This window comes from Amycolatopsis sp. WAC 01376, from assembly GCF_003947415.1.
Classification (GTDB): Bacteria; Actinomycetota; Actinomycetes; order Mycobacteriales; family Pseudonocardiaceae; genus Amycolatopsis.
This window is the reverse complement of record NZ_QHKL01000004.1, coordinates 399675-515017: the sequence shown is the minus strand read 5'-3', so window position 1 is coordinate 515017 and position 115343 is coordinate 399675. Positions and strand designations below refer to the sequence as shown.

98 protein-coding genes (1 of these 98 only partly in view) are annotated in these 115343 nt (G+C 69.6%); 41 read left to right on the top strand and 57 right to left on the bottom strand.

All coding sequences use genetic code 11. From position 1 onward, the window contains the following. Positions 1–48 precede the first annotated feature (48 nt). Entirely contained in the window at positions 49–1212 is a 1164-nt protein-coding gene (locus DMH03_RS25015) for an epoxide hydrolase family protein (RefSeq protein ID WP_125794426.1), read from the bottom strand. 81 nt (positions 1213–1293) lie between these two features. Here DMH03_RS25015 and DMH03_RS25010 point away from each other — a divergent pair, with 81 nt between their 5' ends. Both DMH03_RS25010 and DMH03_RS25005 read left to right on the top strand, forming a co-directional pair. Beyond that, on the top strand, positions 1294–1857 hold the full coding sequence (locus tag DMH03_RS25010; protein ID WP_125794425.1) for an ABATE domain-containing protein: 564 nt from the start codon (positions 1294–1296) through the stop codon (positions 1855–1857). 958 nt (positions 1858–2815) lie between these two features. Next, positions 2816–3061: a hypothetical protein gene (locus DMH03_RS25005; RefSeq protein WP_125794424.1), complete on the top strand. Its 246-nt coding sequence runs from the start codon at positions 2816–2818 to the stop codon at positions 3059–3061. A gap of 6 nt (positions 3062–3067) precedes the next feature. Here the strand turns inward: DMH03_RS25005 and DMH03_RS25000 are convergent, their stop codons facing one another. The 9 genes from DMH03_RS25000 to DMH03_RS24960 form a co-directional block, all read right to left on the bottom strand. Continuing rightward, positions 3068–4063 carry a LysR family transcriptional regulator gene (locus DMH03_RS25000; protein WP_125794423.1) on the bottom strand — a complete coding sequence of 332 codons (996 nt, stop codon included), beginning with the start codon at positions 4061–4063 and terminating at the stop codon, positions 3068–3070. Next, a complete protein-coding gene (locus DMH03_RS24995; protein WP_125794422.1) occupies positions 4060–4701 on the bottom strand; it encodes a sigma-70 family RNA polymerase sigma factor in 642 nt (213 codons plus the stop codon). The genes DMH03_RS25000 and DMH03_RS24995 overlap by 4 nt, the downstream gene beginning before the upstream one ends. After that, positions 4686–6032 carry an alpha-lytic protease prodomain-containing protein gene (locus tag DMH03_RS24990; protein ID WP_125794421.1) on the bottom strand — a complete coding sequence of 449 codons (1347 nt, stop codon included), beginning with the start codon at positions 6030–6032 and terminating at the stop codon, positions 4686–4688. Before DMH03_RS24990 ends, DMH03_RS24995 begins: the two co-directional genes overlap by 16 nt. A gap of 347 nt (positions 6033–6379) precedes the next feature. Beyond that, complete coding sequence (locus DMH03_RS24985) at positions 6380–7978, bottom strand: alpha-amylase family glycosyl hydrolase (RefSeq protein ID WP_199749005.1); 1599 nt, start codon at positions 7976–7978, stop codon at positions 6380–6382. Positions 7979–8028: 50 nt separating this feature from the next. Further along, entirely contained in the window at positions 8029–8898 is an 870-nt protein-coding gene (locus DMH03_RS24980) for a carbohydrate ABC transporter permease (RefSeq protein ID WP_125794420.1), read from the bottom strand. Next, entirely contained in the window at positions 8895–9869 is a 975-nt protein-coding gene (locus DMH03_RS24975; protein WP_125794419.1) for a carbohydrate ABC transporter permease, read from the bottom strand. The genes DMH03_RS24980 and DMH03_RS24975 overlap by 4 nt, the downstream gene beginning before the upstream one ends. Beyond that, a complete protein-coding gene (locus DMH03_RS24970; protein ID WP_125794418.1) occupies positions 9847–11226 on the bottom strand; it encodes an ABC transporter substrate-binding protein in 1380 nt (459 codons plus the stop codon). The genes DMH03_RS24975 and DMH03_RS24970 overlap by 23 nt, the downstream gene beginning before the upstream one ends. Before the next feature lie 755 nt (positions 11227–11981). Further along, on the bottom strand, positions 11982–12986 hold the full coding sequence (locus tag DMH03_RS24965; protein WP_125794417.1) for a LacI family DNA-binding transcriptional regulator: 1005 nt from the start codon (positions 12984–12986) through the stop codon (positions 11982–11984). A gap of 32 nt (positions 12987–13018) precedes the next feature. Further along, a complete protein-coding gene (locus tag DMH03_RS24960; protein ID WP_125794416.1) occupies positions 13019–14215 on the bottom strand; it encodes an MFS transporter in 1197 nt (398 codons plus the stop codon). 55 nt (positions 14216–14270) lie between these two features. On the opposite strand from DMH03_RS24960, the gene DMH03_RS24955 reads away from it, so the two are divergent. Both DMH03_RS24955 and DMH03_RS24950 read left to right on the top strand, forming a co-directional pair. After that, complete coding sequence (locus tag DMH03_RS24955) at positions 14271–14816, top strand: hypothetical protein (protein WP_233611620.1); 546 nt, start codon at positions 14271–14273, stop codon at positions 14814–14816. Between the two features lie 114 nt (positions 14817–14930). Further along, on the top strand, positions 14931–16313 hold the full coding sequence (locus DMH03_RS24950) for a PepSY domain-containing protein (protein ID WP_125794415.1): 1383 nt from the start codon (positions 14931–14933) through the stop codon (positions 16311–16313). Here DMH03_RS24950 and DMH03_RS24945 read toward each other — a convergent pair. Continuing rightward, a complete protein-coding gene (locus DMH03_RS24945) occupies positions 16303–17199 on the bottom strand; it encodes an SDR family NAD(P)-dependent oxidoreductase (protein ID WP_125794414.1) in 897 nt (298 codons plus the stop codon). The genes DMH03_RS24950 and DMH03_RS24945 overlap by 11 nt on opposite strands. Before the next feature lie 79 nt (positions 17200–17278). Between DMH03_RS24945 and DMH03_RS24940 the strand changes: the two genes are divergently transcribed. Beyond that, a complete protein-coding gene (locus DMH03_RS24940; protein ID WP_125794413.1) occupies positions 17279–17854 on the top strand; it encodes a TetR/AcrR family transcriptional regulator in 576 nt (191 codons plus the stop codon). Here the strand turns inward: DMH03_RS24940 and DMH03_RS24935 are convergent. Then, on the bottom strand, positions 17752–19116 hold the full coding sequence (locus tag DMH03_RS24935) for an MFS transporter (RefSeq protein WP_125794640.1): 1365 nt from the start codon (positions 19114–19116) through the stop codon (positions 17752–17754). The genes DMH03_RS24940 and DMH03_RS24935 overlap by 103 nt on opposite strands. Before the next feature lie 121 nt (positions 19117–19237). Further along, complete coding sequence (locus DMH03_RS24930) at positions 19238–19879, bottom strand: TetR/AcrR family transcriptional regulator (RefSeq protein WP_125794412.1); 642 nt, start codon at positions 19877–19879, stop codon at positions 19238–19240. A 127-nt stretch (positions 19880–20006) separates the two neighbouring features. Here DMH03_RS24930 and DMH03_RS24925 point away from each other — a divergent pair, with 127 nt between their 5' ends. The 3 genes from DMH03_RS24925 (at position 20007) to DMH03_RS24915 (ending at position 23890) form a co-directional block, all read left to right on the top strand. Beyond that, positions 20007–20855: a shikimate dehydrogenase gene (locus DMH03_RS24925; RefSeq protein ID WP_125794411.1), complete on the top strand. Its 849-nt coding sequence runs from the start codon at positions 20007–20009 to the stop codon at positions 20853–20855. Further along, positions 20845–22608, top strand: a complete 1764-nt coding sequence (locus DMH03_RS24920) for a bifunctional sugar phosphate isomerase/epimerase/4-hydroxyphenylpyruvate dioxygenase family protein (protein WP_125794410.1) — start codon at positions 20845–20847, stop codon at positions 22606–22608. The genes DMH03_RS24925 and DMH03_RS24920 overlap by 11 nt, the downstream gene beginning before the upstream one ends. A gap of 124 nt (positions 22609–22732) precedes the next feature. Further along, on the top strand, positions 22733–23890 hold the full coding sequence (locus DMH03_RS24915; RefSeq protein WP_125794639.1) for an HNH endonuclease signature motif containing protein: 1158 nt from the start codon (positions 22733–22735) through the stop codon (positions 23888–23890). Positions 23891–24351: 461 nt separating this feature from the next. Here DMH03_RS24915 and DMH03_RS24910 read toward each other — a convergent pair whose 3' ends face one another. Then, positions 24352–25527, bottom strand: a complete 1176-nt coding sequence (locus DMH03_RS24910; RefSeq protein WP_125794409.1) for a 4-hydroxybenzoate 3-monooxygenase — start codon at positions 25525–25527, stop codon at positions 24352–24354. A 32-nt stretch (positions 25528–25559) separates the two neighbouring features. Then, positions 25560–26330 (bottom strand): IclR family transcriptional regulator, encoded by a 771-nt coding sequence (locus tag DMH03_RS24905; RefSeq protein WP_125794408.1) that lies wholly within the window; start codon positions 26328–26330, stop codon positions 25560–25562. Positions 26331–26405: 75 nt separating this feature from the next. Between DMH03_RS24905 and DMH03_RS24900 the strand changes: the two genes are divergently transcribed. Further along, a complete protein-coding gene (locus DMH03_RS24900) occupies positions 26406–27629 on the top strand; it encodes an FAD-binding protein (protein WP_125794407.1) in 1224 nt (407 codons plus the stop codon). Here the strand turns inward: DMH03_RS24900 and DMH03_RS24895 are convergent. Continuing rightward, positions 27626–27976, bottom strand: a complete 351-nt coding sequence (locus tag DMH03_RS24895; protein WP_034316452.1) for a hypothetical protein — start codon at positions 27974–27976, stop codon at positions 27626–27628. The two genes, DMH03_RS24900 and DMH03_RS24895, sit on opposite strands and share 4 nt — an antisense overlap. 113 nt (positions 27977–28089) lie before the next feature. Between DMH03_RS24895 and DMH03_RS24890 the strand changes: the two genes are divergently transcribed. Continuing rightward, positions 28090–29262, top strand: coding sequence for a PLP-dependent aminotransferase family protein (locus tag DMH03_RS24890; protein WP_233611619.1), 1173 nt, complete (start codon positions 28090–28092; stop codon positions 29260–29262). On the opposite strand, the gene DMH03_RS24885 is transcribed toward DMH03_RS24890, so the two are convergent. Next, positions 29259–29963 carry a FadR/GntR family transcriptional regulator gene (locus DMH03_RS24885; protein WP_125794406.1) on the bottom strand — a complete coding sequence of 235 codons (705 nt, stop codon included), beginning with the start codon at positions 29961–29963 and terminating at the stop codon, positions 29259–29261. The two genes, DMH03_RS24890 and DMH03_RS24885, sit on opposite strands and share 4 nt — an antisense overlap. Positions 29964–30110: 147 nt before the next feature. Here DMH03_RS24885 and DMH03_RS24880 point away from each other — a divergent pair, with 147 nt between their 5' ends. From DMH03_RS24880 to DMH03_RS24870, 3 genes are read left to right on the top strand one after another with little or no spacing between them, the layout of a single operon-like run. Beyond that, positions 30111–31388, top strand: a complete 1278-nt coding sequence (locus DMH03_RS24880) for an SLC13 family permease (RefSeq protein WP_125794405.1) — start codon at positions 30111–30113, stop codon at positions 31386–31388. Positions 31389–31399: 11 nt separating this feature from the next. Next, positions 31400–32830 (top strand): acyl-CoA synthetase, encoded by a 1431-nt coding sequence (locus DMH03_RS24875; protein ID WP_125794404.1) that lies wholly within the window; start codon positions 31400–31402, stop codon positions 32828–32830. Beyond that, positions 32823–34091 carry a carboxyl transferase domain-containing protein gene (locus tag DMH03_RS24870; RefSeq protein ID WP_125794403.1) on the top strand — a complete coding sequence of 423 codons (1269 nt, stop codon included), beginning with the start codon at positions 32823–32825 and terminating at the stop codon, positions 34089–34091. The genes DMH03_RS24875 and DMH03_RS24870 overlap by 8 nt, the downstream gene beginning before the upstream one ends. On the opposite strand, the gene DMH03_RS24865 is transcribed toward DMH03_RS24870, so the two are convergent. Beyond that, a complete protein-coding gene (locus DMH03_RS24865) occupies positions 34069–35025 on the bottom strand; it encodes a helix-turn-helix domain-containing protein (protein ID WP_199749004.1) in 957 nt (318 codons plus the stop codon). The genes DMH03_RS24870 and DMH03_RS24865 overlap by 23 nt on opposite strands. Positions 35026–35126: 101 nt before the next feature. On the opposite strand from DMH03_RS24865, the gene DMH03_RS24860 reads away from it, so the two are divergent. Further along, on the top strand, positions 35127–36128 hold the full coding sequence (locus DMH03_RS24860) for a trans-acting enoyl reductase family protein (RefSeq protein WP_125794402.1): 1002 nt from the start codon (positions 35127–35129) through the stop codon (positions 36126–36128). Here DMH03_RS24860 and DMH03_RS24855 read toward each other — a convergent pair. Further along, the gene (locus DMH03_RS24855) at positions 36118–36618 is read right to left on the bottom strand and encodes a D-alanyl-D-alanine carboxypeptidase (protein ID WP_125794636.1); all 501 of its coding nucleotides are present in this window, start codon (positions 36616–36618) and stop codon (positions 36118–36120) included. The two genes, DMH03_RS24860 and DMH03_RS24855, sit on opposite strands and share 11 nt — an antisense overlap. Before the next feature lie 154 nt (positions 36619–36772). Here DMH03_RS24855 and DMH03_RS24850 point away from each other — a divergent pair, with 154 nt between their 5' ends. The 16 genes from DMH03_RS24850 to DMH03_RS24775 all read left to right on the top strand — a co-directional run bounded on the left by DMH03_RS24850 (position 36773) and on the right by DMH03_RS24775 (position 61342). Further along, positions 36773–37507, top strand: coding sequence for a response regulator transcription factor (locus DMH03_RS24850; RefSeq protein ID WP_125794401.1), 735 nt, complete (start codon positions 36773–36775; stop codon positions 37505–37507). Continuing rightward, a complete protein-coding gene (locus DMH03_RS24845; RefSeq protein ID WP_125794400.1) occupies positions 37504–38910 on the top strand; it encodes an ATP-binding protein in 1407 nt (468 codons plus the stop codon). Before DMH03_RS24850 ends, DMH03_RS24845 begins: the two co-directional genes overlap by 4 nt. Next, positions 38907–39368, top strand: coding sequence for a GerMN domain-containing protein (locus DMH03_RS24840; protein ID WP_125794399.1), 462 nt, complete (start codon positions 38907–38909; stop codon positions 39366–39368). Before DMH03_RS24845 ends, DMH03_RS24840 begins: the two co-directional genes overlap by 4 nt. Positions 39369–39689: 321 nt before the next feature. Next, on the top strand, positions 39690–40439 hold the full coding sequence (gene dhbA, locus DMH03_RS24835; RefSeq protein ID WP_125794398.1) for a 2,3-dihydro-2,3-dihydroxybenzoate dehydrogenase: 750 nt from the start codon (positions 39690–39692) through the stop codon (positions 40437–40439). A 156-nt stretch (positions 40440–40595) separates the two neighbouring features. Continuing rightward, positions 40596–41789, top strand: coding sequence for an isochorismate synthase (locus DMH03_RS24830; protein WP_125794397.1), 1194 nt, complete (start codon positions 40596–40598; stop codon positions 41787–41789). After that, positions 41786–43408, top strand: coding sequence for a (2,3-dihydroxybenzoyl)adenylate synthase (locus DMH03_RS24825; protein WP_125794396.1), 1623 nt, complete (start codon positions 41786–41788; stop codon positions 43406–43408). The genes DMH03_RS24830 and DMH03_RS24825 overlap by 4 nt, the downstream gene beginning before the upstream one ends. Further along, on the top strand, positions 43405–44073 hold the full coding sequence (locus DMH03_RS24820) for an isochorismatase family protein (protein WP_125794395.1): 669 nt from the start codon (positions 43405–43407) through the stop codon (positions 44071–44073). Before DMH03_RS24825 ends, DMH03_RS24820 begins: the two co-directional genes overlap by 4 nt. After that, complete coding sequence (locus tag DMH03_RS24815; RefSeq protein ID WP_125794394.1) at positions 44073–44306, top strand: phosphopantetheine-binding protein; 234 nt, start codon at positions 44073–44075, stop codon at positions 44304–44306. Before DMH03_RS24820 ends, DMH03_RS24815 begins: the two co-directional genes overlap by 1 nt. Beyond that, complete coding sequence (locus DMH03_RS24810; protein WP_125794393.1) at positions 44303–45157, top strand: siderophore-interacting protein; 855 nt, start codon at positions 44303–44305, stop codon at positions 45155–45157. Before DMH03_RS24815 ends, DMH03_RS24810 begins: the two co-directional genes overlap by 4 nt. Positions 45158–45188: 31 nt before the next feature. Further along, positions 45189–46193: an ABC transporter substrate-binding protein gene (locus DMH03_RS24805; RefSeq protein ID WP_125794392.1), complete on the top strand. Its 1005-nt coding sequence runs from the start codon at positions 45189–45191 to the stop codon at positions 46191–46193. Beyond that, on the top strand, positions 46190–47173 hold the full coding sequence (locus DMH03_RS24800; RefSeq protein WP_125794391.1) for an iron ABC transporter permease: 984 nt from the start codon (positions 46190–46192) through the stop codon (positions 47171–47173). The genes DMH03_RS24805 and DMH03_RS24800 overlap by 4 nt, the downstream gene beginning before the upstream one ends. Continuing rightward, the gene (locus DMH03_RS24795) at positions 47170–48192 is read left to right on the top strand and encodes an iron chelate uptake ABC transporter family permease subunit (protein WP_199749002.1); all 1023 of its coding nucleotides are present in this window, start codon (positions 47170–47172) and stop codon (positions 48190–48192) included. The genes DMH03_RS24800 and DMH03_RS24795 overlap by 4 nt, the downstream gene beginning before the upstream one ends. Further along, a complete protein-coding gene (locus DMH03_RS24790) occupies positions 48189–48965 on the top strand; it encodes an ABC transporter ATP-binding protein (protein WP_125794390.1) in 777 nt (258 codons plus the stop codon). Before DMH03_RS24795 ends, DMH03_RS24790 begins: the two co-directional genes overlap by 4 nt. Further along, positions 48959–58909 carry a non-ribosomal peptide synthetase gene (locus DMH03_RS24785; protein WP_125794389.1) on the top strand — a complete coding sequence of 3317 codons (9951 nt, stop codon included), beginning with the start codon at positions 48959–48961 and terminating at the stop codon, positions 58907–58909. Before DMH03_RS24790 ends, DMH03_RS24785 begins: the two co-directional genes overlap by 7 nt. After that, positions 58906–60312, top strand: coding sequence for a DHA2 family efflux MFS transporter permease subunit (locus DMH03_RS24780; RefSeq protein ID WP_125794388.1), 1407 nt, complete (start codon positions 58906–58908; stop codon positions 60310–60312). Before DMH03_RS24785 ends, DMH03_RS24780 begins: the two co-directional genes overlap by 4 nt. Continuing rightward, entirely contained in the window at positions 60299–61342 is a 1044-nt protein-coding gene (locus tag DMH03_RS24775) for a 3-deoxy-7-phosphoheptulonate synthase (RefSeq protein ID WP_125794387.1), read from the top strand. The genes DMH03_RS24780 and DMH03_RS24775 overlap by 14 nt, the downstream gene beginning before the upstream one ends. A gap of 506 nt (positions 61343–61848) precedes the next feature. On the opposite strand, the gene DMH03_RS24770 is transcribed toward DMH03_RS24775, so the two are convergent. The 9 genes from DMH03_RS24770 to DMH03_RS24730 form a co-directional block, all read right to left on the bottom strand. After that, complete coding sequence (locus tag DMH03_RS24770; protein ID WP_125794386.1) at positions 61849–62472, bottom strand: hypothetical protein; 624 nt, start codon at positions 62470–62472, stop codon at positions 61849–61851. Positions 62473–62614: 142 nt separating this feature from the next. Beyond that, a complete protein-coding gene (locus DMH03_RS24765; protein ID WP_125794385.1) occupies positions 62615–63151 on the bottom strand; it encodes a hypothetical protein in 537 nt (178 codons plus the stop codon). Between the two features lie 100 nt (positions 63152–63251). Beyond that, positions 63252–63908, bottom strand: coding sequence for a response regulator transcription factor (locus tag DMH03_RS24760; RefSeq protein WP_125794384.1), 657 nt, complete (start codon positions 63906–63908; stop codon positions 63252–63254). Continuing rightward, a complete protein-coding gene (locus DMH03_RS24755) occupies positions 63887–64957 on the bottom strand; it encodes a histidine kinase (RefSeq protein ID WP_125794383.1) in 1071 nt (356 codons plus the stop codon). Before DMH03_RS24755 ends, DMH03_RS24760 begins: the two co-directional genes overlap by 22 nt. Next, positions 64950–66053, bottom strand: coding sequence for a sensor histidine kinase (locus DMH03_RS24750; RefSeq protein WP_125794382.1), 1104 nt, complete (start codon positions 66051–66053; stop codon positions 64950–64952). Before DMH03_RS24750 ends, DMH03_RS24755 begins: the two co-directional genes overlap by 8 nt. 8 nt (positions 66054–66061) lie before the next feature. Continuing rightward, a complete protein-coding gene (locus DMH03_RS24745; protein WP_125794381.1) occupies positions 66062–67090 on the bottom strand; it encodes a hypothetical protein in 1029 nt (342 codons plus the stop codon). Next, a complete protein-coding gene (locus DMH03_RS24740; protein WP_125794380.1) occupies positions 67087–67986 on the bottom strand; it encodes a hypothetical protein in 900 nt (299 codons plus the stop codon). The genes DMH03_RS24745 and DMH03_RS24740 overlap by 4 nt, the downstream gene beginning before the upstream one ends. Continuing rightward, the gene (locus tag DMH03_RS24735) at positions 67983–69194 is read right to left on the bottom strand and encodes an MFS transporter (protein WP_125794379.1); all 1212 of its coding nucleotides are present in this window, start codon (positions 69192–69194) and stop codon (positions 67983–67985) included. The genes DMH03_RS24740 and DMH03_RS24735 overlap by 4 nt, the downstream gene beginning before the upstream one ends. A gap of 2 nt (positions 69195–69196) precedes the next feature. Beyond that, the gene (locus DMH03_RS24730; protein ID WP_125794378.1) at positions 69197–71320 is read right to left on the bottom strand and encodes a metallophosphoesterase; all 2124 of its coding nucleotides are present in this window, start codon (positions 71318–71320) and stop codon (positions 69197–69199) included. Positions 71321–71510: 190 nt separating this feature from the next. On the opposite strand from DMH03_RS24730, the gene DMH03_RS24725 reads away from it, so the two are divergent. Continuing rightward, the gene (locus tag DMH03_RS24725) at positions 71511–72419 is read left to right on the top strand and encodes a helix-turn-helix transcriptional regulator (protein WP_125794377.1); all 909 of its coding nucleotides are present in this window, start codon (positions 71511–71513) and stop codon (positions 72417–72419) included. Here DMH03_RS24725 and DMH03_RS24720 read toward each other — a convergent pair whose 3' ends face one another. Together DMH03_RS24720 and DMH03_RS24715 are read right to left on the bottom strand one after the other, a co-directional pair. Further along, positions 72420–73067, bottom strand: a complete 648-nt coding sequence (locus DMH03_RS24720; RefSeq protein ID WP_125794376.1) for a TIGR03943 family protein — start codon at positions 73065–73067, stop codon at positions 72420–72422. Continuing rightward, complete coding sequence (locus DMH03_RS24715; RefSeq protein WP_125794375.1) at positions 73064–74023, bottom strand: permease; 960 nt, start codon at positions 74021–74023, stop codon at positions 73064–73066. Before DMH03_RS24715 ends, DMH03_RS24720 begins: the two co-directional genes overlap by 4 nt. A 156-nt stretch (positions 74024–74179) precedes the next feature. On the opposite strand from DMH03_RS24715, the gene DMH03_RS24710 reads away from it, so the two are divergent. Continuing rightward, positions 74180–75790: a choice-of-anchor A family protein gene (locus tag DMH03_RS24710; protein WP_125794374.1), complete on the top strand. Its 1611-nt coding sequence runs from the start codon at positions 74180–74182 to the stop codon at positions 75788–75790. Here DMH03_RS24710 and DMH03_RS24705 read toward each other — a convergent pair. Then, complete coding sequence (locus DMH03_RS24705) at positions 75787–76698, bottom strand: DUF2268 domain-containing protein (protein WP_125794373.1); 912 nt, start codon at positions 76696–76698, stop codon at positions 75787–75789. The genes DMH03_RS24710 and DMH03_RS24705 overlap by 4 nt on opposite strands. A 137-nt stretch (positions 76699–76835) precedes the next feature. After that, complete coding sequence (locus tag DMH03_RS24700; RefSeq protein WP_158633117.1) at positions 76836–79040, bottom strand: hypothetical protein; 2205 nt, start codon at positions 79038–79040, stop codon at positions 76836–76838. Positions 79041–79288: 248 nt separating this feature from the next. Here DMH03_RS24700 and DMH03_RS24695 point away from each other — a divergent pair, with 248 nt between their 5' ends. Further along, a complete protein-coding gene (locus tag DMH03_RS24695) occupies positions 79289–80182 on the top strand; it encodes a hypothetical protein (RefSeq protein WP_125794371.1) in 894 nt (297 codons plus the stop codon). Positions 80183–80647: 465 nt separating this feature from the next. Here the strand turns inward: DMH03_RS24695 and DMH03_RS24690 are convergent, their stop codons facing one another. Together DMH03_RS24690 and DMH03_RS24685 are read right to left on the bottom strand one after the other, a co-directional pair. Beyond that, positions 80648–81319: a GntR family transcriptional regulator gene (locus tag DMH03_RS24690; protein ID WP_125794370.1), complete on the bottom strand. Its 672-nt coding sequence runs from the start codon at positions 81317–81319 to the stop codon at positions 80648–80650. Next, positions 81316–82749 carry an aldehyde dehydrogenase gene (locus DMH03_RS24685; protein ID WP_125794369.1) on the bottom strand — a complete coding sequence of 478 codons (1434 nt, stop codon included), beginning with the start codon at positions 82747–82749 and terminating at the stop codon, positions 81316–81318. The genes DMH03_RS24690 and DMH03_RS24685 overlap by 4 nt, the downstream gene beginning before the upstream one ends. A gap of 138 nt (positions 82750–82887) precedes the next feature. Here DMH03_RS24685 and DMH03_RS24680 point away from each other — a divergent pair, with 138 nt between their 5' ends. Beyond that, complete coding sequence (locus DMH03_RS24680; protein WP_125794368.1) at positions 82888–84333, top strand: GMC family oxidoreductase; 1446 nt, start codon at positions 82888–82890, stop codon at positions 84331–84333. On the opposite strand, the gene DMH03_RS24675 is transcribed toward DMH03_RS24680, so the two are convergent. Genes DMH03_RS24675 through DMH03_RS24665 form a run of 3 tightly spaced genes read right to left on the bottom strand, consistent with a single transcriptional unit; the run spans position 84317 to position 87308 of the window. Continuing rightward, positions 84317–85240: an alpha/beta hydrolase gene (locus tag DMH03_RS24675; protein ID WP_125794367.1), complete on the bottom strand. Its 924-nt coding sequence runs from the start codon at positions 85238–85240 to the stop codon at positions 84317–84319. The genes DMH03_RS24680 and DMH03_RS24675 overlap by 17 nt on opposite strands. After that, a complete protein-coding gene (locus tag DMH03_RS24670; protein ID WP_125794366.1) occupies positions 85237–86196 on the bottom strand; it encodes an aldo/keto reductase in 960 nt (319 codons plus the stop codon). The genes DMH03_RS24675 and DMH03_RS24670 overlap by 4 nt, the downstream gene beginning before the upstream one ends. An 8-nt stretch (positions 86197–86204) precedes the next feature. Beyond that, positions 86205–87308: a zinc-binding dehydrogenase gene (locus DMH03_RS24665; RefSeq protein WP_125784398.1), complete on the bottom strand. Its 1104-nt coding sequence runs from the start codon at positions 87306–87308 to the stop codon at positions 86205–86207. Positions 87309–87358: 50 nt separating this feature from the next. On the opposite strand from DMH03_RS24665, the gene DMH03_RS24660 reads away from it, so the two are divergent. Beyond that, a complete protein-coding gene (locus DMH03_RS24660; protein WP_199749001.1) occupies positions 87359–88738 on the top strand; it encodes an amidohydrolase in 1380 nt (459 codons plus the stop codon). Here the strand turns inward: DMH03_RS24660 and DMH03_RS24655 are convergent. Continuing rightward, complete coding sequence (locus DMH03_RS24655) at positions 88655–89371, bottom strand: SDR family NAD(P)-dependent oxidoreductase (RefSeq protein WP_125794633.1); 717 nt, start codon at positions 89369–89371, stop codon at positions 88655–88657. The genes DMH03_RS24660 and DMH03_RS24655 overlap by 84 nt on opposite strands. Positions 89372–89440: 69 nt before the next feature. Here DMH03_RS24655 and DMH03_RS24650 point away from each other — a divergent pair, with 69 nt between their 5' ends. After that, positions 89441–90382 carry an aldo/keto reductase gene (locus DMH03_RS24650; RefSeq protein ID WP_125794365.1) on the top strand — a complete coding sequence of 314 codons (942 nt, stop codon included), beginning with the start codon at positions 89441–89443 and terminating at the stop codon, positions 90380–90382. A 348-nt stretch (positions 90383–90730) separates the two neighbouring features. Here the strand turns inward: DMH03_RS24650 and DMH03_RS24645 are convergent, their stop codons facing one another. From DMH03_RS24645 to DMH03_RS24625, 5 genes are all read right to left on the bottom strand, one after another. After that, positions 90731–91384: an alpha/beta fold hydrolase gene (locus tag DMH03_RS24645; protein ID WP_125794632.1), complete on the bottom strand. Its 654-nt coding sequence runs from the start codon at positions 91382–91384 to the stop codon at positions 90731–90733. Between the two features lie 75 nt (positions 91385–91459). Continuing rightward, positions 91460–92380 (bottom strand): ABC transporter permease, encoded by a 921-nt coding sequence (locus DMH03_RS24640; protein ID WP_125794364.1) that lies wholly within the window; start codon positions 92378–92380, stop codon positions 91460–91462. Further along, a complete protein-coding gene (locus DMH03_RS24635) occupies positions 92377–93321 on the bottom strand; it encodes an ABC transporter permease (protein WP_125678541.1) in 945 nt (314 codons plus the stop codon). Before DMH03_RS24635 ends, DMH03_RS24640 begins: the two co-directional genes overlap by 4 nt. Continuing rightward, entirely contained in the window at positions 93318–94898 is a 1581-nt protein-coding gene (locus DMH03_RS24630) for an ABC transporter substrate-binding protein (RefSeq protein WP_125794363.1), read from the bottom strand. The genes DMH03_RS24635 and DMH03_RS24630 overlap by 4 nt, the downstream gene beginning before the upstream one ends. After that, on the bottom strand, positions 94895–96655 hold the full coding sequence (locus DMH03_RS24625) for an ABC transporter ATP-binding protein (RefSeq protein ID WP_125794362.1): 1761 nt from the start codon (positions 96653–96655) through the stop codon (positions 94895–94897). The genes DMH03_RS24630 and DMH03_RS24625 overlap by 4 nt, the downstream gene beginning before the upstream one ends. Positions 96656–96890: 235 nt before the next feature. Between DMH03_RS24625 and DMH03_RS24620 the strand changes: the two genes are divergently transcribed. Together DMH03_RS24620 and DMH03_RS24615 are read left to right on the top strand one after the other, a co-directional pair. Then, a complete protein-coding gene (locus DMH03_RS24620; RefSeq protein WP_125794361.1) occupies positions 96891–97877 on the top strand; it encodes a methyltransferase dimerization domain-containing protein in 987 nt (328 codons plus the stop codon). Next, on the top strand, positions 97874–98809 hold the full coding sequence (locus tag DMH03_RS24615; RefSeq protein ID WP_125794360.1) for an alpha/beta hydrolase: 936 nt from the start codon (positions 97874–97876) through the stop codon (positions 98807–98809). The genes DMH03_RS24620 and DMH03_RS24615 overlap by 4 nt, the downstream gene beginning before the upstream one ends. A gap of 203 nt (positions 98810–99012) precedes the next feature. Here DMH03_RS24615 and DMH03_RS24610 read toward each other — a convergent pair whose 3' ends face one another. The 4 genes from DMH03_RS24610 to DMH03_RS24595 are packed head-to-tail and all read right to left on the bottom strand — an operon-like array spanning position 99013 to position 103946. Further along, positions 99013–99600: a TetR/AcrR family transcriptional regulator gene (locus tag DMH03_RS24610; protein WP_125794359.1), complete on the bottom strand. Its 588-nt coding sequence runs from the start codon at positions 99598–99600 to the stop codon at positions 99013–99015. A 41-nt stretch (positions 99601–99641) separates the two neighbouring features. After that, positions 99642–101276 carry an amidohydrolase gene (locus DMH03_RS24605; RefSeq protein WP_125794358.1) on the bottom strand — a complete coding sequence of 545 codons (1635 nt, stop codon included), beginning with the start codon at positions 101274–101276 and terminating at the stop codon, positions 99642–99644. A gap of 3 nt (positions 101277–101279) precedes the next feature. Continuing rightward, positions 101280–102071: a molybdenum cofactor biosynthesis F family protein gene (locus DMH03_RS24600; protein ID WP_125794357.1), complete on the bottom strand. Its 792-nt coding sequence runs from the start codon at positions 102069–102071 to the stop codon at positions 101280–101282. Positions 102072–102080: 9 nt separating this feature from the next. Continuing rightward, entirely contained in the window at positions 102081–103946 is a 1866-nt protein-coding gene (locus tag DMH03_RS24595; protein WP_125794356.1) for a primary-amine oxidase, read from the bottom strand. Between the two features lie 114 nt (positions 103947–104060). Here DMH03_RS24595 and DMH03_RS24590 point away from each other — a divergent pair, with 114 nt between their 5' ends. Both DMH03_RS24590 and DMH03_RS24585 read left to right on the top strand, forming a co-directional pair. Further along, positions 104061–104780, top strand: a complete 720-nt coding sequence (locus DMH03_RS24590; RefSeq protein ID WP_125794355.1) for an SDR family NAD(P)-dependent oxidoreductase — start codon at positions 104061–104063, stop codon at positions 104778–104780. A gap of 14 nt (positions 104781–104794) precedes the next feature. Continuing rightward, positions 104795–105592 carry an SDR family NAD(P)-dependent oxidoreductase gene (locus DMH03_RS24585; RefSeq protein WP_125794354.1) on the top strand — a complete coding sequence of 266 codons (798 nt, stop codon included), beginning with the start codon at positions 104795–104797 and terminating at the stop codon, positions 105590–105592. A gap of 215 nt (positions 105593–105807) precedes the next feature. On the opposite strand, the gene DMH03_RS24580 is transcribed toward DMH03_RS24585, so the two are convergent. The 9 genes from DMH03_RS24580 to DMH03_RS42120 all read right to left on the bottom strand — a co-directional run bounded on the left by DMH03_RS24580 (position 105808) and on the right by DMH03_RS42120 (position 114146). Then, a complete protein-coding gene (locus DMH03_RS24580) occupies positions 105808–106503 on the bottom strand; it encodes an ABC transporter ATP-binding protein (RefSeq protein ID WP_125794353.1) in 696 nt (231 codons plus the stop codon). After that, on the bottom strand, positions 106500–108203 hold the full coding sequence (locus DMH03_RS24575; protein WP_125794352.1) for an ATP-binding cassette domain-containing protein: 1704 nt from the start codon (positions 108201–108203) through the stop codon (positions 106500–106502). Before DMH03_RS24575 ends, DMH03_RS24580 begins: the two co-directional genes overlap by 4 nt. Then, a complete protein-coding gene (locus DMH03_RS24570) occupies positions 108190–109050 on the bottom strand; it encodes a branched-chain amino acid ABC transporter permease (protein ID WP_125794351.1) in 861 nt (286 codons plus the stop codon). Before DMH03_RS24570 ends, DMH03_RS24575 begins: the two co-directional genes overlap by 14 nt. A 9-nt stretch (positions 109051–109059) precedes the next feature. Beyond that, the gene (locus tag DMH03_RS24565) at positions 109060–110238 is read right to left on the bottom strand and encodes an ABC transporter substrate-binding protein (protein ID WP_125794350.1); all 1179 of its coding nucleotides are present in this window, start codon (positions 110236–110238) and stop codon (positions 109060–109062) included. Further along, positions 110235–110627 carry a nuclear transport factor 2 family protein gene (locus DMH03_RS24560; protein WP_125794349.1) on the bottom strand — a complete coding sequence of 131 codons (393 nt, stop codon included), beginning with the start codon at positions 110625–110627 and terminating at the stop codon, positions 110235–110237. The genes DMH03_RS24565 and DMH03_RS24560 overlap by 4 nt, the downstream gene beginning before the upstream one ends. 9 nt (positions 110628–110636) lie before the next feature. Further along, positions 110637–111404, bottom strand: a complete 768-nt coding sequence (locus DMH03_RS24555) for a MoaF C-terminal domain-containing protein (protein WP_125794348.1) — start codon at positions 111402–111404, stop codon at positions 110637–110639. 40 nt (positions 111405–111444) lie between these two features. Continuing rightward, positions 111445–112425, bottom strand: a complete 981-nt coding sequence (locus DMH03_RS24550) for a helix-turn-helix domain-containing protein (protein ID WP_233598822.1) — start codon at positions 112423–112425, stop codon at positions 111445–111447. Positions 112426–112504: 79 nt separating this feature from the next. Further along, a complete protein-coding gene (locus tag DMH03_RS24545) occupies positions 112505–112987 on the bottom strand; it encodes a hypothetical protein (RefSeq protein WP_125794347.1) in 483 nt (160 codons plus the stop codon). A 10-nt stretch (positions 112988–112997) separates the two neighbouring features. Further along, positions 112998–114146, bottom strand: a complete 1149-nt coding sequence (locus DMH03_RS42120; protein WP_158633116.1) for an abortive phage infection protein — start codon at positions 114144–114146, stop codon at positions 112998–113000. Between the two features lie 39 nt (positions 114147–114185). Here DMH03_RS42120 and DMH03_RS42115 point away from each other — a divergent pair, with 39 nt between their 5' ends. Continuing rightward, positions 114186–114815 carry a TetR/AcrR family transcriptional regulator gene (locus tag DMH03_RS42115; protein WP_158633115.1) on the top strand — a complete coding sequence of 210 codons (630 nt, stop codon included), beginning with the start codon at positions 114186–114188 and terminating at the stop codon, positions 114813–114815. A 343-nt stretch (positions 114816–115158) separates the two neighbouring features. Here DMH03_RS42115 and DMH03_RS24535 read toward each other — a convergent pair whose 3' ends face one another. Continuing rightward, a protein-coding gene (locus tag DMH03_RS24535) for a cytochrome P450 (protein ID WP_125794345.1) crosses the window boundary here: on the bottom strand, positions 115159–115343 show its final stretch. It continues 1150 nt past the right edge of the window; only the last 185 of its 1335 coding nucleotides appear in the window; its start codon lies off the right edge, out of view — the gene reads right to left on this strand; it ends in the stop codon at positions 115159–115161.

Sequence of the window (115343 nt, the reverse complement as noted above, 5' to 3'; positions counted from 1 at the left end):
TGGCGTAATCTTGCGTCGACAGGCTCACGGCCAAGGTTGTATAACGCCCTATACCGCGTGCCGATTGGCAGCCAGTACGGCCGCGAGGCCTTCTTGCAGATCTTTGACGAAGTACCCGGGCACTTCCAGCGACGGGAAATGGCCCCCGGCTTCGGGTGACCTCCAGCGGACGATCTGGCGGTACCGCTCCCGTGCCCAGGGGCGCGGATACTTCTCGATGTCGCGGGGATAGACGGTGATCGCCGCCGGGACGTCGACCCGGAGTTCGGGATCGAGCGAGTTGTGGCTTTCGTAGTAGATGCGGGCCGACGACGCGCCGGTCCGGGTCAGCCAATACAGGGTGACGTCGTCGAGGACACGGTCCCGGGAGATCGTCTCGAACGGGCTGTCCTCGGTGTCGGACCACTCGGCGAACTTGTCGAGGATCCAGGCGAGAAGCCCGACCGGTGAGTCGACGAGCGAGTAACCGATGGTCTGCGGCCGGGTCGCCTGCTGCTTCGCGTACGCCGCGCGGTGGTGCCAGAAATCGTGGGTTTCCTCGGTCCACTTCCGCTCGATCGCCGTCAGCCCGTCCGTGGTCAGCCCGGGCGGCCCCTCCGCGAACGTCGTGTGGATGCCGAGGACGTGCGTCGGGAACCGGCCGCCGAGAACCGTGGTGATATTGCCGCCCCAGTCGCCACCGTGGGCGGTGAACCTGTCGTAGCCGAGCCTTCCCATCAGCTCCACCCACGCGGCCGCGATCTTCTCGGTGCCCCAGCCGGTGGTCGCCGGCTTGTCGCTGTAACCGAAGCCGGGTAGCGAAGGCACCACGACATGGAACGCCGGCGCGTCCGGGTTCTCGGGGTCCGCCAGCTCGTCCACCACATCGACGAACTCGGCGATGCTGCCCGGCCAGCCGTGTGTCAAGACGAGGGGAACGGCATCCGCGCGCGTGGACCGGCGGTGCAGGAAGTGGATGCCCAGGCCGTCGATGGTCGTGCGGAACTGACCGATCCGGTCGAGGTGCTCCTCGAAAGAGCGCCAGTCGTACCCGGTGCGCCAGTAGTCCACGACATCGACGAGGTCGGCGAGCGGAACGCCCTGCCCCCACCGGCGATCCACCGTCTCGGCCTCCGGTAGCCGCGCCGCGGCCAGTCGCGCGCGCAGATCGTCGAGTTCGGCGTCGGATGCGCGGGCTTCGAAGGGTTGTACCTCGCTGGTCGGACGGGGCATGAGACCTCCTGTCATCGCGGAACCGCCTAAGACGGTTCTAGCAGGTCTTCATGTCGGGGTGCAACCGGCTAAGGTGGTTCCATGCCTGCTGGGTTCCCTGACTTCCGCCTCGGCAACGTGCTCGCTACCAGCTTCACCGCGACTCTGACGGAGCGTCGCGGTGACGCCGTGGAGCGCATTCCCACGCCGCACCGACTCGTCGACTGGCTGGCGGTGAACGGCCTCGCCGTGGAGTCCTGCACCGACGCCCAGCTCGAACTCGCTCGAGAACTGAGGGAGTCGATTCACGCCGCGGCGACCGCGGGCGCGCTCCAGGACGCGCTTCCCGCTTCGGCTGTCCAGGTCCTCAACGACCGCAGCACTCAGGGCCGGGCCGCGGCTGTCCTGACGCCCGAAGGCGAGCGGCGATGGCAGCTCGGCTCATCCCGGGTGGAAGACGCCCTCAGCGTGATCGCCGCCGACGCGATCAGCATCATCGCAGGCGAACGCGACGGAAAGCTGGCCTTGTGCGCATCGCCGACCTGTCAAGCCGCCTTCTTCGACACCAGCCAAAGCCGCACCCGCAAATGGTGCGACATGAACACTTGCGGGAACCGTCAGAAGAAGGCGCGGTTCATTGCCAACCAGCGGAAGAGCTCTCTGTGAGTGCATGGCTCGGGTGGTGGGCTGGGTCTGTTGCCGGGGAATGGCGATGGGCTTGGGTGGTGGGATTGGGTCCGTTGCCGGGTAATGGCAATCGGTTCTGTGATGCCGGGTTGGCGACGTGAGTGCCCGAGCCGTTGCCGTTTCGCGGCAATGGGGGCGGACAGAGGTGTGTGGCCGGCTTGGTGGCATTGCCGCTCCGACCCGTTGCCGAAGAATGGCGACAGGCCGGGGTGGCGGCAGGGTGAGGTCGGTGCTGTTCCAGTTCGTTGCCGCGACACGGCGACATGCGGGGGCGGCACCGGCACCGGCATCGGCATCGAGCCCGGCCACCTCGGCTGATCGCCGCTGAATGGCAATAGGCTGGGGTATCGGCTTCGTGACCTGGCCACCCGCCGTTGCCGCGAAACGGCGACAGGCCGGGCATCGCGGTGATGCGAGGCCGGACCGGTGACGTGAGCGCCCGAGCCGTTGCCGTTTCGCGGCAATGGTGCCGGGCAGAGGTGTGTGGCCGGCTTGGTGGCATTGCCGCTCCGGTCCGTTGCCGAAAAATGGCGACAGGCCAGAGCAGTGGGGCCGGTGCCGCTTCAGTTCGTTGCCGGGGACCGGCAACCGGTTGGGCGGCGGTGTGAGGCTGGCTTTGTGATGTGACTGGTTGCTCCGTTGCCGCGAAACGGCGACGAGCGGGGGACGGCATCGGCATCGGTTTCGCGACCCGGCCATCCACCGTTGCCGCGGAACGGCAGTAGACCGGGGCGTTGGTGGCGTGAGGTTGGACTGTGCTTTGACCGTCCGGTCCATTGCCGCGAAACGACGACACCCCAGCGCAAAGCAGTCACCGGTTCCGCACCGCAGGCGCATACCCCGGAGGACAAAGTCACCGTGACACTTTCCGGTGACAACCCGGTGAACCGGCCGGATCCGGGGAATACGCGGGCATCGAGGAGAAAAGGAGAGAACGATGAAGTCACGTATCGCCGCTCTGGCGGCAGCAGTCACGTTCTTGGTCTCCGCGGGAGCCGTCGCCGCCGCGCCCGCCATCGCGGATCCGGTGCCCGGCAACCCGAATCAGTTCTACGCGTCGTGCGCCGTCGACCTGCTGGGCGTCCCGGTGGCTTGTCTGGAAACCGACGAAGAACACGCGACGCACATCTGCCAGTACGTGCTCACTGCGTTCGGCCTCGGCCTCGACTGCATTCAACGCTGAGCCGGATCAGGTGCCGAGCCAGCCGGGGTTCGCCGCCGCCCACTCGGGAAGACGGTGGCGGATCGCGGCGGGTTCGGTGATCGCGTGCATCAGTCCACTTCGGACGGTGGCGACGTCGATGGGGGAACCGTCGCGCCACAGCAGGAGGTGTCGTGTCCTCAGTGGAACACCGCGCAGGGCCACCACTGGGCCGGGCATCGTGGTACCGGAATCGAGGGACTGGACCGGCGCCACCGCGCGGGGATCGTTCCGGACGGCCTGCCACAGCGCCGTCGGTTCCACTTCCCGCACGGTGATCTCACCGAGGCCGGCGCGGGCGCATTGATCGGTCAGGTGATCGCGGAGTCCGTCGTCCGCCGCGGTCAGCCAGGCCGATCCGGCGAGTTCCGCCAAGGACACCTCGCCGCGTCCGGCGACGGGATGGTCAGGGGACACGATCACGAACACCGGCTCCGTTCCGACGGGAAGCAGGTGGACGCCGTCCGGCGGGACGATCTCCTGTCCGGGGTGATCCACGTACAGCGCCAATTCCACCGTGCCGTCGAGAAGCGCGGTGAACAACGCGGTCCTGCCGGTCATCGTGAGCAGTTCGACCGGACGGCCGGGGGTGGCCGCGGCGACCACACCGCTCAACGTCTCGGCGAAGACGGTCGGGAACGCGCCGATCCGGAGCAGGCTTTCGGGGGGTGCGCGGTGGAACCGGCGGATCGCCAGGTCGAGGTCGTCCGCCGCGGCCAAGACCCGTTTCGCGTGCTTCAGCAGCACTTCGCCCAGCGCGGTGGGGCGGATGCCGTGCCGGTCGCGTTCGAACACCGTCCGCTCCAGGGCCCGCTCGACCCGGTGCAGTTGCGCGCTCAGCGCGGGCTGCGAGAGCCCGAGCGCGGTCGCGGCCTTCGCGAGACTGCCCGCCGACGCGATCGCGTCGAGAAGGCGCAGATGCCGGACATCGATCTCCGCGGGCCAGGAATGGCCGTCCCCGGGACCGATCAGGGGGCTGATCACAGGTCGTCCTCGTCGATGATCGTGCGCAGTTTGTGCAGCGCGCGGTGCTGGGCGACCCGGACAAGGCCGGGGCTCACCCGCAGGATCGCGCCCGCCTCGGGCGCGGTCATGCCGACCGTGATCCGCAACCGGAGGATCTCCTGCTGGATATCGGGCAGGGTGCTCATCAGCCGAGTCAGCCGCTCGTGGCCGTCGGCGGCGAGGGCTTGCCACTCGGGTTCGTTGGGCTCGGGCGTCGCGCGGTCTGGCGGATCGGACGTGGGCTCCGATCGGTCCCGTGCTCGCCATCGGAAGGCGGCGGCGACCTTCCTGGCGGCGATCCCGAGGACGGCGGTGAGGAAGGAACCGCCGGTGATCCGGGCGGTGGGCAATGCGGTGAGCACGGCGAGGCAGGTTTCCTGCGCGACGTCTTCGGCGGCCATCACCCGCACGTCGGTTCCGTCCATCCGGCGCCGGCAGTAGTTCGCGACCACCGGCTGGACGATGCTCATCAACTCGTTGGTCGCCGCGGGGTCACCGCGGCGGGCGCGGGGAACGAGGGATTCGAGATCCGCCGCCTCCGCGCCGTCGTCAGGGGAAGGAGCCGCCCCCGGCGAGGTGAGTTCGCCGGGGGCGGTCCAGGTCAGGCGAGTTCCCAAAGCGCGGGCACGTTCGGCGGCTCCCAGCCGGGCTGGGAGGTGTGCGGCTGGATCACCCGGTAGTTGCTGCCGCCGTAGCTGGCGGTCGCGCCGGAGCCGTAGTAGGTGTTCGGCGCCCAGGTGCCACCCGGCGGGTTCGACGTCGTCGGGCTGGTCGGGGTGGTGGTCCTGGTCGGCGTCGTGGTGGTGCTGGACGGCGGGTTCCCGGTGACCGTCAAGCGCAGGTTGTAGACGCTCAGGATCTCCGTGACCGGCTGGAAGTAGATCGTGCCGCCGGAGGTGCAGTTCCCGGAGCCACCGGAGGTGACGCCCTGCGCCTGGTCGCCGGTGAGCCACGAACCGCCGGAGTCACCGGGCTCGGCACACGCGTTCGTGCGGGTCAGGCCGGTGATGGTGCCCTCGGGGTAGGTGACCGAGGTGTTCTTCTGCAGGATGGTGCCGCAGCGCCAGCCGGTGGTGGAGCCGGAGCGGCACACCGAGGAGTTGACCGGGGCCTCGGTCGAACCGGCGACCGGCACGGTGCCGGGGTAGCGGTTCACCAGCGCGCGCGGGGTGTTGCCGGCGTCGGCGCGGACCCAGGCGTAGTCGTTGCCGGGGAAGCTGGAACCCGCGACGCTTCCGCTCGGGTTCGAGGTGCGCGTTCCGGTCGTTCCGCAGTGTCCGGCCGTCACGAAGCCGCCTTCGACCGCGAAGCCGATGGAGCAGCGGCCCGAGCCGAAGGTGTAGGCGTTGCCGCCGATGATGTCGATCAGCGGGCGCGGGTCTTCGGTGCTGGCTTCGACCCGGACCAGGTCGGACGGCACACCGGACTCGGCCGCCCACGACTTCGCGGCGGCTTCCCCGCCGGCGTTGGCGAGTACGACGATCGAGTTGGTGGTGACGTCGGTGAACCAGCCGGGCACGGTGTTCGGTGCCTTGCCGGACTTGGCGTCCAGCCGCAGCTTCGCGGCGTCGAGATCGGTGGCACTGCGGGCGACGGTCTTCGGGGCCGCGCCGGCGGCGCGCACCAGTTCGGCCTGGGCGGCGTCGGTGACCGCCACGGTGAGCGCGGTCCCGGTGCCGTCCAGCCACGATCCGGCGTACGACGTGCCGAGTTGCTTCTTCAGCGTGTTGTCGGCGACCGCGGCACGCTGTTCGCTCGCGATCCGGAGCTTGGCCTGCTCGGGGCTGATCTTCAGGTCGCGGGCCATCGCGGCCAGCATTTCGGACTGGACCTGGTCACCGGCGGTGACTTGCTGACCGGCGCTCGCACTGGGAGTGAGGGCGATGGCGGTGACCAAGCCTGCCCCGGTAATGGCCGCGGCGGTGGCGGCTAAGATCTTTCTGTTCATGTCGGCGCTTTCCTCGAAAGTGGCGGGGGAGGGGGATTCGTCCCCGACCGTACGAGGCGCGTCACTCGACTGGTACATACCATTTGGGTCATATCACCCGGCTTGAACGCGGGGTGATATGGCGGGATTCCATGCTGATCCAGCCGATGAATCCGTTGCGGTGCAATGGTTCAGCCGCTAGCGGATGAAGCTGGGTCCAGCCGCGCGATTCGAGCCGTCGCGGCGTTCCCTGTCGTGAATACCGTACTTTTGAGGGGTAGGGCAAAGGGAACGCCGGAACTTCTCACAGTGTGAGGAAGTGCCCGTCGTGCCGACGGTGCGCCGGCACGACGGGCGAGGGCCGGTGATCAGGTGCGCAGCCACACGGCGGTGTCCGTCGGGAGTTCCCCGTCGGCCGGGCCGCTGGTCATGAGCACTTCGCGATGCGACGGCAGCGGCACCGGCGAGTCCGAGAAGTTCAGCACGAAGGTGAACCCCGGTTCCCGGGTGAACGCGAGTACACCTTCGCCCAGTTCCAGCCACTCCAGTTCGCCGGGGCCGAGCGCGGGGAGTTCGTCCCGAAGGCGCAGGCCGGCGCGGTAGAGCGCGAGCATCGACGCGGCGTCGGCCGCCTGTGCCTCCGCAGTACCGGAGCGCCATTCCGCGGGCTGGGGCAGCCACGTCCCGCCGGTGCCGAAGCCGAACGGTGGTGCGTCGCCGGACCAGGGGATCGGGACACGGCATCCGTCACGGCCGGGGTCGGCGCCGTTCGTGCGGGTCCACACCGGATCCTGGCGGAGTCCGTCCGGGATGTCCTCGACCTCCCACAGGCCGAGCTCTTCCCCCTGGTACACGTACAGACCGCCCGGCAGGGCCATGGTCAACAACGCCGCCGCGCGTGCCCGCCGGGTGCCGAGCTCGCGGTCCACCGGCGTGCCGTGCAGCCGATCGGCGAACGCGAAACCCGTGTCGCCGTCGCGGCCGTACCGGGTCACATGCCGGGTGACGTCGTGGTTCGACAGCACCCAGGCCGCGGGCGCGTCGACCTCCTCGTGCGCCACCAGCGTCCGCTGGACGACGTCCCGGAACCGCGTGGAATCCCACGGGCACACCAGGAAATCGAAGTTGAACGCCGCGTGCAGTTCGTCGCGGCGAAGGTACCGCGCGGCACGCGACATATCCGGCAGCCACATCTCGCCGACCAGCACCCGGTCGCCGGGGTAGCTGTCGGCGATCTTGCGCCACGACCGGTAGATCTCGTGCAGCCCCTCCTGATCGGAGAACGGCGTCTCGTCACCGGGATCGACGTCGGGCAGCCGCGGGTCCTTCACCAGCCCGTCGGCGACGTCGATGCGGAAGCCGTCGACCCCGCGGTCGAACCAGAACCGCAGCACGTCCTCGAAATCCTGGCGGATGTCCTGGTTGTCCCAGTTGAAGTCCGGCTGGCGCGAGCTGTACAGGTGCAGGTACCACTCGCCGTCCGGGACCCGTGTCCACGCCGAACCGCCGAAGCGCGACTTCCAGTTGTTCGGCGGCTCGGCGCCGTCCGGCCCGCGACCCGGCCGGAACCAGAACCGTTGCCGCTCGGGCGATCCCGGCTCCGCCGCGAGTGCTTCCTGGAACCAGCGATGCTCGTCGGAGCAGTGGTTGGGCACGATGTCGATGATCACGCGGATGCCCTTGGCGTGGGCCGCGGCGATCAGGTCCTCCGCTTCGGCGAGGGTGCCGAAGAGCGGGTCGATGTCCCGGAAATCGGCGACGTCGTAGCCGCCGTCGTCCATCGGCGACGGATACCACGGGGTGAACCAGATCGCGTCGATCCCCAGTTCGGCCAGGTAGTCCAGCCGCGCGCGGACGCCGGCGAGATCGCCGACGCCGTCGCCGTTCCCGTCGGCGAAACTGCGGATGTAGACCTGGTAGATCGCCGCGCTCCGCCACCATCCGGCGGTCTGCCCCAATGCGGTCACGGAAGTGCCCTCCTCAGTCGTTCGTGGATACCCCGAATGCGGCGAAGAATTCAGCCTTTGACACTGCCTGCGGTGAGCCCGGCGAGGATGTGCCGCTGGAACGCCAGGAACAGCGCCACCATCGGCAGGCTGGCCAGCACCATGCCCGCGACGAGCACGTTCAGCGGCATGTCGATGGCCACTCGTTGCAGCATCACCGACAGCGTCTGCTTCTCGGTGTCCGGGAACACCAGTAGCGGCCAGATGAAGTCCTTCCACGCGGCCACCACCGCGAGGATCGACACCACGGCCAGGATCGGCCGGGAGATCGGCAGGATGATGCGCCACAGGGTGCGCACCGGCCCGGCGCCGTCGAGCCGCGCGGCCTCGATCAGCTCGTCCGGGATCTGGTCGAAGAACCGTTTCAGCAGGTAGATGTTGAACGCGTTCGCGGCGGCGGGCAGCCAGATCGCCGCCGGCGAGTTGATCAGGTTGACGTGCAGCAGCGGCAGATCGGTGATCGTCACGTAGGTCGGCACCAGCAGTGCCGCGGCCGGAAGCATCAGCGTCGCGAGCATGAGTCCCAGTACGACGTTGCCGAATTTCGGCCGCAGCTTCGACAACGCGAACGCCGCGGGGACGTCGATGGCCAGCTGGGCCAGCCAGGCGCCCCCGGCGACGATGATCGTGTTGAGGAAGTACTTGCCGAGACTCAGCTGATCCCACGCGTCGGCGAAGGTCTCCGGATGCCATTCGGTCGGGACGAGCGTCGCCGGTGTCCGAGCCAGCTCCTGCGGCGACTTCATCGCCCCCGTCACCACCCAATACAGCGGGAAGAGGAACGCGATGACGAACAGAAGCAGGGTGCAGCCGAAGATGACCGCGTAGCCGATCTTGCCGCCGGGGCTGCGAAGCGTGCTGGGGGAGACGAGCGTCCTCATGACTGATCCGCCTTCCGGGTCAGGCGCACGTACAACGCGGAGAACACCCCGAGCGCGACGAACAGCAACAGGCTCAACGCGCTGGCCGAGCCGAAATCGTTGTAGACGAAGGCATAGCGGTACAGCAGAAGGAGCACGGTGGCGGTGGAGTCGTCCGGGCCGCCGCCGGTCATCACGTACGGCTCGGTGAACACCTGCATGGTCGCGACGACCTGCAGCAACAGGAGCACCAGCAGCACGAACCTGGTCTGCGGCAACGTGACGTGGATCAGGCGCTTCCACAGCCCGGCGCCGTCGAGTTCCGCGGCTTCGTAGAGCTCGCCGGGGATCGTGCCGAGCGCGGCGAGGTAGATCAGCGTCGTGCTGCCCATGTTCGCCCACGTGGAGACGAACACCAGCGACAGCATCGACGTGTCACTCGAGTCGAGCCATTGGCCGCCGGGCAGGCCGACGGCGCCGAGCGCGGAGTTGAACAGGCCGGAACCCGGGTCGTAGAACCACTTCCACATCAGCGCGGTGACCACCGGCGGCAGCATCACCGGCAGATAGACCGCGAGCCGGAAGAACGCCTTGGCGTGCCGCAGTTCGTTGAGCAGGACCGCGGTCAGGAACGGCACCACGAAACCGAAGACCAGCGCGAGCCCGGTGAACAGCACCGTGTTGCGCCAGGCGACGCCGAACAGCGGATCTTCGAACAGGCGGGTGAAGTTGTCGAAGCCGACCCACGCCGGCGGGTTGACGAAGTCCACCTGCTGGAAGCTCAGCAGCACCCCGCGCACGATCGGATACCAGGAGAACAGTGCGAACACCACGAGCGCGGCGCACAGCAGCCCATACGCGGTGAGGTTCTCCTTCAGCTTGCGGCGCAACCGGTTTCGCCGGCGTTCGGCCGCGGACGCGACCGGCCGACCGGCCCGCGACGACGCTGTCGCGGGCCAGTCGAGGACGCTACTTGACTTGGGCGAGGACACTGTTGACCTTCGACTCGGCCGACGACAGCTGCTGATCGATATTCGCGTTCCGATCGGTGAGCACCGCCTGCATCACACTGTCGAGGACGGCGTAGACCTGCTGCGCGTTCGGCGGCTCGATACTGCCCTTGATCCGCGAAGTGGCGTCCACATAGGACTGATAGTTTTCGGCGGGAACGTTGGCGTGCTTGGCTTTGATCGCGAGCTGCTGGTCGCGGACGGCGCCCTGCCAGACGTCAGGGGTCGGCTCGGCGGGCAGCCCGACCGGCTGCTTGCCATCGACGTACTGCTGGACGTGCTTCTCGAAGCGATCCGGGTTGAGGTACTTCCAGCGGACCCATTCCAGGCCTGCCTTGATCTTCTCCGGGGAGGCCTTGGGGTTGATCATGTAGCCTTCGCCGCCGAGCAGCGTGCCCTGCCCGCCCGGCATCCCGGCGACGCCGTAGTCCTCGTACTTGCCGTTGAACTGCTTGACCAGCACCGGGACGTTGTCCGGCGCGGCCATGTACATGCCGAGCTGGCCCGCGCCCATCATGCGCTGCACGTCCTGTGCTTCCAGCAACTGCTTGGCGCCCATGGAGTCGTCGTCCCACCGCATGGCGCGCAGCTGGTTCAGCGCGGCCTTGGCCTTGTCGTTGTCGAAGGCGGCGACCCACTTGTCGCCCTCCTTCCGGGCGACCTCGCTGCCCATGGAGTAGAGCCAGCCGGTGAGGTGCCAGCCGCCCTGGTTGTTCTTGCTGTAGTCGGCGTATCCGACGGTGCCGTTGCCCAGTGCGGCGATCTTCCTCGCCGCTTCGCGGACCTCGTCCCAGGTCCGCGGCGGCTTGTTCGGGTCGAGCCCGGCCTTCTGGAACAGCGGACGGCTGTAGAGCAGGCCCATGCTGTAGTTCATCGTCGGAAGGCCGTAGAGCTTGCCGTCGGCGCCCCGGAAGTTGTCCAGCAACTCCGGCTTGATGTCGCCGAAGTTCTTCAGGCCCTTGGCCGCTTCGGTGATGTCGGCGGCCTGACGGCGCGCGATGATCTGCGCCGGGTCGGTGAAGTAGACGTAGTAGACGTCTTCGAGCTGCCCGCCGGCGAGTTTGGCGGAGAACGTCTTCGGGTCCATGAACCCCTCGTGCGGCTCGATGTCTATATCCGGGTGGGTCTCCTCGAACTCCTTGACGTCGGCGTCGAACACGCCGCGTTCGAACGGCTGGCTGGTCGGGGGCTGGCCGGTGACGGTGATCTTGACCTTGCCCCCGGCCCCGGTGGTTTCACCGGAGCCGGATCCGCAGGCGGCCACGCCCAGGGTCAGTCCGCCCGCAAGGAGCAGGCAGAACATCCGGCGGCGCACGGTGGGGGACCAAGTGCTGCTCATCTTCAAGCCTCGTCTCGGGATCGCGACGGCTGTCACGTGATTGCGGTCACTCTAAAACGAAGCCCCGGATTAACGCAATAACTGGATGAGAACTTGCAACTTTGCGACAGTCGGCACGTGCGGGGTGTCTTAAGTACATGAAGGCCCCCTTCACGGCGCTAGGCGCAGTAAAGGGGGCCTTCACGGACCGGGCCTGGCACCAACCGCAGCCGGAACCGCGTAGGCACCTAAGCGACCTCTGGCTCCTTGTCTGCCCGAGTACGCAAAGGACCCCTTCCTGTGCGTAGGCGCCAGGAAGGGGTCCCGGCAAAGTCGCATAACTGCTGGTCGGCTCCGCCGCTAGAGCGGGACAAGGCGAACGTGCCGCGGTAGGCCCGGCAGGAGCGGGCTCTCGCAAGGAGCCTCACCCGGCCTTTAAGCGTCCACAAGGGACACTTTGCGAGGCAAAGGTGCCCGATTTGGGTGACTTGCACGGTTTTGCGAGGGGGTCGTGAGTGATTTGTGTTGTTCTAACCCTCATTGCCACTCACGACCCTCGACAGAACCGCACATAGCGGCACTAATCGGACACTCAATCGCCCGGCGGTGTCCCTTGTGGACACTGAAGCCCCGCCGGCGCCCCGCGACAGCGCAGGAATAGTCCACCTGACCTGCAAGATCTCGACTTTGCCGGGACCCTGTACCTAGGCGCAAGGAAGGGGTCCTTCATGTACTGGGGGGCTGGGGTGAAGCGCCTCGACCCCGCAAGTAGGTGACTAGTTGCGGCGGGCGGTGGAACCCCGGACGACGAGTTCGGGGGCGAAAAGCAGCTCCTCGGCCGCCACCTCGCCACCGTTTATGCGTTTGACCAGCAGTTCCACCACGGCGCGGCCCATTGCCTCGATCGGCTGGCGGGTCGTGGTCAGCGGCGGGTCGGTGCAGTTCATCAGTGCCGAATCGTCGTAACCGACCACCGAGATGTCATCGGGGACCGATAGTCCCTGCCGCCGGGCGGCGCGGATCGCACCCAGGGCCAGCAGGTCGCTCGCGCACAAGACCGCCGTCGCGCCGCGCGGGTACAGCCGGGCCGCGGCCGCGTGCCCGCCTTCGATGGAGAACATGCCGTGTTCGACGAGTTCGTCCAGGACGGGGAGCCCGAGTTTCCCCGCGTAGGCGCGGAAAGCCTCGAGTTTGCGCTGGGACGGCACGTGGTCGCTCGGGCCGAGGACGAGGCCGATCTTCTCGTGCCCGAGCGAGCTCAGATGCCCGACGACCTGCTCGACGGCGACGGCGTCGTCGCACGAGATCTGCGGCAACCCGAGGTGCTCGACGGCGGCGTTGATCAGCACCGTCGGGAGGCGGCGTTCGGCGAGATGGTGGTAGTGGGAGTGCACCGCGTCGGACTGGGCGTAGAGCCCGCCCGCGAACACGACACCCGAAACCTGCTGCTGCAGAAGCAGCTCGACGTACTCCGCTTCGGAGACGCCGCCCGCGGTCCGGGTGCACAGCACCGGGGTGAAACCCTGCTGGGCCAGTGCGTTGCCCATGATCTCGGCGAGGGCGGGGAAGATGGGATTCTGCAGTTCGGGAAGGACCAGCCCGACCAGGCGGGCGCGATCACCGCGCAGCTGAGTGGGCCGTTCGTAACCCATCACGTCCAGCGCGGTGAGGACGGCGGCCCGGGTGCCGGCGGAGACCCCGGAGCGGCCGTTGAGTACCCGGCTGACCGTGGCTTCACTGACCCCGACCTTGCGGGCGACTTCGGCAAGACGACGCGTCATGGCTGAAACTTTACCGCAAGCGAGCGCAAAACCTAGACATTCTTGATCGGTGCGGTGATCCTGAAGTCGCGCGAAGAGGGAACGAGCGCGGCGGCCGCCGGAGCGGCGAAGCAGACGACCGCGCAGGCCGCCAAGACGGGCGCCGCCCCGAACCGGTCGATCGCGGGCGCGATGAGGGCCAGCCCGGCGGGCGCCAAGCCGTAGGAGAACAGGAAGTCCAAAGAGGACACCCGGGCGAGCTTGCCCGGCTCGACCTCCCGCTGGGTCGCGGTGAACCACGGGACGTTGAACAGTTCGATGCCCAGCCCGGCGACGGCGTAGGCCGCCACGACGAAGGCCGGATGCACCGGGAACAGCAGGCTCAGTGGCGCGAAGCCGTAGCAGCCGAGCCCGATCAGCGCCGCCCAGCCCTGCCGCCTGGGGCGCCAGTGCGCGATGACGACGGCGCCGGCGAGCGCGCCGATCGTGTAAGCGGTGAGCCCGGCGGCCAGGACGGCTTCGGTGTCATAGCGGTCGCGGCTGACCAGCGGCAGCACGACACCGGTGGCGGAATAGCCAGTCGCGATCACGGCGGTCAGCGCGCCGAGCCCGGCGAGGAACCACGGATGACGCCGAGCTTCGCGGAGGCCGTCGGCGAACTCGCCGAAAAAGCGGACCTTCGTCGTCGCCGGGGCGGGCGCGAACGTGCCTCGCGGCGGGATCAGCGCCGCACCCAGCCACAGCACCGCGGTCCCGATCACCAGGGCCGAAGTCGAGGCGAACTGGGAGAGCAGTGCGGTGAGCCCCGGCGCGACCAAGGTCGTGACCCGGACGGCGAGCGTCATCGCGGCGTTGGCCTGCTGACGCCGGTCCTCGGCGATCACTTCCGCGGTCAGCGCCTGGAACGCCGGGCGGCAAGCGCCCTGCCCGACGCCGACGACGCCGGCCGAGGCGGCCATCAGCAGGACGGACCGGCCCATACCAGCCGCGATCAAGGGAGTGGCGAGACCCGCGATGAGACCGGCCCAGAGCACGACCCCGCGCCGTGAGTACCGGTCGGCGAGTACCCCGGCCACCGGGACCGCCACGAGGAATCCAGCGGTCCGCGCGGCCAGCACGATGCCGAGGTCCACGGCCGGAAGCGACCGCTGCAGCACGGCCAGTCCGAGGATGAACGGCAGAGCCCACGTCGCCAGTCCGGAGGCGGTGTTCCCGGTCCAGAGCCGGACGAACGACAGGCTGCGGAACACCGGGTGACGATAGCAAGGAGAGACAGCGGGCCCGGTCGCGCTCTACTCTGCCTCCGTGCGCACGCCGACCCCGACCGGAGGCCCGGCCAGGCGCCTCCGCGGCGGGGCCGTGGGGGTCCTGACCGGCACTTTGGCGACCGGCGCCCACGTCGGGACCAGCGGGCGAGTCCCCGACCTCGGTGTGGTCGTGCTGCTCGTCGCCCTGCTGAGCTGGGTGGCGTACGCGTTCGCCGGCCGTCGGCGCGGTCCGCTCGCCATTCTCTGCCTGGTCGCGGGCGGGCAGGTGGCGATGCACGCCTGCCTGACCTTCCTGACCTGGCAGTCGCACTCCCATCACGCCGAAACCCCGGGCAACGGCCTGGCCATGGCGGCCGGGCACGCCGCCGCGACCCTTGTGGTGGCCATGGTGCTCGCGGGCGCCGAGCGCGTCCTGTTCGCGCTCACGGCGCTGATCGCTTCGGTCCTCCCGCGCCGCCTGACCCCGCGGCCGGCGACGGCGCCGCTGCGGATCCACGTCCCGCTCACGGTGAAGTTCCCCGCGACCGAGGCGCTCCTGCGAGACGTGCTTTCGCGGCGCGGTCCGCCGGTGTCGTTCGCCTGATCCCCGAAACCCTGCCGAGACCCATGCCCCGGCAGGGCTCTGCCCGCGTGCCGTGACCATCCCGGCGCGCGGCGAAGGCGCACGCCTCCCCACCGACGCCTCAGGAGTTCCCCCATGGCAACGCAAACCGATCCGACCACGAGTCCACCCCGCACCTCCGGCTGGCGCGGGCTGTTCCTCCGCCTCCACTTCTACGCCGGTGTTCTCGTCGGCCCGTTCGTCCTCATCGCCGCGCTCACCGGCGTTCTGTACGCGGCGACGCCGCAGATGGAGTCCTGGATCTACGCCGATCAGCTCCGGGCACCCGTCGGGCTGAACCAGGTCTCACTCGCCGACCAGGTCAAAGCGGCCCAGGCGGCGAACCCCGGCGGTGATCTGGTCGCCGTCCGTCCCGCCCCCGAACCGGGAGACACGACCCGGGTGCTCTTCGCCCAAGACGGGCTCGGCGAGTCCGAACGGCGCGCGATCTTCGTCGACCCCGCCACCGCGCAGGTGCGCGGGGATCTCGTCGCGTACGGCTCGAGCGGTGCCTTGCCGTTCCGGACCACGCTCGACCAGTTGCACCGCAACCTGTTGCTCGGCGAGCCGGGTCGGCTGTACAGCGAACTGGCCGCGTCCTGGTTGTGGGTGGTCGCGCTGGGCGGTCTCGTGCTGTGGGTGAGCCGCCGCCGCGCCCGCCGGAACGAGAAGGCCGAGTCCGCGCGCGGGAAGTCGGTGCGCCGTCACGGATCTGTCGGCCTGTGGGTGCTGCTCGGCGCACTGTTCCTTTCCGCGACAGGGCTGACATGGTCGGCGTACGCGGGCGAGAACGTCTCGGCGCTGCGTGAATCCCTCGGCTGGGCGACTCCGGCGTTGAAGGTGACCGGCGCCGACGAACACGCCGGGCACACCGGGCACTCGGGTCACGGTGAAGCGCCCGCCGCGAAACCCGAGAGCGTGGACGCGATGCTCGCTTCGGCCCGCGCCGCCGGGATCGACGCGCCCTCGGTGGAGATCGGGCTGCCTGCCAAACCCGGCGGTCCTTGGCAGGTGGCGGAAGTCGAGCGCGGCTGGCCGACGCAGGTCGACGCCGTCGCGGTCGACGGGACCACCGGGCAGATCCTCGGCGAGGTGCGGTTCGACGACTACCCACTGATGGCGAAGCTCGCCCGATGGGGGATCGACGCGCATATGGGCGTGCTGTTCGGCTGGCCCAACCAGATCTTGCTGCTCATGCTCGGCGCCGGGCTGGTCACGCTGGTCGTGCTCGGCTACCGCATGTGGTGGCGGCGCAGGCCGGCCCGGGCCACCGGGCTGACCTTCGGGCGGCCCATCCCGCGCGGGCAGTGGCGAAAGGCCCCGCCCGCCTTGGTGGCGGGTCTTCTCGTCCTCGCCGCCGCGATCGGCTGGTTCGTGCCGCTGTTCGGCCTCAGCCTGCTGGCGTTCCTGGTGATCGACCTGGTGCTGGGCCTGCGGTCCCGCCGGTCCGAACCGGAAGCCGCCGACGTCACCGAATGAGCTCCGCGCTCGCCGCCCACAACCGGGCGGCGAGCGCGGTGTCGGCCAGCCTGCCACGCACCGGTTCCCGCCGGGGTTCACCGCGCAGGCCGAACACCCGGGGGCCGAACATCTCGCCGCCGCGCACGGCGGGATCGAGAACGGCGCGGACGGCGGGCCAGGCGCCGGCTTCCTTGCCCTGCAACAGAAGTCCGGCCGGGAACTTCCGCCCGCCCGGCGACGCGTGCACCGGCCTGGGCGGGGTCAGCGAGTCGAGCGCGCCGCCGGGATGGTCGACGACGCTCAGCACCGTGCTGCCTTCCGCGCGCAGCCGCCTGTCGAGTTCGAAGGCGAACAGCATCTGTGCCTGCTTCGAGCGCGCATAGGTGCGTTTGGGCTGGTAGTCGCGCTTGCTCTGGAGATCGTCCAGATCGAGTTCCGCGGACTTGCCCACGAAACTGCCCGTGGTGACGACGCGGCCGGCCTCCGCCGCTTCGAGCAAGGGCAACAGCCGGTGCACCAGCACGAAATGACCGAGATGGTTGGTGGCGAAGGTCAGTTCGAGGCCATCGGCGGTCTCCTGCCTCGGCTGGTCCTCCAGGAGGACGCCCGCGTTGCAGACGACGGCGTCCAGCCGCTCGATCTCCATGGTGTCCACAGAGGACTTGATGGACGAAAGATCGGAAAGGTCGAGCCGCAGATGCCCGAGCCTCGCGTCCGGGACCCGGGACCGGATCGAGGCCATCGCGGCGTCGGCCTTGGCGGCGTTCCGGCTGCCGAGGAGAACGGTGGCTCCGGAGCCGGCGAGCTGTTCGGCGACGAAGTAGCCGATCCCCGCGTTGCCGCCGGTGACCAGGAAGGTCTTGCCGTCGGCTCGGGGCAGGTGGTGGACGTCCCAGTCACTCATGACGTGCTCCTCGAAGTCGAAGTCACTCCGAAGATACAGTCATTATGATTTCGGAGTGACTTCGATGTAAGGTGATCGCATGGGACCGACCGAGCCGGGCAGGCGTGAACGCAAGAAGGCGGCGACCCGCCAGGCCCTGTCGGAGGCGGCGCGAGAACTGTTCCTGGAACGGGGTTTCGACAACGTCACCGTCGCGGAGATCGCGGACAGCGCGGACACGGCGGTGTCCACGCTGTTCGCGCATTTCCCCGGCGGCAAGGAGGCGCTGGTCCTCGGCCACGGGCAGGAACGCGAGGTGGCAATCGCCGCCGCCGTGCGCGAACGCGCCGAGGGCGTCTCGATCCTGGAAGCCTTGCGGGGCTTCCTCGCGACTCGCGGCCCGTTTGATCCGGATCCCAGCCCGTTGGCGCGCCGGGTCGCGGATCTGGTGATCGCCACCCCGGCCCTGCGCGCCTACGCCAGGACATTGTGGACGGGCTGCGAGGACGCGCTCACGAAGGTCATCGCCGAAGAGGCCGGACAGGACGATTTCTCCGTGCGGTTGCTGGCCCGCTATGTCCTGGAGGTCCCGGACCTCGCCGGGGCCGAGCCGGATCCCGCCGCGGCACTGGACGCCGCTTTCGTCTTCCTGCGACGAGGCTGGCCGGGGTTCTGAGCGGCCGTCCCGAGGTCCTCGGTCGGAACGCGGTGCGTCTCGCGGGCGGTGAGCGCCGCCGTGGCACTGAGCAGGCAGACCGCGGCGGTGAAGACGGCGACGCCGAGCCAGTCTTCCTTCCCCGAGCCGATCGCGGCCACCACGCTGGGGGCGAACCCGGCGATGGCGAACCCGATCTGGGTGCCGATCGCCATCCCCGAAAGGCGGACCTTCGCACTGAACATCTCACCGTAGAACGACGGCCACACCCCGTTGACAGCACTGTAGGCGACACCGAACAGCAGAATGCCGAGCGCGAAGATCAGCGGATACGAACCGTCCGAAATGGACCACAGGTACGGAAAGATCAGCACGGCACAGGCGAGACAGCCCGCGATGAACACCGGTTTGCGGCCGATCCGGTCGGAAAGCCCTGCCAGGAAGGGGATCGCGAGCAGTGCGACGACATTGGCCAGTACGCCGACCCACAGAATCGGCCCGCGTTCGAGCCCGACCGTGTTGACCGCGTAGCTCAGCGCGTAGACGGTGAAGATCGTGCTGACGGAGGCGATGGTGGCCGCGGCGACGACGCGGAGCACGTCCTTCCAGTGCGTCCGGAAGAGGACGGCGACCGGCAGTTTGGCGACGTCGGAGCGGTTCTGTTCGAACACCGGGGTCTCGTCGATCTTGCGGCGGATCACGAAGCCGACCACCACCACGACGGCACTGCACCAGAACGGGATCCGCCAGCCCCAGGTGAGCAACTGTTCCTGGGGGAGCGCGGCGATCGGGAGGAACACCGCGGTGGCGAGGATCTGGCCGGCCTGGGTGCCGCTGAGGGTGAAGCTCGTGTAGTACCCGCGCCGGTGGGCGGGAGCGTGCTCCATCGACATCGAGTTGGCGCCCGCCTGTTCGCCGGCGGCCGAAAGTCCTTGCAGCAGGCGGAGAACCACCAGCAGGATCGGGGCGAGCACGCCGATGGAGGCGTAGGTCGGCAGGCAGCCGACGAGGAACGTCGTGGCGCCCATCAGCAACAGCGTGAACACCAGGACCTTCTTGCGGCCGAGGCGGTCGCCGACGTGCCCGAGCACGAACGCGCCGACCGGGCGGGCCAGGTAGCCGACGCCGAAGGTCGCCAGCGCCAGCAGTGTTCCGGTGGCGGGGGAGGAGGCCGGGAAGAAGACCTTGTTGAACACCAGCGCGGCGGCGGTTCCGTAGATGAAGAAGTCGTAGTACTCCAGTGCGCTGCCGATCCAGGCCGCCAGTGCGGCCTTGCGGGGCATGCCTTGCGTGACAGGAGGGGGAGAGGCCACGTCGACGCTCCAATGTACGATCCAGCAATGTACGATCTAGTTAGTTAATACAGCGTGCGAGACGGTGCCCCGGTTGTCAAGAGCGGGGATTTCAGGCCGTCAGGTACTCGATCACCAGGTCGCCCAGCATCAGGCGATAGTGGGCGCGGCGCGCGGGGTCGAGCATGTCGCGGCCGAAGATCGCGGAGAAGGTGTGCCGGTTCGCGAGGCGGAACACACAGAACGAGCTGATCACCATATGCACGTCGAGCGCGTCGACGTCGTCGCGGAACCGGCCTGCTTCCCGGCCGCGGTCGAGGATGCGGGTGAGCACGTCGAGGGCCGGATTCGCCATACCCGACAAGGCTTCGGACCGCGCGATGTGCTCGCCGTGATGGATGTTCTCGATGCTCACGAGCCGGATGAAGTCCGGGTTCGCCTCGTGGTGGTCGAAGGTGAGCTCGGCGAGCTGGCGGATCGCGTCCTCGGGTTCGAGATGGTCGACGTCCAGATCCTGTTCGAGGGCGCGGATGGTCGCGTACGCCCGCTCGAGCGCGGCGACGTAGAGCTGCTCCTTGCCGCCGAAGTAGTAGTAGATCATCCGCTTCGTGGTGCTCGTACGATCGGCGATCTCGTCCACTCTCGCGCCGGCGTAACCCTTGTCGGCGAACTCTCTGGTGGCCACCGCGAGAATCTCGGCGCGGGTGCGTTCCTTGTCTCGCTGGCGCTCGACCTCGGACGACGGTGCGGCCACCTGACTCCCTCCGAACCGCTGGTGGAGGCCCCACTCTAGCGCAGCCCTTCTCGCGTCGGCCGGTGCGCGCTACAGTGAACTCACTAGTTCGTACATTAATTCGACTCGGCATCCACGGAGGATCTTGGTGACCAGCTACCTCATCGGCCTGGTCGGCAGCGGCATCGGGCCGTCACTGAGCCCGGCGCTGCACGAACGGGAAGCCGACGAACTCGGGCTGCGCTATCTCTACCGGCGGCTCGACCTCGACGTGCTGAAGATGCCGATCGGAGAGGTGCTGGCCGCGGCGCGGACCGCGGGCTTCGACGGCCTCAACATCACCCATCCGGTGAAACAACAGGTGCTGCCGTACCTCGACGAGATCGCGCCCGACGCGGCGGCGCTCGGCGCGGTGAACACGGTGGTGTTCCGCGAAGGGGTGGCGACCGGGTACAACACGGACGCGACCGGTTTCGCCCGCAACCTCATCCAAGGACTGCCCGACGCCGACATGGACACGGTCGTCCTCCTCGGCGCGGCCGGGGCGGGCGCCGCCGTGGCCCATGCCCTGCTTTCGCTGGGAACCGGACGGCTGATCGTCCACGACGTCGACTCCGCGCGCGCCGGGACCCTGGTGGCCGGACTGCGAAAGCGGTTCGGCGACGACCGCGCCCTTTCCGGCTCACTCGAAGACGTTCGGACCGCCGACGGCCTCGTCCACGCCACCCCGACCGGGATGGCCGCGTATCCGGGATCACCGGTTTCCGCCGAGTCGCTGCGGCCTGGGATGTGGGTGGCCGACATCGTGTACCGGCCGCTGGAGACCACGCTGCTGAAACAGGCGCGGGAGCGCGGATGCCGGACGCTGCACGGCGGCGGGATGGTGGTCTTCCAGGCGGCGGACTCGTTCCGTCTCTTCACCGGCGCGGAGCCGGACGCCGACCGGATGATCCGTCATTTCGAAGCGTTGGAAGGGAAACCCGCCCATGCCCGGTGACACCGCCATCGCGACCGTCTGCCTGTCGGGCACGCTAGAGGACAAACTCGCCGCGGCCGCCGCGGCCGGCTTCGATGGGGTCGAGATCTTCGAGAACGACCTGATCGCGTCACGGAGGTCGCCTTTGGAGATCCGGCGGCTCTGCGCCGATCTCGGCCTCACGATCGACCTCTACCAGCCTTTCCGTGATTTCGAGGCGGTGCCGCCGGACGTGCTCCGGTCGAACCTTCGCCGGGCACGACGGAAGTTCGACCTCATGGCCGAACTCGGCGTGGACACCGTCCTGGTCTGTTCGTCGGTCTCGCCCGACGCCGTCGACGACGATGATCTCGCCGCCTCGCAGTTGTATGAATTGGCTTCGCTGGCCGCGTCGCGCGGAATCCGTGTCGCCTACGAAGCCCTTGCGTGGGGCCGGTTCGTGAACACGTACGAGCACGCGTGGCGGATCGTCCGGCGGGCCGATCACGCGGCCTTGGGGGTCTGCCTCGACAGCTTCCACATCCTTTCGCGGCGCAGCGATCCCCGCGCGATCCGGACCATTCCGGGGGAGAAGATCTTCTTCCTGCAGCTGGCCGACGCGCCGATGCTGGACATGGACGTGCTGCACTGGAGCAGGCATCACCGGCTCTTCCCTGGGCAGGGCGCGTTCGACCTGGCCACGTTCACCGGTCACGTCCTGGCGGCGGGTTATCGAGGGCCGCTTTCGCTGGAGGTGTTCAACGACGTGTTCCGGCAGGCGGACCCGCGCGCCGCGGCCGTCGACGCCATGCGATCACTGGTGGCTTTGCGTGAATCCGTTCGCACCCTTGAGATTCCCGAGGCTCCTCGGCTGGACGGGCACGCCTTCGCGGAGCTCGCGGTCCCGGGAACGGTGCTCGCGGGACTCGGCTTCACCCACGTCGGAACCCATCGCACGAAGCCGGTCCAGTTGTGGCAACAGGGATCGGCGCGCTTGCTGGTGAACGAAGCGACCGAGGAGGGTGCGATCAGCGCACTCGGCCTGACCAGCGCGAACCCGGCCGGATCGGCGCGGCGCGCGGAGACGTTGCTCGCGCCGGTGCTGCCCCGCGAACACGGCCCGGACGAGGCGGACCTGTCCGCCGTCGCCGCGCCGGACGGGACCGAGATCTTCTTCTGTGGCAACGACGAATGGTTGCGCGACTTCGTTCCGTCCGGGACCGCGCCGACCGGGCTGGGGATCACCGGCATCGATCACATCGCCTTGACCCAGCCCTTCGATCACTTCGACGAGGCGACACTGTTCTACCGTTCGGTGCTGGGCCTCCGGCCGGAACCGGTCTCGGAGTTCGCGGCGCCGTTCGGGCTCGTGCGCAGCCGGGCGGTCGGAGATCAGGACGTCCGCTTGACGTTGGACAGCGCCCTGGTGCGGCGAGGGGAGTGGGCGCCGGGAGTGCCGTCGCCACAACACATCGCTCTCGCTTGCGACGACGCCATCGCCGTCGCGCGTGCGATGCGGGAGGCGGGTGCGCCACTGCTTTCGATCCCCGGGAACTACTACGACGACCTCGATGCGCGGTTCGATCTCCCGTTTTCGTCGGCACTGCGCGAAAACTCGGTGCTGTATGACCGGGACGCGTCCGGCGAGTTCCTGCACTTCTGCACCGAACTGGTCGGCTCACGGGTGTTTTTCGAGGTGGTGCAACGGATCGGCGAGTATCGCGGGTACGGGGTCGTGAACACGCCGGTGTACATGACAGCGCATCGGGAACGACGGCTCAGTCTGGCGCGCTGAGGCTCGCTCCGGTTTTGTCGGTGGCCGGTTGTAGGTTCGTTCCGTGGCTACCACTGGGGCCGAACTCAAGGCCGTTCTCGAGGTAATTGCCGATCCCGAACGTTTGGAGGAGATCAATGCGTTAATCGATTCGTTGGACGACAAGGATTCTCTCCTGGTCGCGAAGCAAGCCGGTGTCGCGCTGGCACGCATCGAGGCGCTGCGGTATCGGGCGCTGTCGCGGTTGAGCAAGGTGCGCGGCGGCGTGCGGAGTGTGGTGCAGGAAGTGGCACTGGAACTGTCTCTTGTGGACGCTTTCGCCGGTTCTCTCGTGGCGACGGGGGTGGCGTTGACGTCGCGGCTGCCGCGGACGTTGTCGTTGATGGACCGCGGAAAGGTAAGCGGGTTCGCCGCGCAGAAGGTGGCCGAAGCGACGGCATGGTTGTCCGACGAGGACTCCTTGGTGGCCGATGCGGCACTGGAGTCGCGGTTACCGGACAAGAACAGTGATCAGGTCAGGAAGGCCGCGAGCTACGCGGCGACGAGGGCCGACCGATCCGGTGCCGAAAGACGGACGGCCGAGCGCAGGGAAGGCCGCCGCCTGTCCATGGCGCAAGGCGAGGCCGGAGTCGCGTCGATCGAGGTGGTGGACGGCCCGGTCGAGAAGGTCACCGCGGCGTACCAACGAATCCACCGGGAAGCGCGAGCGCTTCGCAACCAGGGGGATACGCGGACGATGGACCAGCTCCGGGCCGATATCGCGCTCGATCTGCTTCTCGGTGGACAGGGTGGCGTCTCCGAGCGCGCCGAGGTGTTCCTGTACATGGATCTCACCACGTACCTGGGCTTGAACGACGACCCCGTGAAAATGGCCGGACACGGCTATATCCCGGCCGGACTGGGCCGTCACATCGCCACCGGACCGGACACCGTCCTCCGGCGCATCATCACCGATCCGCTCAGCGGCCAAGTCCAAGACCTGGGCAGAACGCGATATCGCCCCGACGCGGCGACGGCCGAGTTCGTCCGAGTGCGGGATCGCGAGTGCCGAAGACCCGGCTGCGACCGGGCCGCCCACACCTGCGAACTGGACCACTCGATCCCCTGGCAGTTCCAGGGCGAAACGAACGTGGCCGATCTGGTCACCTACTGCCGTCGTGACCACCGGCTGAAGGACGAACCCGGCTGGATCTATCGCCTCGACCCCGACGGCAGCCTCACCGTCACCACACCCACCGGGCAGGCCCACACCAGCACACCGCCGCCGCTCCACGAGCCACGACCCGATTCCCTGCCGTTCTGAGGCGTTGCCGTGAAACGGCGACGGGGTGGGGCCGGCTTGTGGTCGTGGGCGTGGGGTTGCCGCGGGATGGCGACGGTTGGGGCGAGCCGGGCTTGGCGGTGGGCCGTGGGTTGTGGTTTGTTTGGTTGTTGTCGCTCAGCGGTAGCGACCGCCCGGGTCGCGGTTGCCCTGTCAGTGGCGGCCAGCGCTCGGCCATATCGGGTGTTGCCGCGAAATGGCGACGCGCCGCTCCGATCAAGGCTCGCCTGCAGACAGAGTTTCCCAACTTGTCTTGGTCGTTGCCGCCAAACGGCGACGAGGTGCGGTGAGTGGCCGGCTTGCGTTCACCGGTGCGGCGTTGCCGTTCACCGGTAACGCCGCATCGGGTCACAGCTGCCCTGTCCATACTGGTCACCGCTCGACCATGCCGGTCGTTGCCGCCAAACGGCGAAAGCCGCGAACCCGCCACCCGCTCATCCGAATCAGAAACCAATCGGCAGTCCCGCGTAGTTCTCCGCCAATCCCGCCCGCCCCGCCTCACTCCGCGCCAGCCACTGCAACTGCGAAAGCTGGAGTTGCCGGTCGAACGGATCGTCCGACTGGTGCAGCATCGTCGTCATCCACCACGAGAAATGCGTGCATCGCCAGACCCGGCGTAGTGCGGTGTCGGAGTAGGCGTCAGCGAGCGTGGAGTCCTTGTCCCGCACCAAAGTCGCCAGGGCGGGGGCGAGGAGGGCGACGTCGGCGACGGCGAGGTTGAGGCCTTTGGCGCCGGTGGGCGGCACGATATGGGCGGCGTCGCCGGCGAGGAACAGGCGGCCGTGCCGCATGGGTTGCTGCACGAAGCTGCGCATGGGCAGCACGCTCTTGTCGGTGACCGGGCCTGGCGTGAGGGTCCAGCCGTCTTGGCCGTGGCCGAGCCGGGTCGCGAGCGCCTCCCAGATCCGGTCGTCGGACCAGGTGCCGATGTCGGTGCCGTTGGGCACTTGCAGGTACAGCCGGCTGACGGTGGCCGAACGCATGGAGTGCATCGCGAAACCGTCGGGATGCCAGGCGTAGATGAGCTCGTCGGTCGACGGGGCGACGTCGGCGAGGACACCGAGCCACGAATACGGGTAGGTGCGCTCCCAAGTCTGCTTCGCGGCGTCGGGAATCGCGGTGCGGCAAGGACCGAAGGAGCCGTCGCAGCCGACGATGAGGTCGGCGTCGAGCTTCTGCGGTATGCCGTCCGCGTCGGTGAAGGTGAGGTAGGGCCGGTCGGTCTCGATGTCGTGGACGGCGGTGTCGGCCACCTCGTAGTAAATCTGCTGCCCGGCTGCCGCTCGCGCCTTGCCGAGGTCCTTCGTCACCTCGGTCTGGCCGTACACGGTGACGCTTCGCCCGACCAGGTCCACGAAGTCGAGATGGTGCCGCTCCCGCGGCCACTGCAGGTAGATGCCGCGGTGCTCGTCGCCCTCGCGGTCGAGCCGGTCCGACAGGCCTGTCTCGCGGAGGAGGTCCACTGTGGACTGTTCGAGAATACCCGCCCGGATCCGCGCCTCGACGTACTCGCGCGAGCGGGTCTCCACGATCACCGATTCGACCCCTGCCAGATCGAGAAGATGCGACAGGAGCAGTCCGGCCGGGCCGGCGCCGACGATGGCGACTGGGGTTCGCATGACCGGAGTCTGGCCGCCGGGTGGGCGAACTCCTAGCGTTCGCTTCCACTCAGTGAAAGCGGCAGGCTTCGCCCGATTCCGGCGGCCGCGACCTGGAGTGCGGAAACCAGCCTCGCCCGGCCGCGGCTCAGATCCGGGACGACCAGGCCGAGCGCCGCGACGACCTCGCCACCGGACGGCCGGATCGGGACGGCGACCGAGCAGGCGCCTCGGCTCATCTCCTCGACGGTTTGCGCGAAACCCTCCCGGCGGACGCGCCGCAACTGCTCGCGGAGCCGTCCGGGCTGGGTGATGGTGTACGGCGTGACGCGGGTCAGGGAGGCGAGCACCTGCCGCTGGACGTCCTCCGGAGCCCAGGCCAGCAGCACCTTCCCGACGCCGGTGGCGTGCAGCGGCAGCCGTCCGCCGATCCGGCTGACCACCGGTACGGACGCGTTCCCGGAGAGCCGGTCGAGATAGAGCACCTGGACGCCGTCCCGCTCGCCGAGGTGCACGGTGGCGCCGGTCGCGCCGTAGAGGTCCTGGAGGAAGGGAGCGGCGACCTGCCGCAGTTCGAACTGGACGGGCGCGAGCAGGCCGAGGTCCCACAGCCGCCTGCCGATGGCGTACCGATCCTCGCGCCGCTCCAGCGCGCCCAGGCCCACGAGTTCGCGGGCGATCCGGTGCGCGGTGGGCAGCGGCAGGCCGGCGCGGCCCGCGAGTTCGGTCAGCGACAGCTCACGATGGTCGACGTCGAACGCGCCGAGCAGCGCGAACGCCCGTGACGTGACGCTGGCGCCCGGCGTGGACAGGTTTCCGGCCATCCGGGCATTCTCTCACTGAGCGGAAGTCAGCCGCTGTAGGCTCGGGGGCCGGACGCAGTAAGGAAAAGGGGCTCGGTGCGCGAGACGAACTGGGCGGGGAATCAGACTTTCACCGCAGAACGCATTCTTCGCCCTCGGACCGTCGAAGAGGTTCAGGAAGCCGTCGCCAGGGCGACGGCGGTCAAGGCACTGGGCAGCAGGCATTGCTTCAACGACATCGCGGACTTCCCAGGCGGTGTCCAGATCGATCTCGCCGGGCTCGACCCGGTGGCTGAATTCGACAGTGACGCGGCGACGGTCACGGTGCCGGCGGCGGCGCGCTACGGCGACGTCGCCATCCAGGCGCACGCGGCCGGGTTCGCGCTGGCCAACCTCGCTTCGCTGCCTCACTGCACGGTGGCGGGCACCGTCGCGACGGCAACCCACGGTTCCGGGCGGCTCAACCAGAGTCTCGCGTCGGCGGTGTCCGGTTTGGAGCTGGTCACCGCGGACGGTGAGGTGAAGACGTACTCACGGCACGACGGCGTGGTCGTCGGCCTCGGCGCGCTCGGCGTGGTCACCCGGCTGACGCTCGATCTGGTGCCGTCGTTCGACCTCCGCCAGGACGTCTTCGACGGCTTGCCCTGGGAGTCGGCGTACGAACACTTCGAAGAGATCCAGGACGCGGGTTACAGCGTCAGCCTGTTCACGAACTGGGCGCGCGAGACGATCGACCAGGTCTGGGTCAAGGGGCCGGGGCGGCCGGGCGCGGACTTCTTCGGCGCGAAGGCGGCGGACGGGCCGCGGCATCCCGCTCACGCGGCGGGTATCCCGGCGGACAACTGCACGCGGCAGCTCGGGGTCCCGGGGCCGTGGCACGAACGGATCCCGCATTTCCGCCTCGACTTCACGCCCAGCGTGGGGAACGAACTCCAGACCGAGTACTTCGTGCCGATCCGGCACGCCGTCGCGGCGATGGAGGCGATGCGCGGCATCGGGGACCGGCTGGCGCCCGTCCTGCTCACCTCGGAGATCCGCACGGTCGCGGGGGACGACCTGTGGCTCAGCCCGTTCCACGGCGGCGACAGGCTGGCACTGCACTTCACCTGGCAGCCGGACGAGGACGCGGTCCGCGCGCTGTTGCCCGTCATGGAGGAACGTTTGGCGCCCTTCGGGGTCCGGCCGCACTGGGGGAAACTGTTCCACCACGCCGCGGACTACCCGAAGCTGGCCGATTTCCGGGCGCTGGCCACCGAGCTGGACCCGGACGGGAAGTTCCGCAGCCCCTTCGTCCGGCGGCACGTGTTCGGGGAGCGCTAGTCCGATTGCGACCAGGCCGCGACGGGCAGTGAGAGGTACACGCCGACGTCGTCGATGCCGGTCGCGGATTCGATGCTCGTGCGCAGCAGGTCCACCCGCTCCTGCCGGTTGTCCGCCCGGCTCGGGAACCACTTCGAGCGGACCTCGACCAGGAGATCGAGCCCGAACCGGTCGAACGGTCCCGGCGTGCGGAACCGCAGTTCCACGTCGCCCGGCTGGAGGTCGCCGTCGTAGGGCTCCTCGGGGCACTCCACGGCGACGGACACGAGATGCGGCAGAACCGAACCGAGCTCACGCAGCTTGGCTTCGGGAAGATGGGGCGCGTAGGTGATTTCCACGAGAGGCACGAGGACGAGCCTAGGGGAGCCGGGCTGCTGATATCCTGGCGGCAGTTGCTTGCTCGCGCGGGAAGATCCCCGGCTGCTGCACTGGAGCCGCACGTTTCTCCCGAGGAGCCTTCATGTCTCTTCCCCTCGCCCGTCGTATGGACGGCGTCACCAGCTCTCCCGTGCGCGATCTGCTCGCGCTCACCGCCCGTCCGGGCGTGATCTCCTTCGCCGGCGGCATGCCCGCGCCGGAACTGTTCGATGTGGACGGCCTCCGCGCCGCCTTCGACCGGGCACTCGCCGACAGGTCCGCGTTGCAGTATTCGCCGACCGAAGGGAATCCGCGGCTGCGCGAGCTGCTCGCGAAGCGGCTGGCCGGTCGCGGGCTCGCGACCACTGTGGACGATCTGCTGATCACCACGGGTTCACAGCAGGGCCTTCAGCTGCTGAGCACCGCGTTGCTCGATCCCGGAGCCACCGTGCTGGTGGAAGAACCGGTGTACTTGTCCGCGTTGCAGTGCTTCCAGCTCGCCGAGGCGCGGATCGTGCCCGTTCCCGGCGACTCGGAGGGGATCGATCCGGCCGCGCTGGACGAGATCGCGGCCAGGGAACGGCCGTCGCTGCTGTACCTCGTCCCGACGTTCTCGAATCCCTCCGGCCGGACGATCAGTCCCGGCAGGCGTCGCGCGCTCGCGGAAGTCATCGCGCGCCACGGGTTCTGGCTCGTCGAGGACGATCCGTACCACGAACTGCGGTATCGCGGCGAACGCGAAGAACCGATGTCGGCCCGCCCGGAACTCGCCGAGCGCGCGATCTACCTCGGCAGTTTCTCGAAGGTGATAGCCCCGGGGATGCGGCTGGGCTGGCTCCGGGCACCGAAGGAACTCCTGCGCCGCGTCGCGATCCTCAAGCAGGCCAGCGATCTGCACACCTCGACGGTCGATCAGGCGGCGGCGGCCGAGTACCTGGCCGCCGCGGATCTCGACGCCCACGTGCGGAAACTGTGCGCGACCTACCGTGTGCGCCGCGACGCGATGCTTGCCGAGCTGCCCGCGATCACGCCGCCTGGCACGACATGGACCGACCCGGATGGCGGGATGTTCGTCTGGGTCACCCTTCCCGGCGGCGCGGACACGGATTCGCTGCTTCCCGAAGCGTTGCGCCACGACGTCGCTTTCGTGCCCGGCTCGGCGTTCCAGGTGGGGGAGCCGGACCGGTCGGCGTTGCGGCTCTCGTTCGCCACGCACGCGCCGGAGACGATCGCCGAAGGGCTGCGGCGGCTGCGCAAAGCCCTTCATAGCCGCTAGTCGGCCTGCGGATCCCAGGTCAGCAGCCGGACCTTGCTGACGGTCTGGACATGCCGTCGCATCGCGTTCGCCGCCGCCTTCGGATCGCCGTTCCGGATGGCGTCGGCGATCTTCTGGTGCTGGCTCAGCGAGCGGGACGGCCTGCCGGGCTGCCGTAGCGACTCGTTGCGGCTTTCCGCGATCTGCGCGTCGATCGAGCGCATGAACTCGGCGAGGAGACTGTTGTTCGCGGCGGCGGTGATCGCTTCGTGGAACCGGCGGTCGCCTTCTTCGCCGTGCCCGCCGTCGCCGATCTCGGTCGCCATGTACGCCAGCGCCGCGTCGATGGCGGCGATATCCGCGTCGGAGCGCCGAAGGGCGGCGAGTTCCGCGAGCTTGGTCTCCATCGCCTCGCGGGCTTCGAGCACTTCCGGGAGCCGGCTGCGGCGCGCCACGAGTTCGTCGACCGGTTCGACGTCGAGGTGATCGTTGCGCAGGTAGGTGCCCCCGCCGTGGCGGGACTCGAGCAGTCCCTGTACTTCGAGGACGACGATCGCCTGCTTGATCGACGCGCGGCTGACCCCGAGCCGCTCGGCGAGGTCGCGTTCGCTGGGGAGCTTGTCGCCCGCGTGCAGGCCGGACTCCTCGACGTGCGCCTTGATCCGCTCGATGACCTGCTCGTAGAGCTTCGCCCGGTTCAACCGGCTCAGCGCCTCCGGCACTCGGTCCCCCTCGCTCGTACTGGACAAGTGGCTGAGCCAATTTACCATTCATGGGTTGACAGGTGGTCGCCGTCACAGGGAAAGTGGCTCAGCCACTAGTCCACTCGGCCACTCGCCAAGGGGCTCCCGCCGTCAAGGAGGACGGTCATGTCCGCCCAGCTGATCTCGATTCTCGTCCTCGTGGTGATCTTCGCCCTCGCCACGACCCGTTCGATCAACATGGGGGCGCTCGCCTTCGCCGGCGCTTTCCTCGTCGGCACCCTCGCCGGTGGCCTGGACACCGACGGCATCTTCGCCGGATTCCCCGGCGACATCTTCGTGGTGCTGGTGGGGGTCACCTACCTGTTCGCCATCGCCAGGGCCAACGGCACCACCGACTGGCTGGTGGCGGCGGCCGTCCGGCTGGTCGGCGGCCGGATCGCGCTGATCCCGTGGGTGATGTTCGTGGTCACCGGCGCGCTGACCGCGATCGGCGCGGTGAGCCCGGCGGCCTGCGCGACCGTCGCGCCGATCGCCCTCGGTTTCGCCGCCCGGTACAAGATCAGCCCGCTGCTCATGGGCGCGATGGTGGTGCACGGCGCGCAGGGCGGCGGGTTCTCGCCGATCAGCGTCTACGGTTCGATCGTCAACGGGATCGTCGAGCGCAACAACATCGCGGGCAGCCCCGTGGTGCTGTTCTTCGCGAGCCTCGGCATGAACCTCGCCATCGCGGGCGTCCTGTTCGTCGTCCTCGGCGGGACCAAGCTGAGGCGCCGCGAGCTGGTGACGGCGGGCGCCGCCGGTGCGGAGGCCGACGAGGAACCGCTGCCGCACGAACAGCGCATTCCCTTGGACGGCCCCAAGATCGTGACGCTGACCGGCCTGATCGCGCTCGTGGTCGGCACTCTGGTGTTCGACCTCGATCCGGGTCTGACCGCCATCACCGTCGCCGTGCTGCTGAGTGTCGTGTGGCCCAAGACCAGCCGGTCCGCCGTCTCCGAGATCACCTGGCCGACCGTGCTGCTGATCTGTGGCGTGCTGACATATGTGGCCGTGCTGAAGGAGATCGGCACCATCGACTACGTCGGCAACGCGGTCACCACCGTGGGGATCCCGCTGCTCGCGGCGCTTTTGCTGTGTTACATCGGCGGCGTCGTCTCGGCCTTCGCGTCGTCGGTGGGGTTGATGGGCGCGCTCATCCCGCTCGCCGTCCCGTTCCTGGCGCAGGGCACGATCGGGCCGGTCGGCATGATCGCCGCCCTCGCGGTCTCGGCGACGATGGTGGACGTCAGTCCGTTCTCCACCAACGGCGCGCTGGTCCTCGCCAACGCGAAGGACGTCGACCGGGACAAGTTCTTCAAACAACTGCTGGTCTACGGGGCGCTCGTGGTGGCCGTCGTGCCGCTGATCGCCTGGCTCGTGTTCGTCGTGCCCAACTGGGGCTGAGGAGGAGATCCATGCTGATCGCCGGAAAGAATGACCGCGTCGCCCTGCGGTTCGGGGCCGAATCCCTGACCTACGGCGAACTCGCGTCCGTCGCGGGTCCGATCGCCGCCGCGCTGGCCGGTCGCACGCGCGTCGCGGTGTGGGCGACACCGACGCTGCGGACCTGTGTCGCGATCGTCGCCGCGCTGACCGCCGGGGTCCCGGTGGTGCCGGTCAATCCGAAGGCCGGATCACGCGAACTGGCGCATATCGTCGCCGACAGCGCGCCGGATCTCGTGCTGGCCGCGCCGGATCTCGTGCTGGCCGCGCCGGATGCCGTGCTGCCGCCGGAACTCGAGGCGCTGCAACGGGTTCCGATCGAGCTGGACCTCTCTGGCACGCCGTGGCAGGGTGACGAACCGGACCCGGAGGCCCCGGCATTCGTCATCTACACCTCCGGGACCACCGGGCCGCCGAAGGGTGTCCTGCTCCCGCGCCGGGCGGTGGCGTCGAATCTCGACGCGCTCGCGGAGATCTGGGACTGGACCGACGCCGACGTCCTCGTGCACGCCCTTCCGTTGTTCCATGTGCACGGCCTGATCCTGGGGGTGGTCGGCCCCTTGCGACGGGGCGGTTCGCTGCACCACCTCGGCCGGTTCACCAGTGAAGCGGCCGCGAAGGAACTCGCCGGCGCGGGCACGATGCTCTTCGGCGTCCCGACGATGTACCACCGGCTCGCGGCCGACTGCGAGGCCGATCCCGCGCTGGCCGCCGGAGTGGGTGCGGCGCGGCTGCTCGTCTCGGGTTCCGCGGCGTTGCCCGCGACCGATCACCAGCGCATCACCGCCGCGACCGGCCAGCGGGTCGTCGAACGGTATGGAATGACCGAGACGCTGATGAACTGCGGTGTCCGCGCCGCGGGGGACCGGCGGCCCGGTGCGGTCGGCCCGCCGGTGCCCGGTGTCGAGCTGAGGCTCGTCGGCGACTCCGGCGAACCGCTCACCGGCGAGACCGTCGGCGAGATCGAGGTCCGCGGCCCGAACCTGTTCCTCGGCTACCTGAACCGGCCGGACGCCACGGAAGCCGCGTTGCACGACGGCTGGTTCAAGACCGGCGACATGGCGATGCGCGATCCGGACGGTTACGTGCGGATCGTGGGCCGCCGCGCCACCGACCTGATCAAGAGCGGCGGTTACAAGATCGGCGCGGGCGAGATCGAGAACGCGCTCCTGGAACATCCCGGGGTGGCCGAAGCGGCCGTCACCGGGGAACCGGACGACGACCTCGGCGAGCGCATCGTGGCCTGGATCGTCCCCGCCGAGGTCAAGCCGTCGGCGGGCGAACTCGCCGACCACGTCGCCGGACTACTGTCACCGCACAAACGGCCGCGCGTCGTGCACTACCTGGAAGCGTTGCCCCGCAACGAGATGGGCAAGGTCCTCAAGCGGGCTCTCCATGGCTGACCCACTCGGCTGGAACGGTTACGGAGCCTCCCTGGCACGTGCGAGGGAACGCACGGGCACGGACGAAGCGGTCGTCTGCGAACGCGCGAAGATCGGCGGCCACGAGGTCGTGAAGATCCGCTTCGAGTTCGGGTTCCTCGGTGGTTCGGTCGGGACCGGGACCGGTGCGCTCATCGAGCGGGCGCTCGACGAGGCCCGCTCGCACCGTCTGCCCGTCGTCTCGCTGTTGTCCACGGGCGGGACCCGGATGCAGGAAGGCGTGCCCGCCCTGCGGCAGCTGCAACGAATCGCGCGCGGTTTGGCGCTGCTGCGCGAAGAGGGGATGCCGCACATCGCTGTCGCGCGGCATCCCACCACCGGCGGGGTGTGGGCGTCCCTCGGTGCCGACGCCGATGTCGTGCTCGCCGTTCGCGGCGCTCAGGTGGGCTTCGCGGGCCGCCGGGTGCGGCCGGAGCGGTACGCCGACGATCTCGCGTATACGGCGGAAAACCAGTACGCGGCAGGGTATGTCGACGAACTGGTGACCGAAGACGCGCTCGCCGATCGGCTGGAGGTCTGGCTCGGCCTCTTGACCGGTGCTTCCGGGGACCGTCCGGCGGAGCTGCCGCGCGCGCTCGGCGAGCTCGATCCCGCACGGGACGGCTGGCACGCCGTCCAGCGGGCGCGATCGGTGGATCGGCCACGCGCGGGCGCCTATCTCGACGACCACTTCGCCACCCGCGTCCACCTCCGGGGTGGCGTCGACAGTGGCGTCCTCTGCGGGATCGGGAGCCGTGGCGGGCGGCCGTTCGCCTTCGCTGCGCAGACCGGGACCGCGACCACACCCGACGGCTTCCGGACCGCGACGCGGTTGATCCGGCTCGCCGACCGGCTGGGGCTTCCGGTGCTGACGCTCGTCGACACCCCCGGCGCGGCCGCCGATCCGGTCGCGGAGACGGCCGGGGCCGGGAACGCCATCGCCGAACTGTTCGGCACGATCGCGGCGGCGAACGTGCCCATTACGACCTTGGTGATCGGTGAGGGCGGTTCGGGCGGTGCGCTCGCCTTCTGTTCGACGGACCGGATCTGGCTCACCCCGGACGCCTGCTTCACCGTGATCGCCCCGGAACTGGCTGCCGGGATCCTCAAACGGGACCCTGAAGAGATCCCCGCCCTCGCCGGCGAACTCAAGCCACGCCCCGAAGATCTGCTCGCCCTCGGTGCCATCGACGGCATCGCGGGATCGGAACCGGTCACCTTCACGCCGGCGCGACTGCGTTAGCCGCGCGGAAGGTGCGGCGGTAGCTGTCGGGCGGCACGCCGACCGTCCGGTTGAAATGCCGTCGGAGTGTCGCGGCGGTGCCCATCCCGGTGGCCTCCGCGATCAGGTCGACGCTGTCGTCGGTGCGCTCCAGGAGTTCCTGCGCGCGGCGGATGCGCTGGTTCAGCAGCCAGCGCAACGGGGTCGTCCCGGTCGCCGACCGGAAATGCCTGGCCAGATTGCGCGAACTCATGTTGGCGTGGCGGGCGAGATCCTCGACGGTCAGCGGCCGGTCCAGCCGTTCGGTGATCCAGGGGAGCAGGCCGCCGAGCGGATGGTCGTCCTGCTCGGGCACCGGGGCGGTGACGAACTGGGCCTGCCCGCCCGCGCGGTGCGGCGGGACGACCAGGCGGCGGGCCACGGTATTCGCGACCGCCGAACCGTGGTCGGAGCGGACGAGATGCAGGCACAGGTCCATCGCGGCGGCCTTGCCCGCCGAGGTGAGCACGCTGCCGTTGTCGACGTAGAGGACGTCCGGATCGACCTCCACCAAGGGATGGCGGGCGGCGAGGACGTCGGTGTGCGCCCAATGCGTCGTGGCGCGGCGGCCGTCGAGCAGACCCGCGGCCGCCAGCACGAACGCGCCCGTGCAGAGGGACGCCACCCGTGCGCCCGCTTCGTGGGCGGCCCGTACGGCATCGATGAGGTCTGCGGGCGGATCGACGTCGATGTCGGCCCAGCCGGGAACGATGACCGTGTCGGCGCGCGCGAGATGGCCGAGCCCGTGGTCCGGTTCGAGGAGGAAGCGGCCGACCTTCACCGGTTTCGATCCGCAGACGCTGAGTTCGTACCAGGAGCTGGCGAATCCTGGCAGGCCCGTGCCGAAGACTTCGTGGGCGATGGCCAGCTCGAACTGCAGCATGCCGTCAGTGGCGGCGAGGGCGACCGTGCTCATGTCCGAAAGTGTACGCATGATGGCGTTCCGGACACTGTCGGCGGACGGGATCCGCCGACAGGATGTCCACAGTGGATCAGTCGAGGACAGGAGAACCCCTGATGGGTACGTACGACGTCGCGGTGTTCGGGGCTTACGGGCACACCGGGCGCTTCGTGGTGGAGGAGTTGCGCGAGCGCGGTTTCGGCGTGCTGGCGGTGGGGCGTGACGAGGCCAAACTGCGCGGTCTGCCCTGGTCCGATCTCGACATCCGGCAGGCATCGGTCGACGACGCGGCTTCGCTCGACCGCGCGTTCAAGGGCGCCGACGCGGTGATCAACGCAGCCGGGCCCTTCGTCGACACCGCCGCTCCGGTGATCGAAGCGGCGTTGCGGGCAGGTGTCCCGTATCTGGACGTGGCGGCGGAACTCGAAGCGAACATGGACACCTTCGCGCATTTCGGCGACCGTGCCGTGGGAGCGACGGTGATCCCGGCGATGGCGTTCTTCGGCGGTCTCGGCGACCTGATGGTCACGGCCGCGATGGGCGACTGGAAGTCCGCCGACGAAGCGCATATCGCCTACGCGCTGAGCAGCTGGCACCCGACCGAAGGGACCCGCGCGGCGGGCAAGGTGTCGCGGGAACGGCGAGGCGGTCAGCGGATCCGGTTCTCCGGTGGCCGGATCGAGTACCGCGACGACGCGCTGCCGGAACTGGACTGGGACTTCCCCGCGCCGTTCGGGACCCGCGCCGTGCTCGGTGAGTTCACGATGGCCGACGTCGTCACCGTCCCGAGCCACCTCGCCATCCCGGAGGTGACCACGTACATGACCGTGAACGCGGCTCGTGAGGTGGTGACACCCGAGACGCCCACGCTGGGAGCGAACGGCCCGTCCTCGCAGGAGTTCCTGGTCGACGTCGTCGTGCGCTCCGGTGCCGCGGAACGGCGGATCGCCGTGCGGGGCCAGGACATCTACGCGATCACGGCACCGCTGGTGGTGGAGGCGGTCCAGCGGGTGCTCGACGGGCGGACCAAGGCGACCGGGGTCGTCTCGGCCGGGGAGGTCTTCGACGCGGCCGACTTCCTGGCGGCGCTGGCCCCGCGGATCACCGTCACCGGGTGACACCCGCCCGCCAGCCCGGATGCGGCAGCCGCACGGGCGGGGCTTCGCCGGGACGGTACTCGAAATGCCACCATTCGTTGTCGTAGATCCGGTAGAGCGCGAAGCGGGCACCGTGGTCCTCCAGCCACTGCGCGCCTTCGCGCGGCCGGACGTCCAGCGCGGTACCTCGGACGTGCGCGGAATCCTTCGGCGGCAGGACCCGCTTGCGCCCGGCCTCGGCGAGGAACAGGCGATGCTGCTCGGCGGCGTCACGATGTCCCGAGGTGACGCCGAGCAGCGTGCCGTGCCGCCAGAACGCCTCGGTCCTGGCGGCGGTGAACGCGTCGAGGGTGCCGCCGGTGAGCCCGGCGAGGTTCTCGGCGGGGAACCGCAGCGACAGCGCCCAGCCGCAGGCGAGCCGCCGGGCGTGGCCGGGGGACCGCAGCCACGCCGGGATCAGCAGCAGCACCGCGAGGACGCGGGTGATGGCCGCGAGCACGAGTTCTTTCATGCCGTCCACAGTCGACGCCGCTTGTCCGAGGCCGATCGCGGTGAAGTGCGCGGACGCCGACGAAAATGTCACCGTTCCGCACGGAGCAGGCCGTGACAGAACGAAGACATTCCGCGGACGCTGCGTGGAAACAGGATGGGCACCATGGCGTGTCATGGACGAGCGGATCACGTCCGGCGCTGCGATAGTCGTCGGCATGCCCAGGGTGCTGCTCATCGAGGACGACCAAGCCGTGCGTGACGGGCTGTGCATGGCGCTGGGCGGCCGCGGCCACGCGGTCGACGCGGTGGCCACCGGCGAGGAGGGCCTCGCGCGGCTCGCGTCGCGGCCGCCGGACATCGTCGTACTGGACCTGATGCTGCCCGGACTGGACGGATTCGAGGTCTGCCGCCGGATCCGGGCCGCGGGTGACCTGCCGATCATCATGCTCACCGCGCGCAACGAGGACATCGACGTGGTGGCCGGGCTCGCCGCCGGCGCGGACGACTACGTGGTCAAACCCGCCAGGGCACAGGTGCTGGAGGCGCGGATCCGCGCGGTGCTGCGCCGCAGCGGGCAGCCGTCGCACGTGGCGCCCGCGCCGTCCGGGATCGAGCACCACGGCGACCTCGGCATCGATCGTGCCGCGCTCACGGTGACCAAAGGCGGCGAGCCCGTCGCGCTCGCTCCGACCGAGCTGCGGCTGCTGCTGGAACTGACCCAGGTGCCGGGCCGGGTGCTCAGCCGCCAATACCTGCTGGAAAGTGTGTGGGAGCACGGCTACTTCGGCGACTCGCGGGTCGTCGACGCCTGTGTGCAGCGGCTGCGCGCGAAGATCGAGGACGACTCGTCCGCTCCGGTGTACGTGCAGACGGTCCGCGGGTTCGGCTACCGCTTCGGGCCACTGTGAAGCTTTGGGGTCTGCGGACACGGCTGCTGACGGCGTTCAGCCTGCTGGTCGTGATCACGGCGGCGACGGTCGCCGGGTTCGGCTACGTCCAGTCCCGCACCGTGATCCTCCAGCAGGCACAGGACGCCACCGCCCGTGTCCTGGTCGACAAGGCCACCGCGCTGTATCCGCTCGGCCCGCTGCCGCCGGGTGACGGGACGCTGAGCCGGATCAGCGGCGAACTGTCCGCCCGTGACTTGAGTTCCTTGGTGCTGTACGCGGACAAGTCGAGCGGGAACGAGCAGATGCGGGCGCTGATCTCGCCCGAACTCCGTGCCCGGGTCCAGGGAGGAAACGTGGCCTGGCAACGGGTCGACGCCGCGGGCAAGCCGATGTTGGTGGTGGGCACCAGGTTCACCGTGCTGCTGCCCGGGGGACAGGAGCGGGCCTCGGGGATCGAAGCCTACATCGCCCGCAGCATGGTTCCCGAGGAACAGAGCATCGACGAACTCGCCACCCGGGCCTGGCTGATCGGCGGGGTGGCGCTCGTTTTCGCCATCGGACTGGCACTGCTGGCCGCGCGTGGCGTCCTGCGACCGGTGCGGGAACTGGGCGACGCGGCGCAACGGCTGGGCGCCGGCGATCTGCGGGCCCGCATCAGTGTCCGCGGTTCGGACGAACTGGCAGGCGTGGCGCGGACTTTCAACGAGACGGCCGAATCGCTGGAACGGCATGTCGGCGAGCTGCGGCGGATGGAAGCCGACGCGCGGCGGTTCGTCGCGGACGTCTCGCACGAACTGCGCACCCCGCTGGCCGCGATGACCGCGGTCGCGGACGTGCTGGAACAGGAGGCGTCGCGGCTGCCGGGGGACGCCGGACGTGCGGCGCGGATGAGCATCGACGAGACGCACAACCTGACCCGGCTGGTGAACGACCTCATCGAGGTCTCCCGGTTCGACGCCGGGGCCGCGGCCCTCGCACCGGAGGAGGTCGACGTCGCCGAGGTGGTCGCGGCGAGCCTGCGCATCCGCGGCTGGGCAGGCGAGGTGGAAGGAGACCTGCCCGCCGGGATCTTCGCCGGGCTGGATCCGCGGCGGATGGACGTCATCGTGGCGAACCTGATCGGCAACGCGTTGCGGCACGGGGAAAAGCCGGTCTCACTGAGACTTTCCGAAGCGGGGGAGTGGATCACGCTGGAAGTCACGGATCGCGGGCCGGGGCTGGCGCCCGAGGTGCTGCCGCACGTGTTCGACCGGTTCTACAAAGCCGATTCGGCCAGGGCGCGCTCCGGCGGCAGCGGACTCGGTCTCGCGATCGCCTGGGAGAACGCCCGTCTGCACGGCGGCACCCTGAGCGCGGCCAACAGCGTCGACGGCGGCGCGGTGTTCACCCTGCGCCTGCCTCGCCGGGTGGTGACGGAATGAAGCGGATCGTGTTCGCACTGCTCCTGATCGCGTCGGTGGTCGCGGGCTGTGGTGTCCGGCCCAGTGCCGTGATCGCCGGAGCGCCCGCGCCGACGGGGCCCGCCAACGGCGCGGTGCTCTACTTCCTGTCCGGCGGGCAGCCGGTCCGGGTGCTGCGCCCACTCGCCGAGGAACGGCCGCCCGCGAGCCCCATCGATCTGCTCGCCGCCGGACCGGACGAGAGCGAGCGGGAACGGGACTACACCACCGAAGTCCCGCCCGGCACCGCGGTTCTCGACCAGAGCGCCGGGCCCAACGGGGTCACGGTGACCCTCTCGATCGGCGTCACCAGGCTGTCGGCGATGGCCGTCGACCAGATCGTGTGCACGGCCAGGGACGCGCTCGGCGGAAGCGCGCAGATCACCTTGCGGGGCGAAGGAACCACGCGCGGTCCGCTGTCCTGTCCTTTGCCCGGTTAGCTGCGCGTGGGTCGTGAGTGTGAGGTGGTCGGTACCGGCGCCCTTTGTGTACCGGTGAGGAGTCCTTCACGCGCAGCCGGTACGCCCCGGCGACCACGGGTAGCGAGGGCCTCCTTCCCTACCTTCAGGGTAGGGAAGGAGGCCTTCACGGACTGCACCAACCAGGACCGGAACGCAGACACAAGTGGCACGCACCACTGCATTTTTACCGGGTCCCGGCCAGGCGGAAGTGTCACGGATCACCGGTGTCGGTCCCTCGCTTTGTCCGGATCCGCCCGCTAGCTTAGGCAAGGCTAAGCATAGGGAAACGGGGGTTGTGGCGTGGAAGGGATCGAGGGCAAGGTCGCGCTCGTCACCGGAGGCGCGCGCGGGATCGGGGCGGCCGTCGTGGACGGGCTCGTCGGAGCGGGCGCGATCGTGGCGGCGGTGGATCTGATCGAAGGGCCTTCCCGGGACGGGGTGACCTCGTTCGTCGCGGACGTCGGGGATCCCGCGGCCGTCGCGCGGGTGGTCGACGAGGTCGAACGCGAACTCGGGCCGATCGGGATCGGGGCGTCCGTCGCGGGCGTGCTGAAGCCGGGGTCGGTCTGCGAGACGAGCGACGAGGACTGGGCAGCGACGTTCGCGGTCAACTCCACCGGAGTCTTCACCGTCCTACGCGAGATCTCCCGGCGGATGATGCCTCGCCGGAGCGGTGTTCTCGTGACGGTCGGGTCGAACGCGGCGGGTGTCCCACGCGCCGGGATGGCCGCGTACGCCGCCTCGAAGGCCGCGGCGACGATGCTGACGCGGTGCCTCGGCCTCGAACTCGCCGGTTCCGGCATCCGCTGCAACATCGTCTCGCCGGGCTCGACCGACACCGAGATGCAACGTCTACTGTGGACGGACGAGAACGGCGCGGACCGTGTCATCGCGGGAAATCCGGAGCAATACCGTGTCGGCATACCACTGGGCCGGATAGCCGAACCCGCCGATATCGCCGACGCTGTCCTGTTTTTGGCCTCCGATCGAGCGCGGCACATCACGATGCAGAATCTCTACGTCGACGGCGGCGCCACGCTCCGCGGGTGATCTCGATGACGCAACGAAGACTTTTCGGGTCCGTACGATTAGGTTAGGCTAACCGAAAAGGCGCGTCCGGGGGCTTGCGTTCCGCGCCGGCATACGGCATCGCGGCACCACAGGGTGCCGACCTGGTCAGTAGTATTCGCGAAAGGGAATCCAGTCGTGTCCTCACCTGCACCGGCCCGACCAAGGCCGGTCCACCAGGCGGCAGATCTGCTGGCGGCGTACCTGCCCGGATCGTTCTACTACTCGTCCGCTCGAGGATCGCTTCTCGCCGACGGGGTGTACTCGCCGGTCCATGCCGCGCCGGGCAAACGTGCCCGTGCCGCCGCCGAGATCCTCGACGCCGCTTTGGTGGCGGGAGTGGACGAACCGGTGGTGGCCGGGGCGATCGGGTTCCGGCCCGACGCGCCGAGCAGCCTGGTGGTGCCCGCGGTGGTCCGCAGGGCCGGACCACCGAAGAAGAGTGGTCCGGTGGCACCGCTCGGCGGGAACTGGTCGGTCACGCCGCGGCCGGCGCCGGAGGTCTACACCACTGCCGTCGCCAGGGCGCTGGACGAGATCCGCGACGGTGACCTGCGCAAGATCGTGCTGGCCCGCTGCCTCGACGTCACCGGCGGAGACTCCGTCGCCGTGCCGCGGTTGCTGGCCCGCCTCGTCCACGCGGACCCGGCCGCCCATGCCTTCGCCGTCGACGTCAGCGCGCCGGGTGATCCCGCGCCGCGCACCCTGATCGGCGCGAGCCCGGAACTGCTGGTCTCCCGCCGCGGCCGGATCGTGACGGCCAACCCGCTGGCCGGATCGCGGCCGCGAGTGGCCGACGACGCCGAAAACGCCCGCCGGATCAGCGATCTGCTGGCGTCCGAAAAGGACCGTGCCGAACACGCCCACGTCGCGGCTCAGGTGGCCGAGGTGCTGGGCCGGTTCTGTGTCGACCTCGACGTCCCCGCCGAACCCGAGGTGATCGGCACGCCCACGATGTGGCACCTCTCCACCAGGATCAGCGGACGGCTCGCGGACCCGGGCGACGCCGGTTCGTCCGCGCTCGGGCTGGCGGAAGCACTGCATCCGACACCCGCCGTCTGCGGTGTGCCGACAGCGCTCGCCCGCGACACCATCGCCGCGCTCGAACCCGAGGATCGGGGCTATTACGCGGGTCTCGTCGGCTGGACCGACCAGGACGGTGACGGCGAATGGGTCGTCACCATCCGCTGCGCCGAGGTCCGCGACCGCACCGTGCGGCTGTTCGCCGGCGCGGGTGTGGTGGCGGGTTCCGATCCGGAAGCCGAACTCGCCGAGACCGGCGCGAAGTTCGGCACCATGCTGCGCGCGCTCGGCCTGGAGGGAGTGGCGTGAACGCGGATCACGTGCACTGGCCGCCCGAAACCGCCGCGCGGTACCGGGCTTCGGGATATTGGCGCGGACAGACCTTCGGCAAGCTGCTGACCAGCCTTGCCGAGGCGTACGCCGAGCGTCCGGCCGTGATCGGCGAGACCGCCCGCTGGACGTTCGCCGAACTCGACGAGCGGGCACACCGGCTCGCCGCCGGGTTCGCCGGGGCCGGGATCCAGGCGGGAGACCGGGTCGTCGTGCAACTGCCGAACGTTCCGGAGTTCGCGTCCGTCGTTTTCGGACTGTGGCGGGCGGGCGCGCTGCCGGTGTTCGCGCTCCCCGCGCACCGGGCGAGCGAACTGCGGCATTTCGCCGAACAGAGCGAGGCCGCGGCGATCCTGACCGTCGGCGAACACGAACGGTTCGACCACGCGGCCATGGCGCGCGCGGTCGCGGCCGAGATCCCGTCGGTGCGCAACGTCTTCGTCGTCGGCACGGAGGAGTTCGCCGTGCTCGAAGCGGCGACTCCGCGCGCTCTGCCGGATCCGGATCCCGCCGGGGTCGCGTTCCTTCAGTTGTCCGGTGGTAGCACCGGCCTGCCCAAGCTGATTCCGCGCACGCACGACGACTACCTCTACAGCGTGCGGGAAAGCGCCCGGATCTGCGGCCTGCGCCCGGAAAGCGTGTACCTGGCCGCGTTGCCGGTGGCGCACAACTTCCCGCTCAGCTCGCCCGGTCTGCTCGGGGCCCTGCACGCGGGCGCGGCCACGGTGTTCGCGCCGCGTCCCGACGCCGACACCGCGTTCCGGCTGATCGAGGCCGAGGGCGTGACGATCACCGGGCTCGTGCCGCCGCTGGCCGCCGCGTGGGCGCAGGCGGCCGCGCGGACCACCCGCGATCTGTCCTCTTTGGACGTCCTGCTGGTCGGCGGCGCCAAATGCGCGCGCGAGCTGGCGGAGAAGATCGGGCCCGCACTGGGCTGTCGTCTGCAACAGGTGTTCGGCATGGCCGAAGGGCTGGTCTGCTACACGCGGCTGGACGATCCGGACGAGTACGTCCTCGCCACGCAGGGACGGCCGATCTCGCCGGACGACGAGATCCGCGTCGTGAACCCGGACGATCCACTGTCCACTTCGGACGACGTCGTCGCGCCGGGCGAGATCGGCGCGTTGCTGACGCGCGGCCCGTACACGATCCGCGGCTACTACCGCGCCGCCGAGCACAACAAGACCGCGTTCACCGAGGACGGCTTCTACCGCACCGGTGATCTCGTGCGGCAGCACCCGTCGGGACACCTCGAAGTCGTCGGCAGGGCCAAGGAACAGATCAACCGCGGTGGCGAGAAGGTGGCCGCGGAAGAGGTCGAGAACCACCTGATGGCCCATCCCGGCGTGCTCGACGCCGCCGTCGTCGCGGTGCCGGATCCGTACCTGGGCGAACGCACCTGCGCCTACGTCATCCCCGCTGCCGGTGCCGAACCCGGCGCCGCGGAACTGCGCCGGTTCGTGCGCGAACGCGGAGTGGCGGCGTTCAAGGTGCCCGATCTGGTCCAGGTGGTGCCGGAGTTCCCGGTGACCGGGGTCGGCAAGACCAGCAAACGTGAGCTGCGGGCGGCGCTGGCCGCCCTGGCGAAGGAGAAGTGAACGTGTCACTGCCCAAGATCCAGCCGTACGCCCTGCCGACGGAAGCCGAACTGCCCGCCGGACGGGTCGGCTGGAAACCCGACCCCGCCCGCGCCGCGCTGCTGGTGCACGACGCGCAGCGGTATTTCCTCGCGCCGTACGAGGGAGCCCCGGTCCCGGAGATGGTCGCGAACATCGCCGCGCTGGCCGAGGCCGCCCGTGCCGCGGGCGTTCCGGTGTTCTACACCGCGCAGCCCGGTCACCAGGCCGCCGAGGACCGCGGTCTGCTCACCGAGTTCTGGGGCGACGGCATCGGCGCGGTCATCGAGGACGACCCCGCGGCCGCGGACGTGGTGCCCGAACTCGCCCCGAAACCGGGTGACACCGTCCTGACGAAGTGGCGCTACAGCGCGTTCCAGCGCAGCACGTTCACCGAACAGCTCGCCGAAGCGGGTCGCGATCAGCTGCTGATCACCGGCGTCTACGCGCATATCGGCTGCCAGGCCACCGCGGTCGAGGCGTTCATGCGCGACATCCAGCCGTTCCTCGTCGGTGACGCGGTGGCGGACTTCTCCCGCGAACGCCACGACCAGGCCTGCGAATACGTCGCCCAGCGCTGCGGCGCACTGACCACCACGGCCGCCGCGCTCGGCGCGCTGGCCCCGATCCACGCCGGAGCACGGTAATGAGCCTGACCACCGCGAAGATCCACGCCGACGTCGCCGAACTGCTCGGCTGCGACGCGGCCGAGCTGACGCCGGACACCGATCTCACCGACCTCGGCCTCGACTCGATGCGGATCATGGGCCTGGTCGAGCAGTGGCGCACCGAGGGAGCCGACACCCTGGAGTTCGCCGACCTCGCCGAACAGCCGACCCTCGGTCACTGGACCCGGGTTCTCACCGGGAGCCCCGCGTGAGCCGCGCCGACCACCGCCACCGGCACCTCGAACGCATCGCCGAGGTCCGCGTGGGCGAGCACGCTGAGAAGGTGGGCTACCCGATCCGCGTGCGGACGGCCGAAGTCGTCCGCACCGCGATGATCGGCTCCGGACTGGTTCGCGTGACCCTCGGCGGACCCGGCACGGCCGGGTTCGAGGCGCATTCGCCCGACGAGCACGTGAAGCTGATCTTCCCGGAGTTCGACCCGGAGCCGAGGCTGCCGGAGCCGAACGGCGACATGCTGCGCTGGCCGAAGCCGTTCCCGACGACGCGTGAGTACACGGTCCGCCGCTACGACCCGGCCTCCGGAGAACTCGACCTCGACGTCGCGCTGCACGACGGCGGGCTCGGCGCCGAGTGGGCCAAGGCCGTCACGCCGGGTACGCCGGTGCACGTCGCGGGTCCGCCCGGCGGGCTGATCGTGCCGCACAACTACGACCGCTACCTGCTCGCCGGTGACCTCACCGCCCTGCCCGCGATCGCGCGCTGGCTGGAGGAACTGCCGCGCACCGCCGCGGGCTGGGCGTTCATCGAGGTCGCGGGCGCGGCCGAGGAGATCGAGCTGTCCGCGCCCGAGGACGTCGAAGTGCACTGGCTGCACCGGGGTGCCGCCGCGCCGGGCACCACCGACATGCTCGCCCGCGCGGTACAGACGATCGAGGTTCCGGCGGGCGAGCGGCTCTACGCCTGGGTCGCCGGTGAAGCCGGGCAGATCAAACCGCTGCGTCGCTGGCTGAAGAACGACCTCGGGCTCGACAAGGCCGACTACGACGTCACCGGCTATTGGAAACTCGGCGTCGCCAACTTCGACGACGACCACGAACACTGATCCCCACCCCACTGAAATAACGAGGAAACCCATGCGCACCACAAGAACCCGCCGCCTCGCCGGAGCGCTCGCGCTCGCTTTGACGGTCGTGACCGCGGCCACCGCCTGTGGTTCCGGCGACGCCGGGCAGGCGGCGGACGGCGGTCCGACCCGGGTGTTCGCCGCCGACAACGGCCAGATCACCATCCCCGTCACGCCGAAGCGGGTCATCGCCACCGGTTACGCCGTGCCCGCCCTGCTCGAAGCGGGTGCGCCGCTGGTCGGGGTGTCCAGCTGGAAGCGCGGTGTCCCGCTGTTCAACGAGCAGGAGCGCAAGAAGTACGACGAACTGGCGAAGATCGCCGGCGAGACGGCGGCGGAGACGAACTACGAGGCGATCGCGCAGGCCGATCCCGACCTCATCGTCATCGGCGTGCCGAAGCCGGTGCTCGCCGACATCGACATCAAGCGCCTCGAAGCGATCGCGCCGGTCGTGGCGATCGGCCCGTCGGTGCCGTCGATGTGGCGTGAGCTGTCCCGCAAGCAGGCCGACGCCGCCGGTGCGGCCGCCGGGTTCGACGCAGTCAAGACCGCGTACGAGACCAAGGCCAAGGGACTGGCCGAGAAGTACAAGGCCGTGCTGCCGCAGCTGAAGCTGGGCCACGTCGGCGCGTACGGCGAGGTCGCCAAGGGCAACTTCCAGCGCGAGTTCAACGGTTCCTGGGGCACCAACGCCGCACAGGACATCGGCGCCACCTACTACGGCCAGGTCAAGGTCAAGGGCGGCGGCTCCAAGGACGTCAGCGAGTACCCGTCGATCGAAGAGATGCCGACGGCGTTCGCCGAGGCCGACGCGATCAGCTACTCGGTCGGACCGGACGGTTCCGTGCCGGCGCCGGTCAAGTACGTCCTCGACTCGCCGCTGTGGAAGGAACTCCCCGCGGTGAAGGCGGGCAAGGTCTACGCGTTCCGTTACACCGAGGCCGCCACCTACCGGGCCGCGACGTCCACTTTGGACGCTGTCGACCAGGCGTTCGCGCCGCTGCTCAAGCAGTGACCACCACCGGGCGGTCCGCGCTGCCCGGCGCCGCACTGCTCGGGCTCGTCGTGGTCGCCGTGCTGAGCGTCGGCATCGGCGCGCACGCCATCGCCCCCGGCGAGGTCGTGCGCGCCCTGCTCGGCGACGGGAACCCGAGTGACCGGGCGATCGTCCTGGACATCCGGATGCCGAGGGCGGTGCTCGCCGTCGGCGTCGGCGCGGCCCTCGCTGTCGGCGGCGTGCTCGTGCAGGCCTTGTCCCGCAACGCTTTGGCCGAACCCGGCGTGCTCGGCGTGACCGCGGGGGCCGGGTTCGCCATCGCGGTGGGTTCGTCGTTCGGCCTCGCCGCGTCGGCGCCCGCCGAGCTGGGCCTGGCGGTGCTGGGCGCGCTCGGCGCTTCGGCGCTGGTGTACGCGGTCGGCAGCAAGTCGCCGCTGCGGCTGGTGCTCGCCGGGACCGCGCTGAGCGCCGTGCTGCTGGGCCTCACCCTCGGCCTGCGGCTGCTGTTCCCGGACACCTTCGACGTCTACCGGTTCTGGTCGGTGGGTTCGCTGGCGGGCCGGGAACAGTCGCCGACGACGGTTCCGCTGATCATCATCGGCCTGTCCCTGCTGGGCGCGTTCGCGGTGAGCCGTCAGCTGAACGCGATCGCGCTCGGGGAGACGGTCGCGCATACGCTCGGCGCGAACGTCGCCCGCGTCCGGACCGTCACCCTGCTGCTGATCACGCTGATGGCGGGCGCGGCCACCGCGCTGGCCGGGCCGATCCTGTTCGTCGGGCTGATCGTGCCGCATTTGGCCCGGCGGATGGCGGGCGCGTCGATCCCGTGGCTGATCGCGTTCGCCGCACTGCTCGGCCCGGTCCTGATGCTGGCCGCGGACGTCGGATCCCGGGTCCTGCTGCCGACCGGTGAAGTCCCGGTCGCGATCGTGACCGCGTTCCTCGGCGGCCCGGTACTGATCTGGGCCGTCCGCAAATACGGGGCGGCGCCGCTGTGAACACATTCGTCCTGCGGCGCGGGCGGTTCTCCGCCCGGCTGGAACGCCGCACCCTCTGGTTCCTCGTGGCGATGATCGTGGTCATCGCCGGTTTGACGCTGCTCGGGCTCTGCTACGGCGCGGCGTGGGCGAGTCCCTCCCGCGTGTTCGCCGCGCTCACCGGTTCCGGCGGCGGCCCGGGCGTGGTCATCCGGGAATGGCGTCTGCCACGGGTGCTGGCCGGGCTGGTGTTCGGCGCCGCGCTCGGGCTGGCGGGCGCGATCTTCCAGAACATCACCCGCAACCCGCTCGGCAGCCCGGACGTGATCGGCCTCGACGCCGGCGCGTACACCGGAGCGCTGTTCGCGATCACCGTGCTTTCGGGGACGTCGACGCAGCTCACCGTCGGTTCGGTGGTCGGCGGCGTGCTCACGGCGGCGATCGTGTACGCGTTGTCGCTCGGCGGCGGGCTGTCCGGGCTACGCCTGATCGTCATCGGGATCGCGATCAACGCGATGCTGACCGCGTTGAACTCGTGGATCGTGCTGCGCGCGGAACTCGAGATCGCGATCGCGGCCGTCGGCTGGAACGCCGGTTCCCTCAACGGGGCCCGCTGGGACGACGTCGCGATCCCGTTCGCGGTGCTCGCGGTGCTGTTCGCCGTGCTGTTCACCCGGGCACCGGCACTGCACCAGGCCGCGCTCGGCGGTGCGCTGGCGGTCACCACCGGCGTCCGCTGGGACCGGTTGCGGCTGGTACTGGTGCTGCTCGGGGTCGGCTGCACGGCCACGGTCACCGCCGTCGCCGGGCCGATCGCGTTCATCGCGCTGGCGGCCCCGCAGATCGGGCGGCGGCTGGCCCGCACGCCCGGTATTTCCCTGCTGCCCGCCGCCCTCACCGGTGCCGTGCTGCTGACCAGCGCCGACCTCGCCGCCCAAATGCTGCTCGCGCCGGAAGCGCTGCCGGTCGGTGTGATCAGCACCGTGATCGGCGGCGGCTATCTGATCTGGCTGCTCACCAAGGAGGTGCGGCGCACATGAGTGCCCGCTTGACCGCTCGGGACCTGACCCTCCGCTACGGCGACCGGGTGGTGTCGACCCGGCTCACCCTCGACGTGCCCGACCGGGCGTTCACCGCCGTCGTCGGACCGAACGCGTGCGGCAAGTCGACGCTGCTGCGCGCGTTCGTCCGGCTGCTGCGGCCGGCCGAAGGCGAGGTCCTGCTCGACGGCAAGGACGTCGGTTCCTTCCACGGCAAGGGATTGGCGCGGGAACTCGGTTTCCTGCCGCAGGATCCGGTGGCGCCGGAGGACGTCCGCGTCCGGCAGCTGGTCGCGCGCGGCCGGTTCCCGCATCAGTCGCTGTTCGCGTCGTGGTCCGAAGAGGACGAACGCGCGGTGCTCGACGCGATGACCGCGGCCGGGGTGGCGGGTCTTGCCGACCGGCCGGTGCAGGAACTTTCGGGTGGACAGCGGCAGCGCGTGTGGGTGGCGCTGGTGCTGGCGCAGAAGACGCCGTACCTGCTGCTCGACGAACCGACCTCGTTCCTCGACATCGCGCACCAGTACCAATTGCTGGGGTTGCTGGCGCGCCTGCGCGACGAGGGCCGCACGGTGATCGCCGTCCTGCACGACATCAACCAGGCCTGCCGGTACGCCGATCACCTCGTCGCGTTGCGGGACGGCCGGATCGTCGCGGAAGGCGCGCCCGCCGACATCGTCGACGCCGAGCTGATGAAGGAGGTCTTCGATCTCCCCAGTGTCGTCGTGCCCGACCCGGTGACCGGAACCCCGATGGTGGTGCCCTCATGCTGAACCTCACGGGAGCCCAGCTGGGCATCTGGACCGCGCAGCGGCTGGAGCCCGACTCGCCGTACTACGTCGTCGGCGACGTGATCGAGATCGTCGGTGACCGGCCGGTCGACGTCGATGCGCTGACCGAGGCGATCCGCGCGACCGCCGAGGAGGCCGACAGCCTGCGGCTGCGCGTCTTCGAGACGGCGGACGGGCCACGTCAGGTGGTGTCGGACGACGCGGTGCCGTCGCCCGAGGTGGTGGATCTGCGCGGTGAGGCCGATCCGGTGGCCGCGGCGCACGCACGGGTCGAGGCCGAACGCAGCCGGGTCGCCGAGGCGTGCCGTGACATGGTGGACCGGCCGCTGTTCGCCCATCTCGTGCTGCGGCTTTCCGAGTCGCACGTGTGGTTCACCCAGCTCGGGCACCACCTGGTGTTCGACGGCTACACCGCGGCGATGCTCGCGCGCCGGACGGCCGCTCGCTACACCGCTTCGGTCCTGGGCAAGGACGTGCCGCCCTCGACGTTCGCTCGGTTCGCCGATCTCGTCGAGGCCGACCGCTCTTATCGCGAGAGCGAACGGTTCGAGCAGGACCGGGAGTACTGGCGCGAGCGATTCACGCCGTTGCCGGATATCGACGACGGCAGTGGCGCGTCGGGGCCTCCCGAAAGCACGGTGACCGCGCGGTCGGTCCTGCCCGCTTCCGACCTGGCCCGGTTGCGAGAGCTGGGCAAACGCGCCGGGACGACGTGGGGCGACGCCCTGATTGCCTGCTACGCGGCCTTCCTGCACCGTGTGCTCGGCTGGACCGACGTCGTGTTCGCGATGCCGTTGATGTGCCGTGAAGGCGCGGCGCTGCGGACCCCGGCGATGGCGGTCAACGTGCTGCCGCTGCGGGTCACGGTGCTCCCGGAGGATTCGGCGGCCGAGCTGACCGCGCGGGTCGCGGGCGCGCTGAAGGAGATGCGTACGCACCAGCGGTATCGCGGCGAGGATCTGCCGCAGGAGCTGCCCGGTGCCGGGGCGCTGCTGCACGGCCGCGGCATCAACCTCAAGGCGTTCGACCTGAAGCTCGACTTCGCCGGCTCGCGCGGCACCATGCGCAACGTCGCCGGTGGACCGCCGGAAGACATGGGCCTGTCGGTTCTCCCGACCTCGGACGGCGGGCTGCTGCTCGGCTTCGAGGTCGACGCGCGGACCCACGACCAGGCCGCCGTCGACGCCAAGCTGACCGCGCTGCGCTGCCTGATCACCGCGATGACCGAACCGGACGGCCCGGCCGTCGGTGGCGCCGACCTCGTTCCGCCGGGGGAGCGGGACGCGTTGCTGGAGGCGTGGACGACACCCGCGCCGGACGGCGAACTGCTTGGCGTACCTGAACTTCTGGACCGGCTCGATCCCGAACAGACCGCTCTGGTCTTCGGCGACGAACGGCTGACCGCCGGCGAACTCGTCACGCGCGTACACCGGCTCGCGCGGGCCTTGCGGGCTCGCGGTGTTGGTCCCGATGATGTCGTCGCGCTGGCTCTGCCGCGGTCGGCGGATCTCGTCGTCGCCCTGCTGGCCGTACTCGACGCGGGGGCCGCGTTCCTGCCGCTGGACCTCGCACACCCCGTCGAGCGGCTGCGGGAGCTCGCCGCCGAAGCGGGTGCGGTGCTCACGATCGCTGGTGCCGCGGAGATCGTGCCCGGGCCGCATTTGCTGCTGGATGAAACCGATCTGTCCACACTGGACTCTTCGCCGCTCGACGTGCCGCGGTACCCGGATCATCTCGCGTACGTCATCTTCACCTCCGGCTCGACCGGGCGTCCCAAGGGCGTCCTCGGCCGGGTCGGCGGACTGGCGACACTGCTGCGTCATCACCGCGCGACCACGGTCGCCGAGACCGAACGCGCCGCGGGCAGGCGGCTCCGGGTCGCGCACACCTACTCATTCGCCTTCGACTCCGCGCTCGACCAGTTGATGTGGCTGCTGTTCGGGCACGAACTCCACGTCTACGGCACCGACGTCGCCCGCGACGCCGACGAACTGCTGGCCGCGTTCGCCCGCGACCGGATCGACGTCGTCGACACCACGCCGTCGATGGCCGCGCCGCTCGTCGACGCCGGACTGCTCGACGGCCCGCACCCGCCCGCCCTGCTCGTCCTCGGTGGCGAGGCGACTCCGCCCGCGCTGTGGCACCGGGTCGTGGAGTCGGGTGTTCGCGCCCGCAACATGTACGGCCCGACCGAGGCCACTGTGGACGGTGCCGGATCCTGGTTGGACACCGGGGAACCGACGATCGGGACCGCGGTCCCCGGTACGGCGGTGCGGGTGCTCGACGCCGCGCTGCGTCCCGCGCCCGCGGGCTCACCGGGCGAGCTGTACCTCGCCGGACCGCATCTGGCGCGCGGCTATCTCGGACGCCCCGGTGCGACCGCCGAACGGTTCGTCGCAGATCCGTTCGGCGCTCCCGGTGACCGGATGTACCGCACCGGAGACCTCGTCCGCTGGGTGCCCGGCCGGGGGCTGGAGTATCTGGGCCGCCGCGACGGCCAGGTGAAGGTGCGCGGCCACCGCGTCGAACTGGGTGAGGTCGAGGCCGCGCTGGCGGCTGTCCCGGGAGTGCGCGCGGCGGCGGCCGCAGTGCGTGGGCCTAGGCTCGTCGGGTACGTCGTCGGCCAGGTCGTCCCGGACGAGGTCCGCGCCGAGCTCGCCGGGCGGGTGCCCGAGCATCTCGTACCCGCCGCGGTGGTCGTACTCGACACGCTTCCGTTGACCTCCAACGGGAAGATCGACCGGGTCGCGCTGCCCGCCCCGCGTGCGGCGGCGGGCCGGACCGCGGCCACCGAACGCGAACGGCTGCTGTGCGCCACCATCGCGGAGGTGATCGGCGTCGAAGAGGTCGCCGTCGACGACGACTTCTTCGCGCTGGGCGGCGACAGCATCACCGCGATCAGCGTCAGCAGCAGGCTGCGCGCGCACGGTCTCGACCTGCGCCCGCGTGACCTGCTGGCCCGCCGCAGCTTCGAAGCGCTGGCCGCGGCGAGCACGGAGATCGGCGGCCCGGCCGCACCGCCGGATGAACCCGTCGGTGAGGTGCCGGCCCCGCCGATCGTCCGCGCCCTGCTCGACCCGCATCCGGACGTCGCGGCCGTTGCCGGGTACACGCAATGGACCGCGATCCGGCTCGACGAGGACCTTCCCCCCGGCCTGCTGATCGAGGGCGTGCAAACGCTCCTTGACCACCACGACGTCCTCCGGCTGCATTTAGAGGACGAAATGCGGGTTCGGGAACGCGGCGTGGTGAAGGCGTCCGACGTGGTCATCGAGACGACCGGCGAACCGGCCGAGGTCGCGGCGGAGCTGGCCGAGTCCCTTGATCTCCGAAAGGGCGTGCTCCGGGTCGCGTTGCTGCCGGATCACCTCGTCATCGTGATCCATCACCTGGCGATCGACGGCGTCTCCTGGCGGGTTCTCCTGCCGGACCTGCGCGCCGCGTGCGGAGGTGAACCGCTCGAACCGGTCGGGACGTCCTGGCGGCGGCACGCGCTTCACCTTGCCGAGCAAGGGACTTCGGGCGCCCGGCGCGACGAGCTCGAACACTGGCGCGGCGCGCTCGACGGCCCGCGTCTCGGCCACCGGCCGCTCGACCGGGCCGTGGACACGGTCTCGACCGCGCGGCGTTCGGTCACCCTCGCGTCGCCGGAGCAGACCGACGCGGTGCTCAACGGCTTGCCCGCGGCCTACCGTGCCGGACCGGACGACGTCCTGCTCGCCGCGCTGGTGCTCGCCCTTCGAGCGTGGCGGGCTGCACCGGTCGAGGCGGAAACCGTATCCCTCGAAGGCCACGGCCGGGATCAAGACGGGATGGACCTCTCGCGCACCGTCGGCTGGTTCACCGCCGAGCATCCGTTGCGCGTACCCGCCACCGCGGTGGCGGCGACCACGGACTTCGACAGCGCGCTCGCGGGCAACGCCGCGGCCGGAAAGCTGGTGCGGGCGGCCAAGGAAGCCAAACGCGCCGTCCCGGACAACGGCATCGGCTTCGGTGTCCTGCGCTACCTCGACCCGCTGACCCGGGACGAACTCGCCGCCGTCCCACCGCCGGACGTCGTCCTGAACTACCTCGGCCGATTCGCCGCGCTGCCCGGCACCGGCTGGCGGCTGCCTGAAGAAGATCCGTTCGCGGTCACCGAACCGGACGCCAAGTCGCTGGAACAGGTACTGGCGCTGAACTGCTTCGTCCGTGAAGACGGCCGTCCCCGGCTGGCCGTCGAATGGACCGCCGCGGGCGAGGTCCTGCCGGAGGAAAGTGTTGCGGCGCTTCAGGAAGCGTGGTCGAACGCGCTGGAAGCCCTGGCCGCGCACGCGGCGCGGATCGGACCGGACGGCGGTGGGCTCACGCCCTCGGATCTGCCGCTGGTCGGCCTCGACCAGGCCGACATCGACACGCTCGAACGCCTGGGCCGGGTCGAGGACGTGCTGCCCGCGACCCCGTTGCAGACCGGGCTTTCGTTCCACACCCTGGCGCGCGGCACCGAAGACACCGACGTGTACGTGGTGCAGGCCGTCACCCTGCTCAGCGGCGCGCTCGACGCCGCCCGCATGCGGGAGGCCGCGGCGGAGGTGCTGAGGCGGCATCCCGCGTTGCGCGTTCACCTGCACACCACCGACGCGGGCGAGGTCGTCCAGGTCGTGCCCGCCGAGGTCACCCTGGATTGGCGGTTCGCGCAGGTCTCGCCGGAGCAGGTCGAGCCCGAGTGCCGCGCCGAACTCGCGCGGCCGTTCGACCCGGCGACCCCGCCGCTGATCCGGTTCCTGCTGCTGACCCTCGGCCCGGACGAACACCGCCTGGTGCTCACCAACCACCACGCGCTGCTCGACGGCTGGTCGATGCCGCTGGTCGGCCGCACGCTGCTGGCCACCTACGCCGAACTCGGCGGCGGCCCGGCCGCCCCGGTCGCGCCGCCGCTTTCGGAGTACCACCGGGTGCTCGGCGAACGCGATTCGGACGCGGCGCTGGAGGCCTGGCGCGAGGCGCTGGCCGGGCTCGACGAGGGAACCCGGCTCGCCCCGGCGAGTGTCGAGTCCACTGTGGAGCGTCCGGACCGCGTCACCGTCGAACTGGGCGGGGAACACAGCGAGCGGCTGCGCGCCTTCGCCCGCGATCGCGGGATCACTCCCACGACGGTCTTCCAGACCGCCTGGGGTGTGCTGCTCGCCAGGCTGACCGGCCGCCGCGACGTGGTCTTCGGCTGCCCGGTCTCCGGCCGTCCGGCCGACGTCCCCGGTGTCGAGCGCATGATCGGGCAGCTCGGCAGCACGATCCCCGTGCGGGTGCGCTTCGACGCCGCCGACACCGCGGCCACCGTGCTGGAGCGTGTGCACACCGAGAGCGTGCGGCTCACCGATCACCATCACGCCGGGTTGCCGGACATCCAGCGCGCGGCCGGCGTCGGCGACCTGTTCGACACGATGCTGGTGATGGAGAACTTCCCGCTCTCCAGCCGCGCCCGCACCACCCTGGCACCCGGGCTGGACCTCGTCGGGGTCGACATCACCGACGCCACGCATTACCCGCTCACGGTGATCGTGCTGCCCGGCGACGAGTTCACCGTCGGCCTCGGCTACCAGCCCCAGGCCTTCACTCGCGAGGAGGCCGAGTCCTACGGCCGCTGGCTGCGTGCCGTGCTGACCGAGATCGTCACCGATCCGTCCAGGCCGGTCGCCCGGCTGCGCGCACTCGACGCCGGCGAAGAACGCGCGATGCTGCGTCTCGGCGAAGGCCCGGAGCCGAAGCGCGAACGCGGCGGCATGCTGGAGGAGTTCGGCCGCTGGGTCCGCGAGACCCCGGACGCCGAAGCCGTCGTGTGCCGCGACCGGAGCCTGACCTACGCCGAACTGGACCGCCGCGCCAACCGGCTCGCGAACACGCTGATCGACGCCGGAGTGAAGCCGCAGGACCCGGTCGCGGTCCTGCTGCGGCGCGACGTCGACCTCGTGGTCGCGTTGTTCGGCGTGATCAAGGCGGGCGCGGTGCACGTGCCGATGGATCCGGACTACCCGGCCGACCGGCTCGCGTACATGCTCGACGACATCAGGCCCGCCGCCGTCGTGTCCACTTCGGACGTCGAGGGTCTTCCTGTCGTGAGCTCGGATGAGCTGTCTGCAAAGGACAGCGATCCGGCCGTCCGGCTCAGCGAAGACGCGCTCGCCTACGTCATCTACACGTCCGGCACCACCGGAAAACCCAAGGGCGTGGCGGTGCCGCACCGCGGCGTGCCGAGCCTGATCGCGCTGCAGGAGGACATCGTCGGGATCGGGACCGCCGAACGGTACCTGCATTTCGCCTCGACGAGTTTCGACGTCGCCTTCTGGCAGTTCATGCTGCCGCTGCTGTCCGGCGGCACCTCGGTGATCGCGCCGGAGGAGGTCCGGATCTCCGGCGACGACCTGCTGGCCTACGCCGCCGAACACCGCGTCACCGGGCTCAACCTGCTGCCTTCGTTCCTCTCCGCGATGCCCGACGACGCCACCGTCGACCCGGACGTGTTCTTCGTCGTCGGCGCCGAACGGCTCGACCCGGAGCTGGCGCGGCGCTGGGGGAACCGGCGGGCGCTGTTCAACGCCTACGGGCCGACCGAGGTCACCATCAACTCGGTCACCTGGCATTACGACCCGGCCGATCCCGGGCCACTGCCCATCGGCCGTCCGGATCCGGAGGTCCGCGCGTACGTGCTCGACGGCGGGCTGCTCCCGGTCGGCACGAACGTCACCGGCGAGCTGTACCTGGCCGGGCCGAAGCTCGCCCAGGGTTACGTCGGCCGGGCCGCGCTGACCGCGGAACGGTTCGTCGCCGACCCGTTCGGGTCGCCGGGGGAGCGCATGTACCGCACCGGCGACCTGGTCCGCTGGCGGCCGGACGGGCAGATCGTCTTCCTCGGCCGCGCCGACCACCAGGTCAAACTGCGCGGGTTCCGGATCGAACTCGGCGAGATCGAGACCGCGCTGACCGCGCACGACGACGTGCGCGCCGCCGCGGTGATCGTCCGGGAGGACCGGCTGGTCGCCTACGTCGTCCCCGTGGACGGCGCCGAACCGGATCCGGCCGCGTTGCGCGAGTACCTCGCCGCGGAGCTGCCCGCGTACATGGTGCCGACCGCGTTCGTGGCGCTGGACCGGCTTCCGCTCGGTCCGAGCGGCAAGCTGGACCGGGCCGCGCTGCCCGCGCCGGAAGCCCGGTCGGATGGCGGGCGCGAACCCGCCACCCCGGCGGAAGCCGTGCTGCTGCGGGTGGTCCGGGATCTGCTCGGCCCCGGCGTCGGCCTGGACGACGGCTTCCTGGACGCGGGCGGGGACAGCATCGCCTCGCTGCGGGTGGTTTCCCGCGCCCGTCGCGAAGGGCTGAACCTGACCGCTCGCGACGTCCTCGAAGGTGGCACGGTCGCCGGGATCGCCGCTCGCTGTGGCGAACCCGAACGGGCCGAAGAGGCCCACGCGGTCGGAGACGCTCCGCTCACGCCGATCATGCGCGATCTGTTGCTGCGTGCGGGGAAAGCGGCCGACGGCTTCTGCCAGTGGACCGAGATCTGCGTGCCTTCGGCGGACGACGTCCCTCGCTGGCGGTCGGTGCTCGACGCCGTCCTCGCCCGTCACGACGTGCTGCGCGCGCATCTGGTCGAGGACGCGTTGCGCGTCCCGGACGTCGGCGCCGTGACCGGTGCCGACGTGCTCACCGCCGTCCGCGTCTCCGGCGATCCGCGTGCAGCGCTGGACGCGCAGGTCGAGCAGATCGTGGCACGGATGGACCCGCGGACCGGGCCCCTGCTCCGGGCGGTGCTCGTGGACGCGGGGGAGAAGCGGCCAGGACGGTTGCTGCTGGTGGCGCACCACCTGGTCGCGGACGCGGTGACCTGGCGCGTACTGCTCGACGACGTCGAACAGGCCTTCCACGGCAACACCCTGCACCGGCGCGGGCAGTCGTTCCTCGGCTGGGCGCGGTCGCTACGTGCCGCCGCTCCGCATCGAGAGGACGAATTGCCGTACTGGCGGGGGATCGCCGCCGCGCCGGAGACCACGCTCGGCCGCACCCGGCTCGATCCGGCACGCGACACCGTGGCGACCGCCCGGCATCACCGGGTCGACATCGGCGAGGACACGACCCGCGCCGTGCTCACCGAACTGCCCACGGCCTACCGCACCGGCCCGGACACCGTGCTGCTGACCGCGCTCGCCCGCGCCGTCGCCGCCTGGCGGGGGACAGGGGCCGATCTGCTCGTCGCTGTGGAGAGTCACGGGAGGCCGGGGCACACGCCGGACTTCGCGGGCACGGTCGATCTCGCGCAGACCGCCGGCTGGTTCACCGCCGTGCATCCCGCGCGGATCACCCCGCCCGCCGGACCGCTGCCGGACGCGCTGCGGGCCGTGCGTGACCATCTGCGCGCGGCGGGAGACGGCCTCGGGCACGGGATCCTCGGCGTCGGCGGCCCACGGCCCGAGATCGCCTGGAACTATCTCGGCCGATTCCCCGAGGCACCGGTCGAGGAGACCTTGTGGCAGCGGCCGCCGGACGCCGATCCGCTCGGTTCCGGCGGCGGCGCGGAGATGCCGCTGCCGTACGCGCTGACGGTGAACGCGATGGTCCCTGACGGCGGCACGCTCGGTGTCCGCTTCACCTGGCCGTCCGCGCTGTTCACCGAGGACGAGATCGCCGTACTCGGCGAGCATTTCCGCCGCGAACTGGACGAACTCGCCGCCGACGTGCCGGGCACCGGCGAGGTCCTGCCGCTGACGCCGTTGCAGGAGGTGATCCTGCGTGAATCCCGCGCGGCGGAAGAGGATCCGTATCCGGTGCAGGCCGCGTTCACGTTGTCCGGTGACCTCGACGTCGAGGCACTGCGGGCGGCGGCGGCCGCACTGGTGCGGCGGCAGCCGAACCTCGGTGCGGTGTTCCCGGCGTCGCACGAGGTCCAGGTGATTCCCACCGAACCGCGGGCCGGGTTCCGTGTCCGTGAAGTGTCCGAATTGGACGCCGCACTGGACGAAGAGCTCGCGGCGCCCTTCGACTTGGTGAGCGGGCCGCTGTGGCGGGTCACCGTGCTGCGGCACGGACCCGGCCGCCAGACCCTCGTGCTGACCAGTCACCATCTGCTGTCCGACGGCTGGTCCGCACCACGGATTCTCGGCGAACTGTTCGCGCTGTACGCGGGAAAGCCGTTGCCGGAGCCGGTTCCGCCGACCCGGTACACCCGGCTGCTCGCCGCGGCCGATCACTCCGCCGACGTCCGGGCATGGCGGGCGGAACTCGACGGCCTGCCCGAAGGCGACCATCTGCCGCGCACCGGTGGATCCGCCGAACCCGCGCTGTTCACTGTGGACGGTCAGCTGGTCGCGGAACTGACCAGGCTGGGCTCGTCGCTCGGGCTCACCGTCAACACGCTGTTGCAGGGCGCGTGGGCGGCCGTGCTCGCGGCCCACGCTGGGCGCTCCGACGTCAGTTTCGGGGTGATGACCTCGAACCGGACGTCCGATGTGGACGGTGTCGAAGAGATCATCGGCCTGCTGGCGAACAGCGTCCCGGTCCGTGCTCGGTTCACCGGGACGGTCGCCGAGGCTCTGGCCGATTTGCAGGCACGGCAACAGGCGATGGCCGCGCACCACCGGATCGGCCTGCCCGAACTCGCGTCGCTCGCCGGCCGCGAGCGGCTGTTCGACAGCCTCCTCGTGTTCGAGAACTACCCGGTGGATCCGGCGAAGCTGCGCGAACCCGCGCCCGGCCTGACCGTCACCGGGACGAGGTTCAGGGAACGGACGCACCATCCGGTGAGCGTCACCGTCGTTCCCGGCGAGAACGGCTGGGAAGGCGTCCTGTACGCACGGGACGCCGACGCCCGGTCGCTGGCAGGCGACCTCGTCGGGTTCCTCCGGGAACTGCCGTCCTGGCTGGACGGCGACGCCGCCCGGTTCGTGGGCGAACGATGACCGCGCGCCCGATCGACGCCGCGCTGTGGCGCACGGCGGCCGTCCTGGTGCTCGGCACGTTCATGGCGACCTTGGACAGCACGATCGTCTCGGTCGGTGTCGACACCCTCGCCGACGAGTTCGGCGCACCGGTCACCGGCGTCCAATGGGTGACGACGGCGTACCTGCTGGCCGTGGTCACGGCGGTGCCGGCGTCGGGCTGGCTCGCCGACCGGTTCGGCGGCCGCCGCGTCTGGCTCACCGCCGTCGTCGTGTTCCTGCTGGCGTCCCTGCTGTGCGCGCTGGCGCCGACGCTGCCCGCGCTCATCGCCTTCCGTGTCCTGCAAGGACTCGCGGGTGGCCTGCTGCCGCCGATCGGGCAGGCACTGCTCGCGCGGGCCGCCGGGCCGGACCGGATCGGCCGCGTGATCAGCGTCGTCGGGCTCGTGCCGCTGTTGTCGCCGGTGCTCGGCCCGCTGGCGAGCGGCACGATCCTCGCCGTCGCCGACTGGCCGTGGCTGTTCTACGTCAACCTCCCGGTCGGCGTGGTGGCCGTGGTACTGGCGAGGCGCTGGGTCCCGGCAGGCGAACCCGGCGGCAAGGGGGAGCGGTTCGATTTCCGGGGCGCGATGCTGCTTTCCCCGGGGCTCGCGGTGCTGGTCTTCGGGCTCACCTGGTTCGAACAGGGCTCGCCGGTGGTCGCCGGGATCGGGGTCGCGGCGGGCGTCGTGATGCTCGCGGCGTTCGTGCGGCACGGTCTGCGGGCCGAAGCACCCCTGCTGGATCCGCGGTTGTTCACGAAGCCGCCGTTCGGGGTCGCCGCGCTGGCGCTGGTGCTGCTCGGCGCGTCGGTGTTCGGCACGATGTTCCTGTTGCCGCTGTACCTCCAGCGTGGCGCCGGACTGTCCACATGGGACACCGGACTGCTGCTGGTGCCGCAGGGCATCGGCGCGGCGGCCGGATCGGTGCTGGTGAACCGGCTCGTCGACCGGCTCTCCCCACGCACGCTGGTGCTGAGCGGGATCGGGCTGGTCGCCCTCGGCACCGCACCCTTCACCCAGCTCGGCCCGGGTCTCCCGGACTGGGTGATCGTGGTTTCCCTGCTGCTGCGCGGTTTCGGTGCGGCGCTGATCGGCGCGCCGGTGATGACGATCGTCTACCGCCGGGTCGAACCCGCCCGGCTGCCCCGCGCCGCCGGGGCACTGAACCTGCTCAACACACTCGGCGGCTCGATCGGCACCGCGGTACTGGCCGTGGTGCTGCAGGCCCGGCTGGCCGCGCGCGGCCCGGACCTGGCCGCGGCCTTCGCCGACGCCTTCTGGTGTGTTCTCGGCCTCGCCGTCGTGGCGGTCGCCGGTGCGACGCGGCTGCCCCGGACCGGGGTGGCCGCCCCCGACAAGAAGAGAGGTCATGCGGATGCTTGACCAGCTGCCCAGTCCGGCCGAGGTGGTCACGACCGGCTTCGTGCCGGAGGAGATCGTCCGGCACCGCGAAACCGTCGCGAACGTGCTCGCCCGGCGGGACTCCCGGCTGCTCGTCGTCGTGGGCCCGTGTTCCGTGCACGACACCGGCGGCGCGCTCGAATACGCGCACCGGCTCGCCGAGGCGTCCCGCCGGTTCGCCGACGATCTCGTCGTGGTCCTGCGCGCCTACCTGGAGAAACCGCGGACGATCGCGGGCTGGACCGGCCTCGTACCCGACCCCGGCCTGGACGGCAAAGGCGATCTCGCCTCCGGTGTCCGGATCGGACGGAGGTTCCTCGACGACGCCGCCGCGACCGGGCTGCCGCTGGCGTACGAGTTCGTCGACCCGTTCCTGGCGCCCTACTTCGCGGACACCATCAGCTGGGGCGCGATCGGCGCGCGCACCGTCGCCAGCCAGCCGCACCGGCAGCTGGCGTCCTGGCTGCCGATGCCGATGGGCATGAAGAACTGCGTGTCGGGACGGCTGGACACGGCCGTCGCCGCGGTCCGGGCCGCCGCGCTGCCCCACGTGTTCCCCGGCGCCGCGGCCGACGGACGCCCGCGGATCCAGCGCAGCGCCGGGAATCCGGACGCCCATCTCGTCCTGCGCGGCGGCCCGAAACCCAACCACCACGCGCACGCCGTCGCGGACGCCCTCGACGCGCTGACCACCGCGGGCCTGCCGCACCGGCTCGTCGTCGACGCCTCGCACGGCAACAGCGGCAAGGACCACAACCGGCAGCCCGTGGTCGTCGCGGACCTGGCGGACCAGATCTCGGCGGGCAACGACGCGTTGGCCGGGGTGATGATCGAGTCGTACCTCTCCGACGGGCGGCAGGACGTCGGGTCGACGCCGCCGCGGCCCGACCTGAGCATCACGGACGCTTGCCTGGGCTGGGAACGGACCGTTCCGCTGCTGGAATCCCTCGCCTGCGCGAACGCGGTGCGGCGGCTGAGCGCCCCTGGGCGCTCTTCGCATTCAGTCCTCTAAATGCGGCGGGCTTGCGGCGCCCCGGTCATCGATCGGGACCCCGGTACGTGAAAGGCCCCTTCACGCTCATCTGGCCAGTCCGCGTCTGCTGCTCTTGCCCCGAAGTGTCATGAAAGGGTCGTTCAGGACGTTTTTCGTCCTGAACGACCCTTTCATGACACTTCGGAGGGGTCCTGCGCCGAACTCCACACCTTCCCGGTACGCGAAGGCGTCCTTCCCAACTCCGAGCGGAGGGAAGCGGCAAAGTCGCATAACCGCTGTTCGGTTCTGGGACGTGAGCTACTCGAGGCGCGCGTCAAGCTCCTGAGTGTCCACAAGGGACACTTTCGAGCGGTGAAATGTCTGATTGATGGCTAGATGCGCGGTTCTCGAGGGTGGTCGTGAGTGGTAATGATCGTTAGAACGATCATTACCACTCACGACCACTTCACAAAACGCCCGAATCAGGCACTGCTACCTGGGAAGAGTCCCCTGTGGACAGTCGAGAAGATGTCAGGTCACCGGGCTTACTTCTTCCAGACGATCGGGTCGTCCTTGTACCCGTCACCGTCGCTGAAGGTCGCGCCGCCGACCTCGCCGCCGTCCCTGACGGCCTGGAGTTCGCAGGTGTCGTAGGTCGCGCCGACGGTCTTGAAGTCCTTCTTCGCCGTCTCGGACTGGCAGTTCGGGGTCTCGCCGGTGATGATCACGCCGGTGCTCTTGTTGTTCGGACCGACCGCGCGCAGCCGCACCGTGCTGTAGGTGAGGTCCGTGCCGCCGACGTTCTCCACCGTCAGCCGGATGTACACCGGCGTCATGCCCTTGGCCTTGTCGCCGTACGCGGCGAGGTCTTCCTTCGGGCCCAGTTCGATCGCCTTGACGGTGATCGCGATGGTGCCGGACTTGTCGTTGCCGTACTTGAACGGGACGACGGCGCGGTCGCCGACCTTCAGTTCGCTGCCGGGCGCGGTGGCGTCCGCGTTCGAGACCGGGACGGTGCCGCTGGTCGCGGGCGAGGACGCCGCGGCCGACGTCGGCGCGGGCGCCGGGGGGGGAGCGGGGCTGCCCGACTCCTCTTTACCGCCGCAGGCGGAAAGCAGCAGCACGGCGGCGCAGCCGGTGGCGGACAGGGCGATGCGGTCGAACTTCATGGATCTCCTCGGACTCCCCGCCGAATCCTGCTCCGGCGTTCTCGCCACGCACCGTAGTCGATGAGGGAGTAAGACAGTGTGGGCCATTCGCACCACGAACGGTTACGAAAAGGTTACGCTGTTCGGCTTAATGGGGTGCCGTTCACTTCTTCCAGGTGATGGGGTCGTCTTGGTAACCGTCGCCGCCGAATGACGCGCCGCCGACCTCGCCACCGTCCTTGACGCCTTCTGTGTCGCAGGTCTCATAGGTCGCGCCCGGTGTGCTGAAGTTCTCCGGCGCTGTCTCGCCCTTGCAGGCCGAGGTGCCGCTGGCCATGATCACCTTCGTGCCCTTGCCGTTCGCGTCCACCGCGCGCACAGACACCGAAGTGTCGGCGAGATCCGTGCCGCCGACGTTCTCGATCACCATCCGGACGTAGACCGGAAGCGTGCCCTCGCCCTTGTCCTTGAACCCGGCGAGGTCCTCCTTGGGGCCGATCTCGACCGACTTGACGGTGATCGCGATCGTGCCGGACTTGCCCGCGTCGCTGAACGGGACGACGGCGCGTTCGCCGACCTTCAGCTCGCTGCCCGGCGCCATGGTGCCGTCGGCTCGGACGGTCTTCCCGGCCGCTTCCTCGCCACAGGCGGAAAGCAGCAGCGCGGCGACGCAGCAGGCGGCGATCAGGGCGGACTTCATGGATCTCCTAGGACTTCCGCCGAACCGGTACCGGCGAGCTCGTCACGCACCGTAGCCGCAACCGGCGGTGGCGAGTGTGGCCCGTTCGCACCACAACCGATCACAAATCGCTTACGCCGATCAGGCCATCCTGGATGGCGCGCGCGACCAGTGCGGCCTTGGTGGGGGCCTCCCGGCCGATCTGGGCGTATTTGACCCGGATCCGCTCGAGATGCGAGTTGACCGTGTTCGGCGAGATGCCCAGCCGGTGCGCGACGAAGTCCTTCGACTCGGACTGGAACCACTCGATGAGCACTTCGGTCTCGCGCGCGGAGAGGGCGGGGCGCCGCTCGGAGCGGTCCCCGGCCAGCGCTCCCGCCAGCGACGGTGGTGTGTACGACCGGTCGGCCGCCGCCGCGCGCACGGCTTCGAGGAGGTGCTCGGCGCCCTCGGCCTTGGTGAGATAGCTGAGCGCGCCGAGTTCGAGGCACTGAAGGACGGTCTCGTCGTCGTCCCGCATCGAGTAGACGACGACGCGGCGGCCCGCCTCGATGAGCCGGCGCAGATCGCCGATGGCCGGGGTGGTGCTGTTCAGGTGCAGGTCGAGGATGACGACGTCGGCTCGCGCGCCTTCGCCGATCCAGGCGGCCCGCACGTCCTCGCCTTCCGCCACGACGGTGACCGGCGGGCTGCCCGAGGACAGCCAGTACACGACTCCGGCCCGCACGGCCGGATGATCGTCGACGACCACCGCGGTCAGTTCGGTCGCGAACGCCATTTCGCCTCCATCCACGATCGTTCTCCCAGTGCGTGCCATTCGACGTCGACGGCGCCCGATCCGTTCGCCGTCGCACCGGGTTCACCGTCGGTGATCGCCGCGACGCGGATTTCGTCATCGGTCCGCAGGACGCTGACCCTGGCCTGCGAACGGGCGGCGACCAGCGCGGTCATCAGCGGACCGGTCAGTTCGCGGCGGATGCCGGTCGGGATCGGCGCCGGTTCGCCGCTGACCGCCAGCGTCACTGTCAGTCCCCGCCGCTCGGCGAGATCGACGCAGGCCGAGACCTCGTGCAGCAGCGGATCGGGGACGTCGTCGTTCTCCGCGAACAGCCGCCGCAGCTGCGTGGCCGCGAGCGCGCAGCGCCGCCGGACCGCTTCGTCGCGCGGGTCCAAGGTGTGGTCGGCGAGTCCGGCGAGCAGTGGCAGGGTGGCGCCGAGCTGACCGGCGAACCGGCTCCGCTGGTCGGCTTCGCGCTCCTCGGCGAGCGCCTTGCGGTGGGCCTGCCGGTCGCGTTCCGCCGAGGCCTCCGCGGCTTCGCCCACCCGCCGGTTGACGACCCTGATCAGCGCCAGCGTCGCGGCCTGGAAGGTGAGCACGCTGAGCCCGACGATCACCAGGCCGCCGATCTCGCCGCGATCGGCGGGCGCCGAACCGATCTGCCGGGAGAAGGTGAGCGTCATCTGGAGGACGAGCGCGCCCATCGCGAGTGCGGGGCGGTCCAGCAGCAGCACCAGCAGATGCCAGCCCGCGAGGCCGGACGCCCAGTCGTCCCCGCCGAGCAGCTGATCCGGCGGCAGCGTCCAGACGGCGACCGTCGACGCGGCGAGGACCACCACCGCCCCCGCGAGCGCGACCGGCCAGGGGACCGGCTTCCAGCGCAGGACCCACCACGCCGCCACGACGAGCACCACGGCGAGCGCGACGAACGCGGACCGGCCGGCCGTGTCGCCGAGCCGGGGCAGGCTCAGCACGGCCTGGATCACCGCCGTCGCGAGCAGGACCGCGATCCGGCAGCCGCCGAGGACCCGGTCCGCGGTCTCACTCATGCGGCCACACCAGTTCCACCGTGGTCCCCGCGCCGGGCGCTGAGGTCACCTCGGCCCGGCCGCCGGCCGCGGCCATGCGTTCGACGAGCGAACCGCGCACACCTCGCCGCTGCGCCGGCGTCCGCGCCGGATCGAAACCGCGACCCTCGTCCCGGACGGTCACCCGGACTCCGTCTTCCACGGTCAGCCGGGCATCGCCGACACCCGCGTGCCGATCGACGTTCACCAGCGCCTCACGCACGGCCCGCACCAGGGCGAGCGCGGCCGACGCCGGGATCGGCGGGACCGGCGACCAGTGCGTCTCGACCTTCACCGGGCTTTGCGCGAGCACGCCGCGCAACGAGGTCTCGAGATCGACCACACTGCCGGGACCGGATTCGCCGGTGAGGATCGCGAGATCGCGGCGGGCGTAGCCGGCGACCTCGGCAGGGTCCGCCGTTTCCCCGCGCTGGGCGACTGTGAGGAAGGTGGCCGCCGCCGTGTCGTGCAGGACGGCCAGATACTCCCGTTCCCGCAGTCGTCGTTCCACGGCAAGGGATTCCTCACGCGTCAGCCGGGCACGGCGCTCACGGAGATGGTCGATCCGACGCGTCGTTCGCGACAGCAGGAGGAAGGCGCCCCTGGCGAGGGTGGCCTCGAGCAACACACGCAGTACCACCGAGAGACCGCCCTCGAAGCCGAGCGGCACCACCTCGATCGCCAGCAGGCAGGCGAGGGCGGGCACGGTGATCTTCGGCGGCCATTCCCACTGGAGGGTGATCGCGGTGATGGTGAGGACGTTCAGGGCCCATTGGTTCAGCTCGCCCGCTTCGGGCGCTGTCAGGAACTGGGTGCCGCAGATCGCCGCGGCGCGCACCAACGCCAGCGCGAACGCCACCGGCCTGCCCCGGCCCGTCTTTCCCACCAGGTACTCGGCGACGGCGGTGACCAGCGCCAGCGCGAGCAGACCGAAGGCGAGCGGCAGCGCGCTCGACGGCGTGGCGAGCACTCCGAAAACGCTGATCACCAGCAATCCGGCGCCTCTTGCCGGACCGGCGAACCGGCCGACCACCCGCAGGAACTCCGCTTCGACGGAGGTCTCACGATCGGACGGCACGGCAGCAGTCAAGCAGACGCCTGCAGCGTCCGCAGGTCCAGTACCCGCCAGGTGAGAGCGTCGTTCCCGCCCGTCGACCACCACACGAACGGCCCACGCGCCAGCACGGTGCCGAACTCCGCCGCCAGGTCGGCCAGCCGCCCGGTGGCCGTGTCGTAGAGGGCGAGGACGCCGCGGTCGTCGTCGACCACGACCGCGTAACGATCGAGCACGACGACGTCACCGAACGCGGGCCGGATCCCCTTCCCGCCGACACGTCTTCGCTCGGAGCCGTCGGGCCGCATGAGGTCGAGCCGTGCGGTCCCGCTCTGCCGCAATACCTGGACCCGGCACCAGGACGGCGTGCAGTCGACCAGTTCGACGCTCTGCCCGTCGACCTTCCTCTTGCGGCCGTCGCGGAGGTCGACGAGTTCCGACGGTCCCGCCTGTTCGACAGCCGCCGCGGTCGCGAAGGGCCACGCGGTGAGTGCGTAGTCACCGGGCAGTGGGGCGCGGGTCACCGGGCCGCCGGCCAACGCCACCGTCCGCACCTCGGTGGCGTCGCCCCGCACGGCCACCCAGCTGGCCTTGGCGTCGTGCACGGCGAGGTCGTACTGGGAATCCAGGAGCACGACCCGCCCGGTGTCGGCGGTGACGGGGACCGGGTCCTCACCGTGTGGCCCGGCCCGCCACAGCGTCCCCGTCCCGGTGATGTCGGACAGTTCCAGCCACACCAGCGCGTCCGGGGAAGTGGCGAGGACGAACCGGGGCGAGCCCGACGGCGGGACCTCGCGGAGTACGCGATCTCCCACCACGAGCCGGACGACGTCGTCCCCTTGCCGCACCCCGGCCGAGATCCCGGAATCGAGGAACGCCAACGGTGTGTAGGGCGCCCCGGTGACGACGTTCGCGGCGATCCTCGCGTCCGGCCAGACGTCGGTGAGCGAAGGGACGGCGGGTGCCTTGGCCTCGGGAGCGGGTGCGGGCAGAACCATCACGACGACGGCCGCCAGCGCGGCCAACGCCAGCCCCGTGCGGGTGCAGTCGCGCGGGATCACCGCACCACCGCGGGGGAGGAGGCGCCCGCGCGGACGAGCACCGGCGCGCCGGTCCCGTCGGCGGGCACCGCGTAGATCGCCTTGTCCCGGCCGTAGGCGACGGTCCTGTCGTCCAGCCACTGCGGCTGGTCCTCGAGATGCGCGGGGTCGGCGAGCGGGACGTCGCGGCCGTCGGCGAGGGAAAGCACGTGCAGCCGCCACCGGTCGCCCGTACGGAACTTGTAGGCGACGCGGGTGCCGTCCGGCGAGAGCGACGGGCATTCGACGTTGCGCCGCAGCGCGGTCAGCGTGCGGCCACCGAGATCGCCGCGGACCAGCCAGGTTCCGCCCGCGGACCTGGCGGTGGCGTAGAACGTCCGATCGTCCCGGGCGAAGGTCACTCCCCAGTAGTTCAGATCCTCGGCCGGATACGGCTTTCCGTCCACGGTGAGCGCGAAATCCTCCAGGGAGCCGTAATGGTTTCCGGTGTCCAGGTCGAAGATCCCGGCGGTGGTGGAGAAGGTGCCCACCCCGCCCAGATAAGAGTCACCGGAGCGGAACACCGTCCAGCCGACCAGCCGTCCGGACGGGGAGACCCGGACCCGGGACGGCAGCCCCCATTCGGAGATCGACCGCGGTGCGGCTCCCGGTTTCGTGACGACCAGTTCGGCCTGGTCGGGCACCGCCGTCGCGCGCAGGCACGCCAGCGTCCCCGCGGTGACGTCCACGCGCTGACAGGCCGGGCCGACGCGGTCGTCCTGCCGGACCCGGCCCGAGTCGTCCACGTACAGCAGGCCGCCGTGCGCCAGGTCCAGCCGCTGTTCCGCCACCGCGTCCCCGGTGCGCAGCCCGACGAAGACCGCCCCGGCCGCCACCGTGACCAGCACGGCCGCGACGCCCACCCACATCCGTTTCATTTCACCCTCGTTCCGGCCAGTACCGACACCAGCAGCACCACGGCGAACACCGCGAACGCGGGCCGCAACGCCACCCCCGCCGCGAGTGCGCCGAACAGCACCGCGCCCGCCGCCCTGGCCAGTGCCTGTCCTGTTTGGACGATCGCGAGACCGGTGGCCCGCAGGGACTCCGGTACCAGCGGCGACGCGTGCGCCATCAGGACGCCGTCCGTGCACGCGTAGAACACCCCGTGCGCCGCCAGGACGACCGCCGCCACGGGCCATCCGCTCGCCGAAGCGGCCAGGACGACGTACGCGGCGAGCAGCACGACGTGACCGCCGAGGAAGACCTTCCACCGTCCGACGCGGTCGGCGAGCCGTCCGATCGGTGAGGCCAGTGCCATGAAGGTCAACGCCGTCGCCAAGGGCAGCAAGGGAAGCGCTCCCGGCGGCAAGCCGGCGGACTGCTGCACGCCGACGAACAAGAACATGTCGCCGACCGTGCACATCCCGAGAAGCGCGGCGGCCAGACAGGTGCGGCGGAGCGCGGGTTGCCGTAGCAGGGCGAAACCCGCCCGCAGTCGTACGCGTGACCGCTCGACCGTCCCGGCGGGGGCGCGGACGAACACGGCCAGCACGATCACCGCGATCACGGCGAGGCAGAAGCTCACTCCGAACACCGCCGGATAGTCGCCGGCGAGAAGCGTCAGCAGGCCGAACGCGGCGATCGGCCCGAGCAGCGCGCCCGCCGTGTCCATCGCGCGATGGACACCGAACGCGCGGCCGAGACCGTCGGCGGGGGTGGCGAGGGTGATCATCGCGTCCCGCGGCGCGGTGCGGATGCCCTTGCCCGCGCGATCGGCGCCGATCACCAGGCCGATCGCGCCGAGTGAGGATCCGGCCGCGGGGAAGGCGAGTTTGGTGGCCGCAGAGAGGCCGTAGCCCACCAGCGCGACGGCTTTCGGACGGCCGAGGCGGTCGGAGAAGTAGCCGCCCGCCAGCCGCAACAGCGCGGTCGCGCCCGTGTAGAGCCCGTCGATCGCGCCCAGTTGCAGGTAGCCGACTCCGAGGCCGTAGACGAGGTACAGCGGGAGCACGGCGGTGACCATCTCGGCGGACATGTCCGTGATCAGGCTGACCACGCCGAGGCCGATCACGGTGGCGGGCACCGATCCCGCCCGGCTCGCGGGCCGGGCGGGATCGGTGGAACGGAGGGTGGAGAGGTACATGGCTACGCGCTGACGCGGATGTCGTCGACCGCGGACTCCCACAGCGACGCGGTGCTCGCGTCGGCGGCTTCGACCAGCAGCCGCACACTCCGTCCGGCGAACGACGACAGGTCCGCCGTCGCGGTCTGCCAGGCGCCCGCGACCTCGGTCGCGGAGCCGGTCTTCTCGAACACCGTCGTCGGCGTGGTGCCGTCGAGCACGCGGATCCGCAGGTGGTCGGCGGAAGTCGCGTTGTCGCCGTGCGCGAAGGTGTAGGAGAAGGTCAGCTTCCCGCCAGCCGGCACGGTGAACGACGGCGACGCCATTGACGACCCACCGCCGTCGAGGTCGTTGACGCCGTACTCCGATCCGGCCAGCCGCCCGGTGACCAGGCAGTTCGCGCCGCTGGTCGTGTCGCCGCGTTGCTTGATCTGGTTGCTGTAGGTCGAGGTTGTCTGCTCGGGATCGCCCCGTTCCCATTTGCCCGAGGTGGCGGTGTCCGCCCCGGCCGGGTTGAGCCGCCAGCCCTTGTCAGTCTCGAAGTCGTCGGCGAACGCCTCACCGCCCGCCGAGCCCACGCTCACCGTGACCTTCGCCGTCTGGGTCGTGGAGCCGGACGACCCGGTGACCGTTGCCGTCGCCGAACCGGACGCTGCTTCCGTCGCCGTCAAGGTCAGCGTCGCCGACGCGGTGCCGTTGGCGGGCGGGGTGACCGACGACGGCGAGATCGTGCCGGTCACTCCCGAAGGCAGGCCCGACACCGAAAGCGTGGTCGCCGAACTGAAGCCACCGGTGCTGCCGACGTTCACCGTCACCGAGGCCGTCCCGCCCGGTTTCACCGACACCGACGAGGGCGTGGTGCCGACGGAGAAGGCGGGGGAGGAGACGCCCTTCTTGCATTTGCCGGTCGCGGTGTCGGTGAAGGTGCGGCCCGACACCGGCACGAAGTCGCTGCGGTAGTCCGTCGCGCTCAGCGTCAGCTTCCCGACGCCGAAGGTGTTGGTGTTGCCCGCTTCCTGCACCGCGGCCGAAGACTGGTCGAAGTTGTAGTAACCCCGGCCGCCGGTACCGATCAGCAACTCGCGGACACCGTTCACATCGTCGCGTGTGCCGTCCGGCCGCGACGGCGCGTACCGCTGGTAGTTGTGGTCGTGGCCGACGACGATCAGGTCCGCCTTCGCGTTGTACAGCGCCTGGAAGAACGGTGTCACCGACGAGTCGTCGCCGTGCGTGCCCCGGCTGAACCGCGGGTGGTGGAAGAACGCGGCCGTACAAGGTTTCGTACTCGCCGCCAGGTCGTTCTTCAGCCAGGTCTCCTGCGTCGAACCGGTGCCGCGGGTGATGTTGGAGTTGAGCGCGACGAAATGCCAGTCACCGACGTCGAAGCTGTAGTAGCCCTTGCCGCGTTCACCGGCCCGCGTGCCGAAGTAGTCGAAGTATCCCGAGGCGCCGGACGTGTTGTACTCGTGGTTGCCCGGCGTCGGATAGGTAATGGACTTGAACTGGCCGTAATAGGGGTCGTAATTGTTCTTGTATTCGGACAGCGTGCCCGAGCTGTAGGCGTTGTCCCCGGCCAGGATCAGCGCCTGGGGATTCATGTTCTCGATCAGCGGCGCGGTCTGGTTGCACGAAGACCCGCAGACGTCGCCGACCGCCGCGACGGTCGTGGTCGCCGCGGCGAGCGGCCGGTCACCCGCCTGATAGGCGTCGATGGCGAAGCGGCTCGCGGGGTCGGCCAGCGCCGCCGAGACCCGTACGCAGTCGCCCTCGAACGCGCGGGTGTGGAAGGCCTTGCCCGGCCAGTGCTGAGCGGTGAGCGTGAACGATCCGGCGCCGCTGCCGGTCAGTGTCACGGAGTCGTTGCCGCGCAACGAAAGTTCCGTGAACCGGACGCGGAGCCAGTGCGCTCCGGGCGCACAGACGGACCGGGCGGCCATCATGGCGGCGCCGCCACCGGACACCGAGGCGGGGCCGCCGGTGACACCCGCCTCGGCCAGTTGCGGAACCTGATCGGCCACTTCGGGCACGGCGGGTGGCGCGGCTCCGCCTGCTTGCGGTTGCGCGGCGACCAGGAACGCCCCGACGGCCAGCGTCGAGGTCGCGACGGCGAGTGTCCGGCGGCGCCATCGGCTTGTGGTTGAGCGCATGGGAAATCCTCTTCGGTCAGCGACGGGAGGAAGTGAGATTCGGGAATTCCGGGGGATTCTTCCGACGATTCAGACCCTAATCACGGCCGGAGGAGCGTCAACGGAAAGTCGCCGAGGGGCTGGATAACTCTGAACGGAGCCCGGTTCACCCGACGAAAGTCGGGCGTTCCGGACGGTACGCTGCGCCTTCATGACGAGTCTCGCTCCGGCGGAATTCGGTGCCGCCCTGCGCGCCGCGATCGAACGCAGCGGGCTGAGTCTCAGCGAGATCAGCCGCCGCTTGCGTGACCACGAGACGCCGGTCAGCATCAGCGCGCTGAGCTATTGGCAGAATGGTGAGAACCGGCCGGAACGGGCCAGTTCGCTCGCCGCCGTGACCGCGCTGGAAACCATTCTCGGCCAGCGCCCGGAGACGCTCACCGGGCTGCTCGGCCCGCGGCGGCCGCGCGGCCGCTGGACCATCCGGGCCGACACCGCCCTGCCCTACGACCAGGTGTGGCGGCGGCCGGAGGAGGTGGCGCGCGCACTGGCCAAAATGGACGTGACGCCGGACGAACTCGACACCCCGAACCGGCTTTCGCAATACCTTTCCTACCGGGTGGACGGCGACGGGCACCAGGAATCGGTCCGGGTCCGGCGGCTGATCCGCGCCGATCACGACGGCACGTCGAGATTCGTCTTCGTGAGCCGGTGTTCCAGCATCACGCAGCCACCGGCCGTACTGTTCGCCGAAGGCTGCCGTCCGGCGCGGTTCCGCGCGGACGTCCCCTCGTCCACCTGCGTCTTCGAATTCGCTCTCGACCGCACCTTGGCCGCCGGCGAACTCGCCGTCGTCGCGTTCGGGGTGCGCTTTCCGCCGGGGCAAGCCAGAAAGCACGTCCAGATCGCGCTCTACCGCCCGGCCCGCGACGTCGCGGTGCAGATCGCCTTCGACCCGAAGCGGTTGCCGCGGCGGTGCGCCGGTTTCTTCCGGCCGCGCGGTTCGATGCCACCCGAGGAACGCTGCGAAGCGACGTTCGACCGGGACACCAGCACGTTCCAGTTCATCACGCTGGACCCGCAGCCCGGCCAGTACGGGATCCAGTGGAGCTGGACGTAGCTATTCGTAAGGCCGTTCGGGCGCGGCCACCGGCGTGACGGTTCCGACCTTGAGGAACGGGATGCGTTCGCCGTTGACGGCGTCCACCACGGACCCCGGCCGGAACGTTCCGGTGACCTCGATCCAGGTGTCGGGTTCGTGCGGGACGCTCCCGTCCAGCACGACCTTCACCGGGCGCCCGTCCGCGGCGCAGCAGGTCAGGATCATCCGCACGATCAGTGCCCCGCCGTCCGGGCCGGCGGCGGTGAAGCCGGTGAGCGCGACCCGTCTCGAACCGAGAGAACGGCCCTCGTCGAACACCGCGCGCGAGGCGTAGTCCAGGACGGTCACCTTCACCGGGTCGCCGTCGGGCAGCGGCGGGTACTCGTCCGAGCGGGCCAGTGCCGTGCCCGCGTTGCCCGCCGCGTAACTGCCGAGCGGTTGCGGGGAGACCAGCAGCAACGCGAGGACCGGAAGCGGGAGCAGCCAGGCCACCTTCGGATGACGATGGCGGTTCGCCGCCGCCAGGACCAGGACCAGGACGCCCGAGGCGAGCAGGAACGGCCAGAGCCCTTCCTTCACATAGCGCAGGTATTGGCCGGTCAGGCAGACCTTGACCACGGCCGCGCCCAGCAGGAGCAGCACGACGGTCGCCGCGGTCCGGTTCACCAGAGCACCGCCCCGGTCACGGCCGCGCAGGCGAGGGCGACCACGAACGTGGCGGGCGCGAACCGGACGGCGAACCGCCTGCCGAAGGTTCCGGCCTGCATGGCGAACAGTTTCAGGTCGACCATCGGCCCGACCACCAGGAACGCCAACCGGGCGGTGAGCGAGAACTGGGTCAGCGAGGCGGCGACGAAGGCGTCCGCCTCGCTGCAGATCGACAACAGGACCGCCAGCAGGGCCAGCGCGAGAACACTGAGCACCGGATTGTCCGCGACGGCCTGGAGCCAGCGGCCGGGGACCAGGACGTTGAGTGTCGCGGCGGCCATGGCGCCGACGACCAGGAATCCGCCCGCGTGCACCAGGTCGTGGCCTGCCGCTCCGGCGAACGCCCGCCAGCGCGTGTCACCGTGGGCGTGTTCGGGCAGCTTGATCCACTCCGTCCGGCCGAGGCCGAGCCACAGCCAGCCCATCACGACCGACGCGGCGAGACCGGCCGCCGCCCTGGCGAAGACCATCGACGGCTGATCGGGGAACGCGATCGCCGTGGCGGCCAGTACGACCGGATTGAGGGCGGGGGCCGCGAGCAGGAACGCCAGCGCGGCGGCCGGGGTGACCCCTTTGCGCACCAAGGCGCCGGCGACCGGGACCGAACCGCATTCGCATCCCGGCAGCACCATTCCGCTCGCCGCGGCCGCCGGAACCGCGAGAACGGGATGTTTCGGAAGGACTTTCGCGAAGAATTCGCGCGGGACGAAGACCGCGATCGCCGCGGAAAGGGTCACGCCGAAAGCGAGGAACGGAACGGCCTGGAGCACGATCGAAACGAAGACCGTCGTCCAGGTCTGCACGATCGGTGTCCCGAGGACATCGTCAAGCGGGCCTCGGACGAGCAGAACGACAACGAGAAGGCCCGCGAGCACTTCCACCGAACCGACGCGCCTGTCCACTTCGGTCTTCACCGGCCCGACTCTAGGGTTTCCGCCATCCACCAGGAATTTCGTCGTCTGGATAACACTGGACGACCACGAATGGGGTGGGTTACCTTCCTCGCCCGGTCGGGGGTATTTCCGGTTTCGAGTTGTGGTCACCCGGTCGAAGGGCACAAGAATCGCCCCATGCGTGCAAGGCGGTTCGCCTCCCTTTCTGCCGGTGCCGCCGCCGCGGTGTGCGTGGCGGCCCTCGTGGTCACCGACGGCGCGGTCGCCGCCCCCTTACCGGGCGGCCTGGGACCGTGCGTCGGATCCGCCTGCCCGGACAAATACCCGCCGGTGAACAACAAGGACTACGCGGGCCGGGACAACGGCATCAACGTCTATGTCGGCGGCGAATTCCAGGTACGCGAAGCGGCGGCGGAAGCCGAAGGGCGAGTCGTCGTCCTCGGTGATTTCGACATGGCGAAACGCGCGGGCGCGTCGTCCATCTACAACGTCGGCGTCGCCGGTGTCGGATCACGCGTGCCACCGCCGGACGGCGCGGACTTCCTGAGCACGGGCGGGAACGTCAGCATCGCGACCGGCCAGCGGCTGCTCGCCGAGGACGGTGTCGTCCGGCACGCGGGAACCGTCACCGGGACGGTGATCGGCAAACTCGAAAAGGATCCCGACGCGGTGAAACCCTATGTGGGCCTGCGCGAGGATCTTCGGGTGGCCAGCAAGTGCTACGCGCGGGAAGGCACGACGCCGCGTCCGGCCACGGGCACGGCGGTCAACCAGGGATACCGCACCCTGTTCACCGGGGACGGCAAATCCGCGCTGCAGGTGTTCACCGTGGACTTCGACCTGACCGGCGCCACCGGCGGCATGCAGGGGATCGAGTTCGAAGGCATCCCGGCGGGAGCCACGATCCTGGTCAACATGGTGGGGGCAGCCCGGACGATCAACACCTACACCGGAGATTTGAACGACCAGGACCCGCTGAACAAACTGCGGGAACGGCTCCTGTGGAACTTCCCGGACGCCACCCGGGTGAAGATCGCCGGTGGCGCCCAGTTCCAGGGGAGCGTGCTGATCGGCGAGCCGGGGAGCACCGCGACCATCACCGCGTCCGGGATGAACGGCCGCTTCTTCACCACGGGCTCGCTCGTGCACACCTCCGAGGCGACCGGTGGGGGCGGGCAGGAGTTCCACGCCTACCCGTTCGACGGCGACCTGCCCGAATGCGTCAGCACGCCGACCACGACGCCGAGCAGCTCCACTTCTTCTTCTTCTTCTTCTTCTTCTTCTTCGAGTTCGACTTCGACGAGCAGTTCGACCACGACGAGCAGTAGTTCCACGACGACCAGCAGCTCGGCCACGTCGACTTCGCCCACTTCCACCTCGACGGCGCCGACTTCGACCACGGCGACCTCGACGACGCCGACCTCGTCGAGCCAGACGAGCACCACCTCTACGTCCACGTCCAGCAGCAGTTCGGCGCCGAGCAGCAGTTCCTCCAGCAGCTCCACGTCGTCGAGTCCGACGAGCAGCACCGCTACCTCTTCGAGCTCGAGTAGCACGTCACCGACGACCAGCAGCTCGTCGAGCACGACGCCGGTCCCTGGGGTGACCGTCACGACCACACCGGGCCAGCCGGGAGCGACCACCCCGGGTGGCGGGCCGAGCGACAGTGGACCGCTGGCCTCGACCGGCAGCGAGATCCGGGGACTGCTGGTCTCCGGCCTGTTCCTGCTGCTCCTCGGTGGCGCGCTGGTGGTGCTCACGATCCGGTCGAGGCGCCGCGAGTCCTAGTGTCCTGCGTCGGAAGTTCGCGTGGACACCTGGGCGAGCGCGGTGTCGATGACGTCGCGGCGGTCCGCTAGCAGGGCTTCCGCGGCGGTCCGGCCGGTCGCCGCCAGGTAAGCGTCGACGAGCCGGTTCCCGACCGCGTACCCCGCACCGGCCGGCAGGCCGACAGGAGTGCCGCCGTAGCGGGCGGCGGTCTCGTCGCCGTGCACCCAGGCCGCGAAGTTCTGCATACCGGTGATTTCCAGCCCGGAGACGACCTTCGCGAACACGGCGTCGTCGTGTAGATGCGGCACACCGATGCGGGCGTAGCCGAGTTCGTCGCCGTACAACTGGCGGGCGAAGGCGTCCGCCAGCCCTTCGGACACGATCTGCTCGCCGACGGTGACCGTCGCCGGATCCCAGATCACCCCGCCGGGGCTGTAGCGCAGGTTGTGGTTCAGCTCGTGGACAGCCGTGGCCTCCAGCCGCGCCAGGTTCTCCGGATACGGCCAGAAATTGAGGTGGATGTAGCCGGAGACACTGCCGTTCGCCGTCATCCCCAGGTTCGGGCCCATGAAGTGCGCGTCGCCGGGATCACCCAGCACGGTGAGGACGGTGATGTCCGGCACCGTGAGCCCTGGCGTCGCCGCGAGCTGTGCAGTGAGGGCGTCGTCGAGCGCCCGCTGGATCCGGCTCCAGGCGTCCGCTTCGTGGAGCGCTTCGATCGCCTCCAGGCAACGTTCCTCGTCGCGGTCGAGCGGGAACCCGGAACTCATCGCGTGCATCGCGACGACGTCCACGTCGCCGGGGAAGTAGCGGTACATCCCGGCGGCGGGTTCGATCATCGCCTTGAGCAGCGCGGCGCGGTCCGCTCGCGGCGCGCGCAGGATCTTCCGCATCGCGGGGTAGGTGTCGAGAACCTTGATCGTCATGGAAGCGACGGTAAAGGCTCTAGTGGGAGGAGACTCAAGCCTCGTGAGTGGTGATTCGTGCTCCCAATGTGGCATTGGGGACGGTGAGTGTCCCCAATGCCACATTGGGAGCGCCGCGGCACAAGCTCACCTGTCGCCTACTGATGAAGGGCGAGGCCGCCGGCGATGGCCTTGACCCCGGTCAGACCGGGGACCTGCACCGGAACCGTGGTGTAGTACGGGTAATTCATGACCGCGCCGCCCAGCCCGAGGTCCTGGTTGCTGCCCCAGCCCAGGACGGTGCCGTCCGCGCGTACGGCATAACCGGCTCCGATGGCCTTCGCGTCGGTCACATCGCGGACCTGGACCGGGGTCGACGACGTGCAGTCCGAGCAGTCCGAGCCGTTGCCGAGCCCGCCGCTGCTGTTGTCACCCCAGGCGAACACGGTGCCATCGGATTTCAGGGCGAAGGCGCGTGCCCAGTTACCGGTCACGGCGGTGGCCCCGCTCAATCCGGTCACCGGCACCGGGACCCGCGAAACACAGGTCGACGTGCACGCGACACCGTTCCCCAGTTGACTCTTGGAGTTGTCACCCCAGGCCGCGACCGTGCCGTCCGTTTTGACGGCGTACCCGCTGGCGCCGGTTCCCGCGCCGATCGACTTGATCCCGCTGAGCCCGGAGACGCGCACCGGGGTGGCGGAGCTCGCGGAGGTGGAGCCGTTCCCGAGTTCACCGCGGGTGTTGCCGCCCCACGACCACACGGTGCCGTCGGATTTCAGCGCGTACCCGGTTTCCCTCGCCGCCGCGATGGCGGTGACCCCGGTCAGTCCGGCGACCTGGACCGGCGCGTTGACGTTCTGGCCCCACTGCCACACGGTGCCGTCGGTCTTCAGGGCGTAGCCCCTGGTGTCGCCGCTCGCGATGGCCTTGACGGAGGTCAGCCCCACGACCGGAACCGGCGACTGCGAGGTGGTGGCGGCGCCCGCCCACCAGCCGTTGCCGAGCCGTCCTGCCGAGGCGGCGCCCCAGGCCCGGACGGTGCCGTCGGTACGCAGCGCGTAACCGCTGTCGGCCCATCCGGCGAGCGCGACGACATCACTCAAACCGCTGAACGGCTTCATCGTCATCGGAGTCCCGGCGCCCTGCTCCCAGGAGTAGGAACCCCAAGTGGTCACGCAGTTCGCCACGCAGTCGGCGGGCGGCAGCGTGAAGTAGCCGGACAGGTCGGCGGTCACGTCGATCGAGCCGGCGCGGTTGTGGACGTAGGTCGTGCGCATCAGGTCGGCGGCCGTGCCCGGCGACTGGAAGATCGCCTCGACCAGCGGGGCGACCGCCACCGAGATGGTCTGTCCTGGAGCCACGTGCACACTGGCGGGCGGCTCACTGCTCGACCGGTTCTCCCAGGCGGTGATGGCGGTGTTCTCGGTCGCCGAGTACCCGGTCAGGTTCAACGCCAAGGCGAGCGCGTGGGAAGGAATCGACGGCTGGAGCCGGTAGGAAAGGTCACTTTTCGGGCCGATCCTCTTGGCCTGACCGTCGAAGACACCGAGACCGCTACGGCTGTCGAGAACCCGTTCCGGCGTCACCGGGGTGAAGAGCGCACCGTAGTCACTGGCGTAGAAGCCGACCACGTTGGCTTCCACTCGCACTGTGCCCGCCAGGTTGTACAGGTCGATCGAGCGGTTGGCGCCGATCTTGACCGTGATCAGGTTCGAGCCCGTGCCGCCCGGATAGGCGGCGACGCTGGACATGGTCGGTCGCGGGGTGGCGGCGGGGGAGGCGGTGAGATACGTGGCCACGGTGGGCTGGCTCAGCGTCACACTGAACGTGACCGCGGTGGCCGTCGCGGGCACCTGGCCGGTCAAGCTCAGCCGGGTCGTGGCGTTGGGGCCGATCGAGTCGATCGGCAGCCGCGACGCGCTCACCGGCGTGTACCGCGATCCCGGGGCGGTCGTGTAGTAACCCATGATGCTCGCGATGAGGTGGGTCGACCCGGACTCGTTGTAGAAGTCCAGCTTCCGGTCGGCGCTCACCTGCACGGTGACCTGATTGGACCGTCGCTTGCCGTTCTGCACGAGCAGGTTCGGCAAGCCCGGCCGCGCGGTGCCGTGCGGGAAGACGGTCACCGCGGTGTCGGCGGTCGGGCCCTCCGCCCAGAGGTTCAGCACGACCGCGGTGGTGCCTTCGGGCGCGAGGCTCGCGGCGCTGCCGGTGACCGTGGTGCGCGCGCCCACCGGCCCGACCGGGATCCCGACGCCGCGGACGGTGTCCAGGAACCGGGTCGGCTGGACGGCGGTGAAGCTCGACGCCGGTGAAGTGAGGGCCGTCGCGGGTGCCGCCTCGGCGGCGAAGCCCGTCACGACCGACGAAAACGTGAGGATCCCTGCGGCCAGAGCCGCCACTCGGGATCTGAAAGTCGACAGTGGACGCGAAGTATCCAGTGCGGGACTCATGTACCCCCCAGTAAAGGCCCGGATCGGGCTTCCGGAATTTACCTTTCTCCCGGCCCGTCCCGGTAGCGGCCGTTCAGGCTAGTGCGGCGACCCTGAGGCCGGACAAGGGAAAAGCCCGGATGCCCTTGCCGCCGCCCCCCTCTACCGTCGTGATCATGATCCGACGCATACTGCTGACGGTGCTCGCCGGTGCGGCGGTCCTGCTCGTGCCCTGGACCGTCTACCTCGCGCATACGCTGCCCGACCGGTACGACACCGGCCAGTGGCGCGCGGCCTGGGTCGGGTTCGACGTCGCACTCCTGCTCTGCTTCGCGGCCGGAGCGTGGCTCGGGTTGCGTCGCCGCCGGGCGGCCGTGCCGCTGCTGTCCGCCACGGCCGCGATGTTGTGCTGCGACGCGTGGTTCGACGTCATGCTCGGCTGGACGTCGCCCGACCGGTGGACCAGCGTCGCGCTGGCCGTCCTCGTCGAGATCCCGGTCGCCGTGCTGCTGGCCCTCGCCGCGCGGCGGCTGTTGAGCACCGCGCTGCCGCGGCGATCGGTCACGTTGCGGGACATCGCGATGCGGGAGGACCCGCGATACCACCGGGTGACGCGCGAGCTTCCCGGCGATACGGAGGCGGTCGCGCGCCGGACGGGACTGGAGCGTACCGAAGTCACCAAATGCCTGAACACTTTGCGGGACAACGGTTTCGTTCGCCGTGGTCGGAAAGGGAACTGGATCGCGATCCCGCAAGACCTGCGTGAACCGAGGCCGGAGGACTACGACGGCGCGGATCGGGAACGGGTCGCGGCGTTCCTCGACGCGAAGTACGCGGACGAGGTCGCCTTGCTGTCCTGGGCCGCGGAGCACCGCGACGAGTTCGGCCCGTGGTCGACGGCGCAACGGACTTCGGCGCGGTTGACCGAGGAGGAGTTCCGCGAACTGGACGTGGAGTACCGCGAGCTGATCACGCGGTACTGCCGGCGCCGTCGTCGTCCGGTGGAGGGTGAGAAGGAACTTTCTGTGCGCTTCTACGCGTTCCCGCCGCCCGAGACCGTCCCGACCTAGGGATGCCGCCAGAGGTGAAGCGGAGCGGTTGGAGTGAGCCTCTGCCCCAGAGTGTCCATAAAGGACAACTTTGCCGGTTGGATGTCCGCTTGATGGCTGTATGTGCGGTTGCGCGAGGGGGTCGTGAGGGGTAAGTCGAACGTGTTGTGGCGCGGGGCCGGTGTCGCTTCTGCGTAGGCGTTCTCCTGGTAGTGAGGGCCTCTTTGCCTACTCTGAGGGTAGGGAAGGAGGCTTTCGCTACCGTCAGATGTGATCCCTGGTGACCGTGGGACGGTTGTGACCTCGGCGGCCGGTCGTGAAGTACATGAAGGCCCCCTTCCTTGCGCTAGACGCAAGGAAGGGGGCCTTCATGTACTTCGGCAACGCGTGACTCGCGTGTCTGGATGCCGCACTCGAGAGTGCGGAGTCTGAACACGCGAGTGCGGTGTCGCGTCACCCAGCCACCGTCTCACCACTTACGACGGCCTAGGGATGCCGCCAGGCCAGGAACGTCTCCAAAGTGGTCAACCGGTGTTCCCGCACGGCCAGTTCGATCTCCCCGGCCGGCGCGTTCCGATCGAACAGGTCGAGGATGTTCTGGTGCTCCCGCACGGAGTCGTGCGCGCGGCCGGGGACGAAGCTGAACGTCGACGTGCGCAGCCCGGCCAGCCGGTTCCAGCCGCGGTTGACCAGATCGAGCACCTGGGGATTGGGGCAGGTGCCGAACAGGACGCGGTGGAAGTCGCGGTTCAGCGCGGTGAAGCGCGACGGCTCGAAGTTGTCCAGGCAGGCGGTCAGTTCCGCGTTGAGTCCCTTGGCCTCGTCGAGTGCCTTGCCGGGCAACGTCGGCGCCGCCAGTGCGGCGGCGTACCCCTCGACCAGCGCGAGGGTCTGCATGGTGTGCTGGTAGTCGCGTTCGTCGGCCATCGCGACCTGCGCGCCGACGTTGTGCTCGTAGGTCACCAGCCCCTCGGCTTCCAGCCGCCGGACCGCCTCGCGCACGGGTACGGTGCTGACCCCGAGTTCCTGCGCGATCTGCCCGAACACGAGGCGGTAGCCGGGGGAGAAGGTGCCGTCGTCGATCCTCGCTTTGATCCAGTGGTAGGCGATCTGCGACTTGCTCATCGCGGTCGAGTTCACCGCGTCGCCGGCGGTCACGAGTAGTGCAGCCAGACTGACTTGATCTCGGTGTAGGCGTCGATCGCCCATGGCCCCATCTCGCGGCCCCAGCCCGACGCCTTGTAGCCGCCCCAGGGCGCGGCCATGTCCGGGATCGGCGGCATGTTGACGAACACGGCGCCCGCCCGGATGCCGTTAGCGAACCGCTGCGCGACGCCGAGGTCGCGGGTCCACACGGTGGCCGCGAGCCCGTACTCGGTGTCGTTCGCCCGTGCGAGCAATTCGTCCTGATCGTCGTAGGCGGTGACGGCGAGGACCGGCCCGAAGATCTCTTCGCGCATGATCGTCATGTCGTCGGCCACTCCGGCGAACAGCGTCGGCGAGTAGAAGTAGCCTTCGCGGTCGATGCGCCGGCCGCCGGTGACCAGATCGGCGCCCTGCTCACGGCCGGTCGAGACGAGGAAGTCCACGTGCTCGCGGTGCTTCGCGGACACGAGGGGCCCGAGCTGAGTGGACTCGTCCAGGCCCGGCCCGAGCTTGAGGCCTTCCAGCCCGGCGGCGAGTTTCGCGACGAACTCCTGCTCGCGTTTGCGGTCCACGAAGAACCGGGTGTACGCGGCACAGACCTGTCCGCTGTTCAGCGTCGCACCCGCGAGGTTGCCCGCGACGGCGGCGTCGATGTCGGCGTCAGCGGCGATGATGCTGGGTGCCTTGCCGCCGAGTTCGAGGGTGAGCCGCTTGAGGTTCGACTCCGCGCTGGCGGCCGTGATCAGCTTCCCGACGGCGGTCGACCCGGTGTAGGACAGGTGGTCGACGTCGTTGTGCTTGCTCAGGAGCGCGCCCACCGCACCGTCGCCGGTGACCAGGTTGACCACCCCCGGCGGGAACCCGGCCTCGTGTACGAGTTCCACCAGCCGGATGCTGGTCAGCGGCGTGACCTCGCTGGGCTTGATCACCACGGTGTTGCCGGTGGCCAACGCGGGCGCGAGCTTCCACACCAGGATCATCAGCGGGAAGTTCCACGGCGTGATCAGCGCGTTCACCCCGACCGGCTCGCGGCGGGTGTAGTGCAGCGTGTCCGGGAAGGACACCGGGTTGGTGGTGCCCTGGATCTTGGTCACCCAGCCCGCGAAGTACCGCAGATGCTCGGCCGCGCCGGTGACGCTGACCTGGCGGGAGATGCCGATCGGCTGACCCTGGTCGCGGGTCTCGAGCGCGGCCAGCTCCTCGTGGTGCTCCTCGACCAGCGACGCCAGTTTGAACAGCAGCGCGGCCCGCTGGACCGGCAGCAGTCCCGCCCAGGCGGGGTCGTTCAAGGCTTTCCGTGCGGCGCCGACGGCCGCGTCGACGTCGGCGGACGATGCGGTGCCGACGTCCTCGATCACCTGGCCGGTGGCCGGATCGTACGTCGGCAGGGACCCGCCTCCCGCGGTGGTCCACTGTCCGTCGATGAACAGGCGTGTGGCCATGGCTAGCTCCTCCTCGACCGGTGTGTGATCGAGTATCGGGCGCCACGCGGTCCCCGGTCTTGCCCGCCAGGGCACGCCGATTGTCGGCCAGCGAACCGAATCCGCCGGACGGGGCCGCGCCTTGCGAGGGTGAAGGACATGGACGTCATCGTGGTGGGAGCGGGTTCGGCCGGTTCGGTGGTCGCCAGGAGACTGGCCGACTCCGGGGCGTGGGTCACCCTGCTCGAAGCGGGCGGGCCGGACACCAACCCGGCCATCCACGATCCCTCGCGGGCGGGGGAGCTGTGGCACGGGCCGGAGGACTGGGACCACTACACGGTGCCGCAGCCGCACGCGGCGAACCGGCGGCTGCATCTGCCGCGCGGCAAGGTGCTCGGCGGATCGCATTCGCTCAACGCGATGATCTGGGTGCGCGGCGCCCCGGCGGACTACGACGGCTGGGATCTGCCCGGCTGGCGGTGGGACGACGTGCGCCCGGTGTTCGAACGGATCGAGAAGGATCTGCTCGACGTCGTGCCGAACGAGCCGTTGCACCCGATCCAGCAGTCCATTGTGGACGCGGCAGTGCAGATCGGCCTGCCGTTCAACCCGGACTACAACGGCGACGAGCTGGACGGCGTCTCGGTGCAGCGAGTCACCACACGCGACGGCAAACGGCTCAACACCTGGCTCGCCTACGGGCAGCCCGCCGCCGAACGGATGACCGTCCACACGGGAGCGCTCGTCCACCGGTTGCTCTTCGAGGGCGACAAGGTGACCGGTGTGCTGGCCGAGGTCGACGGCGAACTGCGCAAGGTCTTCGCCGACGAGGTCGTGCTCGCCGCCGGCGCGCTGGCGTCACCGGCGATCCTGCTGCGCAGCGGTGTCGGTCCGGCGGGCGAACTGGCCGCGCACGGCATCGACGTCGTGGCGGATCTGCCGGGGGTGGGCAAGAATCTGCACGACCATCTGCTCTCGCCGGTCATCTTCGCGACAGACCGCCGTCAGGTCGACCCGCCCGCGCCCGGCCGCTCGGTGACCCAGACTCATCTGTTCTGGCGCAGCCGTCCCGGCTTGGCGGTGCCCGACACGCAGCCGATCCATTTCAGCGTGCCGATGTACGAGTCGTGGATGACCGGCCCGGAGACCGGGTTCTCGCTGATGGCGGGCATGGTCACGCCGCGCAGCCGGGGCAGTCTCCGGCTTTCGGGGCCGAGCCCGCTCGACGAGCCGTTGATCGACCTCGCCGCGCTGGAAGACCCGGCCGACTTCGAGAGCCTGGTCGCGTCGGTGGAGCAGTGCCGGGAGATCGGCCGGGCGGCCGCGCTGGCGGAGGACTGGGGTGCCCGCGAGCTGTATCCGGGACCGGACGCCGACGTCCGCGAGTACGTCCGGCGGACCGCGATCACTTACCACCACCAAGTCGGAACCTGCCGGATGGGCACCGACGCCGAATCCGTGGTCGACCCGGAGCTCGCCGTCCACGGTTTGAGTGGACTCCGGGTCGCCGACGCGTCGGTGCTGCCGCGGGTGACCACGGGCAACACCAACGCACCGGCGGTGCTGGTCGGCGAGCAGGCCGCCCGGTTCATGCTCGGCCGATAGTGCGGCGCAGCCAGGAGGCCCGGGCGGCGAGCGCGGTCCGGGTCACCTCGCTGTCCGGGGCGATCCGGTCGAAACCGTGGTACGCGCCCGCCCAGACGTGCAGTTCCGTGGGCACACCCGCCTGCCAGAGGCGCCGCGCGTAGTCGACGTCCTCGTCGCGGAAGATCTCGGCCGCGCCGACCTCGATGAAGGCGGGCGGTAGCCCGGTGAGGTCCTCGGCGGTCGCTGGGACCGCGTACGGCGACGTCTGTCCATTCAGGAGGGATCGCCAGCCGAACTCGTTGGCGGCCCGGCCCCACACGCCGCGTTCGGCGAATTCCACTGTGGACGCGGAGTTGTTGCGGCTGTCGATCATCGGGCACAGCAGCAGCTGACCGGCGAGCGCCGGCCCGCCGCGATCCCTGGCGAGCAAGGCGATTCCCGCGCTCAGCCCGCCTCCCGCACTGCCGCCGCCGACGATCAGACGGGCGGGGTCGAAGCCGAGTTCGTCCGCATGCTCGACCATCCAGGTCAAGCCCGCGTAGCAGTCCTCCAGCGGCGCCGGATGCGGGTGCTCGGGGGCCAGCCGGTAGTCCACGGTCACCGCGGCGAAGCCGAACTCCTCGACCAGTGCGACCATCCGGGGCAGGTCGGCGAACCGGTCGTCCAGCACCATGCCGCCGCCGTGGATGTTGTAGAACCCCGGCGCGCCCCGGGCGTCCCGCGGCTTGACGACGGTGACGACCACCCCGGTACCGGGCACTTGCCGGTCTTCCCAGACGAGATCCCGGTCGCCGATCGCCTCGGCACAACCCAGGTTCCCGTCGGCCATCGCCTGCCGGATGCCCGCCAGCGAGTCGGTGCCCAACGGTGGTCCCGTCGGCAATCCTTCGAGGGCCGCGGTGAGTTCGGGGTCGAAGGCCGTCACGGTCCCTCCGGATCGACGACGCCCCGGTCGGCCCAATACGGCTCGACGAGCTCGCCGAGCAGGCCCGCGCCGACGCGCTCGACGAGGTCCACCGCGCCCAGGTTGTCCTTGAGCTGATCGGTGCTCGTCGCGCCGAAGAGGGTGGTCGTGTTGGCCGGATGGGTGAGGGTGAACGCGAGGCACAGCTGCGCCGGGGTGACGTCCAGTTCGGTCGCGATCTTCGCCAGTTCCGGAGCGGAGGCGGCGATGCGTTCGCGGATGTCACCTGGGTCGCGGCCGACCTGGCGCGCGCCGCTGTTCTTGCCCAGCAGGATCCCGCCTTCGAAGATGTCCGAGGACTGGAGCGTGACCCCGAGGTCGCCGAAGACCTTCTTGAAGGGCTCACCGTCCGGAATGGACCGTCGCGCGACGCTGTACTTCAGCTGCGCGATGGCGGGTCCGGGCACGTTCTCCGCCGCGGCGAAGTCGTGCAGAGCCTGGATCGTGGCGGCGGACCAGTTGTTCACACCCCACTGCCGGATGAGCCCGGCCTCGCGGAGCTCGTTCAGGTCCAGCACCAGTTGGTGCAGATCGGTGTCGTCGCGACGGAGATCGCCCAGCACAACCAGATCGGCGTGCTCGACACCGGCGCGGAACAGCGCGTTGTCCAATTGGTCGCGGAGGTTGTGCTCCGGATAGCCCTCCAGCCACAGCTTGCTCGAAAGCAGGTAGTCGTCGCGGCGGAGCCCGGCCGCGCGGACCATGGCGGAGAACAGGACGTCGGTGAAGACCGGTGTGGCGCCGGGGAAACCGTACACGCCGACGTCGAAGAGCGTGATCCCGGAATCGACCGCGGTGCGGACCAGGTTCACCGCCTCGCGGAAGTCCATCCGGTCGTAGGTGTGCCAGGAGCCGAGCGAGAGCACGCCGGTGAGCGGCCCGTCGCGGCCGATCCGGCGCTGGGGGATGACGGACATGGGGTCTCCTAGGGCAAACGGGGGTCGATGACGGCCTTGAGTTCGCCGAGCCGCGACATCGACTCGACGCACTTCGAAGCTTCGGACAGGCCGACGGGCGCGCTGAACAGCTCGTCCCACGGCAGCCGGTCGGCGAACGTGCGGAAGAAGTCCACCGAGCGGTGGTAGTCGGCGATGTCGCCGTTGAGTGAGCCGACGACCGTGAGTTCCTTGCCCATCACGGTGCCCAGCGCCACGGGGGAGGGCGCGGGACCGGTGGAACCGACGATCGCGACCGTGCCGCGCTGGGCGGCGAACGCCACCGCCTCCTCGCCGATGGTCGGCCCGCCGGCGAAGTCGAAGACGTGGTCGGCGCCCCGGCCGCCGGTGAGTTCCTTGACCCGCTCGATGCGGTCTTCCGTGCTGCCGTCGACGGGGATCGTCGCGGTGGCCCCGAAACGTTCGGCCGTCTTCAATCGGTCGGCGGGTCCTCCGATGGTGATCACGTCACCCGCACCGGAGATCCGCGCGACGGCGGTGGCGAACACACCCAGCGCGCCCGCACCTTGGACCACGACCGTCGCGCCCGGTCGGATCCCACCCGAACGTGACACGGCCCGCAGCACGGTTTTGCCCGCGCAGCCGGACATCGAGGCCCAGGTGTCCTTGACGTCGTCCGGCAGCAGGAGTTTGGCCGCGCCGGGAGTCACGTAGCAATACCGGACGAGGCCGCCGGTCGCGTACGGGAAGACGTCGGAGCGCTGAAGGAAGCCGTATCCGCGCTTCTCGCAGGCGACCGGTTCCCGCAGGATCGTGCAGCCGTAACACTTTCCGCACGTCGACTCGGACCAGCCGATGCGGTCGCCCTCGGCGATCTCGCGGCCGAGGGTGTCGGTGGTGCCAGGTCCGACGGCCACCACCTCGCCGACCATTTCGTGACCCAGCACCATCGGGAGCATGCCGGGGAAGGTCATCTGGCCGGACCAGAGGTGCACGTCGGTGCCGCACAGCGTGGTGCAGGTGATCCGGACCAGCGCGGCGCCCGGTTCCGGCTCCTCGGGCAGCGGTAGTTCCCGCAAGGTGAGCGCGGAGCCGTGTTCGGTGAGCACCGCCGCTTCGGTTCTGTTGACCATCTTTTTAGTCTACAGTCGTAGGAGAAAAAGTCCAGATCCTGGAGGAAACCATGCCGTCGCAACGTATTCGTCCCGCATCGCTGGTGGTTCGCGGCGGTCCGATCCGCACCTTCGACCAGGCGGGCACGGTCGTGCGGGCGATGGCCGTCCGCGACGACCGGATCGTCGCCCTCGGTGATGTCGCACTGGACCACATCGGCCCGGAGACCGAGGTGGTCGATCTCGCGGGCAGAACGACTTTGCCTGGCATCAACGATTCGCACCTCCACGCGACCTGGCTCGGCGCCCGGTGGCCGGACACGCTCATCGGTGGCGCCGGATTCACCGGGGGAGAAGAGAAAACGGTACGGACCGCGGCCGAGCGGCGGGCCGCCATCCTGCGCGCGGGTGATCTGTGCGCGTCACTGGGCGTCACGAGCTACACCGAACCGGGTCTCGGCCCGGGGGAGACGGGATGTTTCGGTGCCGAGGTGCTGGAGGAGTACGCGGCGCTGGCCGCGGAAGGGCTGCTTCGCGCGAGGGTCACCGCGTTGCGACTCTTCGGTCTGCTCGACGGTGCCAGTTCGCTGGCGGACTTCGAGCGTGGGCTGGCGTCGCCGTCACCGGTCGCGGATCCGTTGTGGCTCACCGTGCCCGGCGTGAAGGTCTTCGCCGACGGCATCCCGCCGATGCGCTCCGCGTGGACACATCACTGCTACGCCGACGGTTCGCACGGTGCGCTGCTCGTCGACGGCGGCGACGATCCGGAACGCGCGGACAACCTCGCCGCGATGATCCGTCTCGCTCATGACGCCGGGATGACGGTCGCCGTGCATGCCACCGGGGATCGCAGCATCGAGGCCGCGCTCGGGTCGCTTCGCCGCGGTGACCACCTGGTGCACGGCGATCTGGTGACGGCGGATCAGCTGGCGCGGATGGCGTCGGCGGGGATCGGCCTGACCACGCAGCCCGCGATCGCGGTCGCCATGCGGGGCATGCTGTCGGACGCGCTCGGCGCCGAGGTCGGTGCTCGCGCCTGGCCGCTGGCGGACATGCTGAGTTCGGGTGTCCCGCTGACCTTGAGCAGTGACGCGCCGGTGGTCACTCCCGACTGGCGGGTGCACATCGCCGCGGCCGCGCGCATGCTGAATGTGTCCGAAATGGACGCCGAGCTGATGGAACGGTTGCTGCGCTGCTACACGGTCGCGGCCGCCGGGCAGGACGGGGCGGCGGGCTGGAAGGGATCGCTGACCGTGGGCCGGGTCGCCGACTTCTGTGTGCTGGCGGCTGACCCGCTCGAGGTCGCGTTCGCGGACCTGCCGGACGTCGGTGTCGAACTCACCGTGTCCGGCGGCCGCGTCGTGTACTCAGGTGAGCAGTTGCCCGCCGTCGACCTGGAGGCTCACCCCGGTGAGATGGCAGGCGTCGGCGGAGGCGAGGAACAGGACTGACGGCACCACGTCGGCGACGGAAGCGATGGTTCCCAGCGGAATCCTCGCTTCCCACGCCGCGCGGGCGGCGGTGTCCGAGGCGAAACCGGCGGTCATCGGGGTGAGCACCGGGCCGGGCGCGACGGCGTTGACTCGGATGCCGTGTGGTGCCAGTTCGAGAGCGGCGGAGCGAGTGAGCGCCTCGACGGCGGCCTTGGTGGCCTCGTAGTGACCGAGCCCCGGGGTCGGCTGCCGGGCGCCGATGGAGGTGATGTTGACGATGGCGCCTCGGGTGCCGGCTTCCAGCATATGCGCGCCGACCGCGCGGGTCATCAGGAAGGTGCCGCGGAAATTCACCCGCATGCACAGATCGAAGATGCCGATGTCCAGCCCCACCAACGGACCGCCGCCCCCGGCAAGGCCGGCGTTGTTGACCAGGACCTCCACCGGGCCGAACTTTTCGGTGATCAACGCCAGCGCCGCGTCGACCGAGCCGGGATCGGAAATATCGAGTTCGACGTGCTCCGCGCCGAGTTCACCGGCCAGGTCGTGGGCCGCGCGGGCGTCGACGTCGGCGATGACCACACGGTCACCCGCGGACTGGAAGGCTTCGGCGACTCCGCGGCCGATGCCACTGGCACCGCCGGTCACCACTACGAGTCTCTTGTTCATTCTACGATCGTAGACTAAAACTTGTTTCCGTTGCCAGCGAAAGGAAATCTCGTGCACGAGAAGCAGAACGGGCTGGGCTTCGCCACTTCGGCGCTGGGCCTGGGATCGTGGAACACCTGGGACCGCATGGACTTCGACGACGCGGTGCGCCTGCTCCGGCACGCGATCGGCGCCGGGGTCACCCTGTTCGACGTGGCCCACTACAACATGGGGCCCCATGCCGAACAGTCACGCACGGATCTCCTCTTCGGCGAGGCGGTCCGAGCGGCCGGGATCAACCGCGACGAATACCAGCTGTGCGGCAAACTCTGGCTCTGGGACTACCCGAACACCGGTTTCGCCGAGCAGCTCGCGACCTCGTTCGACCGCGTCGGCGTCGACCGCGCGGAAGCCGTCGTGGTCGGCGACTACTTCGAGCGCCCGGACATCCCGCGGATCGTCACCGAGGTGGCCGAACAGATCCGGCTCGGCCGCTTCGACGTCTGGGGCGTGAACAACTGGCAGGCCGCGGACCTCGACCGGGCACTGGGCTTCGCTTCGCGCGAAGGACTTCCGGCGCCTGCTTTCGCCCAGCTCAAGTACAGCGTCGCGCGGCGGTCCATGGCGGAAGGTCCTTTCTACGGCGCGCATTTCGAAGCCGGACGGTTGACCTTGCAGGCGTCGGACGTGTTCGAGGGCGGCGTGCTGCTCGGCAAGACTCCGTCGCGGAAGATCGGCGCCGACCCGGGCGGGATCCGGGACGCGATCCGTTCCGCCGCTTCGCGAGTTGTTGCGGTGGCAGGGGACTTCGGGGTGAGTCCTTCGCAGCTGGCTGTCGCGTTCTGCCTGGCGTACGCGCCGGTGGCGAACGTTTTGTTCGGGGTGAGCCGGATGGCTCAGTTGGAGGACAACCTGGGCGCTGTCGCACTGGCCGCTTCACACGGGGCTGAGGTGCGGGCGGCTTTGGAGGATCTCTGGCTGGACCGTTCGGTCGCCGCCGATGGGACCTTCTGACGCCTCTCGGGACCGCAATGAAGGACGCTTTCCTAGCAAAATTTGCTATGAAAGCGTCCTTCATTGCGGCTGCGGGAGTGCGGGACGCGGCGGAGGCCTGCCGCTCCTTCGCGACGCGAGGCCGCCACCCCCTACTTGGCGTGCCATGAAAGGTCCTTTCCTTGCAAAATTTGCAAGGAAAGGACCTTTCATGGCATCGGTCGTGCCTCGCGAGACGTTGCGAAAGCCACTTTCGCAACACGGCGGGGGCCGCCTGCCTCCCGGGTGTCATGAAAGGGTCGTTCAGGACAAAAGATGTCCTGAACGACCCTTTCATGACACGCCGGCCGGTGCCGCCGAGGCGCAACCTCAGCCGAGGAACTCCAGTACCGCTGCCTTGAACTCCGGACTCCGCAAAGCCCCACCGTGATCCCCGGGCACTCGCACGAGATCCGCCCCCGGCACCAGTTCCACCAAAGTCTCGATACCCTGGCTCACCGGATCCTCCACCCCCGCGACGAACCGCGTCGGCACGGACACCGCACCGGAAACCGGTGAGAAAGGCTCCGCCCGCAGGTCTTCGATGCACCGCGCGAGCGCGGCGGGATTGCGTCCCGGCGCGGTGATCATGTGCGCGATCATCCCGGTGAGCGGATCCGCCGGTGCCTTGCCGCCGTCGGCGAACGCCAGCGCGGCCGCGATGTCTACGGCGCCGAACGGTTCGAACGGGCTCACGCCGGCGAGTACGAGCCGCCGGACCGGGGCTTGCGCGGGCAGTTCCCAGGCCAGCCGCGCGCCGAGCGAGTACCCGGCAATGTCCACTTCGGACAGATCCGAGACCAGCCGGGTCAGTTCCGAAGTGATCGCGGCGGCACCCAGCGAACCCGAGGGAGCCGGGCTGGAGCCGTGCGCGGGGAGGTCGGGCACGAGCACTTCGCGGCCCGCGGCGGTGAGGGCGGCGGGCCAGCCCGTGGTGATCCAATCGGTGTGCCCGTCGGAGGCGAATCCGTGCACCAGCAGCACAGGCGGTCCCGAAACGGTCTCGGGGGCGAAGCGGCGCACGGCCAAGGAAGTAGTGGCAGACAACGGAATCCTTTCTCAGTTGCCGGAGGGGCGGCGGGTGCGCAGGCGCTGCATCTCGCTCAGTGTCCGCGCGCGGGCGTCGACGGCGATCCGCAGCGACGAGCCGATCAGGTTCAGCAGGAACACGCACACCATGATCGTCACGCCGGGCACGATCACCAGCCAGGGCGCCTGCACGAGGTACGACCGGCCTTCGGCGATCATGTTCCCCCAGGTCGGGGTCGGGGGAGCGATGCCGAGACCGAGGAAGCTCATCGCCCCGTCCACCAGCATCGCCGCCGCGGACAGGATCACCACCTGCACCAGCGCCAGCGGCAGCACGTTCGGGAACACGTGCACGACGAGGATCTTCCCCTTGCTCATCCCCGAAACCCGGGCGGCACCGATGTAGGCACGCCCGGCGATGCCGAGCACCCGGCTGCGGATGACGCGGGCGGTGAACGGCGTGAAGATCACCGTCAGCGCGATGAGTTCGGTCCAGATGCTCGCGCCGAGCGAGATCGCCAGCGCCATCGCGAGGATGATCGCCGGGAACGACATCCAGGCGTCCATCACCCGCATCAGCACCGCGTCGGCGGCGCGGAAGAACCCGCTGATCAGGCCGATCACCAGGCCGGTGAAGGCCGCGCACAGGGTGATCAGCGCGGACAGCCCGAGCGACGCCCGCCCGCCGGAGACCAGCCGGGCGAGCACGTCACGGCCGAACGAGTCCGTGCCGAGGGGATGCGCGGCCGACGGCGGCAGGAGCCGGTTGACCGGGTCGGTCGCGCTGACGCTCGGCAGGAAGAACGGCAGCACGATCACGGCCAGGACGATCACCGCCAGCAACCCGGTCGTGATCACCAGCATCCGGTTGCGCCGGAACACCCTGGCGGCCCGGCCGGACGGCGGCGTTTCGCGTACCGGCGACGTCTTTTCCACCAGTGCCACGCTCACGAGACACGCACCTTCGGGTCGAGCAGCGCGTACGACAGGTCCACCAGCAGGTTGACCAGCACGAACAGCACCGCGACGAACAGGGTCACACCCTGGATCAGCGGGAAGTCGCGAGTGGACACCGCGCCCATCAGCAGATGGCCCAGCCCCGGCACGACGAAGATGGACTCGATGATCACGATGCCGCCGACCAGCATGGCGAAGTTGCTGCCCAGCTGGGTGATCAGCGGCATCAGCGCGTTCGGCAGGACATGCTTGGTCATGACCTGCCGCTCCGACAGCCCCTTCACCCGCGCGGTGCGCAGATACGCCAACGGCAGTTCGCCGAGCAGGCTTTCCCGCAGGGTGAGCACGAACAACGCGGTCTGGCCGATGACCAGCACGGTCAGCGGCAGTACCAGCGCGGGCACCGCCGTCGCGGGATCGGTGAACAGGTTCTCGTAGCCGCTGGAGGGGAACCAGCGCAGCGTCACCGAGAACACCAGCACGAGCATCAGCGAGATCCAGAAGTCCGGCATCGCCATCCCGAGCGCGGACAACCGGTCCAGCGCCCGCGCCACCGGATTGCGTGGCGACACCGCCTGCCACGAGGTGATCGCGACCGAGAGGAAGAAGCTGATCACGGTGGACAGCACGGCAAGGGTCAGCGTCGGCAGGATGTGGTCGGCGACCACACCGAGCACCGGAGCGTGGTAGGTGATCGACGTGCCGAAGTCGCCCTGCAGCACGTTCCCGGCCCAACTGAAGTACTGCTCCCAAAGCGTCCCGTTCAATCCCATGCTCTCTCGCAGAGCGTCCACATCGGACGGTCGCGCGGTCGGGCCGAGGATGGCCTGCGCCGGGTCGCCGGGGATCAGCCGGATGACGAAGAACATCATCGTCCCGACGATCACCAGGATGATCACCAGATCGCGCAGCCTGCGCAGTAGCAGACCGGTCATGACGCCAGCCAGGTGTTCCAGAAGACGCGATAGAAGTCGCCGTAACCCTTGAGCTTGGGGGAGTAGGCCGCGTACAGCTTCGACTGGCTCAGGGTGATCACCGACAGCTGCTTCCAGGTGAACGCCTGCAGCTTGTCGACCACTGCTTTCGCCTGCTCCGGCGTGGTCGAGGCGTTGAACTCGGCCATGAGCGCGTCAAGCTCGGGAGAGGACGAACCGTTCAGCGTGCCCAGGGTGAGCGCGGGCATCTGCGCCGGCGAGGTCAGCGCCGAGTCGAAGAACAGCGTGGTGATGTCCCAGCCGCCCGGTTCCTTGGTCAGCGTGCCGAGCATGGTCGCGAAGTCGAAGGTGTCGATCTTGGTGTTGATGCCGATCTTCGACAGGCTGTCCTGGATCAGCACCGCCCACTTGCCGAACTCCGGGTACGAGTTCGTGGTGACGATCCGGATCGTGGCGCCGGCCGTGATCCCGACCTCGGCCAGCAGTTGCTTGGCCTTCTCCGGATCGTGCTTCTTATAGACCTCTTCGCCCGCGGTCGAATAGAACTGCTTGTTGTCCGGCGAGGCGAACGCGCCGGTCTCGACGGTGAGGTCCTTGCTGCCGCCGGTGGCCGCGTTGATCGCGGGCTTGTCCAGCAGCAGGTTCAGCGCCTCGCGGGCACGGGGGTCGGCGAACTTCGAACCGGTGTTGAAGTTCGGGATCACCACGTTGTCGTTGCCGCCGGGCAGGTTGTGCACGACCACGGCCGGGTTGTTGCGCAGCGGCTCGTACTGGTCGTTCGTGGGCATGATGTGGTCCCACTGGCCGGTCTGGAGGCCGTTGATCAGCGCGTCCTGGTCGGAGACCACCTTGTAGGTCACGGTGTCCAGGTACGCGTGTTTGGCGCCCGCCTGTCCACCCCAGTCCTCTTCGGACCGGGACTTGTAGCCGGAGTACCGCTCCAGCACCAGCTCGCGGCCGATGTCCCAGCTCTTGAGCTTGTACGGCCCGGTCCCGATCGCCTTGTCCTGGGCGAAACCGGTCGGCGCGACGCCGGCGAGGTTCTTCGCCTCGTAGATCTCCGTGCCCGCGCCGGCGAGTTCGTTGATCAGCGGATAGCGCGGCTGCTTGAGCTTGATGGTCACCGTCGCCGGGTCGGCCGGCGTGATCGCCTCGATGTCCGGCGTGACCAGCTGACCGGTGCGGTGCACCTGCTGCCACCGCTTCAGGCTCGCCACGACGTCCTCGGACGTCAGCGGGTTGCCGTCATGGAAGGTGACGCCCTGGCGCAGCTTGAAGGTGTAGGTGAGCCTGTCCGGGCTGGTGGTGTAGTCCTCGACCAGCATGGGCCGGGCGGTGAAGCCCTTGTCGACCTCGAACAGCTTCTCGTACATCATGTTGCCGATATGCGCGGTCACCTGGCCGGGGTTCGCGACCATGTCGAGGGACTGCGGATCGGTGGGCACGGCGACGTTCAGGTTGCCGCCGGGCTTCGGCGGCCCGTCGGCGGCCCCACCGCCCGCCTGGCTTCCCATGCACGAGCTGATCAGCAGGACGGTCGCCAGGCCGAACGCGGCCTTGGTCAGGGTTCGTCTCATGGGTTCCGCACTCCAGTGTGGGGGTGGGCGGGCAGTTCGGGGTTCGCCGCGAGGAGACGGCGGGTGTACTCGTGCCGGGCACGGAGCCGGATCTCGTCCGGTCCGCCGATTTCGATCAGTTCGCCCCGGTACATCACGCCGACGCGATCGGCGACGGAGAGCACCAGGCTGAGGTTGTGCGTGATGAACAGGAAACTGAGCGCGCGGGTGCGCCGCAGTTCCAGCAGCAGGTTCATCACCTGGCCCTGCACCGACACGTCGAGCGCGGAGGTGGGCTCGTCGGCGACGATGAGGTCGGGTTCGGCGGCGATCGCGCGGGCGATCGAGACACGCTGCCGCTGCCCGCCGGAGAGTTGCGAGGGGATTTTCTTCGCGGTGTCGGACGGGAGACCGACCTCGTCGATCAGTTCCGTGACACGGCGGTCCAGCTCGGCGCCGCGGAGGCCGGTGAGTTCCCGCAACGGCTCGGCGATGATCCGGGCGGCGGTGTGCCGGGGATCGAGCGAACTCTGCGGATCCTGGAAGATGAGCTGTGCGCGGCTGCGGAACGCGCGCTCGTCGCCGTCGAGCCCGGACGGCGTGCACCGGTGCGCGCCGAAGGTGATGGTGCCTTTGGTGGGCGTCTCGAGCGCGCTCACCAGCCTGCCGAGCGTGGTCTTGCCCGAACCGGATTCCCCGACCAGGCCGAAGAACTCGCCGGGCGCGATCTCCAAGGAGACGTCCTTGACCGCGTGCACCTCGGGATCGCGGCTCAGGGAGAACCGGCCGCGTCGTCCGTACACTTTGGACACCGAATCGATGACGAGCGCGGTGCCCTCGCCGGTGCCTTCGGTCTTCGCGCGGCTCAACGACCTGGTTTCGGTCGCGACCGCCGATTCGCCGTTCATCGCGGCTTCGAGCAGTGCTTCGGAGATGGTGGGGAACCCGTCACGCCTGCTCACCCCGAGCTGCGGGACGCAGTCGAGCAAGGCCTTGGTGTAGGGATGCTTCGGCGCGTGCAGAATGTCCTCTGTGGACCCGAGTTCGACGAGTTCGCCGCGGTACATCACCGCGATCCGGTCGGCGACCTGCGCGGCCACCCCCATGTCGTGCGTGATGAAGACGCAGGCGGTGCCGTGGTCGCGGCGGACGCGGTCGAACAGGGTGAGGATCTCCGCCTGCGTGGTCACGTCCAAGGCCGTGGTCGGCTCGTCCGCGATCAGGAGGGCCGGGTCGGCCATCAGCGCCAATGCGATCATCACGCGCTGCTGCATCCCGCCCGACATCTGGTGCGGGTACAGGGAAAGCACCCGGTCGGTGTCGGTGAGCCCGACCTCCTGCAGCAAACCGCGTGCTTTCGCCTCGGCTTCACGGTGCAGCGGCGTGCCCTTGCGTGCGGCCTGGCGTGGCAGGGAACCGGGTTTCCGGTACGCCTCGATCAGCTGCTTGCCGACCCGTTGGCTCGGGTTGAGCGAATCCAGCGCCTCCTGGAAGATCATGCCGATCCGCGGGCCGCGGTAGGCGCGCATCTCGTCGGCGGAAAGCCGCGTGACGTCCACGCCGTCGACGGTGATCGCGCCGCGGGTGAACACCGGTGCGACGAACTCCAGTAACCGGATGATCGACAAGGCCGTGACCGTTTTACCGCTGCCGGATTCGCCGACCACGCACAGTGTCCGGCCTTGTTCGAGGTCGAACGAGAGTTCGCGGACCAGTTCGCGTTCGGTTTCGTCGGCGATCACGCCGACGGTCAGTTCTCGTAATTCGAGCAGGGTCATGAATCCCCTTTCCCGAGCCCGCCCGAAGCGGGCCGCACTGCCGGGGAACGAGCCTCCGGCGGGGGTAGTTCTACGCATGTTGACACTGGGCGGGGGTGCTGTCAATGGGTATATTCTACGAATGTAGGAAGTTGATATCCGGCAGGTTTTTCCTGGTGGTGGGCGAAAACTTGCACTGGATTCTTTTGTCTACGTCTGTAGACTCTCGGCGGAAACGAGCTTAAGGAGGGCACCCGTGAGCGGGTCGACCAAGACTGCCGGTCCCGAGCGGATCGTGGACATCGCCGTGGGGTACATGGCGGCAAAGCAACTCTTCGCGGCGAGCCGGATCGGCCTGTTCACCGCACTCGCCGACGGGCCGCTGACGGCCGCGGAACTGGCGGGGAAGACCGGCAAACCGGAGAAGATCACCCGCATCCTCGGTGACGCCATGTCATCACTCGGTCTGCTGTCGCGTGTGGACGGACGGTACGCGCTGGCTGCCGACGCCGCGGCGTACCTCGGCGGCGGAGACCTCGATCTGGCACCGTTCCTGACGTTCCTGGACTCGATCAGCTACCCGCATTGGCTGCAATTCGGTCACACGGCCGACAGTGGCGAGCCCGGGAAGCTGGAGATGGACGACGCGCGCTGGGGCACCTTCATGTCCGGCGTCATGACGTATAACGCCCTGCACGCCAAGATGCTGGCCGGCGCGTTCGATTTCGGCCCCCACCGGAGGCTGCTGGACCTGGGCGGGCTCTCAAGTGCGTTCGCGGTCGAAGCCATGAAGGCCAACGACGAACTGCGCACCACGTTCGTCTTCGACCCGGGCTTCACCGAGTCGGTCACCACCGCGGCGGCCGAGGCGGGCCTGGCGGACCGCGCGACCGTCGTCGGCGCGGAAACACCCACCGCGCGGCCCGAAGGCGAGTTCGACCTGGTGATGGTCAACCACGTCGTCCACCGGTTCGACGCGAAGCAGAACGCGGAGATCCTGCGCAACGCCCGTGCCGCCGCGGCGCCGGGGGCGACTTTGCTGCTGCTCGACTTCTTCCTCGACGACGATGCGGTCCAGCGCCCGATCGACGCGCTGCACGCGGGGGAGTACCTGGTGATCGACGGGACGGTCGTCTACCCGGAGGGCGAGGTCCGGGATTGGCTGAACGGGGCGGGCTGGCGGGTCACCGACCGGCTGGCGCTGCCGGGCAGTCCGCGGGTGCTCGTCGCGGAAGCGGTGTGACCGTGACCCTCGATCCCGCCGTCAAGGAGCTGCTCGCCCGCAGTCCGCAGCCCGAAGCGCCCGCTGTTCCCCCGACGGCCGCCGAGTTGCGAGCCGCGTTCGCCGCTTCGTGGCGACGTCCGGAGTCGGTCGAAGAGGTCGCCTCGGTCGCCGACCACGTGCTGCCTTCCGGCGTGCGCGTGCGGATCTACCTGCCCGAGTCGGCCACTCCGGTGCCCGTGTTCGTCTGGATCCACGGCGGCGGGTGGACGATCGGCTCGATCGACGAGAACGAGGTCGCGTCGCGGACGGTGTGCAACGTGGCCAAGGTCGCCGTGGTCGCGGTGGACTACCGGCTCGCGCCCGAGCATCCGTTCCCGGCGGCTCCGGACGACTGCTACGCCGTCGTCGAATGGCTCGCGTCGGGTGGTGCGGGTCCCGCGGTCGATGCCGGGCGGATCGCGATCGGCGGGGAGAGCGCCGGCGGCAACCTGTCGACGGTGGTCTCGATGATGTCCCGCGACCGGGGTGGCCCGCCGCTGGCCGCGCAGGTGCTGATCTGCCCGGTCTACGGTCACCCGGACGACGGCTTCCGGTCCTATGTGGACTTCGCCGAGGGCTTCGGCATGACCGCCGGGGCGATGCGGTTCTTCTTCGAGCAGTACGTGTCGGATCCGGCTCAGCTGAACGACCCGTATCTCCTGCCGCTGCGGGCCTCGGATTTGACGGGGCTCCCGCCGGCGCTGGTGCTCACGGCCGAGTACGACGTCCTGCGGGACGAGGGGGAGGAGTTCGCGCGGCGCCTGACCGACGCCGGGCCGCAGGTCGAGCTGACGCGGTACTCGGGGCAGATCCACGGGTTCTACGGTCTCTACACCGATCTCCCGGCTTCGCCGCGCTCGCACCGGCACGTGGCGAGCTTCCTGACCCGGATCTTCGACCGCCGCAATTAGTCACCTACTTGCGGCAACGTCCTCGTAGAGGTTTCGCCATCGGGTAGGCGGCCGTCACTCGCGTGTCTGGAGCCGTAACTCGCGTGTGTGCGGCCGTAACTCGCGTGTCTGTGGCCGGATGACACCTGGCCGTGAAGGCCTCCTTCCCTACTCTGAAGGTAGGGAAGGAGGCCCTCGCGGCGTCAGATGCGGGAAAGGGTGCGTCAGGGGCGGGTGAGGCGGTCGAAGAACGACTCGAGGTGCTGCCGCTGCAAAGCGATCGTCGAGAACTCCCCGGCGACCAGGCTCATCACGTTCGCCCCGGCGTTGATCAGCACGACCTCGTCGACCAGCTGCTCGTCGGGGATTTCGGTGACGATGTCGCCGTCCTCCCGGCCCTCGGTGAGGTACCGGTGCAGCAGGCCCCGCCACGAGCGGATGTGCTCGAGGTACTTGTCCTGCAGTTTCGGGTTGGTCAGCGAAAGCTGCCAGAAGGTGAGCAGGACGCGCCCCGCGGCGATGCGGTCCTCGTCGATGGGCATCGACGAGACGCACAGCTCGCGGAGCGCGGTCAGGCCGCGCAACTCGTCCAGTTCCACGTACTCGCGCATCATGCCGAGCGCGCGTTCGTAGGTGGCCTGGATGATGTCTTCCTTGCTCGGGAAGTACAGCTTGAGCGCGCCGTTGGCGAAGCCGGCGGCCGCCGCGATCTCGCGCATGGTGGCGGCCTCGATCCCGCCCTGGGTGATCAAATCCCAGGTGACGTCGACGATGTGGCTACGCCGCTCGTCGTGGTCGATGATCTTCGGCATCGGCAGACCTCCCGCACTGGTTCTTCTACCAGTGTAGGAGATCAGGCCTGGTGATACACGCGGTGCCCGGCGAACCACGTTTGTGTCACCTTTGTCTTGACGAGCGCGGCGGGATCGGTTCGGAACGGATCGCGGTCGAGGACGACGAAATCCGCCGACTTCCCGGGCACCAATGAGCCGGTGACGTCACCCAGTCCCATCGCGCGGGCGGCCGCCAGAGTGAAGACCTCGACCGCTTCGGCCAGGGTGATCGCCTGCTCCGGCCACAGCGCTCCGGGGAACGTGCCGGTCGGATCCTGGCGGGTGACGAGGCCGTGGATGCCCTCCCACGCGTTCGGCGATTCGCTGACCGGCCAGTCCGAACCGCCCGCGACCAGCGCGCCCTCGTCCAGCAGCGACCGGTTCGGCTGCATCCGCCCGGCGCGATCGCCGGGGAGCACCTCGGCGATGGCCGCCGGGATGACGCCGGGCACCCACAGGAACGGCGAGATGTCCGCGGCGACGCCCAGCGCGGCGAAGCGGGGGAGGTCGTCGGGGTGGACGAACTGGCCGTGCGCGACCTGGAACCGCGCTTCGGTGAAGCCCTCGGCACGCACCTTCTCGACGGCGTCCAGCGTTGCGCGCACCGACGCGTCCCCGGTGCAGTGCACCTTGGCCGACAGCCCCGCCTCGGCCGCGGTACGCAGCCAGCCCACGAGTTCGTCACCCGGCATGGTGGTGGCGCCGTGGTGACAGGCTCCGTGCGCGGTGTCCGGCAGGTACGGCTCCAGGAACGCGGCGGTCCTGGTCGGCGGGACGCCGTCGAGGAAGATCTTCACGAAGTCCGGCCGATGGTGCTCGCTCCGGTACTTCCCGGCGACCTCCAGCAGCGGTGCCCCGATCGGGTCGAAACCGAAGATCGGGTCGTTGATCAGCAGCGACGAGACGACCCACGCGCGCAGTTCGCCCGCGTCGTCGAGCGATTTCAGCGCGCGCAGGATGTCCGAGGAGACGCCGGCGTCCTGGAACGCGGTCACGCCGTACGAGTGCAGGGTGCCGATGCCGTGCCGTGACGCCGCCACATGCTGATCCGCGGTGAGCGTCCGGGTCTCGCTGAGCGCCCGCTCGACGGCGACGCCCGCCGCCTCGAGCAGAATGCCGACGGGCTCACCGGTCGAAGGATCGCGGACGATCTCCCCGCCCGCCGGGTCGGGCGTCGACGAGGTGACGCCCGCCAGTTCCAGCGCCCGGCTGCTGACCCAGCGGTTGTGCCTGCTGTCATCGGAAAGCATGACGGGTCGTCCGCCGGCGGCCTCGTCGAGCGCGTGCCGCGCCGAAGACCGTGAAAGGGTGCCGACCAAAGTGGACGCCCAGGCGCCGCCGACCACCCACTCGTCCGGCCCGAGCCCGGCGGCCCGCGAGTGTACGGCCGCGAGGATGTCGTCCAGTCCGGCGTCGAGGCCGAAGTTCAGTTCGAACAGGGCCGCGCGGCCGGCGAGGGCGTGGTGGTTGTGCACGTCGACCAGGCCGGGCATCACGAAAGCGCCTTCGAGATCGACGACCTCGGTGTTCGGCCCGCGTTCGATGTCCTCCAGGGACAGCACCTTGCCGTCCTTGATCGCCAGCGACGATGCCCATGGTCTGGCACCGTCCACTGTGTACACGGTGGCGTTGGTGAGGACGATGTCGGCGGTCAAGGCTCAGCTCCCGGCGGGGTCGTACGCCTCGGGGTGCACGGTGGTGCTCAACAGCTTGCCGTGCGCGCCGAAGGTGAAGTGGGTGGGCGTGCTCCCGGTGGCGTCCAGTCCGAAAAGGACACCGTGCGAGCGCAGCCGTTTCGCGTCACGGTGGTCGGCGACGGTCACCGACGCGCACGGGATCACCTTCTCCCGCCACGCGAAGACGTAGATACCCGGCCGCAGCTCGTAGACCGAGTTCTCGTCGGTGTCCGCGAGCCCTCGCTCCGGACCGGCCAGGCACTGCCACGTGTACCAGTGCGGGCTGAGGTACACGTGCTCGTAGGCGTGCTCGGTGCTGTACACCCACAGCACCCGGCGCCCGACCAGCGACGTGGTCGGGGCCAGCGACTCCCCGGTCGGCTCGATGCCGCCGATCGTGGCGGCCACGAAGGCCTGCGTGACACGGGGCGAGGTGTCGCCGATCTTGCTCAGCACCAGGAGGGCACGGCCGCGGCGCAGGTCAAGCAGCAGCGTGAACGCCTCGTCCTGCCGTGCCTGCGGGTGGAACTGGACGTAGTACAGGTCGTCGTCGACCAGGAACGTCTCGCAGCGGTCGGTACCCGTGCCGAGGTAGGACCATTCGATCCGGGTGCCGGAGAAGGCCGCGGTGAACGTGCTGCCGTCTTCACAGGCGAGTTCGAACGTGCGGCCGTGCAGGTCGCCGACCGTGGGGGCCTTGTTCGCGTCGAAACCGGGGGCGAGACCGTCCAACGGCAGCCAGGTGGAAGTGTCGGACAAAGTCAGTTCGGGCATCGATGAGTCCTAGTGCTCGTGGGCGGAACAGTGATCGTCGGAGGCGCCGGAAGGCAGGTCCAGGGCCGGGTTTCGGTCCAGGAAGCCGTAGGGACGCAACGAGAAACCGGAGTAGTCGACCGGCATGACCGGCCAGTCCTCCGGACGCGGGATGTGGGTCGGGCCGAACACGTGCCACAGCACGAGATCGGTGTCGACGAGATCGCGGTCGGCGGCGGTCCAGGCGGGGAGACCCGCTCCGCCAGGATGCGCGTTCGGCCGGTCGCCCGCCGGGAACCGTTCGTCCGCGCGGTACGGCGTCGCCCACAGGTGACGGGTGGCGAACGTCGCCCGCTGGTGGACGGTCGACTCCGGCTGTGCCATCAGGGTCGCGGACGGCCTCGGCACGAGCTGGTACGCGGTCGCCGAGCCGAGCCGGTTGGTCCGCTCCGCGCTGCGGATCTCCCAGACGCGTGCCTTGGCCGGATCCGCATGCCGCTGTGCTTCCCGCTCGGTTCGCAGCGGGGTTTCCTTCCAGGTGAAGGCGTTCCCGTACGGGTTCTGATCGCCCATCGGCACCCGCTCGACGTCGACCTCGACGAGCGAGTTGCGTTCGCCGTCGATCGCCACGTCCAGCCGCGCACAGAACAGGTGCTGGTGCACCGGCGCGAACAGGCCGGGCGCGATCTCGTTGGCGTGCGGGTGGTCCGTGCCGGGATGCGCGGCGCCGGCGAACACGATGCCGGTGGCCTTCGCCTCCAGTTCCACGGTGCCGTCGAGGTAGAGGTACCAGAAGAAGCCGTAGTCGTAGTTGCCGATGGTGGAGATGGACGAGATCACCAGCCGCCGCGACCGCCGCACCTCGGCGCGGCCGGCGAGATCCGTGTGCTTCCAGAGGATCCCGTAGTCCTCCTCGTGCATGCAGATCGCCCGCGGGATCTCGACCGGGTGGCCGTGGTCGTCGGCGACGAACGCGGGGAAGTAGTGGATGACGCCGAGACAGTCGCAGCCCAGCCGCAGGTCGTTGCCGTTCTTGCCGAGCAGGTACTCGCCCGCGTCGAAGTAGCTGATCCAGAACCGGCCGGGCGCGGTGTCGCCGTAGGGCACCACCATCTCCGGCACCGAGGCCCGGTGGAGCACCGAGCGGTTCTGGAACGAGATCTGGTGCAGGGTCAGACCCTCGCGGGCGTTGAAGCCGACCCGGAGCTTCCAGCCCTCCCAGGTGACCTCGTTGCCGTCGACGGTGAAGCTCGGACCCTCCGGCTGGGTGATCTCGATCGGCTTGAGGGTGGCGCGGGCCGGGACACCGTCGTAGCGGCCGTGCTCCGGCGGGACGGGCACGTCGCCTTCGTCCTCCACCCGGATGACGCGCTGCCCGGTCAGGTCGATGTGCACGATCAAGCCTTCGACCGGATGTGCCCAGGGGCTGTCGGATTCGTCGTCACGCAGGAACGTCAGCGAGCGGATGACCCGGCCGGTCTCGTCGGGCCTGCCGAAGAATCCGGGCGCCAGGGGAGCGCAGAAGGCTTGCCCGATCCGGTCACCGAGACCGCGCCGCTCCATCGCGGCCTGCCATTCCGGCGACGCCTTGGTGATCGACGCGGCGAGGTCGTACTCCTCGAAGAGGTACGCGGGCTGGCCTTCGCCGCAGTCCTCAGTGGAGACCACTTCGCGTTTCGACAGCGAAACGACCACGTCGCGCGCTTGGCCGGTCGCGGTGTCCAGCAGCGTGTACTGGACGCGGCGGTCGGGGGCGGCGTCGCCCTTCTCCGGCTCCACAGGCAGCACGGCCGGGAATCGCGTGGTCTCGGTGAGCAGGCCCTCGCCGGCCAGGATCGCGCGGCCAGCGGTGAGTTCGTCGGCGGTCAGCGGGTCGAGCGGATGCGGCCTGGTCATGCTTCGCAGTCTTGCCGGTCCGTCCCCGGCTGAAAAGGCCGCCGTGCGGCCGCGGACAAGAAGGGTGCACTGATGGCCAACCCCCGTTCGTGGCCAGGACCGGAGGATGGCGCCATGCGACTGGATCTCGCGGGCAAGGCCGTGCTGGTGACCGGCGCGGCGTCCGGTATCGGCCTTGCCTGCGTCGACGCCTTCCTCGCCGAGGGGGCGCGGGTCGGCGCCGTCGACCGGGCACCCGTGCCGACACTCGCCGACGGTCTCCTGGCGGTCGAGGCCGACGTGACCGACGAGCCGTCGGTGGCCGCCGCTGTCGGCGCCGTGGCCGACCGGTTCGGCGGACTCGACGTCGTGGTCGGCTGCGCAGGGATCTCCGGACCGGTGGGGACACCGGTCACCGAAACCTCGGCGGCGGACTTCGCCGCCCTCATGGCGGTCAACGTCACCGGCCAGTTCCTGCTGGTCAAACACGCCGCGCCGTGGCTCACCGCTTCGGGTGGCTCGGTGGTCCTGCTGGCCAGCGACTCGGCGTTCACCAGCGCGCCCGGCATGGTGCCGTACTGCGCTTCGAAGGGGGCCGTGGTCGCGATGACCAGGGCACTCGCGGTCGATCTTCCCGGCGTCCGGGTGAACTGCGTCTGTCCCTCGGTGGTCGACACCCCGATGGCGCGCGGCGATCTCGGCGATGTCCTCGACGATCCCGCGTTCCCGGTGCAGGCTCCTGAAGAGGTCGCCTGGCAAGTGCTCCATCTCGCGTCCGCGCGCTCGCGGGCGGTCAACGGCCAGGCCGTGCTCGCCGACTTCGGCGTCTCGGCCCGTTCCGGTTTTCCCGCTTAGAAAGGACTCCGCAAGTGAAGAAGGTTGTCGCGATCACGGGTGGCGGTACCGGTATCGGTGCCGCGGTGGCCCGCCGGTACGCCGACGAGGGTGCCCAGGTGGTGGTGCTGGGACGACGGCGCGAGCCGCTGGAGAAGGTGGCCGCCGAAACCGGCGCGCGCGTCATCGCGTGTGACGCCAGCGATCGCGAAGCCGCCGAGAACGCCGCGGCGGAGATCGTCGGCGAGTTCGGCAGGCTGGACGTCGTGGTGGCCAACGCCGGCGGGCACGGCCTGTCTTCGGTGACCGACACCGGCGACGAGGAATGGGAACTGGCCCTGCGCTCGAACCTCTCCAGCGCGTTCGTGTTCTGCCGGGCCACCCTGCCGTCACTGGTGGAAACCGGTGGTCAGGTGGTCATCGTGTCCTCGCTGGCCGGGCTGTTCGCCGGGCCCAACGTCGCCGGCTACACCGTCGCCAAGCACGCGCTGATCGGCCTGACACGCTCGATCGCCCGCGACTACGGGCCGAAGGGCGTCCGCGCGAACGCGGTCTGCCCCGGCTGGGTGCGGACCCCGATGGCGGACGGCGAAATGGACCAGTTCGCCGAGGCCGCGGGCTTCGACGGCGGTCACGCCGAGGGTTACCGGCGGGTCACCGCCGAGGTCCCGCTGCGCCGCCCCGCCGAACCCGAGGAGATCGCGTCGATCGTGCGGTTCCTGGGGTCTTCGGAGTCGTCGTACATCACCGGTGCGGTGATCGTGGCCGACGGCGGCGCGCACGCCGTCGATCTGCCGACTTTGGCCTTCGAACGGGCGGGCATGGGTTCTTAGCGTCGCGTGCGATGCCGGCTCGCGCCGCGGCCTGATGCCCCCAATGTGGCATTGGGGACGCTGACCGTCCCCGATGCCACATTGGGGGCAGGCTCGGCTTTCAACTCCCTAAGCCCTCAATGAGTAGTTGTTGCGCGTGAAGGCCCCCTTCCCTCGGCTCAGCCGAGGGAAGGGGGCCTTCACGCGCTTCAGGATTTCGTTGGAGACCCGACCGGTCAGGATTCGCCGAGGTAGGCCGAGTGCAGGGTGCCGGGGGAGTCCAGCAGGCCCTGCGCGGAACCCGCATAGGTGACGCGCCCCGAAGACACCACCAGCGCGTCGCTCGCCACCCCGAGGGCCAGATGCGTGAACTGCTCGACGAGCAGGATCGCCGCGCCCTCCTCGGCGAAGCGGGTCACCATCGGCAGCAGCCGCGTGAACACCACCGGCGCGAGTCCCAGTGACATCTCGTCGATCAGCAGGAACGACGGCCGCGCGGCGAAAGCGCGGGCCAGCACCACCATCTGCTGTTCACCACCGCTGAGCAGCGCCGCCGGTGAGTCGCGGCGTTTTTCCAGCTCGGGGAACAGTTCGAACAGTTCGTCGGCCCGCGTGCGGGTGCGCGCGGTCAGCATCAGGTTCTCCAGCACGGTCAGGCCGCCGAACACCGCGCGGCCCTGTTCGATATGTGCCAGACCCCGCCGCGCGCGGGAGACGCGCGACTGCTTCGTGATCTCGTCCGGTCCGATGTGGACAGTACCTGCCGAGGCGGGCACCACGCCCGAGACGGCCTCCAGCAGGCTGGTCTTCCCGGCGCCGTTGGGGCCGACGAGCGCGGTGATCCGGCCCGGTTCCAAGGTCAGGTCGACGCCGGAGATCACCGGCCCGGCACCGCGGGTGACCGTCAGCCCCGCTATCCGCAAAGCGTTCACAACAGCTCCGTTTCACCCATGTACGCCTTGAGCACGGCCGGATCCGCGAGCACTTCGGCCTGCGGGCCGGAGGCAAGGACACGGCCGAAGTCGAGGACGGTGATCGTGTCGCAGACCGAACGCACCAGGTCGAGGTCGTGCTCGATCAGCAGCACCGACACCCCGAACCGGGCGGGAACCTGCCTCAGCCGTTCCCCGAACGCGACGTGTTCCTCGTGCGGAAGTCCCGCGGCCGGCTCGTCGAGGAGCAGGACACGCGGCCGCGCCAGCAGATGCCCGACGACCTCGACCAGCCTGCGCGCACCGACGTCCACTTGCGACAGTGGAGTGCGGGCGGAGGGGCAGCCGAAGAAGTCCAGCGCCTCGCCGATCTCATCGGCGGTGAGCCGTCGCCTGGCCAGGAACTTGAGGTACGCCCCGACCGTCAGGCCCGGCGGGACGCGGTCCTGCTGGAACGTCCGGCGCAATCCGGCGCGGGCCCGGTTCGACGGCGACCCGGTCAGTGGGTCGCCGCCGAGTTCGACCTGGCCTTCGGCGTTCGGGAGGAAGCCGCTGATCGCGTCGACCAGCGTCGACTTGCCCGCGCCGTTCGGCCCGATCACGCCGAGCACCCCGTGTTCCGGCACCGATATGTCCACTGAGGACAGAGCGGCGACGTGCCCGAAGTTCACGCTCAGGCCGCGCACGGTGAGCACCGGCGGGCCAGGCGCCTTGGACTCGATGTCCGCGGTCCCGGCGGCGAGGTCGAGTTTCGCCGGTTCCTTCTTGGCCCGCCGGTACCAGACGTTCCGCACCGTGGTGCCGAGGTTCCCGCCACTGGCCAGCGCCTGGACGCCGAGTACGCCGAACACCACGAAACCCCAGTCCTGCGGGATTCCCCAGCGCTTCAGCAGTTCGGGAACGCCGACCCACAGCACCGCGCCGAACACGGCCATGTCGATCAGATGCGCGCCCGACATGATCGCCAGCACGTACAGCGCCAGCGACTGGATCGCGGTGAAACTCGCCGGGAAGGCGAGCCCGACCTGTCCGGTGAGCAGGCCGCCGCTGATCCCGCCGAGGGTGGCGCTCACCGCGAACGCGGTCAGTTTCGACGTCCGCACGCTCGTCCCGGCGGCGGCCGTGCCGCGTTCGGAGAACGCCACCGCCTGCCAGGCGCTGCCCCAGCGCCCGCGGCGCAGGAAGTAGACGGCCAGGCAGCACAGCACCAGCACCACGATGGCGAGCTGGAAGTAGGACCGGTCGTCGGAGAAGGCGTCGGGCCGTTCGACCGATATCCCTCCGGCGACACCGGGGAACTGGAGTTGCACCAGCGCGAGATCGGCCGCGGCGGCGAGCCCCAGCGTGACGACGGCGAGGTTGATCCCGCGCAGCCGCAACGCCGGGAGCCCGACGAGTACCCCGACCAGCCCGGCGGCGAGACCGCCGAGCAGCAGCCAGGTGAGGAAACCGCCAGGGGCCTCCGCCTTGTTCAGCGCGGACACCGTCCAGGCGCCGACCGCACCGAAGGTCAGCTGGCACAGGGAGATCATGCCGGCGCTCCCGGTGACCACGCCCAGCCCGAGCAGCGAGATCCCGGCGACGACGGCGCTCATGCCGAGGTAGACGAAATATCCGTCGAGCCCGACGCTCAGGCCGTAGCCCGCCGCGATCGCCACCAACGCGACGACGAACGGCATCCCTCGTTCAGCGAGCCGCATCCCACACCTCCTTGCGCTGCGACCAGAGCAGCAGCGCGACGATCACTGCGAACGGCAGGAAGTACCGCACCACCGAAAGGCCGTCGACCTGCGCGGCGGCACCCTGGATCAGGCCTAACCCCAGCCCGCCCGCGACGGCGAAGTCGAGGCGGCGGAATCCGCCGAGCAGGGCCGCCGCGGCCGCGGGGACCACCAGCATCGCCAGCGAAGTCGCGTCGTTGGACTGCGACGGCGCCACGATCGAGATGACCAGCGTGCTGACCACCCCGGTGACCGCCCAGACCGCGACGCTGAGCCGTTTCGCCGGGATGCCCAGCAGTTCCGCCGTCGTCGGACGTTCCGAAAGCGCCCTGAGCTGGACTCCCGCCGAGGTCCGGCTCAGCACGATCCGGCTGGCCACCGCCACCAGCACCGCCAGTGCGACGGTGACCACGGTGACCTGGCTGATCACCACGCCGCCCACGGTGACCGCCGGTCCGTCGAGAATCGGGTGGAACGGCTGCGGTTTGTTGCCGAACAGGATGAACGACAACGAGATCAGCAGGAGCAGCACCGCCACGGTGACCGCCGAGCGGGTGCCGGTGTCCGCCTCGGCGAGCCAGGTGGACACGATCCAGCCGAGCAGCGCGCTGAGCAGCCCGCCGAGCAGGATCCCCGTGACCGTGGCGAGCCACGTCGGCAGTCCCGCGTGGACGGACAGGAACACCGCCACGTAACAGCCGAACATCCCGGTGGCGGACTGGGCGAAGTTCACCACCCGCACCAGGCGCGACATCAGCGTCAGGCAGACCGCCAGCACCGCGTACAGCCCGCCGGCGGCCAAGCCGGCCAGCGCTCCCTGCAGCATCGAGTCCTCCTACTTCTTGGGAATCCGCAGCCAGTCGTCGGCGACGAGCTCCCATTTGTTGGTGCCGGAGGCGAGCTTGATCGGCCAGCCCGCGGTGTTGTCGTGGTGGGTCTGGCCGGGTCCGAAGACGTACGGCGTGCCGACCATGGGATCGGTGATCGGCTTCATCTCGCGCAGCGCCTTGGTCACCGACTCACGCGTGATGTCCCCGCTGATCCCCTTGACGACGTCGAGGAAGTACTTCGCCGCCAGGTATCCGCCCTGGCTGAACGAGGTCAGCGGGATGTTGTTCTTGGTCATCAGCTCGCGCCAGTCCTTGTTCTGCGGGCTGGCCGAGTCGGTGAACGGGTAGAACTCGGCGGGCACGTACACCCCGGCGCCGGCGTTGGTGATGGCCTTGGCGTAGTTCTCGCTGTAGACACTGGTCAGCAGCAGCCACGTGACGTCGTTCCAGCCCTGCGCGGCGGCGGCCTTGAGCTGCCCGATGGAGTCCGGCTCGACCGGGTTCACCGTGATCGCCTTGCAGCCGGCGTTGCGGGCCTTGACGATGTAGGAGGTGTAGTCGGAACCGCCGTAGGGCACCGTGGCGTCGAGGTACTTGAGCTTCTTGCCGGTGATGGCCGACCACTCGTCGATGGCCGCCTGGTATGACGGCAGCGTGTTGCCCGCGATCTCCAGCAGCGCGCAGATGTCGTTCAGCTTCAGCGTTTCCGAGCCGTAGAGCAGGGTCAGCGTCATGTCGTGGTACGGGCCGACGTTGACCGGGGCGATGTTGGGGCTGGTGAAGCATGCCGGGTCCACGCCGATGCCCTGCATGGACAGGATTTTCTGCTGCTCGTAGTACTTGTTGTTGATCTCGCACTCGATGAGGCTGGACGAGCCGACGAGCGCCACCGCTTCGTCGCGGCCGACGACCTCGCGGGCCGCGGCGGCCGCGGCCGCCGGGTCGCCCTTGTCGTCGAGAGCCTTGTACTCGATCTGTCTGCCGTTCACACCGCCGCTCGCGTTGGCCGCGTCGAAGACCGCCTTCGCGGCCTGGGATGCCTCGGGGAAGGTGGCCGCGCCGCTCAGCGCGTTGACCGAACCGACCACGATCGGGCCGCTCGAACCGCTTTCGGCCCCGGCACAGCCGGCCGTGGCCAGCAGGACGACGGCGGCGAGGGCGACCAGTCGCCGTGCGGGTTTCACCGGTTCCCCATGGCGTTCACGACGGGCACCGAGTCGACGATCTGCTCGAACGAGACCACCTTGCCGCCGTCGAACCGCCACACGTGCGCGACCCGGGCGGTGAACGAGCGACCGGTCTCGCGGTGCTTTCCCTGGTAGGTCCCGAGGCCGATCACCGTGTCACCGGCGTCGAGCAGGTCGCCGAGGGTGAAGGTGTAGCCGTCCCAGTCTTTCGCGATCGCGCCGAAGACGTTGTCCCGGACCTCCTCCGGGCCGGTGTAGGTGCCGGCGTAAGGGAAACCGGCCGCCTCCGTCCAGGTGGTGTCGGGACCGAGCGGGGCCAGCATGCCCGCCAGATCGCCCCGGTCGCTCGCGGCGTAATGCGCGGCGATGATGTCTGAATTGGACACTGAGGCTCCTTAAACCGGTTGCGCGTCGGGATAGGCGACGGCGCCGAGTGGGTAGATGTGCCCGCCCCCGCGGGAGTGTTCCGACCGGCCGTCGCCGGTCAGGCCGAGGAAGACGCCGGTGGTCTTCAGCGCGTAGCCGAGGTCGTGCAGCCACACACTGGCCACGGCGATGCGGAATTCGCGGAAGCAGAACAGGTAGAGCCCGTCCTGGAACTTCCACACCGTCGACAGGTCCATGTCCCCGTGGCCGCGCTGCACACCTTCGAGGCATTGCCAGGCATAGCGTTGTGAAGACACGTACACGTGCTCGTAAAGGTGTTCCGGGCTGTAGCGGTAGATGTTGCGCTTGCCGATCAGGTCGCGCGACGGGCCCGGTACCTCACCGGTCGGCGTGCCCGCGTCGGTCGTGCCGGACCAGAACGTCTGGGAGACACGGGGAACGCCTTCGACGTCCTCGGCGCCGATGACCGAGCGCACGGCGAGCGCGCGATGCGTCGTCGTGGAAAAGACGACGGTGAGCGCTTCACCTTCCACGCTGGTGTGGGGGAGATTGACGAAGAAAACGTCTTCCCGGACGGCGACCGCGTCGTACGGATCCTTGATGCCGTTGCAGGAGACGGTTTCGGCGTCCTCGAACCACAGCGCGAGCGTCGTTCCGTCGTCGAGGGTGACGGTGAGCTCGCGTCCCGACAGGTCCGCGTTCGGCAGGCGGTAGGTGGCTATTCCGGCGGCGAACTCGTCATAGGTGCGCCACTGTTCCTCTGATGCTTCGGGCATGCGGTCATCGTCGAGGTGACCGCACCGGAAGGGCCAGCTGTCACGCGCTGGGTGGCAACAACCGATCGCTCACGGTCAAGCCGCGGCGCAGTTCGCTCGGCGAGCAGCCGAATTCCGTCTTGAACACCCGGCTGAAATGCGGCGCGTCGACGAAACCCCACTTCGCCGCGATGGCCGCGACGGGTCGCGAAGTGTGCACGGGGTCCAGCAATTCGCGGCGGCAGTGTTCGAGGCGACGGGTGCGGATCCAGCTCGAAACGGTCGTGCCCTGTTCGTGGAAGAGGCCGTGCAGATGCCGGGTGGAGATGTAGTGCTCGGCGGCGATCTGGGCAGGGCCGAGGTCGGTGGAGGAGAGGTTCGTGTCGATGTAGGCGAGCACGCGGCGCATCAGTTCGTGGTGCGGCCCGGCGGTCGAGCGGGCGAGGTCGAGTTCGCTGGCGAACAGCGTGGCGAGCAGATCGACCGCCGTATGCGCGAGCCGGACGCCCGCCGGCCCGCCGAGCTGGTCGAGGTTGCTGCCGAGTTGCGCGAGGAAGGGCACGACCACGTTGCCCATGCCCCGTTTTCCCGACATCGGCACCGCGGTCAGCTGGCCGACCAGATCGCGAGGGAGATCGATGAGCCGCTGCGGGAACATCACCACGAGCGTGCGGAAATCCTCTTCGAACGCCAGGGTGTACGGCCGGTGCGTGTCGTACAACGCCACGTCACCGGGGCGCAGCATCGCCTCGCGGTTGTCCTGCACCAGCAGCCCGGTCCCGGACAGGATCAGGCTCAGCTTGTAGTAATGCCGGTCGGCCCTGGCGATGAGCTCCGGCGTCCGCTCGACCACGTGCGCCGACGCGGTCACCTCGGTGAGCTGGACGTCGTCGGCGCCGCAGGAGCGGATGCGGCCGCGGAAATGGTCGCGGTGCTCGCTCGTCACGTGCAGCGGCACGAAGGATTGCGACACCACCGTGCGGAAATCGGTGAAATCTCGCGCGACCGTGGTGGTCGTCGGGTCGGCGGTGGCGGTGGTCACGAGGTCACCTCGCAGCATCGGGGGGTGAATTTCATATACGATAAGCGATACGATGCTGCCGGGCAATGACCTCGCGAGGTCAGTCGGCGAGGCGGAACAGGAGGGTCCTCGGGTCGACGTCGACGGGTACCACCGTGCCCGTTTCGTAGCGGCCGACGTCCTCGGTGAGCACTCGCGCACTGAACGGAGTCACGCCGGGACCGGTGACCACGAGGTCGACGTCGTCGGCGGGAGTGCTCACCTCGCCGACCCAGATCCGCTTGCTGGAAACGACTTCGGCGTTCGCGCGGACGCCTTTCCGGTCGAGCCCGCGGTGGACCTCACGGGCTTTGGCGTTCTGCCAGAGGTGCGAGGTGACGGTGCCCAGCCCGCCGATCGTGAACACCAGGCCCATGGCGATGACCACCAGGCGGTCGTCGTCCTCGGGTTCGAAGTGAGTGCTGATCCAGAGCAGCCCCGGGCCGATCAGCACCAGCACGGTCATGAAGAACCCCAGCAGGCACCCGATAACGGTGAGGACGGGCAGTTCCGGCGCTTCCTTGCCTCGGCGGTCCGTCTTCACCGGCGTGAGGTTACTGGCCGGCTTCCGTCGCCGGTCCGGTAAAAATGCCCGCTTGCCCGCGGTTGTGCCGGGCGAGCGCGTCGAACGACCGCTTGCGCTCGAACCGGTACGGCGCCCCCTCGTCGTGGTGCCGTTCACGCAGTGTCTTCACGAGGGCGTACGACGCCAGGTCGTAGTCGTACTCCGGCCGGGACGGATGATGCGGCAGGTTCGGCGCGATGAAGGTGTAGACGTGTGCGCTCTGGAGGCCTGCCGCGTCGAACACGCGCAAGAGCCGGGCGAGGTGGTCGGCCTGCTCGCCTTCGTTCCGTACATGGCCCGGCTTGATCCTGGGCGGGACCTGTTCGTAATCGACGATGTCCCAGCCCATCGCGCCCGCCTGTGCGGCACCGGTGAAAGTGCACGAGCCGAACTCCAGCACTATCACCGGTTTGTTCCATCGCCGATACTGAGCCAGGTCCTTTGTGTACTCGGCATCGGTCGCGAAGTACGGGTAATAGTCGATTCCGACGATGTCGAAGAGGTTCCAGTCGACCGGTTCCATCCCGCCGATCGCGGCGTAGGTGATCCGGCCCCGGAAGTTCCGGCGCGCGACGTCGGCCGCCCGCGCGAGGAAATCGGCCAGCCGGTCCATGATCTTCGGCCATTCCTCCGGCGGGATGGTGGCCACGTTCGCGATCCGCTCCTGGAAGGTCGCGCCCGGCACGATCCCCGGGGTGAAGAGGAAGTGCTCGCATCCGGCGACGAACTTGACGTCGTCGCCGTGGCGAAGGCGCTCGGCCCGCCGGGCGGATTCGGCCAGATGCTCGAGAACCTGGTCCTGGGGGTGGTCGTAGAGCCGGGGTTGGACGTACACCTCCATTCCTTGTCGCAGAGCGGTGGACGTCGTCTCGGCGAGCCTGCCGATGTCGGTGCCGAACGCGGTGATCGACGGGCAGCGCAGCTCCTCGGCGATCACCCGGATCTCGCGCTCCAGCCGCCCCCTGCTCCAGTGCATCCGGCTCAGCGGCTCGCCCGCGGCGTGCAGGACTCCGGTGTCATAGGCGACCCCGCCCCGCAGCCGTCGAGGCCTGCCCGCCGCCTCGGCCATGCCCCCGCCGAGACCCGTGAGTGCCACCGCTCCCGCGACGGATTTCAAGAACGTCTTGCGACTGATCATGACTTTCCCCTCGCTAGTTGCTCAACTAGGCTACTGTTCATGCAACCAGAAAATGAGCCGGGCGACCAGGGGCGGCGCTCGTTCATCGAGGAGGCGCGGCGCGCGCAGATCGTCTCGGCGACCATCGAGACCATCGCCGAGATCGGATACGCGAAGGCGTCGTTCGTGCAGATCGCGCGGCGGGCGGGAATCAGCCCGGGGCTGATCACGTATCACTTCGCCAAACGCGAAGAGCTGATGAAGCAGGTCATGCTGACCGTGCACACCTCGATGGACCGGGCGCTGAGCGCGCGGGCCGAGGGCGCCGAGAGCTATGCCGGGGCGCTGCGCGCCCTCGTCGAAGGCTTCGTCTTCTACTGCGCCGAGCGACCGAAGGAGATCATCGCGATCGGCCAGATCGCTTCGGCGTCAAGGGATGCCGAGGCCGCCCGGAACTGGTTCGAAGCGCAGAACGCGAAGACGCTGGCCGAACTGGAGGACATGTTCCGGGAAGGGCAGCGGCTGGGGGAGCTGCGGCGGTTCTCGCCGCGGGTGATGGCCGTATCGGTGATCGCCGCGATGGAGGCTGTCCCAGCCGAGCTGATGACGCGGCCGGAAACCGAGGTGGCGGCCTACGCGCGCGAGCTGGCCGACCTGTTCGAACACGCCATGAGCGCGTTCGGCCGGTGAGGTGACCCTCCCTCTCGTGAGTGGTGAGGACAGTTAGGGCCAAGGGTGTCTTAGGTACCTACGTGATTCCGGCTGCGGTTGGTGCCAGGCTCGGTCCGTGAAGGCCTCCTTGAGTGACTCTGGGTCCCTCAAGGAGGCCTTCACGGACTCGATAACCGCCCGTTCGCCCCACAGGCACCAGCAGCCACAGCGGCTGCGCGTGAAGGCCCCTTCCCTCGGCTCAGCCGAGGAAACCCGACCTTCACACCTTGCCGAGGTACATGAAGGACCCCTTCCTTGCGCCAGGCGCAAGGAAGGGGTCCTTCATGTACTCAGGAGGGCAAGGACACTGGCGCCGAGTCCGTCACGCGAGCGCGGCGGGGAGCGTCTCGAATCCGCGCAGGATCCGGGTCTGCCGCCGCCGTGCCCCGTCGAGAAGCCGAAGGTCGGGGAAGCGCTCGAAGATCGACCGCAGCCCGATCTCCCCTTCCATCCTCGCCAGCGAGGCGCCGAGACAGTAATGCCGCCCGGCGCCGAACGACACGTGGT

What these genes read in the sequence shown, in the direction of transcription:
- DMH03_RS25015 (WP_125794426.1), bottom strand. Translation starts at nt 1,212, where the DNA reads ATGCCCCGTCCGACCAGCGAGGTACAACCCTTCGAAGCCCGCGCATCC.
- DMH03_RS25010 (WP_125794425.1), top strand. Translation starts at nt 1,294, where the DNA reads ATGCCTGCTGGGTTCCCTGACTTCCGCCTCGGCAACGTGCTCGCTACC.
- DMH03_RS25005 (WP_125794424.1), top strand. Translation starts at nt 2,816, where the DNA reads ATGAAGTCACGTATCGCCGCTCTGGCGGCAGCAGTCACGTTCTTGGTC.
- DMH03_RS24990 (WP_125794421.1), bottom strand. Translation starts at nt 6,032, where the DNA reads ATGAACAGAAAGATCTTAGCCGCCACCGCCGCGGCCATTACCGGGGCA.
- DMH03_RS24980 (WP_125794420.1), bottom strand. Translation starts at nt 8,898, where the DNA reads ATGAGGACGCTCGTCTCCCCCAGCACGCTTCGCAGCCCCGGCGGCAAG.
- DMH03_RS24970 (WP_125794418.1), bottom strand. Translation starts at nt 11,226, where the DNA reads ATGAGCAGCACTTGGTCCCCCACCGTGCGCCGCCGGATGTTCTGCCTG.
- DMH03_RS24965 (WP_125794417.1), bottom strand. Translation starts at nt 12,986, where the DNA reads ATGACGCGTCGTCTTGCCGAAGTCGCCCGCAAGGTCGGGGTCAGTGAA.
- DMH03_RS24950 (WP_125794415.1), top strand. Translation starts at nt 14,931, where the DNA reads ATGGCAACGCAAACCGATCCGACCACGAGTCCACCCCGCACCTCCGGC.
- DMH03_RS24945 (WP_125794414.1), bottom strand. Translation starts at nt 17,199, where the DNA reads ATGAGTGACTGGGACGTCCACCACCTGCCCCGAGCCGACGGCAAGACC.
- DMH03_RS24940 (WP_125794413.1), top strand. Translation starts at nt 17,279, where the DNA reads ATGGGACCGACCGAGCCGGGCAGGCGTGAACGCAAGAAGGCGGCGACC.
- DMH03_RS24935 (WP_125794640.1), bottom strand. Translation starts at nt 19,116, where the DNA reads ATGCCCCGCAAGGCCGCACTGGCGGCCTGGATCGGCAGCGCACTGGAG.
- DMH03_RS24920 (WP_125794410.1), top strand. Translation starts at nt 20,845, where the DNA reads ATGCCCGGTGACACCGCCATCGCGACCGTCTGCCTGTCGGGCACGCTA.
- DMH03_RS24910 (WP_125794409.1), bottom strand. Translation starts at nt 25,527, where the DNA reads ATGCGAACCCCAGTCGCCATCGTCGGCGCCGGCCCGGCCGGACTGCTC.
- DMH03_RS24905 (WP_125794408.1), bottom strand. Translation starts at nt 26,330, where the DNA reads ATGGCCGGAAACCTGTCCACGCCGGGCGCCAGCGTCACGTCACGGGCG.
- DMH03_RS24890 (WP_233611619.1), top strand. Translation starts at nt 28,090, where the DNA reads ATGTCTCTTCCCCTCGCCCGTCGTATGGACGGCGTCACCAGCTCTCCC.
- DMH03_RS24880 (WP_125794405.1), top strand. Translation starts at nt 30,111, where the DNA reads ATGTCCGCCCAGCTGATCTCGATTCTCGTCCTCGTGGTGATCTTCGCC.
- DMH03_RS24875 (WP_125794404.1), top strand. Translation starts at nt 31,400, where the DNA reads ATGCTGATCGCCGGAAAGAATGACCGCGTCGCCCTGCGGTTCGGGGCC.
- DMH03_RS24870 (WP_125794403.1), top strand. Translation starts at nt 32,823, where the DNA reads ATGGCTGACCCACTCGGCTGGAACGGTTACGGAGCCTCCCTGGCACGT.
- DMH03_RS24865 (WP_199749004.1), bottom strand. Translation starts at nt 35,025, where the DNA reads ATGAGCACGGTCGCCCTCGCCGCCACTGACGGCATGCTGCAGTTCGAG.
- DMH03_RS24860 (WP_125794402.1), top strand. Translation starts at nt 35,127, where the DNA reads ATGGGTACGTACGACGTCGCGGTGTTCGGGGCTTACGGGCACACCGGG.
- DMH03_RS24855 (WP_125794636.1), bottom strand. Translation starts at nt 36,618, where the DNA reads ATGAAAGAACTCGTGCTCGCGGCCATCACCCGCGTCCTCGCGGTGCTG.
- DMH03_RS24850 (WP_125794401.1), top strand. Translation starts at nt 36,773, where the DNA reads ATGGACGAGCGGATCACGTCCGGCGCTGCGATAGTCGTCGGCATGCCC.
- DMH03_RS24840 (WP_125794399.1), top strand. Translation starts at nt 38,907, where the DNA reads ATGAAGCGGATCGTGTTCGCACTGCTCCTGATCGCGTCGGTGGTCGCG.
- DMH03_RS24815 (WP_125794394.1), top strand. Translation starts at nt 44,073, where the DNA reads ATGAGCCTGACCACCGCGAAGATCCACGCCGACGTCGCCGAACTGCTC.
- DMH03_RS24805 (WP_125794392.1), top strand. Translation starts at nt 45,189, where the DNA reads ATGCGCACCACAAGAACCCGCCGCCTCGCCGGAGCGCTCGCGCTCGCT.
- DMH03_RS24790 (WP_125794390.1), top strand. Translation starts at nt 48,189, where the DNA reads ATGAGTGCCCGCTTGACCGCTCGGGACCTGACCCTCCGCTACGGCGAC.
- DMH03_RS24785 (WP_125794389.1), top strand. Translation starts at nt 48,959, where the DNA reads ATGCTGAACCTCACGGGAGCCCAGCTGGGCATCTGGACCGCGCAGCGG.
- DMH03_RS24780 (WP_125794388.1), top strand. Translation starts at nt 58,906, where the DNA reads ATGACCGCGCGCCCGATCGACGCCGCGCTGTGGCGCACGGCGGCCGTC.
- DMH03_RS24775 (WP_125794387.1), top strand. Translation starts at nt 60,299, where the DNA reads ATGCGGATGCTTGACCAGCTGCCCAGTCCGGCCGAGGTGGTCACGACC.
- DMH03_RS24770 (WP_125794386.1), bottom strand. Translation starts at nt 62,472, where the DNA reads ATGAAGTTCGACCGCATCGCCCTGTCCGCCACCGGCTGCGCCGCCGTG.
- DMH03_RS24765 (WP_125794385.1), bottom strand. Translation starts at nt 63,151, where the DNA reads ATGAAGTCCGCCCTGATCGCCGCCTGCTGCGTCGCCGCGCTGCTGCTT.
- DMH03_RS24760 (WP_125794384.1), bottom strand. Translation starts at nt 63,908, where the DNA reads ATGGCGTTCGCGACCGAACTGACCGCGGTGGTCGTCGACGATCATCCG.
- DMH03_RS24755 (WP_125794383.1), bottom strand. Translation starts at nt 64,957, where the DNA reads ATGAGTGAGACCGCGGACCGGGTCCTCGGCGGCTGCCGGATCGCGGTC.
- DMH03_RS24740 (WP_125794380.1), bottom strand. Translation starts at nt 67,986, where the DNA reads ATGAAACGGATGTGGGTGGGCGTCGCGGCCGTGCTGGTCACGGTGGCG.
- DMH03_RS24735 (WP_125794379.1), bottom strand. Translation starts at nt 69,194, where the DNA reads ATGTACCTCTCCACCCTCCGTTCCACCGATCCCGCCCGGCCCGCGAGC.
- DMH03_RS24730 (WP_125794378.1), bottom strand. Translation starts at nt 71,320, where the DNA reads ATGCGCTCAACCACAAGCCGATGGCGCCGCCGGACACTCGCCGTCGCG.
- DMH03_RS24725 (WP_125794377.1), top strand. Translation starts at nt 71,511, where the DNA reads ATGACGAGTCTCGCTCCGGCGGAATTCGGTGCCGCCCTGCGCGCCGCG.
- DMH03_RS24710 (WP_125794374.1), top strand. Translation starts at nt 74,180, where the DNA reads ATGCGTGCAAGGCGGTTCGCCTCCCTTTCTGCCGGTGCCGCCGCCGCG.
- DMH03_RS24705 (WP_125794373.1), bottom strand. Translation starts at nt 76,698, where the DNA reads ATGACGATCAAGGTTCTCGACACCTACCCCGCGATGCGGAAGATCCTG.
- DMH03_RS24695 (WP_125794371.1), top strand. Translation starts at nt 79,289, where the DNA reads ATGATCCGACGCATACTGCTGACGGTGCTCGCCGGTGCGGCGGTCCTG.
- DMH03_RS24685 (WP_125794369.1), bottom strand. Translation starts at nt 82,749, where the DNA reads ATGGCCACACGCCTGTTCATCGACGGACAGTGGACCACCGCGGGAGGC.
- DMH03_RS24680 (WP_125794368.1), top strand. Translation starts at nt 82,888, where the DNA reads ATGGACGTCATCGTGGTGGGAGCGGGTTCGGCCGGTTCGGTGGTCGCC.
- DMH03_RS24670 (WP_125794366.1), bottom strand. Translation starts at nt 86,196, where the DNA reads ATGTCCGTCATCCCCCAGCGCCGGATCGGCCGCGACGGGCCGCTCACC.
- DMH03_RS24665 (WP_125784398.1), bottom strand. Translation starts at nt 87,308, where the DNA reads ATGGTCAACAGAACCGAAGCGGCGGTGCTCACCGAACACGGCTCCGCG.
- DMH03_RS24660 (WP_199749001.1), top strand. Translation starts at nt 87,359, where the DNA reads ATGCCGTCGCAACGTATTCGTCCCGCATCGCTGGTGGTTCGCGGCGGT.
- DMH03_RS24635 (WP_125678541.1), bottom strand. Translation starts at nt 93,321, where the DNA reads ATGACCGGTCTGCTACTGCGCAGGCTGCGCGATCTGGTGATCATCCTG.
- DMH03_RS24630 (WP_125794363.1), bottom strand. Translation starts at nt 94,898, where the DNA reads ATGAGACGAACCCTGACCAAGGCCGCGTTCGGCCTGGCGACCGTCCTG.
- DMH03_RS24625 (WP_125794362.1), bottom strand. Translation starts at nt 96,655, where the DNA reads ATGACCCTGCTCGAATTACGAGAACTGACCGTCGGCGTGATCGCCGAC.
- DMH03_RS24610 (WP_125794359.1), bottom strand. Translation starts at nt 99,600, where the DNA reads ATGCCGAAGATCATCGACCACGACGAGCGGCGTAGCCACATCGTCGAC.
- DMH03_RS24600 (WP_125794357.1), bottom strand. Translation starts at nt 102,071, where the DNA reads ATGCCCGAACTGACTTTGTCCGACACTTCCACCTGGCTGCCGTTGGAC.
- DMH03_RS24595 (WP_125794356.1), bottom strand. Translation starts at nt 103,946, where the DNA reads ATGACCAGGCCGCATCCGCTCGACCCGCTGACCGCCGACGAACTCACC.
- DMH03_RS24590 (WP_125794355.1), top strand. Translation starts at nt 104,061, where the DNA reads ATGCGACTGGATCTCGCGGGCAAGGCCGTGCTGGTGACCGGCGCGGCG.
- DMH03_RS24575 (WP_125794352.1), bottom strand. Translation starts at nt 108,203, where the DNA reads ATGCGGCTCGCTGAACGAGGGATGCCGTTCGTCGTCGCGTTGGTGGCG.
- DMH03_RS24570 (WP_125794351.1), bottom strand. Translation starts at nt 109,050, where the DNA reads ATGCTGCAGGGAGCGCTGGCCGGCTTGGCCGCCGGCGGGCTGTACGCG.
- DMH03_RS24555 (WP_125794348.1), bottom strand. Translation starts at nt 111,404, where the DNA reads ATGCCCGAAGCATCAGAGGAACAGTGGCGCACCTATGACGAGTTCGCC.
- DMH03_RS42120 (WP_158633116.1), bottom strand. Translation starts at nt 114,146, where the DNA reads ATGATCAGTCGCAAGACGTTCTTGAAATCCGTCGCGGGAGCGGTGGCA.
- DMH03_RS42115 (WP_158633115.1), top strand. Translation starts at nt 114,186, where the DNA reads ATGCAACCAGAAAATGAGCCGGGCGACCAGGGGCGGCGCTCGTTCATC.